Below are 114,022 nucleotides of genomic sequence, written 5' to 3'. Positions count from 1 at the left end.
CCGGGGACGCCGGTGGTGGCCTGGCTGATGATCTGGCGCTTGGTGGTGTCGAGGCCGTTCTTCGTGCCGTAGACGACCGCCACGTAACCGGCGCCGGACTTGCCGGAGACCTTGGCGACGGGTGCGGCGATCGCGAGGTCGCGGTAGCCGTCGCCGTTGAAGTCACCGGACAGGCCCGAGGGGGCGGCGGTCGCGGTGGCGGCGGGCAGGGCGGTGAGGAGGCCCGTGGTGAGGGCCGTGGCGAGCAGCAGGGTGGTGCGCTTGGACATGGATTTCCCCCGTGAGGTGGTGAGGTGACGCGGCGTCAGGGGCCGCGTCACCGTGGTGAGGGCGCGTCAGCCGGTGAGGCCGGTGCCGAACGCGCCGTACGTGCGGGAGAGCCCGAAGGTGCCCGGGCCGAAGGCCTTGGCACCCGTGGCGGTGATGCCGGAGGCGCTGCCGCGCAGGGCGGTGACCGCGCCGACCCCCTCGTCCTCGAAGGCGGCACCGACGGTCAGGTCCGCCTTGCCGTCCTTGGTGACGTCCGAGAGCACGAGGTCCGAGCCGAAGTAGTCCATGGACTCGTTGGTGCCGGGGACCCCGACGGTGTTCTGGGAGATCGTGCGGGCGCCGGTGCGGGAGACGCCGCCGGCCGAGCCGTTCATCAGGACGACGAGACCGGTGTCCTCGGCCGCGCCGATGTCCTTGAAGACGACGCCGATGGCCAGGTCGCCGTAGCCGTCGCCGTTGGTGTCCCCGATGGAGACGGCGCCGCCGAAGCCGTCGTCCGCCTTGTCGGTGCCGGGGACGCCGGTGGCGGACTGGGTGAGCTCGGCCATGGGGGCGTCGCCGTTGACCGGGCCGCCCCTGCTGCCGGTGATGACGACGACCTGGCCGCCGAGGGTGCCGGTGTGGTCGTCGTCCTTCGCGAAGACGTTGCCGATGGCGATCTCGTCGTAGCCGTCGCCGTTGATGTCGCCCAGGGCGAGGGAGGTGCCGCCGTTCAGCGGGCGCGGCTTGGTCGTGACCACGCCGGTGGACGCGCCGAGGTAGGCGGCGCCCTTGGACCAGCTGCCGGACGGGTCGGAGGTGAGCGCGGTGCGGTACGTGAGGACGAGGTCGGACTTCTTGTCGCCGTTGGTGTCGCCGGCGGCGAGCGCGTCGATGCCGAACTCCGCCTTGTCCGGGGTCGGGACCTTCTGCGTGCCGCCGGTGGTGCCGGACTTGGTGAAGCCGCCCTTGACGATGTAGGCGTAGGACGCGGCCGTGCCGGAGGCCAGGTCGGCCTTGCCGTCGCCGTTGAAGTCGCCGGCGGCCAGTACCGAGCCCCAGGCCTCGTGCTTGGCGGCCGAGGGGTCCTTGACCGTCGTGCCGTTCTTCAGGCCGCTCGCCGAGCCCCACAGGATCGTGACCGAACCGCCGTCGGTGTCCGAGCCGTTGTCCTCGCCGGGCGCGCCGACGGCGAGGTCGGTGTAGCCGTCCTTGTTGAAGTCGGCCGGGGCGAGCGCGCGGCCGAAGAAGTCCTCGGTCTCGGCGGTGCCGGGGACGCCCGCGGTGTTCTGGCTGACGATCGTGCGCTTGGCGGGGTTGAGTCCGGAGGCGCTGCCGTAGACCACGACGACGTACCCGGCCATGTTCTTGCCGCCGACCTTGGCGTAGGGGGCGGCGAAGGCGACGTCGCCGTAGCCGTCGTGGTTGAAGTCGGCCTTGTAGGCGTGGGCCGCGGCGGCGGATGCGACGGGGGCCGAGAGGGTCAGCAGGCCGCCGGTCAGCGCGGCGGCGGTGAGCGTCGCGAGGGCGAGGCGGCGGCGGTGGTGTCCGTTCACGGGGAGGGTGCTCCTGGGATCGGCGGCACGGGTGCCGGGGTACGCGGGTGTGCGAAGGCGGGGCAGCGGGCGGTGCTGCGTGCCGGAGCGGGCGCGCGGGACCGGGCAGGCCCGTGGTCGGACGACCGGTGGGCCTACCCTGCCCGTGCGCCGTCGGGAGCAGCCCTCCCGGCCCGCGGGTCAGTCGGCGAAGATGGCGCCGAGCTGCGGGGTACCGGTCGTCGACACGCCCAGCTTGCTCGCGGAGAGGGCCCGGGACCCGGTCGTGGTGATCTTCGAGCCGTTGGACGGCAGGTAGGTGACCGCGCCGTCGCCGCCGTTCTCGTACGAGCCGACGATCAGGTCGGCCTTGCCGTCGCCGGTGACGTCGTCGAGCTTGACGTCGGCGCCGAAGAGGTCGTTCTTCTCGTCGTCGCCGGGGACGCCGGCCGTGCTCTGCGCGAAGGACTGGGCGCCGGAGGCGAGGTTGATCCCGGTCTTCGCACCGTAGAGGACGGTGACCTGGCCGGTGTTGGTCTTGCTGCCGATGTCCTCGTTGGGCGTGGAGACGACCAGGTCGGCGTAGCCGTCGCCGTTGACGTCACCGAGGTCGAGGTCCCAGCCGAAGCCGTCGCCCTTCTCGGAGGCGCCGGGGACGCTGCCGCTGTTCTGGTTGAACATGGTGGCCTTGGCCGGGCCCGAGGCGCTGCCGTAGGTGATGGCCACCCGGCCCCCGTTGGCGGAGTCCGGGAAGACGGTCCCGCCGCTGCTGGCGTCCCAGGAGGCGCCGCTGACGATGTCGCCGAAGCCGTCGCCGTTGATGTCGCCGACGCCGGTGACGATGCCGCTCTTGAGGGCCTTGGCGCCGGTGGCGGTCAGGCCGCTCGCGGTGCCCGGCAGCCAGTAGTTGGTGTTCCAGTGGTCGCTGGTCTTCGTCTCGTACCCGTCGACGATCAGGTCGGTACGGCCGTCGCCGTTGACGTCACCGGCGGTGAGGTGCATCGGGCCGTACGGGTAGGAGTCGGTGCCCGGCTCGATCGGCGGCTTGACGGTGTACCGGCCGCCGGGGGTGCCGTTGCTCGCGATGCCGCCCTTGAACACCCACAGGGTGGCGGCGGAGCTGCCGATGGCCAGGTCGGCCTTGCCGTCGCCGTCGAAGTCACCGGCGGCAAGGGTCTGCCCCCAGTAGTCGTGACCGCTCGGCGAGGGGTCCTTGAGGTCGACGCCCTTGCCGGTGAGCCCGCTCTTGGAGCCCCACAGCAGGGTGACGGTGCCGCCGTTGGTGTCGGTGCCGACCTTCTCGGACGGAGAGGAGACGGCGAGGTCGTCGTAGCCGTCGGCGTTGAAGTCGGCGTACGCCAGGTCGTAGCCGAACTCGTCGCCCGCCTCGGCGGTGCCGGGGACACCGGGGCTGTTCTGGCTGAGGGTGGTCCGCTTGGCGGTGGTGACGCCGGAGGCGGAGCCGTAGAGGGCGACGACCTGGCCGGCGCCCTTGTGACCGCTGACGTAGGCGGTGGTGGCGGAGGTGGCGATGTCGCCGATGCCGTCGCCGTTGAAGTCGGCGCGGGCGACCTTGACGGAGTCCGCGGCCGACGCCGACGCTGCCGAAAAGGTGAGCAGACCGCCCGTCAGCGCGGCCGCGGTGGCCGTCGCGAGGGCGAGACGCGGGAACGTGTGCATGCGGGTCGTCTCCTGCGGCATGCGGGGGCCGCCCGCCTCCCGGCGGACGGCCGGAGTCAATGAAGTCCAGCGATCAGGAGACCCGCGTCAAGGGGTAAGGGTTGTACGTGAGTTCGGTGAATTCTTCGGGGCGGGTGTGACTGCGGGTGTGGCTACGGGTGTGACTGTTGCGCCGCTGTCGCTGCCGCTGCCGCTGTCGCCGCCGTCGTCGTGGTCGTGGTCGCGGTCGCGGTCGCGGTCGCGGTCGCGCCAACGGTGGGACGGGAGTTCGGCAGACCCCGGGGAGGATGTTGGAGCCCTGGATGGCGACCGCTCCTGGGTTGCCTACCGCATCATCGCGACGTCAGGCCGGTGATCCGCCACAGACCGTCGTCGCCGTTGCCGGCGGTGTAGGCGTCTCCGGATGCCGCCAGCGAGAAGCTGAAGGTGTTGATCCCGACGATGTCGGTGACGTGGGACTGGACCCTGGTGGCGGCGTTCACGCGTTTCACCTCGTCGCCGACCTGGAAGTAGACCAGGCCGTCGCCGCCGACCGAGATCGACGTGGGTTCGTAGGCCTCGTCGGCCAGCACGCGTGTCGTACCGGTGGCCACGTTCGTCTGCAGAATCCGGCCCATGCCCATGTCCGCGGTGTAGGCGAGCCCGGCCTTGTCGAACGCGAGGCCGTAGGAGAAGCCGAGTCCCGTGGCCACCGCGTGCGGTGTCCCGCCGTCCGGGACGGCGACGATCTCCCCGTTGGTGTCGGTGACATAGGTGGTGGTGCCGAAGCGGGCGACACCGAAGAGCGCGGGCAGGCCGGCGGCCAGGGTACGGCGACCGCCCGTGGCGAGGGTGACCTGCTGGAGCGTGCCGTCGAAGCCGGTGATGTAGGCGCTGCCGTCGGCGACGGCCACGCCGCGGAGGTTGCCCAGACCGGTGGCGACCGTGTCGAGCGCTCCGGTGGCGAGGTCGAGCCTGAGCAGATCGCCTCCCGAGTAGGCCAGATACACCGCGCCGGCGTTGTCGGGGGCGATGGCGACCGGGGAGCCGGCCGCGGGCGCGATGCGTACGCAGTCCGTGGACGGGCACTTGACGTCACCCGTCGCGGCAACCGCCGGAGCGGCGAGGGTCGTTGTCGCGCCCGACGCGAGTAACGCGCCTAGGGCCAGCGCCACGCCCAGTGCGCGCCCGCGACCGGTGAGCGAGCGGGTGGGACGGTCGAGCGGGGGTCGCGTCGCGGTACCAGATCTCGTCATTGAGTCCATCCGTTCCTGTCCGTCGACGATCGGTGGGCCCACGGGGTCGCCGCGGGCACTGCACAGGCCACGTAGGGGAGATGCGGAAGGGTTCACCACGCGCACCGGCCGCAGGGTGCGCCCGGACACAGGTACCGGTCGCTCACGCTCTCCTGATCACGCGCCGTTCCGTTCTTCGTGGCCGCCGCCTCCGCCTGAGTTTTTCGTGGCTTCCGCCGCCGCCTTGGGGCTGTTCGGCCGCCCGTGTCGGCAGGAAGCGGGGAGGGGGAGGGAGACGGAAGCACGAGCAACGGTTGCAACCGGCTCAACCGGCTCAACCGGCTCTGGACAGGTACCAGTCACTCACGTCCCCCTGATCACTCTTGCGTCAGGATGGGTCCATGAGCGTAGTGAAGATCAACGTACTGACCGTGCCGGACGAGCAGCGGGAGACGCTGGAGAAGCGGTTTGCTTCGCGGGCGCATGCCGTGGAGAACTCGGACGGGTTCGAGTGGTTCGAGCTGCTGCGGCCGGTCGAGGGGACCGAGCAGTACCTGGTGTACACGCGCTGGAAGGACGAGGAGTCCTTCCAGGCGTGGATGGAGGGGCCGATGAAGGCCGCTCACCAGGGGGGTGCGGAGGGCGAGCGGCCGAAGCCGGCGGCTTCCGGGTCGACGCTGTGGTCCTTCGAGGTGGTGCAGTCGGCGGGGCCGAAGGGCTGACGAGGTCGACGCAGGGGCAGAGGCCGGGACCGGTGCCCCGGGTGGGGCACCGGCCTGGTGGCGGGTCAGGACGGCGTCTGGATCTCGGTCTTGGTCTCGGTCTTGGTCTCGGTCTTGGTCGTGGTCGTGGCCGGTGTGTTCGGGCGGGACGGATCCGGTACGAGGCGGCGGCGCCGGGACGGGAGGCCGAGCGTCGGGTGGGCCACGGCCCAGGCCGCGCCCTTGCAGATCAGTTCCTTGTAGCGGGCGGCGGTCCGGCCCGTCAGGGCCGCCCGTACCGCGCGGTCGTCGGCCGTGACGTACTGGATCAGGCCCTGCCTGCGGCCCAGCGAGACGCACTGGTTGAAGTAGCGCAGCGGGGTGTCCGGGAGCTTTCCGCCGGTCAGGCGGGCCGCGATGGCGTCGGCGGCCTGCCAGGCCATCGGGAGGCCCGAGGCGCAGGACATGCGGAGCGGGTTGCCTGCCGGGCCCGTCGCCATCGCCGCGTCGCCGATCGCGTAGACGTCCGGGTGCGAGACCGAGCGCATGGTCCGGTCGACGACGATCCGGCCCGCGCCGGTGACCTCCAGGGTGGTGGCCCGGGAGAGGGGATGGACGGCGAAGCCGGTGGTCCAGAGGGTGACCGCGGCCGGGACTGACCCGCCCCCGGCCGTGGTCACGTGGCCGGGGGCCACGGCCGTGACGGCGGTGTGCTCGTGCACGGTGACGCCTAGGCCGTCGACGACCTTCCGCAGGTGCCGACGGCCCTTCGGCGAGAGCCAGTCGCCCAGGGCGCCGCGGGCGGCGAGGGCGACGTCCAGGTCCGGGCGGGCCTCGGCGATCTCGGTCACGGCCTCCAGACCGGTGAGTCCGCCGCCGACCACGAGCACCTGCTGTCCGGCTTCGAGGGCGGCGAGGCGCCGGCGCAGCCGGAGCGCTCCGGGGCGGCTCGCGATCTGGTCGGCGTGCTCGGCGGCGCCGGGGACGCCATGGTCGTTCCAGTCGCTGCCCAGGGCGTACACGAGGGTGTCGTACTCCAGTTCCATCGGTGCCGACGGTTCCTGCGGTGCCGGTACGCCGTGCTCGGTGGTGGGGACCGTCGTGACCGTCTTGCGGTCGACGTCCACCGCCGTGACCCTCGCGAGCCTCAGCCGTACGCCGGTCCCCGCGAACATCTCGGCGAAGGGCCGGGGCCGCAGCTCCTGCCCGGTCGCGAGCTGATGCATCCGGACGCGCTCGACGAAGTCGGGTTCGGCGTTGACGAGGGTGATGGCGACGTCTTCGGGGCGCAGCCGCCGGGCGAGGCGGCCGGCGGCCACGGCTCCGGCGTATCCGGCGCCGAGGACGACGATGCGGTGCTGCATGTCCGTGCTCCTGTCATCCAGCTCTTCAGCGGGTCGCCCCCTGAACCGGACGGCCCGCCGTTTCCTGACAGGAAGGCGGTGTGAAGCAGCTCACATGAGAGTGGGCGGGGGCGTCAGAAGAGGCGGAGCACGGGTTCGCCGTGGTCCGTCGCCGCCCACCGCCGGGTCGCGCGCTCCAGCTTGTCGGGGTTGAGCTGGTTGCGGAACGCGGCGATGCCGTCGGTGGTGATCTCCAGGCACATCACGCCGAAGACCCGGCCGCCGACGACCGCCACCAGGGCGGGGCCGCCGTTGGCGGTCGTGACGTGCAGTTCGACGCTGCCGCCGGCCAGGGCGCGCTGGGCCGGGCCCTGTTTGAACAGGCCCCGCATGAACTTCGCGACCGCGAGGGCGCCCTCGAACACCCTGGCCGCGGCCGGGACCTTCCCGCCGCCGTCCCCGACCGCGACGGCGTCCTCGGTGAGCAGCCGGACGAGCGGCTCGGTCCGGCCGGTGCCGGCGGCCGCCAGGAACTCCTCGATGATCCGCCGGGCGGCGGCCTCGTCGACCTCCGTGCGGACCCTGCCCTGCGCGACGCGCTTCCTGGCCCGGTGCAGGATCTGCTGGCTGGCTGCCTCGGTCAGGTCGAGGATCCGGGCGATCTCCCGGTGCGGGTAGTCGAAGGCCTCCCGCAGCACGTACACCGCGCGCTCGGCCGGGGCGAGACGCTCCAGCAGGACCAGGACCGCGTACGACACCGACTCCCGCCGTTCCGCGGTGTCGGCGGGGCCGAGCAGCGGGTCGCCGGCGAGCAGCGGCTCGGGGAGCCACTGGCCCACGTAGGTCTCGCGCCGGGCGCGGGCCGAGGTGAGCTGGTTGAGGCACAGGTTGGTGAGCACCTTCGTCAGCCAGGCCTCGGGGACCTCGATACGGCCGGTGTCGGCGGCCTGCCAGCGCAGGTACGTGTCCTGCACGGCGTCCTCGGCCTCGCCGGCGGAGCCGAGAAGGCGGTAGGCGATGGCCGCCAGGCGCGGCCGGGCCGCCTCGAACCGGTCCACGTCGGTCACGGTCAGAGCCATGCCCCGGATCCTAGCCCGCACGCCTCGCACCGGGCCGGGTCGGGCCAGCGGGGAGAGCCGGCCCGGTGGGGAGGGCCGCAGGCGCCGGCAGACTACGGCAGCGCACATCGGCGGCAGGCGCGCGGCGGCGACACCCGCCCGTCGAGCGACGCCCGCCCATCGCACGACACTCGCCCATCGAGCAGCACCCGCCCATCGCCCGGCACCCAGCCACCGAGCAGCAAGGTCACCCCGGTCGCTGTTGCCGCGGGAAAGCATGCGCATATTGTCGTGAATTGACGGCATACGGCGCCTCAGCGGGACCGGTAAGGGCTCCGTGCGGCGTCCGCTGCTCACCGCGCGCGACCGGAGGACGAACGTCATGCGGCTCGGTGCAGGGTCCAGGGGTGACCTCGCGGTCGACGATGCCCTGGGGCCGGCGCTGGCCGACATGGTGCGCCGGACGGGGGCGGCGATCGGCGGTGTGTACCTGATCGAGGAGCCGGCCGCGCTGCTGCGCCTGGTGGCGCTGTGCGGGCTGCCCGTGGACTTCACCGCGCCCTGGCAGCGGCTGCCGCTGACCGCCCCCGTTCCGGTGGCCGACGCGATCAAGGAGGACCACCTGGTCTGGGTGGGCTCCCAGGACGAGATGGCGCGCCGGTACCCGCGGACCGCGACCGTCCTGCCGTACCCCTTCGCGCTCGCCGCGGTCCCGCTGCGCGGGGTGCGCCGCTGCTGGGGCGGGGTCGTGCTGATGTGGCCCGCCGACCACCCGCCCCGGGCCACCACCCGCGAACGCCACCACATCGCCGCCAGCGCCCGCACGCTGGCCCGGCTGCTGGACGACTCGCCGGTGCCGCCCGTCCTCCCCGACCGTCCGCGTGTCGTGGCCGTGCACTCCCGGCACCACCCCGCCCAGACCGCGCCGGCCGCCGTCGACTACCTCGACCGGATCCCGGAGGGCGCCCTCGCCCTGGACCTGGAGGGCAGGGTCACCTTCATGTCCGCGCCGGCCGCGCGGCTGCTCGGCCGGGACGCCGACCGGATGCTCGGCACCCGGCCCTGGCAGTCCCTGCCGTGGCTGGACGACCTGAGGTACGAGGAGCAGTACCGGCTGGCCGTCGTCAGCCGGGCGCCGGTGTCCTTCTGCGCGCTCCGTCCGCCGGACCGGTGGCTGACCTTCCACCTCCACCCGGACGCCAGCGGCATCAGCGTGCGCATCACCGCCGGGGAGGAGACGGCGCCCGCACCGAGCGGGCGTGCGGAACCGGCCCCGACCACGCCCGGACGCCTCTACCAGCTGGTCCACCTCGCGGCCGGGCTCACGGAGACGGTGACCACCCGGGACGTGGTCGCGCTGATCGCGGACCAGATCCTGCCGGGGTTCGGCGCCCAGGGACTCCTGCTCCGCATCGCCGAGGCGGGCCGCCTGCGGATCGCCGGGCAGCACGGCTACTCCGCCGAGACCGTCGAACTCCTGGACGCCCTCCCCCTCGACACCGACGTCACCCCGGCCGGCCAGGTCCTGGCGAGCGGCGTCCCCGCCTTCTTCGGCAGCCCGGCCGAGCTGACCCGCAGCTACCCGCGGCTGCCGCAGATCAGCGGGAAACAGGCGTGGGCCTTCCTGCCCCTGGTCATCTCGGGACGCCCGGTCGGCTGCTGCACCCTCTCCTACGAACGCCCCCACGTCTTCACCGCCGACGAACGTGCCGTCCTCACCCCGCTGTCCGGTCTGCTCGCCCAGTCCCTGGACCGGGCCCGCCTCTACGACACCCAGCACCACCTCGTCCACCAGCTCCAGCAGGCGCTCCTGCCGCGCAGCCTCCCCACCGTGCCCGGCCTCACCGTCGCCGCCCGCTACCTGCCGGCCGGGCACGGGATCGACGTCGGCGGCGACTTCTACGACCTGCTGCGCCTGGACGACGCCTGCGCGGGCGCCGTCATCGGCGACGTGGAGGGCCACAGCATGGCCGCGGCCGCCCTGATGGGCCAGGTCCGCACCGCCCTCCACGCCCACGCCACCGCCGGAGCCGCCCCGGACCAGGTCATCGCCCGCACCAACCGGCTGCTCGCCGACCTGGCCCCCGACCTCCTGGTGACCTGCCTCTACGCCCACCTCGACCTGGCCCGGCACGAGCTGACCCTGGCCGGCGCCGGCCACGTACCGCCGCTGCTGCGCCCGGCGGCCGGCCGGGCCCACCCCGTCTACCTCGACCCCGGCCCGCCGCTGGGCGTCGACGCCTGCGCCCGCTACCCCCTCACCCGCGGCCCGCTCCCGGCGGGCGCCGTCCTCGCCCTCTACACCGACGGCCTCGTCGAACGCCCCGGCACCGACGTCGGCCACGCCACCGCCGGTCTCGCCGAGCACCTCGCCCGCGCCGACGTCGGCGACCTGGAGCACCTCATCGACGGCCTCGTCCACCAGGCCTGGCCGGCCGGCGGCCACACCGACGACCTCGCCGTGCTCCTGCTGCGCACCGGACGCCCGCACCCGGGCACCGGGACCCCCTGACGGCCCTCCGGGGCACGCGGGATACTCGCCGCATGCCGACGCTCTTTTCCCGGATCCTCGCCGGAGAACTGCCCGCCAGGTTCGTCTGGCAGGACCCCGAGGTCGCCGCGTTCCTCAGCATCGCGCCGCTGACCCCGGGGCACACCCTGGTGGTGCCCCGGCGCGAGGTGGACCAGTGGACCGACGCGGACGGCGAACTGCTGGCCCGCTGCGTCACGGTGGCCCAGGCGGTCGGCCGCGGGGTACGGCGTGCCTGGGACGCGCCCCGGGCCGGTCTGGTCATCGCGGGCTTCGAGGTGCCCCATCTGCACATCCATGTCGCGCCCGCCTGGGGCATGGCCGAACTCGACTTCTCCCGGGCCAGGTTGGAGACGGACGAGGCCGCCCTCGACGACGCCGCGGCGCGGCTGCGCACCGCACTGCGCGAGCTCGGGTTCGCCGGGCAGGTGGCGGCCGAGGGCTGACCGGAACCCGACCTGACCTGGCCGGGCCCGTCAGCGGGGGTGGGCCGCGAAGACGTCGTGCAGGACGTCCATGTAGGCGCCGTGGCCGCTGGGGCTCGCCCAGGCCGTGGCGGACTCGGCGGCCGTGCCCTCGCCCCACTCGTTGTAGGTGACGAGGAGCTGGAAGGGCGCGCCGGAGGTGGCGACGGTCGTGGCGTCGCGGCGGAACCGGTCGAGGTCACGGGGGACGACCGGTGCGTCGGCGTCGTACTTGTAGAAGCCCGGCGACAGGATCGCCGAGTAGCCCTGCTGGATGTCCAGGCTGGACGCGTACTGGTGCCAGCCCTGCGGCTGGTTCGCGCACGTGTGGTAGCCGCCGAACACCTTGAGGACGACGTAGTAGCCGGCGGTGCGGTTGGCCTCGGTCCACCGGTCGACCATGTCGCAGCCGTCGCCGCCCGCCGCGTACACGAAGATCACCGGCTTGCCGTCGATGTGCAGCCAGGTCTTCTGGTCGGAGTACTTGCGCAGGTACACGAGGTCGCTGTGGATCCGGGTCGCGGACGGGTTCCCGTACGCCTCGTTCTCGTAGTACGTCGTCCAGGAGAAGCCCAGCCTGGCGCCCTCGGACATCAGCAGCGGCATCCGCTTGTCCTCGCGTTTGCCGGCGCCCCACCAGGAGGCGATGCCGGCCTGGAGGCCGCCGTACTGCATGTCCTTGATCTGCCGGTCGACGGTGGCCGGGTCGTCCTGGTCGTAGTCGGCCGCCGAGGCGGTGTACTGGCTGCCGCCGTCGGTGTGCGGGTTCTTGTCGTACCAGGGGTAGTAGAAGGCGGCGCGGACCGGGAGCTTCGTGTCGACGGTCGCGGGGTTCGGGGCCGCCGCCGCGGTGGTCGCCGGCTTCTTGGTGGCGTGGGGGCCGGCGGTCTTCGACGGCGAGGCCGGCGTGGACGACGGCGAGGGGGAGGCGGACGCGGCCGGGGGCGCGGAGCGGGCGGTGGGCGACGCGGAGAGCGCGGCGGCCGTGGGGGACGCCGACCCGCTCGGGCCGGCGGCGAGGGCCACCGTGGCGATCGTGACACCGGCGACGCCGGCGGCGGCCAGCGAGAGGAGTGCGGCGAGCTTTCCGGCGGAGGCGGCCTTGACCGCGTTGAGCGCCTTGACCGCGTTGAGCGCCTTGGCCCCATTGGCCGTCTTGGTCGTCTCCGCCGTACGGGTGGCGTGGGTGGCGCGGTCCAACGGCGTGGTGTGCGCGGCGATTGTGGCGTGCGTGGCGGTGGTGGCGTTGCCGCCGCCCGCCCGCAGGGCCGCCGCCGTCAGCGCGACGAGCACCGGCGGGACCGGTACCAGGGCCAGGTCCGCGAGCAGCCGCTCGGCCGGGACCACGTCGGCTTCGGCGAACACCCCGTCGCAGAACGGGCATTCACGGGTGTGCCGGGCCACCCGCTTGCGCCACAGACCGCTCGGCCGGCCGTCCCAGCCGTACAGCATCCCGTCCAGGTCCTGGCAGCGCGGCACCGCTTCCAGGGCCCGCACCACGGCCCGCGCGACCTCCAGCCGGGCCTTCAGCCGCTGCACCCGGACACCCGCCTGCGCGGGCGGGGTCTCCAGGGCGGCGGCCAGTTCGGCACGGGTGAGCTGACCGGCCACCTCCATCCACCACACGGCGAGCAGTTCGCGGTCCTCCGCGTCCAGCCAGCGGGTCGCCTCGGCGGTCTCGCGCCGCTGTTCGGACAGGTGCAGCACGGTGATGGTGAGGTCGGCGAAGTCGGCCCCGGGGTCGGCGAGTTGCGCGGTCTCGTCCAGCCACTCGGCGTCGGCCTGGTGCGGTGCCGCCCGCCGCAGCCGCCAGTGCCGGCGCACCTGGCGCATCGCGATCGCCACCAGCCAGGAGCGGAACGCGGCGGGGTCCCGCACCTGCCCCACGTCGCGGACCATCTGGAGCATGACGTCCTGGACGACGTCGTCGGTGTCGGAGGGGGCGTTCAGGGCACGCCCGACGACGTTGTAGACGAGGGGCAGATGGTCCGCCACGAGCACGTCGAGCGCCCGCTGGTCGCCCGCCTGCGCGGCACTGACGACGGCGGTGTACGCGTCATGTCCACTGGGTGAGAAGTCGCTCATACAAGGGGAGGGTCGGTCGACGCCGTCGGCGTAACAGAAAACCGCGTGCCAGAACACGGTGTGGCAGGAAACGGTCTGGCAGGAAGCCGCGTTTCAGTACGCCATGTCGAGTACGTCGTGTTCGAGTACGCCGTGTCGAGTACGCCTGTTCCAGTAGGTCGCGGCCAGACTACCGGGCGGCCTCCCGCGGCCCGCTCGGGTGTGCGACCAGCCGCTCCACCCGCTCGTGCAGGTCCTCGACGTGGTCCTCCGACTCCGGCTTCATGAGGACGCTGCGCAGGATCCGGGCGCCGTCCGCGTCCGCCGTGATCTTGGGGTGCCGGGCGGCGAAGGCCGCGCGGTCGGCCTTGAGGGTGCTGAGGAAGACCGGTTCGGGGGCGGCCATGCCGTCGGCCAGGGCCCGGGCGGAGGCGGCGTCGATCGCGGTGAGGGCGGCCGGGTCGGTGGCCGGGAAGTAGGTGACGATGTCCAGCTGCGGGCGCTGGTAGAGCTCCAGGAGGTCCGACGTCTCGATCAGGTCCGCCCAGCGCAGGGCGGCCCGGCGCCCGGCCGCCAGCACCTTGCCGAGGCCGTCGGGCGTGGGCGGCAGCAGCCGGAAGGTGAGCCACAGGGCCGCCGCCGCGGCACCGGCGCGGGAGCACTCCAGGCTGATCTCGCCCAGGTGGAGTTCGCCGGAGGTGAAGTAGGTGTACGGCGAGTCGTGCAGGTAGAAGCGGCCGACCTCGGGGTCCCGGAAGAGGACGGCCCCGCAGCCGTAGGGCTGGAGTCCGTGCTTGTGCGGGTCGACGACGATCGAGTCGGCCCGTGCGAGCGCCCGCCACGGCTCGGGCGGCAGCCCCTCGGGACCGTCGGCGCCGGCGAGGAGCGTGAAGAAGCCGCCGTAGGCCGCGTCGACGTGGACGCGGACGCCGTGCCGCTCGGCGAGCGGCAGGATCTCGTGGACGGGGTCGACGGCGCCGAGCCCGGTGGTGCCGGCCGTGACGACGACGGTGCCGACGTCACCGGTCTCCAGTACGTCCGCCAGCGCGTCGAGGTCCATCCGGCCCTGGTCGTCGGTGCGGACGGGGTGGCTGGTCATGTCCAGGACGTGGCACATGCGGCCGTGGGTGTAGTGGGCGTCGGCGCTGTGCGCGATGCCCCGGCCGGGGTGGAGTTCGCGGGCGACGAAGAGGGCTTCGAGGTTGGCGATGGTGCCGCTGGTGGTGAGGTGGCCGAGGTGCGTGTCGTAGCCGAACATCGTCGCGAGCCGGGCGACCGCCTCGCGTTCCATCGCCGCGGTGGCGGGGCCGCCGTCCAGGGCGTGGTTGTTGGGGTTGATCAGCATCGCGGTGAGGTGGCCGACCACCGCGGCGGGGTGCGGGGGCTTGAGCATCTGGCCCGCGTAGTGCGGGTGGAAGAAGGGGTAGTTGTCCTTGAGCCGGTCCGTGAACTCCGCGAAGACCGGCGCGAAGCGGTCGTCGGCGACGTCGAGGGACGGGTGGGACCGGTAGGGGCCGAAGGTGTCGGCCCACTCCTGTATCGCTTCGGTGGCTCGGCCGAGCCAGTGCTGCAGATCCACGGATCTTCCTCTCGCTCCAGCTGTCGCTCGCGGTGCACCCACCGTACGATTTAATTGACTAGTCAGCAATCATCTAGTCAGTCATCATCCAGTCAGCAATCGAATGCTCAGTAATCAGATGATCAGTGTTCGAGGAAGCAGTAAGTGCGGTCACAGTAAGGTCGGTCGCGATGAACTCCACGCCCCAGCACGACGCCGAGGCCGCCGCCCGCGCCGCCAACAGCCCGCTCGTCCGGGACTTCGGACTGCTGATCACGTCCGCCACCCGCCTGGAACAGCGCATCGACACCGCGCTGCGCCGGGAGTGCGGGATCAGCCACACCATGCTGGAAGTGCTGATACTGCTCTGCCGTCGGTCCGGCGAGGAGGTCTCCCAGCGGCAGCTGGCCGACGGCCTCACGCTGACCAGCAGCGGCACCACCCGGCTGATCGACCGTATGGAGGAGGCCGGGCTGGTCCGGCGGGTGCCGTCCCCCGGCGACCGGCGGGTGGCCCTGGTGGAACCGACCGCCGAAGGGCTTACGACGTTCCTGGGCGCGGTCGCCGTGCACGCCCGGGTCGTCGAGGAGTTCTTCGTCGGGCCGCTGACGGCCGACGACTACAACCGGCTGACCGGCGCGCTGGCCGCGATCGACCGGGCCCTGCGCGAGGACACCGGCTGACGGCTCCGCACCGGCGTCACCGCACGCCGATCTCGCCGGGCCGCCGGTTGAAGGGGATTCCGGGCGGCGCGATCCTGGGAGGGGTACCCGGACAGCCGGAGGCACCATGGAGGGTCGCGTACCGGAGGACCTGGCGGTCGTCGTCGACGCCGACGGGGCCGTCCTGGTGTGGAGTGCGGGTGCCCGGCGGCTGCTCGGGTACGAGCCCGCCGACGTCGTCGGCCGTTCCGCGCGGATGCTGCTCGCCGCCGACCTGCCCGTGTCCGCGCGCCGCCACCTCGCCGACGGACAGCGCTGGTCCACCGAGGTCGCGCTGCTGCACCGCAACGGCGACCGGATCGTCGTCCGCCTCCAGGGCATCCCGCTCGCGGACACCGGCGACAGGCCGCTCTGGCTGGTGACCGGGGCCCCGCAGACGACCGTGGCCGGACGCGACCAGCCCGGGGCGGCGACCCTGTGGGACCTCACGCTCGCCCAGCTGCCCACACCGGTGGCGATCTACGACCGCGATGCCCGGTTCGTCGCCGCCAACGACGCGATGGCCCGGATCATGGGCCTGCCCGCGGCGGAGATGCGGGGCCTGACCCTGTCGGAGATCGAGCCCAGCTTCCCCTTCGACGAGTACGACCGCCTGCAGCGGCAGGTCCTGCGCACCGGGCGGACGGTCTTCCACGAACAGCACGCCCAGGCGCCCGGGGAGACCAGGGAGCACTCCTGGTCGATGTACTTCTCCCCGCTGAGGGACGAGACCGGCACGGTGCAGGGCCTGTCCGCGGTCGTCTTCGACACCACGGAGCAGTACTGGGCCCGCCGCCGCCTGGCCGTCCTCAACGACGCCACCATGCGCATCGGCACCACCCTGGACGTGACCCGCACCGCCGAAGAATTGGCCGAGGTGGCCGTGGCCGGGTTCGCGGACTTCGTCACCGTCGACCTGCTGGAGTCCGTCGCCCTCGGCGACGAGCCGGGGCTCCTGGCACCGGGCGAACCGGTCGCCGTGCGCCGGACGGCCCAGCGGTCGGTGCTGGCGGGCTGCCCGGAGGCGGTGGCCGACCCCGGCGACGCCTTCCGCTACCCGGTGAACACGCCCCCGATGTGGACGCTGCTCGCCGGCCACGGCACCCGCCACCAGCCCGGCGACCCGGGCATGCAGGAGTGGCTCAGGACCTCCCAGGCCCGCGCCGAGTCCGTCGCCCGGCACCGGATCCACTCGGTGCTGATGGTCCCGCTGCGGGCCCGCGGCGTCACCCTCGGCCTCGTCCACTTCCTGCGGCACCGCACGCCCGAGTCGTTCACCGAGGACGACCAGCGGCTCGCGGAGGAGATCGTCGCCAGGGCCGCGGTGAGCCTGGACAACGCCCGCCGCTACACCCGTGAGCGCCGCACCGCCCTCGCCCTGCAGCGCAGCCTGCTGCCCGGCCGGCCGCCGGACCTGGCGGCGACGGAGGTGGCCTACCGCTATCTGCCCACCGGGTCCGGCGCGGACGTCGGCGGCGACTGGTTCGACGTGATCCCGCTCTCCGGCGCCCGGGTCGCCCTGGTCGTCGGAGACGTCGTCGGCCACGGCATCCGCGCCTCGGCCACCATGGGCCGCCTGCGCACGGCGGTACGGACGCTGGCGGACGTTGACCTCGCCCCCGACGAACTCCTCACCCAGCTGGACGACCTGGTCATCCGGCTCGACCGCGAGGAGGGCCCGGAGGTGTCCGGCCGGGCGGAGACCGCGTCGTCCGGCGACGTCGGCGCGACCTGCCTGTACGCCGTGTACGACCCGGTGACCCGCCGGTGCACCATGGCCCGCGCCGGCCATCCGCAGCCGGCCCTGGTCACCCCCGGCGGCGACGTCCGCTTCCTCGACCTCCCGGCCGGCCCGCCGCTCGGCCTGGGCGGCCTGCCCTTCGAGTCCGCCGAAGTGGAACTCGCGGAGGGCAGCCTCCTCGCCCTCTACACCGACGGCCTGGTGGAGACCGCCGACCACGACATCGAGGTGGGCCTCGGCCTGCTCCGGCGGGCCCTCGCCGACCCCGCCGCCTCCCTGGAGGAGACCTGCGACCACGTCCTGCGCACGGTCCTGACCGACCGCCCGGCCGATGACATCGTCCTCCTGCTCGCCCGCACCTCCGCCCTGGACACCGCGAAGGTCCGCACCTGGCAGCTCCCCCAGCACCCGGCCGCCGTCGCCGGAGCCCGCAAGATGGCCTGCGAGCAACTGGAGGCCTGGGGCCTGGCGGACGCGGTCTTCGCCACCGAACTGATCGTCAGCGAGCTGGTGACGAACGCGGTCCGCTACGGCGACGGACCGATCGCCCTGCGCCTGATCCGCGACGCCTCCCTCATCTGCGAGGTCTCCGACGGCAGCAGCACCGCCCCGCACCTGCGCCGGGCCCGCGTCTACGACGAGGGCGGCCGGGGCCTGCTCCTGGTCGCCCAGGTCTCGGAACGCTGGGGCAGCCGCCAGACCCCCACCGGCAAGACGATCTGGGCGGAACAGCCACTCTCCGTGTGACCGGCGAGGCCCGCCTCACCTACCGGGTGAGCGGCCGGTCGCGCCGCAGCGGGTCGGTCGCGGCGGACACGACCGCCGAGGCGACGGCGGAGGCGACGAAAGTCCCCACCATGACCAGCGCCACCCCGACCACGAACAGCCCACTGGCGTCGTCCGACCAGTCGACGTAGGCGGCCAGGGTCAGCCCCACCGTCGTACCTCCCACGGCCGCGGCGCTGTGTCCCCGGGCCGCCGTGCAGCAGACCGCCGCGAGCAGGGTCACCGCCAGCCCGGCGACCTGCCACGGCTCGTACGGCCCGCTGACCGAACCGTCCGCCCGCACGTCCTGGTCCTGGTCCCACCCCAGCCAGGCGGCCCAGGCCGCCACCGACATCCCGGCCAGCACGAGTGCCGGCACCACCGCCCGGAGAACGGGCCTCTTGAGTCCCATGCCCCCAGCGTTCCGGCCGGGGGCCGGCGCCGAACAGAGTGCGGATACTCAGACCGACCCGAGTACCCGCGCCGGTACGGCGACCGCCCGGCGGCCTCCCCGAGCCTCCCCCGAGCCTTCATGGGTCTTCGCAGTCCTTCGCGGTCCTTCGCGGTCTGGTCCACCCCCAATCCCCAACTCGGGGAAGATGACTGGCTGTTCCTGCCCCTTTCCGGAAAGAGAGCGCCATGCCCGAGGACTTCCCGCCCGTCGAGCCCTACGCCCGTGGTCTCCTCGATGTTGGGGACGGGCAGCGGGTCTACTGGGAGACCAGCGGCAACCCCGCGGGCAAGGCCGCCCTGTGTGTGCACGGCGGCCCGGGCAGCGGCGGGCGGCGGCACAGCCGCAGGCTGTTCGATCCCGACGTGTTCCGGGTCGTCCTCTTCGACCAGCGCGGCTCCGGCGAGAGCCGGCCGCACGCCTCCGACCCGTCCGTCAGCCTCGCGCAGAACACCACCGACCACCTGATCGCCGACATGGAACGGCTGCGCGAGCACCTCGGCGTCGAACGCTGGCTCCTCTACGGCGGCTCCTGGGGCTCGACGCTGATCCTCGCCTATGCCGAACGGCACCCGGAGCGGGTCTCCGAGATCGTCATCGCCGGCGTCACCATGACCCGCCCCGAGGAGACCGACTGGCTCTACCGCGGCGTGGGCCGCCTGCTCCCCGGCCCCTGGGAGGCCTTCCGTGACCACCTGCCGCCGGCCGACCGCGACGGCAGTCTCGTCGCCGCCTACAACAGGCTGCTGAACGATCCGGACGCCGCGGTCCGGGCCGGCGCGGCCCGTGCCTGGGTGACCTGGGAGGACGCCGTCATCGCCCACGAGGCGCTGGGCAGTCCCGGCGCCTACAGCGACCGGCCCGACGACGCCCTGACGGCCTTCGTCCGCATCTGCGCGCACTACTTCGCCCACGACGCTTGGCTGGAGGACGGCCGCCTGCTGCGGGACGCCCACCGGCTGGCCGGCATTCCGGGAGTGCTGATCCACGGCCGGCTGGACATCGGCAGCCCGCTGAAGACCGCGTGGGAGCTGGCGAAGGTCTGGCCGGAGGCGGAGCTGAAGGTGATCGACGACGCGGGGCACACCGGCAGTCCCGCGATGCACGAGGCGGTCCTGGCGGCGATCGCCCGGTTCGGTGAGGACGGGTGAGGACGGGTGAGGACGGGTGAAGGCAGATGAGGGCGGGTGAGGGCGGGCGACCGGGGGCGGCGGGGCTGGGCGGCCTGCCCGGGAGCCCGTCAGCGGCGGCGCAGGGCCGGGTCGAGCAGGGCGGGCGGGGTGTCGTACTTCTCGTGTGCGGCGAGGTCGGTGCCGGGGGCGACGATCGCGTCGATCGCGTCCAGGACGTCCGCGGAGAGCACGGTGTCGGCGGCGGCGAGCTGGGAGCTGAGGTGGTCCTGGGTGCGGGGGCCTATGAGGGCGCTGGTGACGGCGGGGTGCGCGGTCACGAAGCCGAGGGCGAGCTGGATCAGGGTCAGCCCGGCCCCGTCGGCGACGGCGGCCAGTCGCTCCACGGCGTCGAGCCGGGCCTGGTTGGCGGGCAGGGTGAGGTCGAAGCGGTCGGGCAGCAGCGTGGCGCGGCTGGTGGTGATGGACCGGCCCCTGCGCACGGCGCCGGACAGCCAGCCGGAGGCCAGCGGGCTCCACACCAGCACGCCCATCCCGTACTCCTCGGTCACGGGCAGGACATGGGACTCGACGCCCCGCTGGAGGAGGGAGTAGCTGGGCTGTTCCGTGACGTACCGGCTCAGGCGGTGCTCACGGGCGGCCCACTGGCCCTGCACGATCCGGTACGCCGGGTAGGTCGAGGAGCCGAAGTGACGGATCTTCCCGGCGCGCTGCAGATCGGTCAGTGCCGACAAGGTCTCCTCGTCGCTCGTGGCCGGGTCCCAGCGGTGTATCTGGTAGAGGTCGACGTGGTCGACACCGAGCCGCCGCAGGCTGTTCTCCAGCTCGGTGACCAGCCATCGCCGTGAACCGCCCCGGTGGTTGCGCTCGTCCCCCATCGGCATGCCGGCCTTCGTGGCCAGCACGATGTCGTCCCGGCGGCCGGCGATGGCCTTGCCGACCATCTCCTCCGACTCGCCCTGCCCGTACATGTCCGCCGTGTCGATCAGATTGATCCCGGCGTCCAGGGCGGCGTCGACGATCGCGGTCGCCTCCTCCTGGGTGGTCCGGCCGATCGCCCCGAAGTTCATGGCGCCGAGCCCGAGCGCGCTGACCTGCACACCGGTACGGCCCAAGGTGCGGTACTGCATGGCTGATTCTCCTCACGGAACACAAGCGGGACGATGTCCCGTTTCATGTCTCCGACGATACGGAACACTGTCCCGTTTGACAACGCCCCGATAGAGTGACGCCGGAGAGAACACCAGCCGATGGACGACCGACACAGGGCGCCCGACGCAGGACGCCGGTACAGGACGCCCGTGCAGGACGCCCGATGCAGGACACCCGATGCAGGACACCCGTCGGTTGAAGGACACGCGATGAAGGACACGCGATGAAGGACACGCGATGAAGGACGAGGAGCAGGCGGTCCGGCCCCGGCGGGCGGACGCCCGGCGCAACGAGACGACGCTGCTGGAGGCGGCCGCGGCGGCGTTCGTCGCGTCCGGCGTGGAGGCGCCGGTGCGCGACATCGCGGCCCGCGCGGGCGTCGGCACGGCCACGATCTACCGGCACTTCCCGACCCGCGCCGACCTGATCATCGCGGTCTACCGGCACCAGGTGGACGCCTGCGCCGAGGCCGGCCCGGCACTGCTGGCCACCGCCCCGACCCCGTACGACGCGTTGCGCGAGTGGATCGACCTCTTCGTGGACTTCCTGGCCACCAAGCACGGCCTCGCCGCCGCCCTGCACTCCGACCAGGCGGGCTTCGACACCCTCCACGGCTACTTCCTGGACCGCCTCGTCCCCGCCTGCACCAGCCTCCTCGACGCGGCGACCGAGGCCGGCGAGATCCACGCCCACCTGACGGCGTACGAGCTGATGCGCGGCGTCGGCAACCTCTGCATCGGCGCGGAGAACGACTCCCGCTACGACGCCCGCCGCCTGGTCGGCCTGCTCGTCACGGGGCTGCGCCACACCGCCTGACGCGCCGGGCACGACGGGCACGACGGACGGGCGCGAGGTCTGCGGCAACTCCGTCGGAACCTCGCGCCCAAGGTCATTTCACGGCCATATCGCGGCCATACCAAGGCCCTTGCCGCCCCTTGCCGGGTCCCGTTCGAGTTCCTCGCCCGGCCTGCCGCCTCACATATTCAGGTGAGAACCCGGAATCGACGACCGGGATAGCCTCCGGTCGAATCTCCGGTCGTCCGGGGCCGATTGGCCCGGAACGACTCCTTGTGCGGCAAGAGAAAAGGGGCACGGCCAGATGACCAAGAGCGACGAATCGTTCATGACCGTCGAAGAGGCGCGCAGGATCTCCGCGCCGCTCTACGAGGCGCTGAACAGGCCCGGCGAGAAGAACGTGCCGGAGTTGTTGGCCCAGGCGTGCCACGACGACTATCACTCGTACCACACGAACCAGGAATTCCTGACGCGCGACCAGTTGGCCGACGTGTTCACGGCCATGGGAGAGACCGTGCCCGATCTGGCGTGGGAGGTCGTCGACATCCATGTGGTCGACGACACGATGATCGTGCGCGGAGAGGCGACGGGGACGCCGGTCAAGGAATTCTGGGGTGCGGCGCCGACCGGAAAGTCCTTCAGGACCATGGCGATCGACGTGTTCACCGTTCGCGACGGAAGGCTGGCGAAGGGATATCACATCGAGAACTGGGCGACGGCGCTCCAGCAGCTCAACGCCTGACACGAGGCGGTGATCGCCGCCGGGATCACCGCCCGGCCCGGAACGGCCCGGTGAGCGCGGCCTCGATCAGCGCTTCGAGCTGTCGCGCGACCCGGTCCAGCGGCGCCGTGTCCCGCTGCGCACGGCACATGGCGATCGCGCCCTCCACCGAGGCCACGACAAGGGTGGCCAGTTCGGCGGCCCGGCCGGGGTCGGCCCCGTGCTCCCGCAGGGCACCGGCGAGCAGCCCCTCCCAGCCGTCGAACGCCTCGGCCGCCGCGGCGAGCGCGGGCGGGATCTCGTCGCCCGGGGGCGGTTCCTCCACGGAGACAGCCAGGACGGGGCAGCCGGCCCGGAAACCGCTGGCCACCACGATCCCGCGCCACAGCCCGAGAAACGCGCGCAGTCCGGCGACCGGACCCGCGTCCAGCTCCTTGCGCAGCAGCCGCTCGACGGACGTACCGGCGTACCGCACCGCCTCCGTCGCGAGCTGCTGCTTGCCGTCGGGGAAGTAGTGGTACGTCGACCCGAGCGGCGCCTCGGCGTGTCTGGCCAGCTCGCGGATGCTCGTGGCGTTCAGGCCGCGCCGGCTGATCAGGTCGGCCGCCCCGGCCACGATGCGGTCCCGCGACGGCGCACTGGACTTGGCCAAGCTCCCGCTCCCTCCGGCTCCTCCGGCCCCTCTGGCTATAACGCTCGTCATAGTCTAGCGTGACCTCGCTCTATAACGATCGTCATAACCGCTGCTTCGTCATGGAGGAGACCCATGCCCCTGATCCGGCTCACCGTCCCGCCCGGCTCGCTGACCGACGCGGGCCGCAGGACCGTCCAGCAGGACCTGGCCGCCGTCCTGCTGCGCTGGGAGGGCGCGCCCGACACGCCCTTCTTCCGCGCCCAGGCGTGGAGTTACCTGGTCGAACTGCCCGACGGCGCCCAGACCACCGCCGCCGGGGACGACGCGCCCCGCTTCCTCGTGGACGTCACGGTTCCCGCGGGCACGCTGTCCGAGCGCCGCCGGGCCGGCCTGGTCGAGGACGCCACCCGGACCGTCCTGACGGCGGCCGGGCTCACCGCGGCCGACGCCCTGCGGGTCTGGGTCCTGGTCCACGAGCAGCCGGACGGTACCTGGGGCGCGGGCGGCTCGGTCGTCCGCCATGCCGACCTGGTGGCGCTGGCCAAGGACGCGCGGGCCGATGCGTGAACTGACCTACGTGGCCCGCAACACCGTCGAGTGGCGCGAGGCCCCGGACCCGAGGCTGCGCGGCGACGGGGAGGCGATCGTGGCGCCCGTGGCGGCGACCTCGTGTGATGTGGACACCGCGATCCTGGCGGGGTACGGCTTCATAGAGCCGCCGTTCGCGCTCGGGCACGAGTGCGTGGCGAGGGTGGTGGAGACCGGCGACGCGGTGACCGTCGTACGCCCCGGCGACCTGGTGGTCGTCCCCTGGTCCGTCAGCTGCGGCGACTGCGGCCACTGCCGGGCCGGCCGCACCGCACACTGCACGGCCGTCCCGCACATGGCGATGTACGGCGCCCCGATCGGCGGCGCCTGGGGCGGCCTCTTCTCCGACCTGGTCCGGGTGCCGTACGCGGACGCCATGCTCGTGCCGCTCCCGGCCGGCCTCGACCCGGTGGCCATGGCCTCGGCGAGCGACAACTGGTCGCTGTCCTGGCGCCTGGTGGCCCCGCACCTGAGGAGCAGGCCGGGCGCCCGGGTGCTGGTGGTGGCCCGCGGCAGCATCGGGCTGTACGTCGCCGACATCGCCCGCGCACTGGGCGCGTCCACCGTCCTCTACGTCGACCCGGACCCCGGGCACCGGGAGATCGCCCGGGGCTTCGGCGCCGCCACGGCCGAGAGCCTCGCCCCGCCCGTCCACCACGGCTTCGACATCGCGGTGGAGGCGACGGGCCGGGTCGACCAGCTGGCTCTCGCCGTCAAGTCCCTTGCCCCGGAGGGCATCTGCGAGTCCGCGGGCAACCACTTCCGTCCCGGTGAACTGCCCCTCCTCGACATGTACCTCACCGGCGTCACCCTCCGCATCGCCCGCGACAACGTCCGCGCCCACATCCCCGACGCCCTCGCCCTGGCCGGCTCCGGCAAGGTCGACCCGGCCCGGGTCGTCTCCCACGTCCTGGACTGGGAGCAACTGCCGGAGGCCCTCCCGGAGAAGCACCTCAAGCCGGTCTTCGTACGGGGCGGGGGAACGGGCGGAGGCACGGGGGAAGGCTCGGGCGAGGGCTGAGCTCGGGCGCGCCTGGGCGGTCAGGCGGTCGGACCGGCTCCTGCTCCCGCTCCGGCTCCCGCTCCGGCTACGGCTCCCGCTCCGGCTACGGCTCCGGTGAACATGGCGATCAGGCCGTGCGGGGAGTCGTCGCCGAACATGTGCTCGTGCAGGTCGGCGGCGTCGGCGGCCTCCGCGGCGCTGCGCGCGAACATGGCCTGCTCGTACGCGGTCAGCGCGGCCTCGGTGTCGTCGGGGTGGGCGGCGAGGGCCTTGCCGAGTGCCGCGCCGTCGTACATCGCCAGGTTGGCGCCCTCGCCGTTCGGGATCATGAGGTGGGCCGCGTCGCCGACCAGGGTCACCCCCGGCACCCGGTCCCACCGGTGCTCCGCGGGCAGGGTGTACAGCGGGCGCAGCACCGGGGCGGTGTCGGCGTCGGTGATCAGCGCGGTGAGCTCCGGGGCCCAGCCGTCGAACTCCGCCGCGACGCGGGCGGCGGCGGCCGCGGCCGGCCCGGTGAAGTCGGCTCCGGCGAACCACTCCAGCGACCTGCGCAGCGCGACGTAGGTGTGGAGGGTCCCGCCGGTCTCCCGGTGGGCCTGGATCCCCTTCCCCGGCGCGAGCGCGAACATCGCCCCGCCGCCGACCGCCTTCGCGGCGGCCGGGTGCCGGGTGTCGGCGTCGAAGAGGTAGGCCTCGACGAACGAGGTGCCGGTGTACTCGGGCACGGCGGCGGACAGCAGCGGCCGTACCCGTGACCACGCGCCGTCGGCGCCGACCAGCAGGTCCGTGGCGACGGTGGTGCCGTCGGCGAACGTGACCTCGTGGCGGCCCGCGCCCAGGGCGCGGACTGCGGCCGCCTTGTGGTCCCACCGGACGGTGCCGGCCGGAAGCGATTCGAGCAGGATCCGGCGCAGCTCGCCGCGCAGCACCTCGGGTCGGCCCCCCGTGCCGTCGTCGGCCTCCTCGAAGAGAACGGTGCCGTCGGCGGCGAGCGCCCGGGTCGCCTCCCGGCCGTCCAGGATCAGGGCGCGGAACTCCTCGTACAGGCCTGCCTCCCGGAGCGCCTGCTGGCCGTTGTTCTCGTGGATGTCGAGCATCCCGCCCTGTGCGCGGGCCGCCGGGGAGTCCTCCGCATCGTAGACGGTGGCCGGGATGCCGTGGACGTGCAGGACGCGGGCCAGGGTGAGGCCGCCGAGTCCGGCTCCGATGATCGTGACGGGCGTACGCATGGTGACTCCTCGGGGAGGGCGGGGCCGGCTTCTTGCGGACACGGACACGGACACGGACGCGGGCGCAGACGCGCACGGGACGCGGACATGGACACGACGACGACCCGATGGAATGGAACGAGGTTCCAGTCTGGAACGTCGTTCCATGTTGGAACGGCGCTCCAGCCATGTCAAGATGGCGCCATGGCAACGCGGACACGCCGGTCACAGCGGCGCACGGACGCGCTCTCCCGCGAGCGCATCGTCGAGGCCGCCGTCGAGCTGCTCGACACGGCCGGCGAGAGCGGGCTGACGTTCCGGGCACTGACCGAACGCCTCGCCACCGGGCCCGGGGCGATCTACTGGCACGTGGCGAACAAGGACGAACTGCTCGCCGCAGCCACGGACGCGGTCGTCACCGCCGCCGTGACCGTCGGGTCCGCCGCCGGGGCACCGCAGTCACCCTCGGACAGGTCGGACGGCCCGCACGAATCGGACGGGCCGGGCGAGTCCGGGACCCCGGCCTCGCCGCAGGACGGGATCCGGGTCGTCGCGCTCGGGTTGTTCGACGCGATCGTGCGGCATCCGTGGCTCGCGACACAGCTCGCCACGCAGCTCTCCCGCAGCCCCTGGGGGACCGTCACGCCGCGCATCTTCGAGAGCATCGGTCAGCGGGTCCGCGCCCTCGACGTGCCCGAGAGCAGCTGGTTCACGGTGACCTCGGCGCTGGTGCACTACGTCCTCGGCGCCGCCGGCCAGAACGCCGTGAACGGCGCGATCGGCCGCGCGCTCCCGCCCGGCGTGGACCGCGCCGGGTTCCTCGACAGCGTGTCGACGGCGTGGGAGGAACTCGACCCCGACGAGTTCCCGTTCACCCGGGCCGTCGCGGACCAGGTGCGCGGGCACGACGACCGCGAGCAGTTCCTCGACGGCATCGATCTCGTCCTCGCCGGCATCACCGCCACCCACAACCGGCAGGACGGCCCGGACAGCACCCCCCGCGCCCAGGAATAGCCCTCGCCCCGCCCCACGTTGCCGCGACCATGACGACGAACGCGCCCCAGCCCGAGATCCTGCGCTACACCGCCTTCGCCGGCTCCCCCGAGGGCGGCAACCCCGCCGGCGTCGTGCTGGACGCCACCGGTCTGGACGACGCCGGCATGCTCGCCATCGCCGCCGGACTCGGCTACTCGGAGTCCGCGTTCCTGACCGCACCTCCGGAGGGACTCGGCGGCCAGGCCGGACGGGCGTACACCATCCGCTACTTCAGTCCCAAGGCCGAGGTGCCGTTCTGCGGGCACGCCACCATCGCGACCGCCGTCGCGCTCGCCGAGCGGACCGGCCCCGGAGAGCTGCTGTTCGCCACCCGTGCGGGCACCGTGCCGGTGGCGGTGACCGAGGAGGGCGGGACGCTCCGGGCCACGCTCACCAGCGTCGAGCCGCACACCGAGGAGATCGCCGCCGCCGACCTCGCGGAGGCGCTGGCCGCGCTCGACTGGCCGGCCGCCGATCTCGACCCCGCCTTCCCGCCCCGGATCGCGTTCGCCGGCGCCCGCCATCTGGTGCTCGCGGCGGCGACCCGTGCCCGCCTCGCGGACCTCGCCTACGACTTCGCGCGCCTCGAAGCGCTGATGCACCGCCTGGACCTGACCACCGTGCAGCTGGTGTGGCGCGAGTCGGCCGGCGTGTTCCACGTCCGTGACCCGTTCCCCGTCGGCGGGGTCGTCGAGGACCCGGCGACCGGCGCCGCGGCCGCCGCGTTCGGCGCCTACGTCCGTGAGCTCGGCCTGGTTCCCGAGGACGCCGTCCTCACCCTCCACCAGGGCGAGGACCTGGGCCGCCCCGGCGAACTCACGGTCACCCTGCGCGCGGGCGACCCGCGCGTCCGGGTCGGCGGCACCGGAGCCCGCATCGTCTGAGCCCCCTCCCGGAGGGCGGCGGCGCCCCGGATATTCCGTGGCACCGCCGCCGGACCCGGGCGGAGACTCACCCCATGACGGACACGCCGGACGCGGCGCACGCAGCCGACACCTCCAACCCCGCAGACGCGGCACACCCGACCAACACCCCGCCACCTCTCACGCACGCGCCCCTCCCAGCCGACTCCCCGCCACCCCCCGCACCCGCGCCCCACCCAGCCAACACCCCGCCGCCCCTCACGCACGCGCCCCACACCCCGGGCATGGCCGTCTTCCGGGAAGCCGTCCGTGCCTGGGTCGGCGGTGGTCCCGAGGAGCCCGTGCGGGAACTCGCCGGGCGGCTGGCCGTGCGGGTCGCCGTGCTGCTCGAAGGTCCCAGTGACCTCGCGGCCGTCGACGCGCTGGCCGCCCGGCGCGGCCGGGACCTGGCGGCCGAAGGGGTCTGCGCGCTGCCGATGGGCGGGGCGATGAACGTCGGCCGCTACGCCCGCCTCCTCGGGCCGACCGGCCTCGGCCTGCGCCTGACCGGGCTCTGCGACGAACGCGAACTCCCGTACTACACCCGCGGTCTGGAGCGGGCCGGCGCCGCACCGGACGGCGTCTTCGTCTGCGCGGCGGACCTGGAGGACGAGCTGGTCCGCGCCCTCGGCCCGGCCCGGGTCGCCGAACTCGCCCACGCCGAGGGCGACCACCGCGCGCTGCGCACCTTCCTGAACCAGCCTGCCCAGCAAGGCCGCACCGCGCAGCAGCAGTTCCGCCGTTTCCTCGGTACGACGTCGGGCCGCAAGATCCGTTACGGCCGGGTCCTCGTCGAGGCGGTGGAACCCTGCCGGGTACCCGCACCGCTCGACGCCCTGCTCGCGGCTCTCTGAGCCCGGAGGCTCCGAACCCCCGGGCCCACTGGCCCGGCCCTCCGAACCCCCGGGCCCACTGGCCCGGCCCTCTGAGCCCCCGGGCCCACTGGCCCGGCCCTCTGAGCCCAGGGGCTCCGAACCCCCGGACCTACCGGCTGCCCCCCGGACCTACCGGCCGCCCCCCGGACCTACCGGCCGCCCCTCGCGCCTGCCGGCCGCCCCTCGCGCCTACTGGCCGCCCCCCCGGCCCCGACGCGCCTCCCAGCCCCAACGCCCCCGCCAGCGCCCGGTACCCCGGCAGCGGGTCGGTGCCGGCAGCGTGCAGCAGTTGCACCGCCACGTGGTCGGCGCCCGCGTCCAGATGGGCCCGGAGGCCCGCCGCCACCCGGCCCGCGTCGCCGTGCACGACGAGCGCGTCGAAGAGGCGGTCGCTGCCGCCGTCCGCGAAGTCGGTGTCGTCGAAGCCGAGGCGGCGCAGGTTGCCGACGTAGTTGGTCAGGTCCAGGTAGAAGCCGAGCGTGGCGTCGCCGATCTTGCGGGCCTCGGCGGGGTCGGTCTCCAGGACCACCTTCTGTTCCGGGGCGAGGAGCGGTCCGGTGCCGAGGAGGTCGCGGGCCCGGCGGGTGTGCTCGGGGGTGACGAGGTAGGGGTGCGCGGCGGCCGTACGGTCGCCGGCCAGGCGCAGGACGCGCGGGCCGAGGGCCGCCAGCGCCCGCCGGGCGGGCGGGACGCCGCCCGCGTCGAGGACGTCCAGGTAGTCGTTGAGGGCCTGGTACGGCCGGACGAACTCCTTCGTCGCCTCCGGGTGGCCGGCGCCGATGCCCAGCAGGAAGCGGTCCGGGTGGCGTTCGGCGATGCGCCGGTAGGCGCGGGCGACCCGGTCGGCCGGGTTGGACCAGATGTTGACGATGCCGGTGGCCACCACCAGGCGGTCGGTGGCGTCCAGCAGCCGTTCCGCCTCGGTGAGGTCGGGGTCGGTCACATTGCCGAGCCAGAGGGTGCCGTAGCCCAGGCCCTCCAGCGCGACGGCCAGTTCGGGTGGGGTCCTGTCGTGGCGCCACACACCGATGGCGCCGAGGTCGATCCTGCGTGAGATCTCGTCCATGACCCGGACAACGGAGGGGTCGAATCCCGTATTCCGATCACTGTCGAAATACCTTCCCATGGCGCCCCCTGGCCGAAAGACGTCCCCTTGGGACACACTCATGAACTGCCTTTACATACATGACTATTGACGCACCCACGCCACCCTCCTAACTTCGCAGAGAAAGCGCTTTCCGCAAGGTCCCGCACAGAGCTGTACGGAGACGAACGGAGACGAACGATGCACGTGAGACCAGTCATCGCGGCCGGCGGCCTGCTCGCCGGCACGCTCGTCGCACTGTCCGGCGGCCCCGCCCAGGCCGCGTCCACGGTGCTGTACGTGTCACCGGGCGGCACCGACAGCGCCGCCGGCACCCAGTCCGCGCCGACCACGCTCACCTCGGCGATCAGCCGCATCGCCGCCGGCGGCACGATCTACCTGCGCGGCGGGACGTACGCCTACTCCGCCACGGTGACCGTCCCGGCCGGCGCCAACGGCACTTCCGGCGCGCTCACCACCCTCTCCGCCTACCCGGGCGAGACCCCGGTCCTCGACTTCGCGGCACAGAGCGAGAGTTCGTCGAACCGGGGCATCCAGCTCTACGCCAACTACTGGCACCTGTACGGCCTCACGGTCGAGCACGCCGGCGACAACGGCATCTACGTCGGCGGCAGCAACAACGTCGTCGAGCGGACCGTGACCGCGTACAACCGGGACACGGGGCTCCAGCTCGGCCGGATCTCCTCCAGCACGCCCAGCAGCCAGTGGCCGGCGAACAACCTCGTCGTCAGCTCCGAGTCCCACGACAACGCGGACAGCGACGGCGAGGACGCGGACGGGTTCGCGGCCAAGCTGACCACCGGCACCGGGAACGTCTTCCGGTACGACGTCTCGCACCACAACATCGACGACGGCTGGGACCTCTACACGAAGACCGACACGGGAGCCATCGGGCCGGTCACCATCGAGTACTCGCTCTCCTACGGCAACGGCACGCTGAGCGACGGCAGTCAGAGCGGGGACGGCGACCGCAACGGCTACAAGCTCGGCGGCGACGACATCGCCGTGAACCACGTGGTGCGGCACGACATCGCCTACGGCAACGGCCACCACGGGTTCACCTACAACAGCAACCCCGGCACGATGACCGTCTCGAACAACGTCGGCATCGACAACGCCGAGCGCAACTTCTCCTTCGACAAGGGCACTTCGGTGTTCCGGACCGACACCTCGTGCCGGTTCGCCGTCAGCGGCTCCAACGACAAGACGGTCGGCGACACCGACAGCTCCGACCAGTTCTGGACGGGCACCAACGGCTCCCGGTGCGCCTCCTACTCGGGCTCCCTCGGCTGGTCCTTCGCCTCGTCCGGCAAGCTGAACGTCACCTTCGGGGGGACCGTCGTCAACCCCTAGCGCCTCCGCACACGGTTCGGCCCGGGCATCCACAGGGTGTGGACGCCCGGGCCGAACCGGCGGTGGGCGGGGCTCAGTTCCGTACCGTCAGGTACAGCCAGCCGCCCCAGGTGTCCGCGTTGCTCGTGTCCTTGGCGCTGTGGACGTACTCCGTCCGCACCCGGAACCGCTGGTTCACCGCGTGGGTGAGGGACAGGTGGGTCACGCCGGTGCTGCCCGGGGCCATCGAGAAGCAGGACGACGTGCCGATGGTGTGCCAGGCGCCGCTGTAGTACTCCTGGGCCTGGAACTTCATGCACTGCCCGGACTTGTCCGGCGTCACCGTGCCCACCACCTGCGGCTGCACGGTGTGGTGGTAGACGCGGTAGGTGACCCCGCCGTAGGTGGTGCTGGTGTAGTAGCTGCCCAGCTTCTCCGCGATCTTCACCTGGGTGGCTGCGGAGTGGGTGGCCGTGGCGGGGGCGTAGCGGTAGTCGCCCGCGAAGGATGCCGTGTAGACGGTGTTGCGGGTGGGCTTGTACGTCGTCTTCAGGTTGCCCTTGCTGTCCACCGTGCCGGTCTTCAGCAGCGTCTTCTTGCCGCCGGCGGGCGTGGCGTAGACCGAGACCGTACGGCCGTTGTACGTGGTGCCCAGGTGGGCGGTGACGGTGGCCGTCGCGTCGTAGGCGTACGTCGCCTTGTCCGTGGTGACCGTGACCGTCGACCTGGCGCGGGACACCTGGACGAGCGCCGAGGCGGTGGCCGCCCGGTGGGCCGCGTCGCCCGGGTAGCTCACGGTGTAGGTGTTCGCGCCGCCGACGGCCGGGGTGTCCTCGACCGTGACGGAGCCGTCGGCCGCGACGGGTGCGGTCCAGGTCGCCGGGGCCGTGGTGTGGGCCGCGTCGGTGCGGCTGACGGTGACCGTCTCGCCGGCGGGGTAGGGCCCGTCGCCGAGCTTGCCGGTGAAGGAGAGGGCCGCGGCGCGGGTGGCGGTGGCGGGGGCCTTCAGGGTGAGCGCCGGGGAGTAGGCGGAGACCGTCAGGCTCGCGTCGTCGGCGCTCGGCTCGTGGGTGACGTCACCCGCGTAGGAGAGGCGGTAGGTGAACCACCCGGCGGCCTCCGGCGCGTCGGTCACCGTGAACCCGTGGGTGACCGGGTCGACGGTCACCGAGGGGAGCTGGACGGTCTCCTGGGTGTCCTCGTCGATCCGGGACACGTCGATCGTGGTGCCCTGCGGGAAGCTGCCGAAGCCCAGTTCGGGGGTGAGCGTGCCCTTGATGACGACCGAGTGCGGGTTCGCCGAGTCGATCTCCGTGGCGGCGACGGTCGTGGACAGCCGTGCCACGTACACCTTCAGCTCCGCCGTCGCGGGACGGTGGGTGGCGTCTCCGGCGTACGACACCTGGTACGTGTACGTGCCCGCGTCCGCCCGGGTGTCGCTGACCGCGAACGTGCCGTCGGCGCCGACCGTGGTGTCGGGCAGGGGCTCGCCGTCGCGGGTCACCTGGAGGGCGGCGCCGGCCGGGAGGAAGCCCCTGGTGGCGAGGGCGCCGGTGAAGGTGAACCGCTGGGTGGGGACCGCGTACTGGGGCGGGTCCAGGGTGAGGGTGGTGTCGCTGAGCTTCGCGGCGCCGAGGACGTCGAGGGTGTAGGCGCCGGCGGAGTCCTCGGTGACGGCGTAGAGGGTGGTGCCGTCGCCGGCCCACGTCAGGCCGTCCGGGGCGACGGTGGTGCCGGAGGGGAGGGTGACGTGGTTCTCCGTCAGGGTGGAGCCCGCGTAGAGGTAGAGGCCCGCGGTGCTGGCCGAGGCGATCGTGCCGTCGGTGTCGATCGCGAGGGAGGCCGGGCCCACGGCGCCCGTGTAGTACGGGGCGGGGTTGGCACGCATCAGGTCGGAGGTGCGGTAGACCTCCAGCGCGGGCTGCTGGACGGCGGCGAGCAGGACCGTGGCGCCGTCGCCGGTGACCCGGAACCCGGTCGCGGTGCCGCCGAAGACGTCCGTGTCGGCCTTGGCGGTCGCGGTGCCGGTGGAGACGTCGAAGGTCGCCACATGGCTGAGGTTCTGCAGCGGCTCCTCGGCGGCGAGCACGCCGCCGCCGGCCGCCAGCAGCGGCGGGACCGACCAGTGGGACAGCGCGGGCGTGGACACCGTGCCGGACGCGTCGACGGAGCCGATCGCGCCCTTGCCGTCGGCCGTCTCGTAGCCGTACCAGACCTTGCCGCCCGCCACCGCGACGGAGACGGGCGCGCTGCCGGTGCCGGTCGCGTAGCGGGCGGACTCGGTGAGCGTCGCGGTGTCGACGGCGGCGACCGCGTCTCCGTCGGCGAGGGCCGCGTAGAGGGTCGAGCCGTCGGCGGAGAGCGCGAGGCCGGTGGCGCCCTGCTCGTCCGTGATGGTGGTGACCGGGGTGCCGGACAGGTCGGTCACCAGGATGCCGGTCGAGCCGGCGCCCTGGCTGAAGAAGAGGTGCTGGTGGGCGGGGTCGGCCACCATGTGCGCGTAGTGCGACAGCGGCAGCGGCGCCGTGCCGTCGGCCCAGGCGGCGGGGCCGGTGAGGCCGACGGTGGCGGTGGTCAGCCCGGCGACGACGGATATCGCCGCCGAGAGCGAGACCTGCTTGAGGCGCATGGAGCTCCGGGGAACGGGATGATCGGAATGTGGGGTGGCTGTCCGGACGATAACCGGCCCCGGTGGCCGGATCGTTGTCCGAGAACCTGATCTTCGCCATGTTCGGGCAAAGACTCCGGCCCGCGCCGGCCGACGGGTGCCCCGCGCCACCCGAAGGGGCGCGGGGGGCACCCCCGGCCGAAGGCCGGGGGAGGAACTGCGCGACCAGCCGCGACGGCGCCGCAGACGGCTGACGGCAGACGGCTGACGGCAGACGGCAGACGGCGGGTCGCGGCACTTCCGGCGGAGCGGTTACCGGCGCGGGCCGCCGAAGCGGGCGAAGGTGTGGCTGAAGTACCAGGGGTCCTGGGCTATGCCGGAGCAGGCGTTGGCGCCGCCGGTGCCGACGCAGTTGCCGTTGTCGCGCTGGAGGGCCCAGAAGGAGAGGGTGTCGATGCCCTGGGCGGCGGCCCAGCGCTCGACCGTCGCGGCGTTCTGGGTGGTGAAGGTCTCCGCCGGGCCGAAGTCGTCGATGCCGGGCATCTCGGTGACGCCGATCCTGCCCCACAGGTCCTTGCCGCTCTTGTGCGGGTAGAGGGCGTGGAGTTGGGCGTGCAGGCCGTCGGCGGCGGTCTTCGTGTCGGCGGCCATGTCGTGGGCGGCGCCGTCGTAGTAGTCGAAGGTCATGATGTTGACGACGTCCACGCGCGCGTGGTTGGCGACGGCGTTCTGCAGGACGGCCAGCCCGCTGTCCGCCAGGCCCTTGGTGGTCGTCGGCAGGGTGTAGGAGAACTGGAGCGGCCGGCCGGTGCGTTCGGCCCAGTGCTCGGCCTTGGCGATCGCCTTGTTGCGGCGGTCGATTCCGGCCGCGTTGGCGAGCGAGTCCGCCTCGATGTCGAGGTCGATGCGGCTGATGCCGTACGTCGTGACGAGCTTCTCGTAGACGCCGGCGATCGCGTCCACGTCGGTGCAGCTGTCGGCGAGTTCGGTGCCGGTGGTGTCGGCGGCGTAGCCACCGAAGGAGGGGATGGCGTTGCCGCCGCGGGCCTGCAGGGCGGCGATGTCGGTGCCGAAGGTCGCCGGGTCGACGGGCTGGGTGGCGTCGCCGTTCCAGTCGGCGGTGCAGGAACCCGCGGCGGGCGTCTGGAGGAAGGCGAAGGTGAGGTACTTGTTGCCGGACTCGGCGGCGAGCGCGGCGGGGCTCTCGCCGGTCCAGGCCTCGAAGTAGGGGGCCGCGACGTGGGCGGGCATGGGCTTCACGTGGTGCGCGGCGGCGTGCGGATCGGCGTGCGCGGCGCCTGCCCCGAGGGCAACGAGCGCGGCGGACAGGGCGGTTGCGGGCAGGGCGTGCAGGGCACGAGTGCGTCTCATGGACGCCCATATTTGGACTAGACCAATTGACTGTCAAGGTTCTTTACAACCAGCAGACCTTTCCGTTCGATGTGCCGTCAGGAGACGGTCACCTCCGGCCAGTTCCAGCCAAGAATTTTCATGCGAAGATTTGAACTGACCATAAGAGAGTCATTAGGGTCTGTTGCCCGAACCTCTGCTCGGAAGGAGCTCGCCTCCGTGGCGTCCCACCGTCGTGCCAAGCAGCCGGGCCGTGCCCGCGTCACCGTGCTCACCTCCGCCGCCGCTGCGGCCGTTGCCCTGAGCGCACAGGCGGCCAACGCCGCGCCCAGCGAGAAGCCGAGCAAGAGCGAGGTCAAGTCCCGGGTCGACAAGCTGTACGAGGAGGCCGAGCAGGCCACCGAGAAGTTCAACGGGGCCAAGGAGAAGCAGGACAAGCTCCAGAAGCAGATATCCGCGCTGCAGGAGTCGGTCGCGCGCGGCCAGGACGAGCTGAACGACCTCCGCGACGGCATCGGCTCCATGGCCACCGCCCAGTACCGCAGCGGCGGCCTCGACCCGTCCCTCCAGCTGTTCCTCTCCTCCGACCCGGACAGCTACCTGGACAAGGCGTCCACCCTCGACCAGCTGAGCAGTCAGCAGGTCGAGACGCTGAAGAAGATCCAGGCCAAGCAGCGCGAACTGGCCCAGGAGCGGGCCGAGGCCACCGGCAAGCTCAAGGACCTGGCCGCCACCCGCACCGAACTCGGCAAGAAGAAGAAGGAGGTCCAGGCCAAGCTCGCCGAGGCGCAGAAGCTGCTCAACAGCCTGACCGCCGCCGAGAAGGCCGCCCTCACCGCCGAGCAGGAGCGGGCCAGCCGCTCCTCCAGCGAGCGGGTGGACCTCGGCAACGACACCTCCGCGACCGGCAGGGCGGCCGCCGCCTTCGCCGCCGCCAAGACCAAGCTGGGCACCCCGTACGTCTACGGCGCCACCGGCCCGTCCTCCTTCGACTGCTCGGGCCTGACCTCCTGGGCCTACGCGCAGGCCGGCGTCTCCATCCCGCGTACCTCCGAGTCCCAGTCGACGATCGGCACCAGGATCTACTCGACGTCCGACCTCCAGGTCGGCGACCTGGTCTTCTTCTTCAACGACCTGCACCACGTGGGCCTGTACGCGGGCAACGGCCAGATCCTGCACGCCCCGCGCACCGGCACGGTCGTCCGCTACGAGTCGATGTCCACCATCGGCGGGCCGTTCATGTTCGGCGTCCGCGTCTGAGGTGCGTCAACGGGATCTGCCCCGGGCGTCCTCCAGGTAGTGCAGGACCGCCGCCACCCGGCGGTCCACCCGGTCGGCCGGGGACAGGTCGAGCTTGGCGAAGATGGACCGGATGTGCTTGTGGACGGCGCCGTCGGTGACGACGAGCCGTTCGGCGATCGCCGAGTTGCCGAGGCCCTCCGCCATCAGCGCCAGCACGTCGTGCTCGCGCGGGCTGAGCCGTTCCAGGCGGGTGTCCTGGCGGGACCGGGTGAAGAGCTGGGCGACGACCTCGGGGTCGATCGCGGTGCCGCCGCACGCCACCCGCCGCAGGGCGTCCAGGAACTCCTCGACGCGGCCCACCCGTTCCTTCAGCAGGTAGCCGAGCCCGCCCACCCCGCCGGTGAGCAGCCGGGTGGCGAAGCTCTGCTCGACGTACGCCGACAGGACGAGGACGGCGAGACCGGGGTGGCGGCGCCTGGCCTCCACGGCCGCGCGGATGCCTTCGTCGGTGTGCGTGGGCGGCATTCGGACGTCGAGGATGGCGACGTCCGGCGCGTGCGCCTCGACGGCGTCCAGCGCCTCCTGCGCGGTACCGGCGGTGGCGGCCACGTCCATCGATTCGGCCCGCAGCAGCAGGGCCAGTCCCTCGCGGAGCAGCGGGTCGTCCTCGGCGATCACGATCCGCAGGGACCGGCGTTCTCCGTCGGGTACTTCCGCGGCGCCGGGCGCCGGTGTCTCACGATCCACTGGGCAGGTCCACTTCCAGGGTTGTCGGGCCGCCGGGCGGGCTGGCCAGGCGGAGGGTGCCGTCGAGGGCCGCGACCCGGCGGCGGATGCCGGTGAGTCCGGAGCCGCCGGCCTCCTCGGCGCCGCCCCGGCCGTCGTCGGCGACGGCCAGGCGCAGCCGCCCGCCCCGGGCCCGGACGGTCACGGTGACCGACCGGGCGCCACTGTGCCTGGCGACGTTGGTCAGGGCCTCGGCCACGACGAAGTAGGCGGTCGCCTCGGTGGCGGCGGCACAGCGTTCGGGTGCGTCCACGTCGATCCGGCAGGGCACCGGGCAGTCGGCGGCGAGACCGGACAGCGCCCCCGCGAGCCCCCTGTCGTCCAGGACCGGCGGCAGGATGCTCCGCGAGACCGTCCGCAGTTCGGCCAGCGCCTGTTCGGCGGCGGACTGGGCGCGCTCCAGGATCTCGTCGGCACGCGACGGGTCCCGCGCCACCTGACGGCGGGCGGCGCCGAGCAGCACGGTGACCGAGACCAGCCGGTTCTGCGTGCCGTCGTGCAACGCCCGCTCGATGCGCCGCAGTTCGGTGGCGTGGGCGTCGAGGGCGGCGGCCCGGGTGGCGGTCAGCTCCGCGACCCGCAGGGAGAGGTCCTGGCCGGGTCCGGCGGCGAGCAGCCGCCGTCCTGGCTCCGCCTGGAGCCGTGCCATGCCGGGGCCCAGGCCCAGGATGACGGCGGCCGACCCGATCCCGAACGCGCAGACGGCGAAGGCGGCCGGCCAGGAGTGCGCGACGCCGTAGCCGAAGGAGGTGGCGGTCGTGTCCCCGGGCAGGAACCGCCAGTACAGCGGGAACGCCGTGTCCCGTACGGCGGACAGCGGCAGCAGGACCCCTGCCAGGCCCAGCAGCAGGCCGGCCGTGCCGTGCCGGGCCAGCCAGCGCAGTTCCCGCCGGGTGGCGGGGTCGGCGAGGGCGAGCCGCAGCCGGGCCGGCGGGGCCGGCTCCGGCGCGACGACCTCGGGGCCGCGCCGGCCGAGCCGTTCGCGTTCCCGGCCGGCCAGGGCGTGCAGCGCGCGCAGCAGCGGAGTCGCCAGGAGCAGTCCGGCGCCCAGGGGTGCGGTCACCGCGGCGGCCGCGAGCAGCAGGAGCAGGGCCAGTGCCAGGGCGGCCGTACCGAGGCCGCCGACAAGTTCCGCGAGCGCCCCGCCCGCGGCCCGCACCGTCCGCCCGGCGACGGCTGTCGGCCCCTCACGCCCGAACTCGCCCCCGCCCTCGCCGTCCGCGTCCGCGCGGTCCGGCCGGGTGCCGGTGACAGCCATCCGCGGCCCCTCCTCTCGACACCGACGACCCTAGGGCGTACGGCAGTTCGCCGAGCCCCGCAGCCACGGAAAGTACAGCCTGCTGTACCTGCGATCCGGCAGCACACGGGATCGGCCGACGGGGGCCGCGGTCCGTAGCGTCGGGGCCCGTACCCACCCAGGACGTCCGCCCCCAGCAGGAGGTTTCCCGTGGCCCACCCCGACCCGTACCGCCTCACCGGCACACCGCCCGCCGACCAGCGGGGCGGGCCGGCCGACGGCGTGGACCTCACCCGCGCCCTGCTCTGGTCCCTGCTCGTCCTGAGCGCGGCCGCCAACATGGCGACCTCGTACGGCGGTACCGACCCGTGGATCAACGTGGCCTGCGGCGTGGTGACCCTGCTCAGCGCGGGCACCCTGGTCGTGCGCCGGCTGCGCGGCCGCCGGTGAACGCGCCCGTGAACGCGCCCGTGGCGGACACCGCCCGCCGGGCTCCGGCCATCGCACTGGCGGGCGTCGGCAAGACGTACCCGGGCGAGGTACGGGCCCTGGACGACGTGTCGCTCACCGTGGAGCACGGCACCTTCCTCGCCGTGATGGGCCCCTCCGGCTCCGGCAAGAGCACGCTGATGCACTGCGCGGCGGGCCTGGACGCGCCGACGACGGGCAGCGTCCGCATCGACGGCCGGGAGATCGCCGGGCTGAACGAGACCAGGCGCACCGAACTGCGCCGGGAGCGCGTCGGTTTCGTCTTCCAGGCCTACAACCTGATCCCGTCCCTCTCCGTCGAGGACAACGTCACGCTGCCGTTGCGGCTGGCCGGCCGCCGCCCCGACCGGGACTGGATCCGCACCCTGGTCGAACGCGTGGGGCTGGCCGGCCGGCTCCACCACCGCCCCGCCGAGCTCTCCGGCGGCCAGCAGCAGCGTGCCGCGCTGGTAAGGGCGTTGGCCGCGCGCCCGGCGGTGGTGTTCGCCGACGAGCCGACCGGAGCGCTCGACCTGCGCAGTGCCCACCAGGTCCTCGACCTGCTCCGGGAGCTCGTCGACGACCTCGGCCAGACGGTCGTGATGGTCACCCACGACCCGGCCGCCGCGGCCCGTGCGCACACCGCACTGGTGATGGCCGACGGCCGGGTGGTCGAAGCCCTGCACCACCCGGAGGCGAGCCGACTGGCCGCCGGACTCGCCGCACTGGGAGACCGCTAGCCATGTTCCGCTTCGCCCTGTTCCGCTTCGCCCTGCGGATGGCCGCACACCGGATCGCCTCGCTGCTGGCCGTGGCCTGCGCGGTCCTGGGCGCCGCCGCACTGATCACCGCGACCGGGGTGCTGGCCGAGTCCGGGCTCCGCTCCCAGCTGCCCCCGGGCCGCCTCGGCGGCGCGGATGTCGTGGTGGCCGCGGACCAGGAGTACCGCGTCTCCGGCGACCTGCCGATCGCCCTCCCCGAACGGGCCACCGTCCCGGCCGGTCTCACCGCCCGCCTGGCGAGGCTGCCCGGTGTCACGCTCGCGGTCGGCGACCTCGGTTTCCCGGCCGCCGTGACGGACCCGCGGGGCCGTCTGCTCCCGCCGGCCGACGGCCAGGATCCGGCGGCGGCCGGGCACGGCTGGTCCTCGACGAAACTGCTCGCCGGCGCCCGCGTCGAGGGCCGGGCCCCGGCGGCCCCGGCGGAGGTCGCCGTGGCCGCGACGACCGGCCTGTCCGTCGGCGACCGGGTCCGCGTCACCGCGAACGGCCGCGCGGCCACCGCCTACCGCGTCTCGGCCCTGGTCCACGCCCCGGACGCGGGCGTCTACTTCACGGACCGCAGGGCGGCGGAACTGGCGGCCCGCGACAGCACGAAGACGGGCGCTGCGCGCACCCGCACCGTCGATCTCATAGGCCTCCGCACCCGGCCCGGCGCCACCGGCCAGGTCGCCTCGGCGGTGCGCGCGGCGGTCGCCGGGACCGGTCTGCAGGTCCTCACCGGCGCCGACCGGGGTACGGCGGTGGCTCCCGGCGCAGGCTCCGCCCGCTCCCTCCTCGTCCTCCTCTCCAGCTCCCTCGCCGGGATCGTCCTGCTGGTCACCGGGTTCGTGACGACCGGCGCGCTGGGCGTGGCGATCGCCGGGCAGCGCCGCGACCTGGCGTTGCTGCGGGCCGTCGGCGCGACCCCGCGGCAGATCCGGCGACTGGCGGCGGCCCAGTCGACGGCCGTGGCCGTCGTCGCCCTGGTACCGGGCGTCGCCCTCGGCTATCTGCTGGCCGACCGCTTCCGCACCCTGCTGGTCCACCGGGATGTCCTCCCCGACCAACTCCCCCTCACCCGCAGCCCGTTCCCGGCCCTGGTCACCGTCGTGCTCCTCCTCGCGGCGGTCCGCCTCTCGGCCCGCTGCGCGGCCTGGCGCACGTCGAGGATGCCGGCCACCGAGGCGGTCGCCGAGTCCCGCAGCGAGCCCCGCACCCCCTCCCGGCCCCGCACGGTCGCGGGCCTGCTCCTGATCGCCGCCTCCGGCGCCCTCTCCGTCACCCCGCTCCTGCAACGCACCGTGATCGGCGCTTCCGGCACCTCCGTCGCGGGCATGGTCGCGGCGATCGGCCTGGCCCTGGCCGGCCCCGCGCTGGTCCGGGCGGCGGGGGAGGCGGTCGTACGACGGCTGCGCCCCGGGGTGTCCGCGCCGACCTGGCTGGCCATGTCCAACGTCCGGGCGTACGCGCAACGCGTCACCGGAGTGGTCAGCCCGCTCGCCATGGCGGTGGTGTTCGTGCTGACGTACACGCTCACGCAGACCACCGTGCTGGCGGCGACCGCGGACGACACCCGCACCGGGACGCTGGGCCAGTACCGGCTGAGCGCGGCGGCCCTCGGCGGGCTGCCGGCCGACACGCTCGCCGAGGTCCGGCGGCAGCCGGGGGTACGGGCGGTGGCCCCCGTCGGCACCACCACCGTCGTCTGGCCGTACCGCATGTTCGGCGACACCGAGACCGAGTCCGCCGCCGCGCTGATCCTCACCCCCGCCGCGCGGGACGTCCTCGACCTCGGCGTGACCCGGGGCGGCCTCACCGGACTGACCGGTGCCACGGTCGCCGTCAGCAGTGAGGTCGCGGGGCCGCGCGACGCCGGACTCGGCGCCCGCGTCAAGCTGTTCCTCGGCGACGGCGCGCCCGTCGAGGCGACGGTGGTGGCCGTCTACGACCGCGGGCTCGGCTTCGGCCCGGTCGTGCTCTCCCACGACCTGGCCGCCGGACACACCACGTCCGGGCTCGACCAGAGCGTCCTCGTCCGCACCGACGGCACGGCCACCGCCGAACGCGGGCTCGCCGCACTGGCCGCCGCCCGCCCCGGCCTCGCGCTGTCGGACGCGTCCCCCCGGGCGGGCGCGGACACCCCGCCCGAGGTGTGGGTGAACCTCGCCGTCATCGTCGTCCTGCTCGGCTACCTGCTGCTCAGCATCGCCAACCGCCTGGTCGCGGCAACCGCCCAGCGCCGCACGGAGATCGCGGCGCTGCGGCTGGTCGGTACGACGCCGAAGCAGATCCTCGCGATGATGCGCCGGGAGGCCGGGGTGATCGCGGCTGCGGCACTCGTCTCGGGGGTTGCGCTGTCCGCGGTGCCGCTGGCGCTGCTGGGCGAGGGCTTCCTGTCCCGGCCCTGGCCGGCGGGGCCGGTGTGGCTGCTGCCGGCGGCGGCGGTGACGGTGGTGGTGACGGCGTACGTCACCATCGAGCTGCCGACGCGGAAGGCTCTGCGGGTGCCGCCGGCCGAGGCGGTCAGAGCCCCGTAAGGGGCGCGGGGAACTGCGCGATCAGCCACGACGATGTCGCAGACCGCCGACGGCATTTCGCGGCACTCTCGGCACGGGTGTCGGAGCGTCGTCCGCTGCGGGCCCGTCGTGGCCTGTCGCGCAGTTCCCCGCGCCCCTTATGGGGCGCGTTGTCGGCTGCCGGTTCGTCGTGGCTTGTCGCGCAGTTCCCCGCGCCCCTTACGGGGCGCTTGGTCAGCCCTCTGTTTCCAGGCGGGACTCTGTTGCCCAGTGGGTGTGGAAGGCGCCGGGGCGGTCTACGCGGGCGTAGGTGTGCGCGCCGAAGTAGTCGCGCTGGCCCTGGAGGAGGGCCGCGGGGAGCCGGGAGGCGCGGAGGGTGTCGTAGTGGGAGAGGGCCGCCGAGAAGGCGGGGACCGGGATGCCCCGGCGGGCCGCGGACGCGACCGTCTCCCGCCACGGGACCTGCGCGTCGGCGATCTCCTTCGCGAACTCCTCCTCGGCCAGCAGGCTGACGAGGTCCGGGTCGGCCCGGTAGGCCGCGCGGATCCGGTCCAGGAAGGACGCCCGGATGATGCAGCCACCGCGCCAGATGCGGGCCACCGCGCCGAGGTCGATCTTCCAGCCGTACTCGGCGGCCGCGTCCTGGATCATCGTCCAGCCCTGGTCGTAGGCGATGACCTTCGAGGCGTACAGGGCGTGTTCGACGCGGGAGGCGAAGCGGTCGGCCTCGGTGGCGCTGAGGGGTGGGGTCGTGCCGCCGGGCAGGCCGGCGTAGGCGGCGCGCAGCGCGCCGCGGCCGGAGGCGGCGCGGGCGAAGGTGGCCTGGGCGATCGCGGTGACCGGGGAGGCCAGGTCCAGCGCGGTCTGCACGGTCCAGCGCCCGGTGCCCTTCTGCCCGGCCGCGTCGGCGACGACGTCGACGAAGGGCGCGCCGGTGGCCGCGTCGACGTGGGCGAGGACGTCGGCGGTGATCTCGATGAGGTAGGAGCCGAGGCGGCCGCCGTTCCACTCCCGGAAGATGTCGGCGATCTCGGCCGGCGCGTACCCGCCGACCTGGCGCAGCAGGTCGTAGGCCTCGGCGATGAGCTGCATGTCGGCGTACTCGATGCCGTTGTGGACCATCTTCACGAAGTGCCCGGCGCCGTCCGCGCCGACGTGCGTGGCGCACGGCTCGCCGCCCACCTTGGCGCTGATGTCCTCGAACATCGGCCCGAGCACGGAGTACGACTCCGCGGACCCGCCCGGCATGATCGACGGCCCGTGCAGCGCGCCCTCCTCGCCGCCGGAGACGCCCACACCCACGAAGTGCAGGCCCTTCTCGCGCAGCGCGGCCTCGCGGCGGCGGGTGTCGGCGAAGTGGGCGTTGCCGCCGTCGATGACGATGTCACCGGGTTCGAGGAGGGGGACGAACTCGTCGATGACGGCGTCGGTGGCGGCGCCCGCCTGGACCATGATCATGAGGCGGCGGGGGCGTTCGAGCGCGGCGACGAACTCGGCCGCGGTCTCGGCACCGACGAAGTCGCCCTCGCTGCCGTACTCCTCGATCAGCGCGCGGGTGCGGGCCGGGGTGCGGTTGTGGACGGCGACCGGGTAGCCGTGCCGGGCGAAGTTCCGGGCCAGGTTGCGGCCCATCACGCCGAGGCCGGTCACGCCGATGGCTGCGGATGCGTTCACGGGGGGACTCCGTTCTGCGGACGCGTGCTGTGCCCGGAGGTACGGGTGGACGGCGGGCGGGCGTTCAGTTCCGGGACGATCACCTGGGAGATGTGGTGAAGACCAGGCGCCGGCCGGGCTCGGCGGGGGCGGTCCAGGCCTCCTCGACGTCGGCGAGCGGCACCTCCCGCGCGTCGGCCGTGAGGGTGCCCCGGGTCAGTTCCGTCATCAGGGACGGCAGTTCGGCGACGATGCCGCGGGCGGTGACCGAGCCCTGGCCGCTGCCCATGAGCCGCAGGTTCGCCGCGCGCAGCACGGCCGAGGGCAGGGTGATCTCCGGGCCGGCCGTGGCGCCGATCTGGATCCAGTCCAGCGGGGCGCTGCGGTCGGTACGGCGGGTGAGGACGGCCGGGAGGGCGCGCTCGGTGGGTGTACCCCAGGTGTAGTCGAGGACGACGTCGACGTCCGCGGCGGCCTCGCCGAGCCGGGCGTCGGCCCGGTCCGGGTCGCCGGCCAGCGGGACCACGTCGGTGGCGCCGAGTCCGCCGAGCAGTGCCAGGCGTTCGGGGTCGCGGCCGGCGGCCACGACCCGGTCGGCGCCGAGGTGCCGGGCGACCTGTACGGCCATCCGGCCGGCGTTGCCGGTGGCGCCGAGGATCAGGATGCCCTGGCCGGGCTGGAAGGTGATCCGGCGGCGCAGCGCCACCCAGGACGACATGGCGGGGTTCATGGCCGCGGCGACGGTCACCGGGTCGGCGCCGGCGGGCAGCGGGACCGCCCGGCGCGGGTCGAGGACCGTCCGCTCGGCCATGGTGCCCGGGTCCCCGTCGTCGGCGACGAAGTACACGACCTGCCCGTCGGGCAGCCGGCCCACGCCGTCGACGCCGGGGATCAGGGGGAGGCGGCCGTCGCTGGTGTAGTGGGTGCCCGCGGCCCCGGAGCGGACCCGGGGGTGCAGACCGGCGGCGATCATCTCCACCGGCAGCCTGCCCGCACCCGGCTCGGGGGCGGGGAACTCCTCGAAGTGCGGCGGGCGGTCGAACGAACGGACCACGGCAGCGTGCATGACTCCTCCTTGGTTTGTGGCACCAATTAAATTAGTTGGCACCACGTACCAAGTCAAGTAGTTGGGGGCGCGTACTAACGCCCGTAGGATGGGACCATGCAGAACAAGCCAACCGCCGGGCCGCCGGGCGCGGACAGCGAATACGTCGAATACGCCGAAGGCAACGAAGGCAACGAAGGCAACGAAGGCAACGAAGGCAACGAAGGCAACGAGAGCATCGAGGGCGTCGAGGACCTGGGGCTCGTGGACGGCCTCGCCCAGCTGTCGTTCCTGGTGCAGGGCGCGCTCGGGAAGGTCGCGGCGGAGCACGGGCTGTCGGTCGTCCAGCTGCGGCTGCTCGGCGTGCTGCGCGACCGCACGCCCGGCATGCAGGAACTCGCCCAGCACCTGGGCCTGGACAAGTCCAGCATGACCGGCCTCGTCGACCGCGCGGAGCGCCGGGACCTGGTCCGCCGCACCCCGGCACCGCACGACCGGCGCAGCTTCCTGGTGTCGATCACCCCGCAGGGGCGGGAACTGGCCCGGCAGTGCGAGGCCCTCGCCGACCGGCAGCTCCGGGGCCTCGCGGCCCACCTCACCGACGCCCAGCGCGCCCGGCTCTCGCTGCTCGCGAGCGCGGTCGTGAGCCACCACAGCCGGCTCTGAGCCGGGCCGATCATCCGAATCATCCGAACAGGCGAAAGTGGCGGCGCCGGGGCGCGTGGGGCCGCCTCCGGGCGGGCCGGTCGTCAGAGGATCCGAAGATGCGAACGGATGATCTACGGCTGCTCACCGCCGCGCTGGTGCTCCTCCTGACCGGCGCGTTCCTCACCACGCCCGCCAAGGCCGACCAGCGCCCGGCCCACTGCGCCTTCGGCCCGCGCAGCGCCCCGCCCGCCACCGCTCACAGGAACGGCACCGACCGCGCCGACGGTGGCCACCGCACCCGTCACGCCGATCACGCCGATCGCACCGCCCGCTGGACCGCGCCCACCGTCCGGTACCGGCTCTCCGCGCGCTACGCCGCCAAGGGCCGCCTGTGGAAACACCGGCACACCGGCCAGGACTTCGCCGTCGACGCCGGTACGCCCGTGTACGCCGTCGGCCCCGGTCGCGTCGTCTCCGCGACCTGCGGCGACGCCTTCGGCAACCAGGTCGTGATACGCCATCCCGACGGCTACTACACCCAGTACGCCCATCTGTCCGTCATCAACGTCCGCTGCGGCCAGCGCGTCTCGACGGGCCAGCGGATCGGCGCCGCCGGCTCCACCGGCAACGCGGACGGCCCCCACCTCCACTTCGAGGTCCGCACCACCCGGCACCTGGGCTCCGAGGTCCCGCCGCTGCCGTGGCTGCGGCACCACGGCGTGAGCGTGCCCGCAACGCCGTCCCCGAGCACCCCGGCCGCCCCGCCCGTCCCGGTCGATTCGGCCACTCCGGCGGCTCCGTCGACGAGTCCGGCGCCGTCGGCCTCCGTCAGGCCGTCCGCGCAGCCGAGGAACGCCCCGCCGGGGCAGCGCCGGCCGGGACACGGGCGGCCGGGACACGGGCGGCCGGGACACGGGCGGCCGGCGAAACCGCACAGGATCCCGAAGCCGTACGGAACCCCGGCCCCGCAGGCGGCACCGACGCGCCTGGGACCCCCGGTGCGGCAGTGGATCCCGACCGCGATGTGGGATCCGGCGGCACTGTGGAACCCGACGGCCCGACAGCACCCGCCCGCACTGCGGATCCCGGTGGTGGGGCCGTAGCACGCCGCGAGCGCGCAGGGTCACGGTATGACCACATGGCGTGGCCGCCGTGCGCGGAGCGGACAGACTGCCTCCCATGGCACGTCTGAGGTTCCTGTGGGTCGCCGTGCTGGCCGCCCTCCTGCTGCTGCCCGTGTCCCGGCCGGAGACCCCGCGGCCCGTCGCACCCGGGCCGTTCGGGGCGTACGTCGGGTACGGCGCGGACGGGGTACGGCGGGTGGCGGCGCTCGGGAGCTGGCTGCGGGACCGGCCCCGGGTCGGGCACACCTACCTGCCCGGTGACATGTGGCGGAACATCGAGGGCGCCCCGGACTTCGTCCGGCTGTGGGCCCGTTGGCGGCAGACCGAGCCGGACCGGCTCCTCGTCCTCAACGTGCCGATGCTGGAACACACCGAGGCGCACGTCCCGGACGCCGAGGTGCGCCGCCAACTGCGGCTCGGGGCGGGCGGCTCGTACGACGTCCATTTCCGCGCCCTGGCCCGCCGGCTGGTCTCGGCCGGCGCCCCGGACACCGTCGTCGTGCTCGGCTGGGAGATGAACGGGGACACGTACACCCATCGCTGCGGCCCCGACCCCGCCGCCTGGCGGGCGTACTGGCGGCGGATCGTGACGGCCATGCGGGCGGTGCCGGGCGCCCGGTTCCGGTTCGACTTCGCGCCCAACCGGGGCCGGGACGCCGTCCCCTGGACCACGTGCTATCCGGGGGACGGGTACGTGGACGTGCTGGGGATGGACGCGTACGACGCCCCGCGGGGGATGTCCTTCCAGGAGCAGGTCGCCGAGCCGTACGGGCTGCGGGCCCAGGTCGACTTCGCCCGGGCCCACGGCAAACCGGTCTCCTACCCCGAGTGGGGGCTGTACGAGAACGGCGACGATCCGGCGTACCTGCGCTCGATGCTCGACTGGTTCGCGAGCAGCCGCCCGCTGTACCAGACGATCACCGACTACTGCCCGCACGGCGTGTGGCGGTGCCGCGGCAATCCCCGGTCCACGGCCGTGTACCGGTCCCTGATGAGGAGCTGAGCGCGCCGCCGGAAGTGCCGCGACGTGCCGGCGCTGCCGGAGCCGGTCAGGAGTTCGCGCTCGACGGGCCGAAGAACTCGATCTCGGCGATGGCCACCTGGGTACGGGCCGACGCCCGGTACGACGAGTCGATCGTGAAGCGGACGGAGACGACGTCCGCCGCCCGCAGGTCGCGGGTCTGGCCGCCGGCCGCCTGGTCGAGGGTCAGTTCGCGGGTCACGGTCTTGCCGTCGGCGGTCTTGATGGTCGCCGTCAGGTGGTGCGGCAGGGCCGACTTGTTCAGCTGCTCGGTGTGGGTCGACTCGCCGGAGGTGATGACGACGTTCAGGAGCCGGACCGGCTCGTTGAAGTGCGCCTCGACCCACTCGCCCTCGCCCGCCCCGGCGATGCCCGGGCCCCACCACGTGTTGTTCAGCTTGTCGAAGAGCAGCTCCGGCTTGTGCCCGGCGTACGCGCGGGACGCGCGGTAGGTGTCCGGGTCGACGGGGGCGCGCTTGGCGAAGTGGTCGCGGGTGGCGCTGATCGCCCTGGGTGTGTTGATCGCCAGGACCGTGACGCCGGTGAGGACGGCGATGGCGACGATCCAGGTGAGGACCCGGTCGAAGGTGCGGCGGAGGCGGGGGCGGTCGCCCGCCCACGGGGTCTCCCTGTTGCGGAAGTCGAAGATGCGGCGCCACCAGGGGCGGCGGGCCGCGAGGCCGGTGTCGGGGTGGCCGGCCATGGGCATCGCGCAGCGGGTGCAGAAGTGGCGGTCGGGGCGGTTGGGGGTGGCGCACCAGGGGCAGGGGGTGCCGCCGTGGGCGCCGAGGTCCTCGCCGGGGGCGCGGACGGCGGCGGGGCGCTGGGGGGTGGGGCGGCCGGGGAGGACGGGGGCGACGGGTTGGGGGGCCGGAGCGGGGGTGGGCTCGCTCACCGGGACGAGGAGGCGGCGGGCCCGGTCGTGGTCTTCGTCCGCGGCTGGCTGGGGGGTGGGGACGGGGGTGGGGACGGGGGTGGTCTCCGCCGTGGGTGACGTCACGGTGGACGGGGGCTGGGCGCGCAGTTCCCCGCGCCCCTGAAGGGGCGCTGCCGTGGCCGTGCCTTGCAGGTCGCCGTGGGCCTGGCGGGGCGCTGTCGGGGCCGCTTCCTGCCGGATCCCGTCGGGGGCTGCCGTGGTCGTTGCCCGGGCTTCTCGCTGGGGGAGGCCGGTGCCGCCGTCTCTGCGGGTGAAGGCGTCCCAGCCGGGGGCGGGGGCGGAGTCGGGGGCCGGGGCCGGGGCGGGGGCGGCCGGCTGCGGTGCGGGGCTCTCGTCGGTGCCGGTCCAGCTCAGGACCGCGCCGCACGCGTCGCAGAAGGACTGGCCCGGTTCGGCGACCGTGCCGCACTCCGTGCAGTTCCGGTTGGTCGTCATCGCTGCGGGGTCCTTTCGGCGGACGCGGTCACCTGGACCGTGTAGGGCATGTGAGCGGGGCGGGCGGCGGCCACGAGGTGTTCCAGGCGGACCTCGTCGGCCGGGGTGGGGTCGGGGAGCACGAGGTGGACGTGCACGCCGGGGCGGGGTGCGCCGGGGAAGGGGCCGAGCGGGCGGGCGCTCCAGTCGGCGCCGCCGCTCTCGGTGATCTCCGGTGGCACGCCGAAGGCCAGCCGGACCGTCTCGGACAGGCCCCAGCGGGTGCCCCGGATGCGGTGCAGGTAGGCGGCCGCGGCCACGGCCGCGCGGAGCAGGGGCTCCGGTTCCGTGCCGTCGGTCTCGGCGCCGACCCAGGTGCCGAGCCACTCCGCGAAGTCCAGCGGGGCCAGCGCCGGGTCGAAGTAGCTGGGCAGGCAGTCGAGGACGTTCGGGATCGGGGCGATCACGTCGTCCAGGCCCGCGACGAAGCGCAGCGCGAGGTCGTCGTCGGCGAAGACCGCGGGGAGCATCGCGCCGATCGGGACGGAGGAGCCGAGGCCGTCGATGGACCCTCTCAACGGAGGCCTCCGGCCGGGTTGTTGCCGGTCATTCGCCGATCACCCTCACCCGGTGGTCGTAGGAGAAGACCAGGGACGGGGCGTCCAGGTCGATGCGGTCGGTCGGGTCGCCGCGCTTGCCGGTCAGCGGGTCGGCGGGGTGCAGAACGACCTCGTCGACGAGTTCGATGCCGGGGACGCGTTGCAGCACCGCGAAGATCTCGCCGGACTGCACCGGGCGCCCGAACGGCCAGCCCTTGCCGTCCGCGCCGCCGGTCAGCGGGTCCAGGTGGCGGTAGAGGGCGTCGTGGGCCTGGCGGCGGACCCGGTCGACGTCCACGCCGCGGAAGGCGTGCACGGTGGCGACGACCGTGACGCCCTGGTAGAAGGGCGGCCCGACCGCGAGCCGGGTGCCGATCAGCCGGCGTTCGTCCAGGTAGCGGGTGATGCGGTCCAGCAGGGCGTCGCCGGGCACGAGTTGCTCGAAGCGGAGCCGGCCGCCCGGGTCGGAGACCGCCTGGGGTACCACCAGGACCCGTACCGCGTACGACCCGTGCTCCCCCTCCTCGCCCTCCAGGCAGGTGATCCGGGCCGTCTCGGGCGCGGCGCGGCGGGCCAGCTCCTCGTAGTCGCGCAGGGTCACCGCCCGCTCCTGGGCGCGCAGCGTGATCGGCGCGCGGACCTTCGCCTCGGCGACCGTCTCGCCGTCGACCCCGCCGCGCGCGGCCTCCCGGTTGACGACGTCCGCGACGTAGGGGATGGAGGAGCGCAGGATCTGTACGGCCCCCCGGGCCACGTTGCCCTCCCGGCCGCCGCCGGTGCGGTAGCGGCGGGCCCGGACCACCGCGCCCTTCGGGGCCACCGCGCCGTACTGGCGCAGCGAGCCGTCCGGTTCGCGGACCGCGGGCCCGAAGGCGATCTCGCCGGTCGTCGCGTCGAGGGTGAGGTGCCGGTCCTCCGGTCCCGAGGCCGCGAAGTGCGGGACGACCTGCCAGTCCGCCCAGCCGCCCTCGCCGTCGTGCTCGGCGGTCTGGAGGAGGAGCGGCGGGGTGTCGCCGACGACGGGGGCGTGGGCGAGCCGCAGGCGCTGGCCGGGCAGGCCGGTGGACTCGCCGAGCGCCTCGTCCTCGACGGTCTCCGCGTGGACGGTGGCCGTGGTGCCGCCCACCGTGCAGGCCTCCACGAACCGGACCGTCGGGGAGGTGGTGTAGAAGGGCTGGTCGGCGTGGGGTTCGGTGACCCGGCAGCGCAGCCAGCTGGCTTCCAGGCCGCCGTTGCGGGACAGGACATGGCCGCCGGGGACGTGCAGCACGACCTCGCCGGGGCGGTTCAGGCCGCCGGTGCCGTCCCGGTCGACCTCGCACTCCTTCCAGCCGTCCTCCGTCCACGCCTCCCAGACCAGCGGGGGCTGCCGCGGGTCCACGCCGACGCCGTCGACCCGGCTGTCCAGGTCCAGGGCGACCGCGCAGTGCGGGACGGCGGCGGACAGGCCGAGCAGCATGCAGTCACCGGGGTTCGGGGACTCGGTGAAGCACAACAGGTCCTTGCCCTCGGCGAGTTCATGGGTGAGGTCGACGACGGCCGCGCCGTTCTGCTGCCGCAGCAGGTGCCGCAACTCGCTGGGCACGATGGTCAGTTCGCGCTCGGTCGCGAAGACGACCGCCTCCTGCGTCTCGGTGCGGCGGGTCGCCACCTCGGTGCCGACCGGCACCGGGACCGGCTCCTCCTGGGCCGCCGACAGCCAGAACGTCACGTCCGTACGGGCGGCGGACGGCGGGAAGAGCGTGATGCCGACCAGGTCCAGGAAGGCCAGGTGGTTCTTCTCCGGGACCCGGTTGAGCCGGTACACGATCTGGTCGGCCATGTGCGCGACCGTCTCCACCAGGGTGATGCCGGGGTCGGAGACGTTGTGGTCGGTCCACTCCGGGGCGCGCTGCTGGATGTAGCGCTTGGCGTCGTCGACGAACTGCTGGAAGCGGCGGTCGTCGAGGTTCGGGGAGGGCAGGGCCATCGGGATCAGCGGTCGCTTTCGGAGGAGTCCGGGGAGGCGGGGGGCAGGTCCGGCTCGTCGTGGGAGGGGATGACGTAGAAGGGGAAGACCAGGCTGCGCGGGTTGTTGGTGCCGCGGATCGAGTAGCGGACGTCGATCATCAGCACGCTCGGGTCGGCGCCGGTGGTGACCTCGACGTCCTCGACCTCGATCCGCGGCTCCCAGCGGTCGAGGCTGGCGTGCACCTCGTGCTGGATACGGCCCGCGGTCTGCTCGTTGACCGGCGCGAAGACCAGGTCGTGGATGGCGCAGCCGAACTCCGGCCGCATCGGGCGTTCGCCCGGGGCCGTGGAGAGGACGAGGCGGATGGCCTCCTCCACCTCCTTCTCGCCGCTGACCAGGGCGATGCCGCCGGTGGGCCCGATGCGCAACGGGAACGACCAGCCGGAGCCGACGAACTGCTCTGCCATCAGCCCCGCACCCGCCTCTCCGGAAAAATCTGCCGGCCGGTCACGGGACCACCATCACGTTCAGTCCGCCCATCGTCATCATGCCGAGGACCGGCACCTGGGGAGCCTGGATCCCCACCGTGACCATGGAGCTGATCGCGACGGCGGCGTTGCCGCGCAGCGACAGGGCTGCGCTCGCCATCACGTTCACCGCGGCGGCGTTCACGGAGACGGCGCCCGCGGGAGCCTTGATGTCGACGAGTTCCGCGCTCTGCAGGGAGAGCGGTCCCCCGCTCCTGATGCTGAGCGCGCCGCCCGCCTTCAGCGACAGGTTGGCGCCGGCCTCCACCGACACCGACCTGCTGCCCTTGATGGAGACGCTGCCCTTGCTGTCCACGGTGATCTCGGTCTGCTGCCGGTCCAGGAACACGGTCAGTTTGTCGTCGCCGCTGGCCAGCCGGACGCCCTGTTTGCGGCCCCGCTGGTCGAGCAGGTCCATGCGGTTGCCGACCCGGTCGGAGACGGTGTGCCGGGTGGCCCGGCCGCGCATGCCGTCGTGCAGCGGCACGTCCTTGACCCGGGTCGGCTTGTCCTTGCCGTTGTAGAGGCCGCCGATGACGTACGCGTGGTCGAGGGCGCCCCGGTCGAAGGCGACGAGCACCTCGTCGCCGACGTCCATCGGGAAGACCCCGCCGCCGCGCACCCCGCCCCACTGCATGGTCCGGGTCCAGTCGCTGACGTACGTGTCGTCCAGCCACGGGAACTTGAGCTTCACCCGGCCCTGCTGGAGCGGATCCTGCACGTCGGTGACGAGGGCCTGCGCCACGCTCGGCTGCCGGTCGCTGCCGGCGCCCCCGCCGCCACCGGAGGCGAGGCCGTAGAGCGAGCGCCACTGCCGGCCGCTGACGGTCACCCAGGTCTCGTAGTGCTTGGCGTCGCCGAAGACGTGCCGCACGGAGGTGACCGTGTACTTCCCCTCGAACGGGTCCCCGACGTCCGAGAGCGCCACCGGAACCCCCGGCCGCAGCTTGGGATTGCCCCGCACGACCACCTCCATCTCGGCGAACGTCGAGGTGACGTCGTCGGAGAGGGCGTCGGCCGCGTACTTCACCTCGGTCTGCTTGTCGTACGGCGTGCGCGTCTCGACCAGCTTGGACGTCTTGAACTCGCCGGCCGCCGCGGCCGGGGTGGTGCCGATGCTGTAGCCCGTGTTCGAGGCGGGGGTCGCCGTCGCCGTGAGCGTCTTCTTCGTCCGGACGTCCCAGCCCCGCGACTCGACCTTGTTCACCTGGTCGGAGGCGGTGACGGCGGTGCGCAGCCGCAGGATGTCGTGCCGGGCCTCCAGCACGAACGGGCTCTTGTCGCCGTCGGTCTGCGGGGAGGGCGCCCCGGACGCGCTCTTCTGCTTCACGAACTGGAACTTGCCGTCGGCGTCCACCGACATGACCATCTCGTTCTCGTCGGCGAGCCGGGCCAGGAAGTCCCAGTCGGTGACGTTCGACTGGCTGATGAACTCGTAGACGGTCCTGGTGGCCTGGATCCGCCCGACCGGCACCCCGTCCTGCGCGGCCAGCTTGCGGGCGATGTCGGAGGCGGTCTGGTTGCGGTAGGCGACCACACGGCGCTGCCGCATCAGCCGGAACCCGTAGTCGTAGCCCCGGACCACCGCGTAGCTGCCGGTGCCGTCGTACTCGGCCTCCAGGCCCGTGACCTCGCCGGTGAGCAGCGGGTCGCCGGTGCCCTGGCCGTCGGAGACCGGCGTGATCACCACCGGGGTGCCGAACTGCACGCCCAGCTTGCCCAGCAGCCGGCGGTCCGGATCCCGGAAGGTCAGCTGGAAGGCGGCGGGCACCCCGACGCCCTGGTCCACGTGGGCGTCGACGAGATAGCGGCCGTACTCCGAGGTCGCGGTCAGCTCCTTGCCGCCGATGACGACCTTGATGACGTTCGAGAAGGCATGCTTCACCATCAGGACCGCACCTCCTCGGCGGCCGGCAGCACCAGTTCCGTCCCCGTGGGCAGCCACCCCGGGTCGTCGATGTCGTTGGCGTCCGCGATCGCCCGCCAGGCGGCCGCGTTGCCGTACTCCCGCCAGGCCAGCGACTGCAGCGAGTCCCCGGCGACGACCCGGTGCACGCGCTGCGCGGTGAGCGCGCCGGACGTCGGGTTCTGTCCCGCGGTCTTGCTCGGGATCTCACGCAGCTGGAGCCGGCAGCTGGCCCGGATCGGCATCCCGCTGGTCCCGAAGAGGGAGTAGGAGACGTCCGCGGAGGCCACGTACGCCGTGAAGTTGGCCGTCGAGAACGAGCCCCACTGGAAGACCACCCAGGGCGGCGACGGCTGCTTGGCGGCGATGCTCTTGCTGGTGACCTCGCAGCAGGCCAGCAGCGACTCCACCTTCTTCATCACGTCGTTGCTGTCCGGGTCGTCGGACCGGTCCAGGAAGATCTCCACGCTCATCTCGCGCGGGTGGGTCCCGAGGAACTCCGGGAGCGCGCCGTCCCGTTCGATCGGCGCCGCCGACGACTTCCAGTCCGCCCGGCGGGCGATCGACAGCTGCGCCGGGTTGAACTCGAAGCCGAACGTCTTGATGATGCCGCCCGGGCTGGTGCTGGTGCCCACGGGCGGCTCGTGAATCGCGAGGGTGGCCCGCACGAGGCTCTTGCCGGCGCCCCGGCTGCTCTTGGCCATGATGCTGGTCCGCCTCTCAGTCCGTGAATCCGTGGTGGGCGATCTCCAGGACCTCCGTGGCCACGGACGGACTGCCCGCGTCCAGGGACGGCCCCTGCCAGCTCACCGGCAGCACGTCCAGCAGCCCCCACCGGGCCACCTCCGAGCCGTCCGCGCGCAGCGCCGTGATCTGCCCGGTGGGCCGCTCGATCCCGGTCTGCACGGACGAGATCCACTTCGCGACCTTCGTGGTGTCCGGGGTGAGCGGGCGGGTCAGCCGGATGTGGGAGAAGGTGACCCGGGTCGGCAGCTGCCACACGAACCCGTTGTTCCCGCCCTCCTGCCGCTGCTCGATCTCCACCTGCGACGACAGTCCCTCGCACCCGTTGAAGTAACCGAGGTCCTCGCCGTCGATGGAGAGGCTGAACCAGACTGTGGTTCCCGGGTCCTGGCGATCCATCGGGGGCCTTTCTGTGGAATGGGTGCGCGGTCGTCGTCTTGGTCGGTCGCCGTCAGGGGCGGAAGTCGCGGAGCTTGCCCACGCGTTCGCGGTCGCGGCGGAGTTCGGTGCGGACGTGCCGGGTGATCCGGTCGATGATCCGGTGGACGAGGGCGTCCACCTGGAACTCGGTGAGGGCACGCGGGTCGAATCCGCCGGCCTCGACCGCCGTGTAGCCGGGCGGCGGATCGTCGGCGCCCGAGGCGGTGCCGGAGTACCCGGGCGGCGGCGGGTCGTCGGGGGGCGGGGGCTGCCTGCCCGTCCCGGTCCGGGGGGCCACGGCGCGCGCGGTGTGGGCGACCGGCGCCTTTTTCAGCGGGGCCGTGGGGTGGTGGCCGCCGGCCGGCGCGGTGGTGAGCGCTTCACGCTGGACGGTGAGACGGCCGAGGGGCGCGACGGGGAGAGGGGTGGTGGCGGAGATCGGGGTGGTGGGGCGCAGCGGGACGGGTTGAGCGGGCGTGGCGACGGTGCTGGAGACGGTGGTGGCCGACCTGACCGGCAGGGCGGCGGTCAGGGGGAAGGACGACTGTGTCCGGCGCTGCACCACGGCTGCGTGGCGGTCTCCGGGGCCGGGAGCGGGGGGAGGGGTGGGGGTGGAGGTGGAGGTAAGGGCGGTGGGGGCTGAGGCGGGGGCCACGGTGCGCTGCACGAAGGGGGGAACGGGGGAAGAGAGGGAAGCGGGGGATGCGAAGGAAGAGGGGAATGCGGAGGAAGAGGAGGGGGAAGAGGGGGTCGGCGGTGAAGCCGTCGCCGAAGTATGTGCCGTGCCCGGGCCGGGAAGAACCGGTGGCGTCGTCGTCGGCAGGCCGGGTACCGAAGCTCGCTGCACCGGCCGGGGCGCCGCGGGGGCCGGACGGGGCGCCGCGGACGTCGGCTGGGTCACTACGGGCACAGGCTGGGAAAGGGCGGCCGACTGACCACCCGCAGAACCACCCGACGAACCACCCGCAGAACCGCTCGAAGACCCACCTGAAGACCCACTCGCCGGACCGCTCGCCGAGCCACTCGACGCCGGTTTCCGCTGCACGGACGGCACAGCCGTCCGGCGGCCGACGGGCCCGGTGGCAACCGCGCCGGCGGCCGGGCCCGTGATGGGGGCGCCGAGGCCGAGACGGGGTGCGCGGGGGGTGGCCGTACCGGTGCGCTGTACGGGGGCGGGAACGGAAGCCGGAGCGGGAGCCTGCGCCGGAGCGGGCCCGGCCGCCGAGGCCGGACCGGCGGACGCCGGGGCGGGTCCCCGCTCGCGCGGACCTGGCGGGGTCTGCGCATCCGGCACGGTGGCGGAAGAGGACTGCGGGCCCTCCGCCGTCCGCCGCTGCACGGGCACCTCACGCCGACCGCTCCCGGCCGCCGCGGGCGAAAGCGGAGCGCCGAGGCCGGGGCGAGGAGGGGCCGGGGTCGTCGCGGCACGCTGAACGGGAGCCGGCGCGGAAGCGGGCGGGGCCGCGGCCGTCGAGGTGGCCGGGCCGGGCTCACCCGACGGCATCGGCACGGCAGCCGGTACGGCGGCTCCGCTCCCCGCCGGACGGGGGGCTTCCCGTACGGCACCGGTTGCGCCGGTGCCCTCCCTCGCCGTTCGCTGCACAGACGCCTCGCGGCCACCGCTCGCGGACGGGGATGCCGAGGGCCGCGCGGTCGGCGGGACGGCCGAGGCGCGCGGGGCGGAGGGCGTCGCTCCCGCAGACGGCGAAGCAGCCCCAGCGGCTCCGGTGCCGTGGGCGGTGGCGGGCCTCGGTGCCGAACTCGCCTCCGTACGAACGTTTTCCGGCGACGGCGGGGTGTGCGGGGCGACCGGGCCCGTGCCGGTACTGCGCTGCACGGCGGGCGCCCCGGGGCTGCCGGGCCGCTGCTCCGGGGCCGCCGAAGGCTTGCCGGGCACGGCCGGGGAGACCTGGGAGACCGGCGAGACCGGGGTGCGGGTTCCGCTCACCGCCTGCCGCTGCACAGGGGTCGGCGCCCCTGCGCCGGGCATGCCGGAAGGCCCGCTGCCGCCCGGAGGCGTGGCGGACGGGGTGGGGGTTGCGGATACCGAGGGCGGTCCAGGGGTCGTAGAAGGGACAGAAGGCGGTGTCCGTACCGATGTGGGCGACGCGGATACCGAGGCCGTACCACCACCGCCACCACCACCGGAGCCGCCACCGGAGCCGCCGGAAGACGCCCTGGCCGGACCCGGAACTGCCGTGCTCGGGCGGGCTGTTGCCGGTCCGCCGCCGGTCGCCGACCGCTGTACGACGGCAGGTGCCGGCGCCCGTCCGGGGGCGGTGCCCCGAGGAGCGCGCGGGGCACTGCCCGAGGAGGTACGGCCGGCGGCGCTCGGGCGCGGCCAGCCCCCGCTCACCCGTACCGGCTCCCCGCCGCCGCTCTCGACCGCCCGCTGAACGACCCCGTCCGCCGCCGTCCCGGCGCCGGCTCGGTCACCCTCGGCGGCCGGCGTCGGCGCTGCCGCCCCGGCGGCCGTCACCCTCGGTGCCGACGGCAACGTACGCCGCTGCACCGCCGTCACCGACGTGCTCGCCGGCGCCGTCGTCAGCGCGCTGCGGCGCGGCGGGACGGGAGGTGCGGGCGCGACGCGCGGACCGGTGGCCGGAGCCGTGGCGACCGGAGCCGGCTGCGGTGCCCACGCCACCGGCACGGGCACCGGCACCGCCGCCGAGGCGCCGGCCGTCGGCGTGACCGACCGCTGCACGGCAGACACGGGTCCTGGTCCCGGTCCCTTGGCCTGGGCGGTCGGCGGGGCCGCCGGGCCCGGCGCGCTGTTCCCGTTCCGTACGGCTCCCGGCGTCGCCCCCGGCCGTTGCGCGGCCGCACCACCACCGTGCCGCCCCGCCAGCGGAACCCGCTGTACCGCCGGCGCCACCGGACCAGCCGCTCGGGCAGACCCGGCGGACCTCGACGAGTCGGCAGCCCCCGCGGGACCACCTCCGACCGCCCGCAACGGCACCACCGGCATCGCCGCCCGCCGGCCCGCCGTCGGTCCCGCCTGTCGCGCCGCTCCCGTCGGTCCCGCCAACGGCAGTGCCTGCGCCGGGCGTTCGAGGCCGGACACGGCCCCCGCACCCGTGGTTCCGGCACGGCCGCCACCGGCGAGACCCGCGCTCGACTCGCCGTCCAGGACGGCGTGCGAGCGCGTGCCCATGAACGACGGGTTCTGCCAGGTCGGCAACCGGCCGCCGAACCCGGCGTCCGCGACTGGCCCGCCCGCTCCCAGCGCACGCTGGATCGGCGGCAGCCCGGACCAGGCGGCCGCCACCACGGGACGGCGCGGTGTCTCCACGGGAACGTCAGGCATGTTCCCGGACTCGCCGGCCCCGGACTCTCCGGCCCCGGACCCGCGTCCGCGCCCCCGTACCCGATCCCACAGCCCCACCGGTCAGCCCTCCGCCCCTGCGGAGGCCGCCGCCCTGGTCACCAGGGACGCGATCTCCGCCGTGTAGCGGCGGCGGTCGGCGTGCTCCAGGTCCAGGATGTCCTCCAGGTTCCAGTGGAAGTGGTAGGCGACGTACGCGATCTCCTCGTGCAGCCGGTCGGTCGCGTACGTCACGATTCCCCCAGGCGGCTCCCGCCGAGTTCCACTTCGAAGGGCTCGGAGCAGTGCGGGCAGTTGACCGCGGCCCGGGTGTGTCCCTCGGCGTTGATCTGGCGGTAGAAGTCCTGCAGGAACGCCAGGTCGGAGGCGAACATGTTCTCCACGATCCCGTCGTGGACGAGCGCGAGCGTGCCGAGGCGGGTGATGACCCGGCCGAGGAGCACCACCGACAGGAACGCCGGGTTCTCCTGGACGCGGACGTCCCGCAGCGGGATCAGCTCGTCCCGCGCCGTGGACAGGCGCATCACGCCGTCGCGGTGGACGGTGCCCTGCTCGTCGACGTACCCGCGCGGGAGCTGGAACGGGAACTCCGTGCGCAGCACCTCGACGGGCGTCTCCGGTTGCTGGGGGGCCTGGGGCGCCGCCGCCTCCGGTGCGAGCGGCGCCCCCACGCCCTGGGCCCTGACGGCCGAACGCCTCATTACTCGATGACCAGTTCTTCGAACGTGATGGTCACCGACTCGGTCAGCGCGGACGCCTCGCCCGCCTTGACCGTGCTGGTGTCGATCTTGCTGCACCAGGCGTTGCGCAGGTTGTAGCGCTTCACCGGGTTGTTCTCGAAGTCCATCATGATGATGGAGGCGTTCTTGCGGGCCGTGGCCATCTGGCCGTTGATCGACTCGTTGATCCACTGGGTGAACGACGACGACTGGGTCATACCGCGGATGACCGTGCAGGTGCCGTTCTTCTTCACGCCCGGCAGGTTGCGGACGTGGTTCTTCCCGTCCGGCGTGTTCTGCTGGTAGGTGATGACGTCCTGTTCCATCGACAGGCCGCTGACCTCGGCGAGGTACTCCACCATCACGCCGTCGATCTGCAGGCCGAAATTGTGCGATGTGAGGGCGTCACCCGGCTGGAGACTCATGTGTTACTGCCCGTTCTTCTCAAGGTGCCGTGACATCAGGGGGGTTGGGGACCGAGGGCCCGGGGCCCGCTACTCCTGGAGTTCGCCGCTGCCGCTGCTGAACTGGGCCAGCCGGAAGATCACGAACTCGGCGGGCTTGACCGGGGCGATGCCGATCTCGCAGATCACGCGGCCGACGTCGACCGACTCCGGCGGGTTGGTCTCCTCGTCGCACTTGACGTAGTACGCCTCCTCGGGCCGCTGCCCGAACAGGGCGCCGCTGCGCCACTCGTTGACCAGGAACGCGGAGATGTTGCGCCGGATCCGGGCCCAGAGGTTGTGGTCGTTGGGCTCGAAGACCACCCACTGGGTGCCGATCAGGATCGACTCCTCCAGGTAGTTGAAGTACCGGCGGATGTTGAGGTAGCGCCACGCCGGGTCGGAGGAGAGGGTGCGGGCGCCCCAGATGCGGATGCCGCGGCCCGGGAAGGCGCGGATGCAGTTCACGCCGATCGGGTTGAGCAGGTCCTGCTCGCCGCGGGTGATCTGGAGCTCCAGGTCGACCGCGCCGCGGATCACCTCGTTCGCGGGGGCCTTGTGGACACCGCGCTCGGCGTCGTTGCGGGCCCAGACGCCGGACACGTGGCCGGACGGCGGGATCAGCCGGGACTGGCCGGAGGACGGGTCGAAGGTCTTGATCCAGGGGTAGTACAGGGCCGCGTACTTGGAGTCGTAGCCGGCCGTCTCCTGGCGCCAGACCCGGATCTGGCGGGCGTTGAGGCCCGGCGGCGGGTCGATGACCGCGACCCGGTCGCCCATCAGCTCGCAGTGCGCGATCAGGCCGAGCTGGACGGCCTTGACCTGCTCCAGGTCGATCGCGCCGCGCTGGTAGGCGGCCATCAGGTCGGGGACGGCCACCATGGACACCTCGTCGACGGCCTCCAGACCGCCGAAGCCGGTGCGGTCGGCCGAGTCGCCGAGGTACTCGGCGGGTCCGGGGTGCGAACCGGCGCCCGCGACGGGGGACGCGGACGCCGGCGTCTGGGTCGGGGCCGCGAGGGCCACCGTCTGGTTCTCCGGACGGGCCAGCTGCGCGGCGGGCGCGGCCTCGGTCACGGTGATGAGCCTGGAGCGCTCCTTGACCTGGGTGACCACGTAGTTGCGGCCGCCCTTCTTCGCGGTCACGTCGAAGGTCTCGGCGACCTTGCCGGCGTCCTTGACGACCAGCCTGAAGCGTTCGGCGGGGCCCTCGCCCTCCGGGTCGGCGACCTCGACGCTCAGGTCGCCGGAGGCGATGGCGCTGACCGTGAAGGTGCCGAGCTGCTTGGCCTCGCCGGGCGGCAGGGCGGCCTGGGCGGCCGGACCCCCGACGGCGGCGGGCGCGTTGAGGGTGCCCTCGGCCTCTTCCCGGGTGCCGCCGACGCGGACCACGTAGGCCGCCGTGCCGCCGTTGTTGAAGAAGCCGTAGACGGAGTGGGCGAGGTAGTACCCGTCGGTGAACTCTCCGAAGGACGCGACGTACTGCGTCCAGTTGGTCACCAGCGTCGGCTCGTTCAGCGGACCGGTCGGGGCCAGGCCCACGAAGGCCGCCACCGACGTGCCCACCCCCTCGATGGGGCGCGAGCCGCTGGCCACCTCCTCGACGTAGACGCCGGGCGACAGGTAGGACGGCATGCTCTGCTCTCCTCGGGGTACGAGACAGGAACGCTTCCCACCCTCACGCGCGAAGCGCGTCCGCGGAAACGTCCTACGGTGCCGTGCCGGGGGCAAGCCCGCTGCCCGGACGGGCAGTCCGGCCGGGCCATGGGCCGCGCGGTCCGCGCGGTCAGGTCCATAAGACCGCCCTAGCCGCCCTGTCCGCGAGCCGGGCCGCCGGCCAACGCCACCGCGGCGCCGCGGCGCGCGGCACAACCCTGCCCGTGGTCCTGCCCGTTCGGGCCTTCCGCCGGCCATCGGGGTCCGGTAGGGGTGGAGGGTCAGCTGTCCGAAGGCGAAGGGAAGGCCGTGCGCGCACACGCAACACGGGACGAGCGGGGCAGCGACGCGGAGCGGGCCCGTCCCGTGGTGGCGCCGATCACGCCCGCGCAACGCATGCCGGCCCTTCAGCGAGCGGCGGGCAATGCCGCGGTGGCCCGCGCCCTGAGCGAGGAACAGCATGGGCACGGCGCCGGTCGCGGAAACGGCCCGTCGGTGCAGCGGTCCGCCGTGCACGACGTACTGCGCTCGCCGGGGCAGCCGCTGGCCGGGCCGCTGAAGCACGAGATGGAGGGCAGGTTCGGCGGCGAGGACTTCAGCTCCGTACGCATGCACTCGGACCCGGCGGCGCTGTCCTCGGCGGCGGAGATCGGGGCGGATGCGTACGCCTCGGGCTCGCACATCGTCTGGGACGGCAAGGACAAGACCGTCCTCGCGGAGGAGCTGCACCACACCCGCCAGCAGGCGCGGGGCGAGGTACCCGGTACCGAGCAGGTACCGGGCCTCCGGATCTCCGATCCCGGCGACTGGGCCGAGACCGAGGCCCGCCAGGTCGCTCGGAGCGTGATGAGCGGACCGGCGCCGGCTGTGCAGCGGGCAGTGGCCCAGGAGACCGCCGACGGTACGGACCGTATCGGGGCGGTCGTCCAGCGGGCGCCCTCGACCAGCGACGGCCAGGTCTCCGAGGGTGAGACGGGCGACAGGACCAAGCCGACGGACGTGTCGCCGGGCGAGGCGCTCCGGGACGAGCTGGTCAACAAGCACGGCCGGGAGTTCCACAGGGCGAGCCAGAGCCTGACTCGGGCGCCCATGGGCGGACCCGCGGCTGTGCAACGGGCCGTGACCGCGGGGGGTCCGGCACAAGGGCCGCACGTCCTCACGACGGTGCAGCGGGCCTCTGGAGGAGAGACGGGGACAGAAGAGCGTCAGGAGACCGGCGAGTCGGCACGCGGCCAGAGTCTCCGAATGCGCGACCATGACAACAACGAACTCTTCTCCGGCGACGACGACCTGCTCGCCGACTACGTGCGCCACCTGGCCGAAGAGGACCGGGCGGACATCTACCGCCTGCTGCTCAACCGCCTGAGCCGCCAGGGCTTCGACGCCCAGGCCGTCAGCGTCCAGCAGGTCTGGGACGGGGCCGACAAGCCGCAGTCGGCGCGCCGCGTCCAGGTGCCGCGGGACCTGCACTTCATCTGGCTCGGCGGCAAACCCGGCGACTCCGTCATCGCCAACCTGAACGCGTGGAAGGAGAACGTCGAGGACAGCGACTGGACGATGACCCTGTGGACCGACGCGGGCAGTTCCACGCTCAAGGGCCTTGAGAAGACGTTCGGGAAGCATCTGAAGATCCGCGCCGACAGCGACAAGCTGGTCAAGGCGAAGGCGGGCACGGAGAACTACCGGCTCTACAAGGACGCCAAGAGCAAGAAGGCCCTCAACCTGGCCTCCGACATCCTGCGCTACACCGTGATGGCGGAGTTCGGCGGCGTGTACATGGACGTCGACGTCGCGCCGGGCTCCATACAGCTCAAGACCGCACCCGAGGTGCTGATGCGCAGTACGGACATTCCCCTGCTCGCCCCGCGGCTGCGCGACAAGAACAGCGTGAACTCGGCGCTGGGCCGGGAGGAAACGGATCAGGACCCGACCGCGGAGGACCTGAACGCGGCGGCCGACGCCCGCTACGACAAGGGGATTCTGGGCAACAACTTCATCCTCGCGCCCGGTTCGGAATTCATGGGCGAACTCCTCAGGAAGCTCCCGGCGCATTTCAACGATATGAAGGAGAAGTACGGCCCCGAGGTCATCGAAGGGGATCTCCCTGGCCTGGCCCCCGACATCTCGGGCCCCGCTTTCGTGGAAAAGGTGCTCAAGCAGTACACCGGCCGGCATCACCGGGTCATGGAACAGGACCACAGCACCGCCAAGGCTCCCGACATGGCCATCGAGAGGGACGAGTTCAAGCACTTGTTCCCCCCGGAGGCCCTGGAGTTCTGGAAGGCGCTGGGCTGGTGGACCCCCGAGAGCGAGAAGCAGCTCGACCGGACCCCCGGCCTGAGCAGGACGCAGTCGCTGCTGCGGGCCTTGCGAGTCAAGAAGTGAGACACCGCCGGCCCCCCACGGGAAAGCATGGGAGGCGGGTTCGGTTGCCGAGGCGTGTACTGCTACGCGACCGTGCACGAGGGACATGAGCACGACGCCCCTCCCGGCCCGGTGCACGGCCGCGGTGCCGTCGGGCGCGGACCTTTCTGCGCTCCCCGCCTCCACCGGCGACCACGAGGCGGAACCGATGGACACCACGGTCTGCCCCTCTCGGGCACCGAACTCTGCCCCTATGACCGGTGCCCGGGCGGTTCCCCCCGACTAGCGTCCTGACGTGAGCCTCTGGACCTCCCTCGAACCCGCCTCCGCGACCGTGGACCCGGGCGCCTCGACCCGTGTACGCCTGCGGCTTCGCAACACCGGTGACGTCGTCGACGAGTACCGCTTCGAACCGGTCGGCCCGGTCGCCCCCTGGACGACCGTCGAGCCCGCCACGCTCCGGCTCTACCCGGGCACCACCGGCACGGTGGAGCTGACCTTCGCCCCGCCCCGCACCCCCGACGCCACCGCGGGCCCGAACCCCTACGCGGTCCGGATCACGCCCACCGAGCACCCCGAGGCGGTCACCGTCCCCGAGGGCAACCTCACCATCACGCCCTTCACCGAGCTGCGCGCGGAGCTGGTCCCGCCCACGGTCAAGGGCCGGTTCCGGGGCCGCCCGAAGCTGGCCATCGACAACCTCGGCAACACGAAGCTCACCGCCTCCGTCAGCGGCAGCGACAACGGCGACCAGCTCGCCTACGACCTGCACCCCAGCAACGTCCAGATCGAGCCCGGCCGCGCCGCCTTCGTCGACGCCACGCTGAAGCCCAGGAAGATCATCTGGTTCGGGCCCAAGGAGCAGCGGCCCTACCGGCTCACCGTGCAGCGGTCGGGGGTGCAGCCGGAGCCCGTCGAAGGGACGTACATCCAGCGCGGCTTCCTGCCCCGCTGGCTCGCCACCCTCTTCGGCACCCTGCTGGCCCTCGCCGTCACCTTCGCCCTGATCTGGTTCAACTACAAACCGAAGGTCGGCACCCTCGCCCAGGAACAGCCCGTGGAAGCCGCGGTGAGCAGCATCGCCCCCAGCCCGACCGTCACCCCGACCCCGCCCCCGGCACCCACCGAGACCCCCTCGTCGGCGCCCCCGGCGGACACCGGGAACGGCAACGGCAACGGCGGTGGTGGCGGAGGCGGGGGCGGCGGGGGCGCGACGGCCACCGTGACCGCCAAGCCCAAGCAGGACACCGCGGCGACCGCCGTCAACCGCCTCGCCGCCGACGACCCGGCCGGACGGCACATCTGCTACCGCTCCTACGTCCAGGGCACCGGCTGGCAGAAGCCCGTCTGCGACGGCACGATGTCCGGCACCGTCGGCAAGAACCTGCCGATCAAGGCCGTCAACCTCGCGGTGTACGGCGTCCAGGGCTCCGCCGCCAACTGGTTCAAGTACGACCCCCAGTCCACCAACGGCCAGGGCACGTGGAACCCGGACTGGACGGCGATCATCGCCGACGGCAAGGACAACTACATCGGCAGCACCAAGGCGTCCGACCCCTACATCGAGGGCTTCGCCTTCAACGTCGGCAGCGGCCAGGGCTGCAACTACGCGAAGGTCCGCGACCACGACTGGGGCGACCAGTGGTGCAAGGGAGCCCGCACTCCCAACAACGACCTCGACTTCGTCGGCACCCTCGACAACACGCTCTGGCTCGAAGCCTTCAAGCTGACGGTGACGCCATGACGCTGTGGACCTCCCTCGAACCCGCCTCCGCGACCGTGGACCCGGGCGCCTCGACCCGTGTACGCCTGCGGCTTCGCAACACCGGTGACGTCGTCGACGAGTACCGCTTCGAACCGGTCGGCCCCGTCGCACCCTGGACGACCATCGAGCCCGCCACGCTCCGGCTCTACCCGGGCACCACCGGCACGGTGGAGCTGACCTTCGCCCCGCCCCGCACCCCCGACGCGACGGCCGGCCCCAACCCCTACGCCATCCGTGTCACACCCACCGAGCACCCCGAGGCGGTCACCGTCCCCGAGGGCAACCTCACCATCACCCCTTTCACCGAGATCCGGGCCGAACTCGTGCCGCCGACGGTCAAGGGCCGCTTCCGGGGCCGCCCCCAGCTGGCCATCGACAACCTCGGCAACACGAAGCTCACCGCCTCCGTCAGCGGCAGCGACAACGGCGACCAGCTCGCCTACGACCTGCACCCCAGCAACGTCCAGATCGAACCGGGCCGCGCCGCCTTCGTCAGGGCCACCCTCAAGCCCCGGAAGATCATCTGGTTCGGACCCAAGGAGCAGCGGCCGTACGCCCTCACCGTGCAGCGGTCGGGCGTCGGTCCACAGCCTGTGGACGGCACCTACATCCAGCGCGGCTTCCTGCCCCGCTGGCTCGCCACCCTCTTCGGCACCCTGCTGGCCCTCGCCGTCACCTTCGCCCTGATCTGGTTCAACTACAAACCGAAGGTCGGCACCCTCGCCCAGGAACAGCCCGTGGAAGCCGCGGTGAGCAGCATCGCCCCCAGCCCCACGGCCAGCGCACCCCTGGCGGCCGCCCCGGCGCCCTCGCCGACCCCGGTGGAGCAGCAGCCGGCGAACGACGGCAACGGCTCGTCCGACACCCAGGCGGGCGGCGGCGGCCAGTCCCAGCCGGCCCCGCAGGCGACGAAGAAGAAGGCCCCGAAGCCGGTCGTGCCGGTGGACAACATCCTGCTCCGCAACACGACCACCAAGAAGTGCGCGGACGTCCCCGGCTACGGCGACGGCACCAGCAACGGCCCGGTGCGCGAGTACACCTGCGACGGGACCACCAACGACAACCAGCTGTGGAACCTTGAGGTGCGGTACCCGAAGGGCGGCCCGGGCTCGGCCGCGCTCTTCCAGATCCGCAATGCCAAGGACCAGCTGTGCATGGACCTGCCCGACTACGGCTCGGCCCGGCTGTCGGCGCCGATCACCGAGTACAAGTGCGACGGCACCAAGGCCGACAACCAGCTGTGGTGGATCGACAAGCAGCCCAGCGGCGCCTACTGGATCCGCAACTTCGCCAGCAACAACCTCTGCCTGGACGTCGCGGGCTACAGCACCGGCACCAACGACACCAACCTCACCCTGTACTACTGCTCGAACGACGACGACCAGGAGTGGCAGATAGTCCACCCGTCGGGCGACTGAGCACCCCGAACTGAAGCGCCCCGAAAGGGGCGCGGCGAACTGCGCGACCAGCCACGACGGCGCCGCAGCCGACCGACGACGCACACCCCCCTCGCGCCGCTCACCCCCACGTACCCGGCACCAGCCGCCCCGCCTTGCGGTACTCCCGCCGCGCCCCTTCGAGCAGGTCCGCCGCGCCCACGGGTTCGCCCCGGCCCGCCGCGAGGTACGCCGCGGTCACCACCGCGCTCCGGACGGAACCACCGGCCAGCTCGAACTCGGCTGCCAGCGGACGCAGTTCGACGCCCTCCTCGCTCGGCACGTGCGCCAGCCCGAGCCGCCACAGCGCCAGGCGCTGCTCCTCGTCCGGGAACGGGAAGTCGATCACCAGGTCCAGGCGGCGGGTGAAGGCCTCGTCGATGTTGGCCCGCAGGTTGGTGGTGAGCAGCGCGATGCCGTCGAAGGCCTCCAGGCGCTGGAGGAGATAGGCCGACTCCAGGTTGGCGTACCGGTCGTGGGCGTCCTTGACCTCGGAGCGCTTGCCGAAGACGGCGTCGGCCTCGTCGAAGAGCAGCACGGCGTCGGTGCGGTCGGCCTCGGTGAAGATCCGTTCGAGGTTCTTCTCGGTCTCGCCGATGTACTTGTCCACGACGGAGGAGAGCTGGACGACGTAGAGGTCGAGGCCGAGTTCGGCGGCCACCACCTCCGCCGACAGGGTCTTGCCGGTGCCCGACTCGCCTGCGAAGAGACCGAGCACGCCCCGCCCCCGGCCGCCGCCCGCGCTCAGCCGCCAGTCGCCGAGCACCCGGTCGCGGTGGCGGGCGCGCAGGGCGAGTTCCCGCAGTTCGGTGAGCGGCCGGTCGGGCAGCACCAGGTCGTGCCAGTCGACGGCGGGCCGGATCCGGCGGGCGTGCTGTTCGAGGCCGGAGGCGGACTGCTGCCGGGCGGCCAGCCGCAGGTGGGCGGCGGCCAGCGGGGTGCCGTCGAAGGCGGCGAGGTCCTGCGCGGCGCGGGCCGCCCGGGTGAGGCGCTCACCGCCGAGGTGGTACGGGGCGACGGTGGCGGCGAGGTCGAAGCCGGGGTCGCCGGGCAGTACGGCAGCCCAGGCGTCCAGGGCGGCGGCGCGCCGGGAGGGTACGTCGAGGACGAGCGGGTCGCGGTGGTCGCACCACTGGGGGTCGTAGGGGCGGGCGGTCGTGACCAGCACGGTGACGTCCGCGGCGGCGTCGGCGCCCAACGCCCGCAGGAAAGGCCCCGGTTGGTCGCCGTCGACCAGGATCGCCCGCCCGCTCAGGCGGGCCTCCCGCAGCAGTTCCGGGATCCGCTCCTCGGGCCCGGTGTAGTGCAGCGCCGCCCGGCCGGCGAGCCGCAGCGCGGCCGTCGCACAGCCGAGGCCCTCGCCCTCGCGCCGCTCCCGCAGGAAGGCGAAGAGCGGCCCGGCGGCGAGCCGCGCGGCCAGCCGGCGGACGAACTCCGGGTCCGCGGGCGCACTGCCGTGCGACGGCTCCCGCAGGTGTCCGGTCAGCGCCGCGTCCGGGGTGTCGTCGCCGAGGAGGTGTGCCAGGACCCGGTCGGAGACGCGCAACGAGCGGCTGAGGAAGGGGCGTTCGGGCTCCTCGACGGTGAGCAGGCCGAGCGCGGGCAGCGGGGCGGTGGGGTGGAAGCGGGCGCGGGCCGCCGCGAGGTGGGCGGGGGCGCCGTACAGGTCGAGGGCGAGGCCGACGGTGGCGCGGCGGCGGCCGACGTCGTCGTTGAGGTAGCCGTACAGCTGCTCGAAGGTGCGGTCGAGGTCGGGGGCGAGGGCGATGAGGAGGAGGGTGGTGTCGAGGGGGGCGAGGCGCAGCCGGGCCGCGAGGGCGGCGAGCGGGTCGGTGAAACCGTCGGCCAGCGCGGGGAGTCCGGCCGGTTCCGGCTCGGGGCGCAGCAGGTGCCGTACCGCTTCCTCGGAGAGGTAGAGGCCGCGCAGCGGGTCGCCGGCCGTCGGGTCGTCGGCGGAGCGGTGGGCGACGAGGGCGGCGACCCGGTCGCGCAGCGCGGACAGCCGGGTCAGCAGCGCGGCGGCCGGCCCCAGGGAGACGTCCAGGGTCACGCCCGGCCCCTCCGGGCGGCCGCGGCCTCGGCGACCTGGCCGGGCCGGTGGGCCCGCTCCTCAAGGACCGGCGCGGTGTCCTCGACCCCGGCGCGGACCCGCACGGCGGCGCCCTCGGTGACCGGCGGACCGGCGTCGTACTCGGGGTAGGCCGGGAACGGGGCCGTGATCACGACGTCCAGGGACGGCTTGAGTTCGCCGCCGAGCGCCGACCAGATCTCGGCGAGGGAGCGCGCCTCGGACTGGATGCCGGCGCACGACAGCGGGATCGTCAGGCCCAGCGCGCCCAGCGAGCCGGGCAGTTCCGACGGGTGGATCAGCTCCCGCGGGATCAGCGTCGCGAGCACCGCGCTGATCAGCCGGTGCTCGTCCTCGGGCCGCTTGGTCCACGCCGTCACGAGGTACGACAGCCGGAACCACCGGGGCGGCTGGCGGCGCTTGACCACGACGTCCCGCTCGTCACGGATGTCGACGTGCCCGCGCTGGCGCCGGTTGACGTCCTCCCGGATGTCGTACAGGTAGCTGTTGATCACCGGGCCGTTACGGCGGGCCGACCAGTCGCGGGTCGGCGCGTCGAAGGAGACCTCGATGCCGGAACCCTCCAGCGCACCGCCGGTCAGCAGGTTCCGCAGCACCTGGTCCACCTCGTGGATCACGCCGTACTCACCACCCCACGGACCCGCACGGACCCCTCGGCATACACACCCATCCTGCCCCTCGCCCCGGCCGCCCCCGCAGGCACGGCCGGGCAGACCGGCCTGCCCCTGAGCCGGTGTCAGCTGCCCGATCGGTCAGATGTAGCCTTCCCGCAGAGCATGGGCGACGGCATGGGCCCGGTTGCGCAGATGCAGTCGGGTGGTCAGCCCGTGCATCACGTTCTTGACGGTGCGCTCGGAGTAGGACAGCTTGCTGGCGATCTCACCGGTGTCGAGGCCCTCGGCGACCAGCCGCAGGACGTCCACCTCGCGGGCGGACAGCCCGGCTGCCGGGGCACCCGGGCGGCCGGCGGCGCTGCGGTGCAGGGTGCCGACCTGGTTGATGAGCCGGCCGAGCAGGTCGGCGGGCAGGTCCCCGTCGCCGCGGGCGGCCGCGAGCACGGCCTGCACGAGGCGGAGTTCGGTGGCCTCGTGGCGCCATACGATGGCCCCGACCCCGCACTCGATCACATCGAGCAGCTCGGTCTCGCGCAGCGCCCCGACCACGAGTACGGCCCGCGCGCCCTCGCTGCGCACCACCCGGCGCAGCCGGGTCAGTTCGGGTTCGTCGAGGCTGTCGCTGATGAGCAGCGCCACCGTGCCGGGCCCGGTCTCGGACTCCTCGCGTATCTCGACCTCCGGATGGCGCCGCAGCTGGCTGAGCGCGCCCTCGCGGGAGATGGGGTCCGGCGCGAACACCGCGACGGGCGTGCGGCCGACCGACGCGAATGAGCTGTTGCTGACCAACCGCTTCCCCTATGTCCACGTGCCCGTCGCCTCTGCGGGAACCGTGACGGGCGGTAGTACCCAGCCTGCTGTGGCCAAAGGGGCAAGGACAATCGTGGAGGACCACGAGAAGGACCACGAGATGTTCAGGGGCCGGGTGGGGGTGCTTGGGGTTGTGGGTGCGCTGCGGGTGCGTTGTGGCTGGTCGCGCAGTTCCCCGCGCCCCCAGGAAGGTGGGTCCACCGGTCCCACCCGAAAAGGGCCGGTGGGAACTGCGCGACCAGCCCCCACCGGCCCGCAGCGCACCCACAACCCCAGGCGCCGCAAGCCACATCCACAGCCCCGTATCAAATGTGCAGCCCCTGCAACAAACCCGCCGTCCACCCCCGCCACCCCACAACCTCTCCCGCTCCCACCACCTCTAACCCCCCGAACCGGCCGAACCCGCCGGACCCACCAGCGCACCGCGAGGAGCCAGGCATGACCCAGCCGTCCCCTGAACTCGCCGCCGCCATGCACCTGATGGCCGAGGAAGCCGGGCGCACGCTCGCCGGCAGCGGCCGGCTCGTGCTGCTCCGGGGCGCCACCGGAACCGGACGCACCACCGTCCTGGAGGCCGCCGCCGAGCAGGCGGCCGCCCTCGGCCTGAAGGTCCTCCGGGCCCGCTGCTCACCCGGCGACACCGCCATCTCCTTCGCGACCGTCCTGCAACTCCTCGGCCCGGTACCGGAGTTCGCCGAACTCGCGGTGGACGGGGACGAGCGGTCCACCGCCGCCGGACTCTGGCGGGTGCTGCGCGCCTACGCCGACGCCGCACCGCTCCTCGTCGTCGTGGACGACGTCCACCTCGCCGACGCCCCCTCGCACCGCTGGCTCGTGGAGTCCGCCCGGCACATAGACCGCTTACCGATCCTCCTCGTCGTCAGCGAGCGCAGCCAGTACGACCTCGATCCGCCCACGCCCGGCTTCGCCCACACCCTGCCGCCGGCACTGGTCCGCACCCACACCCTCGCGCCCCTCGCCCCGGCGGCCGCCGCCGCCCGGGTGCGGGTCCGGTTCCCGGACGCGTCCCGGTTCTGGGTCGACGCCTGTGTACGGGCGGCGGCCGGCAGCCCGCTGCTGCTGGGCGCCCTCCTGGACGACCTCGGCGAGAGCCGGCACCCGGACGTGCCCGAGACGACGGCCGCCCTCTACCCGGGCGCCTACCCGGCCGCCGTCCAGTGGTGGCTGGACAGCGCCGGGCCGGCCACCACCGAGGTCGCCCGCGCCCTGGCCGTGCTGGACGAGGACCCCGGCACCTGCCTGCCGGAGAACGAGGTCACCCCGCTCCTCGCCGAACTCGCCGACGCCGACCCCGTCCGGGTGGCCGGCTGGCTCACCGCCATGACCAACCTCGGCCTGCTCACCCTGGGCGCCGACGGCCGCCCGCACTTCCCGCACCCCCTGCTGCGCGACGCGGTCCTCGCCGGGGTCCCCGCCGCCCGCCGCCGCACCGCCCACCGGGCGATCGCCGAGGCGATGCTGCGCCAGGACGCGCCCGCCGAGGCCGTGGCCCGCCAACTGCTCGCGACCGGACCGGTGCAGGACCCCTGGGCGGCCGCCCTGCTCCGGGACGCCGCCGCCGTCGCCCTCCACGAGGACCGCACCGCGGACGCCGTCGGCTATCTGCGCCGCGCCCTGGAGGAACCCCTCCCCGACGACCACCGGCAGCGGCTGCTGACCGAGCTGGGCTCACTGGAGTACGCGGCGCCCCGCTCCTCCGCCGCGATACCCCGCCTGGCCGAGGCGGTCCGGCTGCCCGCCGCCCCGCAGGACCGGGTGCGCGCGGCCGTCGCCCTCGGTACCGCGCTGACCGGCCGGGGCCGTACCCGCAAGGCCGTCGAACTGCTCCGTTCCGTCAACGGCGAGCTGGACGGGCACCCCGACCTGGTCCGCACCCTGCACACCGCCTCCGTACTCCTGTCCGACCAGGACCAGGAGGTACGGCAGGAGGTCTACCGGCGGCTGTCCGAGACCGCCGACCGCTCCCCGGAGCTGGTCGGCCCGGCCGGCCAGGCCCTGCTGGTGCGGCACGCGGCCTCCGCGGGCCTCACCTCGGCCCGGGACGCCATGCGGCAGCTGCGCACCCTGCTCGCCGAACCCGCCGACCCGCTCACCGAGCCCTTCCTGGTCGGCACCGCCGCCACGGTCGCCCAGTGGGCCGACGAACTCGACGAGGCCGACCGGCTGGTGGACCGCGGCCTCGCCGGGCAGCGCCCCGACCTGCTGCACCCCATGCACCAGGCGCTGCTCAACAGCCGTACGGACATCGCGGCGGCCCGCGCCGACCACACCCGCCCGGCCGCCGTCCCCGACGCGGTCACGCCGTCCAACGCCCACGCGCACGCGCTGATCGCGCTCGTGGAGACCGGCCGCGGCGACCGGGCGGCCGGCCTGGTCGCCGGGATCGACCTGCGGGAGGCACCCGACTCCTGGGAGCTGAACCGGTTCCTGTTCGCGCGGGGCGTGGTGCGGGCCGCCACCGGTGACCCGGCCGCCGCGCTGCACGACTTCCTGGAGTGCGGGCGCCGCCAGACGGCCCGTGACGTGATCAGCCCGGTGGTCACCCCCTGGCGGACCGCCGCCGCCGAGTGCCGGCTGGCCCTGGACCGCCCGCTGGAGGCCATCGCCCTGGCTGAGGAGGAGCTGCGGCTGGCCCGGGTCTGGGGCACCCCGCGCACCGTCGGCCGGGCGCTGCGCGTCCTCGGTACCGCGACCGGCGGCCGCCGTGGCCTGGAGCTCACCGAGGAGGCGGTACGGCTGCTGCGGGACGGCGGCCCGGCCGGTACCGAACCGGCGCTCGCCCTGATCGCGCTGGGCCGCCAGCTGACCGCCGCCGGTGAGGGGGCCCGCGCCCGCGACTGCCTGCGGGAGGCCGCCGAGCACGCCGAACGGCAGGGCGCGGTACGGCTGTCGGAGCTGACCGAGGAGATCCTGCGCAAGGGCGGCGCCCGCTCCCCCAGGCGCCGTACCGGCGCCGCCTCCCTCACCGGCAGCGAGCGGCGGATCGCCGAACTCGCCGCCGAGGGCCGCACGAACGTGGAGATCGCGGCCCTCCTCCACCTGGCCCGCCGCACCGTGGAGACCCATCTCACGCACACCTACCGCAAGCTGGGCATCCGCCGCCGCGCGGACCTGCGCCCGGCCCTGGACCAGGCGGCGCCCCGCCCGTGAAGGACCGGACGGGGTGTCAGGGGGCGATCCAGTGGGCCGCCGCCGCGAGGAGCGCCCGGACGCCCGTCCCGATCGTCGGGTCGGGGACGGGGGCGAAGTGCGGGGAGTGGTTGGAGGGGATCTGCGGCGGGATGCCGTCGCGGACCAGGGCCTCCAGGTCGACGCCCTCGTAGAGCTTGTGGTCGGCACCGCCGACGAACCAGAAGACCGAGGGCACCCCCAGGGCCGTACCGAAGGCCCCGAAGTCCTCGCTGTTGGGGACCGGTGAGGTCAGCTCGAAGGTGAGGCCCGGGAATTCACCGGCCAGCGCGGCCTGCACGGACGCGGTCGCGGCGGGGTCGTTGTGGGTGACCGGGAAGGAGTCGATGGGGACGATCTCCGGCTCCCTGGACACGTCGGAGGCGGCGGCCTCGGCCCGTATGATCCGCTCGACCGCGGCCAGCACCCGGTCCCGGACGGCCGCCGTGGCGGACCGTACGTTGATCTTCAGCTCGACGCTGTCCGGGATGATGTTCTCCTTGGTCCCGCCGTGGATCGAGCCGACCGTGACGACGGCCTGCTGGTTCGCTCCCACCTCCCGGGAGACGACGGTCTGAAGCCGCATCACCACCGCGGCGGCCAGCACCACCGGGTCGACGGTGGCCTCCGGCGTGGACCCGTGCCCGCCCCGCCCGAACAGCGTGACCCGCATGCTGTCCGCGCCCGCCATCAGCGCCCCCGCCCGGGTCCCGACCAGCCCCGCGGGCGCCGCCGCCACATGCTGGGCCAGGCACACGTCCGGGCGCGGGAACCGCTCGGCGAACCCGTCCGCGAGCATCTTCGGCGCCCCGCCGACCTCCTCGGCCGGCTGGAAGACGGCGACCACCGTCCCGCGCCAGCCGTCCCGCCCGGCGGCCAGCTGCCCGGTGGCCCCCAGCAGACAGGCGACGTGCAGGTCGTGCCCGCACGCGTGCATCACCCCGTCGGTCTTCGAGGCGTACGGCAGCCCGGTCTCCTCCTGCACCGGCAGCGCGTCCATGTCGGCCCGCAACAGCACGACCGGCCCCTCCCCGTTGGCCAGCACCCCGACCACCCCGGTGCCGCCGACCCCCTCGGTGACCTCCCAGCCCTGCTCCCGCAAGCGCCCCGCGACGACGGCCGCGGTCCGCTCCTCCGCGAAGGACAGCTCCGGATGCGCGTGCAGGTCCTCGTAGAGCGCCCGCAGCTCGGCGAGCCGGTCGCTGAGGCCGGTCAGGAGGGGGCTGGTGCTCATGTCGTCGTCTCCCGGGGTGTGTGCGTCGCGTGCCTGCCGAGTCAGGATCAGGATCAGCCTCGGGACCGGACTTCGCGCGGAAACGCAGGAAAACGACGTGAACGGCGTGGGTATGCCGGATTCCGGCGCCGGCTCCGCTGTCGCGCCGGCCGCCTTCTGATGCGCCGTGCGCCGTCGTCCGTCCGCGGCGCCGTCGTGGCTGGTCGCGCAGTTCCGCCCCCAGCCTTCGGCCGGGGGGACCCCCAGCGCCCCTTCGGGGGCGCTTCTTCGGGGCGCTCCGTCCGCGCCCCGCCGAATGCGCCGGGCGCCGGCTTGTCGCAGCTCGTCTTCGGCGGGGACGATTTCCGCATGTTTGATGGAATCGGTGGGATCGACGGGCTCAAGAACCTGGCGGACAAGGCGAAGGACGTCGCCGAGGAACACGGTGACGCGATCGGGACCGGTCTGGAGAAGGCGGGCGACCTGGTCGACGAGCGGACCGACGGCAAGTACACCGAGCAGATCGACACCGGGGTCTCCAAGGCGCAGGAGCTGGTGCAGCGCCTGGGTGAGCAGGGCTCCGGGAAGTAGCGCCTACTCGTCGGTGGTCGGGCGGGTCCGGCCCGGCTCGGGCAGCTCGCCCAGCTTCAGCCGGGCGTGCAGGACGTCGCCGATGAACAGGTCGTAGACCAGCACGCCGATCACACCGCCGACCAGCGGACCGACGATCGGGATCCACCAGTACCCGCTGAACGTCGCCCCGTTCCCCGGGAACGCGTAACTCTTCCACCCGGCCAGCCAGGTGAGCACCCGCGGACCGAAGTCACGGGCCGGGTTGATGGCGTAGCCGGCGTTCGCGCCGTAGGACATGCCGATGGCGGCGACGGCCAGGCCGATGACGAACGGGCCGAGGTTGGACCCGACGGCGGTGTTGCGCAGGTCGACGACCGCGACGACGAACATGACGAGGAAGGCCGTACCGACGATCTGGTCGATCAGCGGCCCCCAGATCCCGCCGTGGAAGTAGGGCGCCGGGAAGGTGGCGAAGATGGAGAAGGTGGCCTCGGTGTGCCCGCCCACCTTCGGCGGCTGCGACGCGGCGTCGAACGCGTTGATCGCGTCGTGGTACACGAGGAAGACCAGCGCGGCCCCGGCGAAGGCGCCCAGCACCTGCGACACCCAGTAGGGCACCACCTTCGCCCAGGGGAACCTGCGGCGCACGGCGAACGCGAGCGTCACCGCCGGGTTCAGATGGGCTCCGCTGACCCCGCCGGCCACGTAGATGGCGAAGGTGACGGCCAGGCCCCAGCCCCAGGCGATCAGGAGCCAGTCGCCGGCGGCCAGGAAGATCGTCGTGGGGGTCGCGGCACGACCCGACCCGGGCAGCGCAGCCACGGCCATCGCCACGACACCGGCTCCGAACGCGAGGATGACGAAGGTCCCTAGAAACTCTGCCAGGCACTCACCGAGCAGGCCTCCACGGCTTCTGAGCCGGGAGGGCTTGAGGAGAGGAGGAATTTCCACAGCCATCGCTGGCCCCCTTTAGCCATCGCTGACTCCCTGAGAGGAGCAATCGGGCCGAACACCATATTGACCCACAAATGATGTTCGCGCAGATCGACTCGTCCCGCCCGACGGGGCCTCGCCCTCCCCGCCGTCCCCTGCCTCCCCGGGGCTATCCGTCGAGGTCGTCGGCGTAGTGCCGGAACCCGTGCCGGTCACGGTGCATCCCCCACAGCGCGTCGGCGAGCACGGCGGGGTCCTTGCGCGCATGCCCGACGACGATGGCCCCCGGGATGACCAACTGCCCCACGTGGATCCCCTCCCCGGCGAGCCGGTCGTGCAGCAGATGCCCGTACGCGCTCTCGGCGGCGAAGGCGACGGAGGTCCCGGCCCGGTCGGGGTGCGGGATGACGGCCGTACCGCCGTTGACGAGCAGGATCGTCCCCCGCCCCAGCTCCCGCATCCCCGGCAGCACCTGCTGCACGGCGGCGACGGGCCCGTACACCGAGAACTCGACGGGTCCGACCAGGTCCGCGTGGGTGGTCTCCAGGACGGGCCGCATGAAGTCCCGCTGCGGTACCGGGCTGTACTGCAGGACCTCGACGGTCCCGAGCTCCTCGGCGGCCCGCGCCAGCGCCTCCGCGAGGGCGAGCGGATCCCTGACGTCGGCGGCGAACCCGCGGGCCCGGACGCCCTCCCGGGCCAGCTCCCCGGCCAGCGCCCCGAGCCGCTCGCCGTCCCGCGCCAGCAGGGCGATGCCGAACCCCTCCCGCCCGAACCGCCGGGCGACGGCGGCCCCCAGCCCGGGCCCGGCCCCCACGATGGCAACACTGCTCACGACGACTCCCGACGACCGACACGGCACGCTTGCACCTACGTCCGTACCGCGCGCCCCACGACTTCACACGTGCGAGCCGTCTCCCTCCTTGGCAGGATGGCGGCATGGAACGTGTGCTTGGAATCGGCGGCTACTTCCTGCGGTCCACCGACCCGGCGGCCCAGCAGGCGTGGTACCGCGACTGCCTGGGCCTGGACATCGACGACCACGGCCTGTGGCAGCAGGCGGCCGGGCCGACGGTGTTCGCGGCCTTCGAGTCCGGGACCGACTACTTCGGCTCCCCCGCCCAGCAGACCATGCTCAACTTCCGGGTCGGCGACCTGGACGCGATGCTCGCGCAGCTGCGTGCCAAGGGCGCGGCCGTCGACGCGGAGACCCAGGACATGGACGGCGTGGGCCGCTTCGGCTGGGTCACCGACCCGGAGGGCAACCGCATCGAACTGTGGCAGCCGGCCTGACGGCGGTTCCTCAGCGCACGGCGTACGCGTTGTACACCGTGGTCGTCGAGCTGTCGCCGTGGGTGTCGGTGACCGTCGAGCGCAGGCCGACCCGGCCGCCGTAGCCCGGGTTGTGGACGGCGACGGTCCACTTGCCGCCGGACAGCTTCGCGGTGGTCGCCTTCCAGTGGGCGCCGTTGTCGGTGGTGTACCAGGCCCGCACGGACTTCACGCCGTCCGACAGCTGACGGATCGTGCCGTCGCCCGTGCCGTTGCGCTGCATGCCCAGGTCGACGGTCGTGGTCGACCCGGCGGCCGCCTGGTTCCTGCTGTCCAGCGCCTCGGGCCAGAACCGGGTGATGTAGTTCCGGACCTGCTGGTTCTTGCCGGCGTCCGCGTAGAAGCGCAGGGTGAGGCCGGCGGAGGTCGACAGCGAGCCGGCCGGCAGGCCGCCGCGGTGTGCGGTCTCCGTGAGGGTGTACCAGCCCGACTCGGGGATCCGCGGATGCGGGTCGAGCTGCGTCGAGGGGCTGTACGTGTGCGAGTAGAGCGTCTTGCCCGCATGGGTCAGCTTCACGCTGCCGGAGGCGAGGATGCCGCCGCCCGTGAGCTTGGGGTCCATGAACAGGTTGTCGTCGCCGAAGTACAGCTGGTGGTACCAGGTGTACGGCAGCCGCCCGCCCGGGCCCCAGACCGCGTGGCCCAGGGACAGCGAGGTCGTCTTTCCGGCCGCGTACTTTCGGGACCCGCTGTAGATGTAGTCGTGGCTCTGCTGGCTCACGTACCACTGGCCGGCCGGGACGTGCACGCCGAAGGAGTCGGGCAGCTCACGCTGGAAGTCCAGGATGTTCGAGGACCACGAGCAGCTGCCGGCGCCCGTCGGCTCGCCGTGGAAGGAGAAGTCCGCGTCGCCGCTGTCGGGGCCGGCATGCGCGGACACCTTGAGGGTGGTCAGCCCGGACCTCGTGAGCTTCGCGGACACCCCGGACGGCACGCCGCGGCTGTGCGTGCCGGACGCCAGCCAGAAGTCGCCGCCGCTCGCCGACCGCGGCTCGTAGGTGGTGCCGTAGGCGAATTCGTAAGCCGTACTGGTGTTCGGGATGGCGTAGAGGTCGCCCGCCGCTGCCGAGATGCTCATCTCGGCAGGGCCGTTGTCGGTGGCGCAGACGGCCGCGCTGACCGAGTGGTCGTATCCGCCGCCCGGGCTGGGACTGAGCGAGACGTTGACCGCCCGCCCCTTGCGGCCGTCGAACGTGGTCGTCGTGGCCCCGGAGACCCGCACGCTGTGGCCGCCGACGACGGCGTCCTCGTTGTTGCCGCCGACGAAGGACGTGGCGAGTTCGTAACTGCCGTTGGGCAGCGACGTCTTCTTGTTGCCCTCGATGTAACGGAAGTCGTTCGTCTTCGTGTTGTAGACCGCCACCTGTGCGTAGACGGGCTTGCCGCTCCGGTCCAGCGTCTTGACGGTGAGCGACCCCTTGGTCGCGGCCGACGCGGTCGAAGCGCCTGCCAGAACGAGCGGCACGAGGACGGTGACGACACTCGCGGCCGTGGTGATTCGCCGCATCAGACCCCCCATAGGTACGCGACAAAAGCGAGTCACCTTAGCTCACCGGGAACGCCCGCCCCGGCTCCGCCCCTCACTGTCATGTTCACCACGTGACAGCGGGGCACGGCACACTGCACGCATGCGGATCGCGATGGCGTTGATGGTGCTGATGCTCGTACTCGGCTCGGTCTCCGCGGTCGGGCACGCCCGGAAGGGCCGCTGGGGGAAGGCCGCCGAGGTGTTCCTGCCCGTGCTCGGCGTGAGCCTGGTGCTGTTCGGCGGCGTCGAGCGGCACGTCCGGCCTCTCTTCTGGCTGGGCGCCCTGCTGGTCGTGACCGGCCTCGGCATCGAGGGCCTGTCGCTGTGGCGGACCCGGGCCGCGGAGCAGCGGCAGCAGGCGGACGGATGACCGTGCCGGGGGTCGGTCCTGCGGCGGTCGGTCCTCCGGCGGTCAGTCCTCCGGCGGGCGGCCCTCGATCAGTCGTTCCGCGATGTCGTCCGCCCAGGTCTGGGCCCAGTGGCGGAGTTCGGCGATCGCCTGGTCGTCGAGCCCGTACGCCTCGAACTCCGTGTCGTCGATCCAGTCGGCACCGGTCAACCGGGACTGCAGGTCGGTGAGGTCGAAGGTGTCCCGTGCATGACGGCGGCCCAGGTCTTCGAGATCGAGTCGGCTCCATCGGTCCGCGGTGGCATGGACGTCGATGAGATCACGGGCCAGGCCACGGTCGGCCAACGCCCGGACCGTGGTGCCGACCACGTCTTCGAGGGAGAGCGTCAGGCCGAGTTCCGTCTGCACGAGCGGGCGCCACAACGCCTCCTTGAGGACGTCGACCTCACATTCCTCCCCGGAGGCGGCATCCGCGACCATCAGCCGAGCGGAGAGCGGGTCCGTTTCCAGTGTCCTGACGTCCCAGCCCCGTTCGCGCAGACCGGCCGCGACGGTGTCGGCGATGTCTTCCATCGCCGACGGGTTCTCGGTGGCGAGTTCCAGGTCCTGGCTGAGGCGCTCGACGAGACCGTGGGCCTGAGCCGCGTAGCCGCCGGTCAGCGCCAATGGATAGGGCGTGCCGACGGACAGGACATCGGCGAGCAGACGCCGATGCAGATCGGTGGCCTTCACGCAGCGGCCCGTGTCCCGCGGGGAAGCTCGGGAAACGCCTCTTCCCAGACGTCGCGGAGATCCCTGCTGATCAGGGTGCGCAGAGTCGGCCACACGCTGATGAGCACCTGTGGGTTGAGGTAGTGGATCAGATCGTCGTGGAGTCCTTCGCCCAGAATGATGCGGTAGCAGCTCATGCGCAGGCGCGGTCGGTCGAGGTCGAACTCGGTCAGGCCGGACCAGGCCAGGTGGAGCGGCAACTGCACCCTGCCGTGCGAAGGGCCGCGGAGTCCGGAGAGCTCCCTCGGCAGTCGGCGGGCGAATTTCGCGCGGCGGACTTCGGAGACCGAGGACGGTGCCATGGCTCGATTATGGCCGGTCCTGCCTGACCGCGGAGACCATCCGGCGCACCGGGGCGAGCCGTGCCGGGGTTCCCGGCCGCCCGGCGTCGCCGCCGCGATCCGCGGACTCCCCGGCTGATCCGCGGCGCCCCGGGACCGACGCCCCCGCCGCCACCGTCACAGGTGCCTGCGGCACACTCCGGTCATGGAGCCCACCCAGCCGCCGCCGTCCGCCTGCTGCGCGCCCGCCGTGTCCGCGGGGCTGCCGGTACGGCCCCTCCCCACCCCGGGCGACGCCGCGGCCGCGCACACCGGCATGGTCGCGCTGCCCGGCGGTGAGTTCCTGATGGGCGCCGAGGACGCCGACGGCTTCCCGGCGGACGGGGAGGGGCCGGTGCGGGCCGTGCGGGTGGCGCCGTTCCTCGTGGACGCGTGTGCGGTGAGCAACGACGAGTACGCCGCGTTCGTCGCCGACACCGGCCATGTCACCGACGCCGAACGGCTGGGCTGGTCGTACGTCTTCGCCGGGTTCCTGCCCGCCGCGCTGCGCCGGGGGGCGCCCCGGCCGCCGGAGACGCCCTGGTGGTGTGCGGTCGCGGGGGCCGCCTGGCACGAGCCGGCCGGACCGGGCAGCGGTCTCGAGGGACTCGGCCGCCATCCCGTCGTGCACGTCTCCTGGTACGACGCCGCCGCCTACGCCTCCTGGGCCGGCAAGCGGCTGCCCACCGAGGCGGAGTGGGAGTACGCGGCCCGGGGCGGCCTGGAGCAGGCCCGTTATCCGTGGGGGGACGAGCTGGACCCGGACGGCGAGTACCGGTGCAACATCTGGCGCGGGACCTTCCCGACCCGGAACACGGCCGCCGACGGGTACCGCGGGACCGCGCCCGTCGACGCCTTCGCGCCCAACGGGTACGGCCTGTACAACACCTCGGGCAACGTGTGGGAGTGGTGCGCCGACTGGTGGACCACCGAGCACGGCCGCCCCGCGGAGACCGGCGGCGCCCGCGTCATCCGCGGCGGCTCCCACCTCTGCCACGCCTCCTACTGCAACCGCTACCGGGTCGCCGCCCGCACCGCCAACACCCCCGACAGCTCCACCGGCCACACCGGCTTCCGCTGCGTGCGCGACGCGGGGTGAGCCCGCGGGCCCGTGGTCACTGGCCGACGGGACCGATGAAGCTGCCCGGGTGGGTGGCGCCGTCCTGGAGCACCACGGCACCGCCGTGCCAGGGCAGGTCGTAGGAGGTGCGCTGGTTCGGCGCGGTGATGACGACGGTGGTCGGCGTGAAGTCGGTGGACTCGCCCTGCGCCGGCACCAGGAAGGTGATCGGGAAGCTGGTGGAGGCGCCGTTCGCCAGGGTGACCCGCTTCGGGGTGGCGTTCGTCCGCGGGAGCGACCACTTCTGACCGCTGTTGACCAGGTCGACGCCCGGGAAGCCGTACATCGTGCAGGAGTGGCCGCTCTTGTTGGTGAACGCCACGACCGCGTGCTTCTGCTGGCCGGTGCCGCTGCCCGGGTCGGCCCAGGAGTAGCCGAGCTGCGAGGCCTGGCAGGTAGGCACCGAGCCGGTGGCGGAGGAGCCCCCGGAGGAGGAACCGCCCGAGGAGGAGCTGGCCCCGGAGCTGCCCCCGGTTGCGGACGAACCGCCGGACGCCGACGAGCCCGAGGTGCTCCCGCTGCTGCCGGTGCCGGAACCGCTGCCGCTGCCGGAGCCACCGGTCGAACCGTTCGCCGACGTGGAGTCGCCCGCGGCCGGGGCCGCCGAACCGCCGTCGGCGCTGACGGAGCCGCTCGCGGTGCCGTTGCACGCGGTCAGCAGGGCCAGCAGCGCGGCGGCGCCGGTGACGGCGACGGCGGTCCTGCGGACGTTCGTGCGGCGGTTGCGAAGCTTCGACATGGGTTCTCCCCCAGCGGCGGTGTCCTCCCGGCTCTCTGCCGGACACCCCTTTCGATGCGGGCCCGGGAAGGGAAGTTCGGAGATCGCCGTCACGGGCCCGTCGTGGTCGTGTCACGCCCGCTGTTACAGAGGCGGTCACGGACGCGGACGCTCACGCCACCGTCCAGCGGCCGCTCACGCCATCCAGAAGAAGACCGCCGTCATCCGCTTCTCCTCCACCGTCTTCCCGGCGTAACCGGTCGCGCTGTGGACGAGGTTGGCGTTGTAGAGGAGCAGCCGGTTGTACTTGTGCGGGACGCGGACGTCCTCCTCGAAGTGGTCGCCCGGGACGAACCGGGTGCCGAGCGCCTCGACGAGGTTGTTGTGCGGGGCCTGCACGATGTTGCCGCCGAGCCGGCCGCCGGGCAGCGACTGGCGGTAGAACGCGGTGCCGCAGTCCTTGGCCACCCCGGGGTTGAGGTACAGCACCGCCGCGTACCGGCACAGCGACCGCGAGTCGGTGTGCGGGCGCGGCTCGCTCTCGCCCTCGCCGACCACCTGGACGCAGTTGTGGTTGAGGGTGCCGCCGCCGGGTGCCTGCTGCACCCACAGCTTCCCGGCGCCGGTCGCCTTCCTCACCAGCTCCTCCACGACGGCGAGTTCGGCGGGCTCCAGGCCGGGCATGGTGCGCAGTCCGGGCCAGGTCTCCGAGGTGTACGGGTATCCCTGGACCCAGTCGTCCTTGGCCAGGCACCGCTCCCGTACGGCGTCCACGTCCGGCAGGACGTCGTCGAAGACCCAGTAGTCGCGGCCCTTGGTGGGCTTGCGGTAGGGCAGGACGGGCAGGGCAGGACGCGCGGCGGGGCCCCGGCCGGCCGATCCGTTGGGCAGGCGGGGGATGCGGGGGGATGACTGTGGGGGCATGCGGCGAAGCCTGCCCCCGACTTTGTCATGACCACTCCGAGCAGGGGAAACCATCACCTTCTCCTGGCCAAGTCATGGGAAGTCGGCGCCCCGGGCAGGGTCGGCCCTCACAAGCTCTTTACCAAACCAAAAGGTTTCGGCAGGCCCCCCGGTCCGTACTCCTCTGCGAACCGACCCCGCCCCTGCGCGGGACCCCGACCGGCAGGAGGCACCAGTGCGCTTTTCACGGAACGCGACGGGAACGCTTTTCGTGGGCGGAGCCCTGAGCATGACCCTGGTGGCACTCGCCTACCCGAGCATGCTGGGTCTGAACACCGTGTCCAGCGACACCACCCGCATCATCGCCAACACCCAGTGGGGCCCGCTGACCGAGGGCGACCGGGACTTCGTGGTGAAGGTGCGGGCGGCCGGTCTGTGGGAGTACCCCGTGGGACAGCTCGGCCTGAAGAAGGGCCAGTCCCAGGCGGTCATCACCGCGAGCAAGCACCTGATCGACGGCCACGCGGCGCTGGACGCCAGCTGCCGCAAGATCGCGCCCATGCTCAACATCACCATCCCCGACCTGCCTTCCCCGCAGCAGCAGGGGTTCGTCAACACCCTGACCGCGGACACCGGCAAGAAGTTCGACACGGACTTCGCCAACATCCTGCGCGTGACGCACGGTTCGATCTTCAACACGATCGCGAAGATCCGCTCGACCACCCGGAACACCCTGGTGCGGATCCTGGCCGACCAGGCCAACGCCACGGTGCTCGACCACATCACGGTGATGGAGCAGACCGGCCTGGTCGACTTCCCGTCGGTCCTCTTCCAGGAGACCACCCCGCCGAAGCTGCCCGCGGTCGACCTGACCCCGCCCCCGCCCGCCGCGGGCCAGCCGCAGGTCGTCCTGACCCCGCCGGTCAACAGCACGACCAGCCCGCCGGCCCTCCCGGGCGAGAGCGGCTTCACCGGCAGCGGCGCCGGCGTCGGCACCGGGAACGCCGACGGCAACGCCGCCGGCAACACCCAGACCAACGCGGTGAACGTGACCCCGGGCGCCACCCCCACCGCCGGCTGAGTCCCCTCAAGCGCCCAGCCACACCGTGGTATCGGGCGGCAGCGTGCCGTCATGCGGCAACGGCACGCTCGCCAGCAGCACTTCGCCCGGCGGCAGCGGCACCGGTGCGTCCGACACGTTCGTGACGCACCGCCAGCCCTCCGTCCGGGCGAAGTGCAGCACGCCCGCGGGCGCCTCGCCCCAGGTCAGCGTCTCGCCGTCAAGCAGCTTGCGGCGCAGCCGCAGCGCGGTGCGGTAGAGCTCCAGGGTGGAGCCCGCGGCACCGGCCTGCGCGGCGACGGCGTACGACCCGAACCACTCCGGCTGCGGCAGCCAGGAACCGCCGGACCCGAAGCCGTACGACGGCCCGTCCGCCGTCCACGGCAGCGGCACCCGGCAGCCGTCGCGGCCCTTGCGGGTGTGGCCCGTCTGTTCCCAGATCGGGTCCTGGAGGACGGTGACCGGCAGGTCCGCGGCCTCGGGCAGACCCAGTTCCTCGCCCTGGTAGACGTACGACGAGCCGGGCAGCGCGAGCATGAGGAGGGTGGCGGCGCGGGCGCGCCTGAGGCCATGGGAGACATCGACGCCCGGCGCACGGCCGCCGGACAGCAGCCAGGCGTTCTCGTCCGTGCCCGGCGGCAGCGCCAGCCGGGAGGCGTGCCGTACGACGTCGTGGTTGGAGAGCACCCAGGTGGCGGAGGCGCCGGCCGCGCGGGCGGTGGCGAGCGAGCCGGTGATGACCTCGCGGAGCGCCTCGGCGTCCCAGGGGGTCTGCAAGTACTCGAAGTTGAAGGCCTGGCCGAGTTCGTCCGGGCGGGCGTACAGCGCCCGCCGCGCGTCCGGCACCCAGGCCTCGGCGACGGCGGTGCGGGGCGGGCTGTAGGTGTCGAAGATCTTGCGCCAGTCGCGGTAGATCTCGTGCACCTCGTCGCGGTCCCAGTAGGGGTGCGTGCCCGGCGCGACGCGCTCCAGCGCCTCCTCGCCGGTCGGGCCGAACTCCGCGACGTCCCGCAGCGGTTCGGCGAGGTCCTTCACCAGGGCGTGCGCCACGTCGACGCGGAAGCCGTCCACGCCCCGGTCGGACCAGAAGCGCAGGGTGGTGCGGAAGTCGGCGCGGACCTCCTCGTGCTCCCAGTTCAGGTCGGGCTGCTCGGGAGCGAAGAGGTGCAGGTACCACTCGCCGTCCGGGACCCGGCGCCAGGCGCTGCCGCCGAACACCGACTGCCAGTCGGAGGGCGGGAGTTCGCCGTGCGCGCCGCGGCCGGGCCGGAAGACGTAGCGCTCCCGGGCCGCGGAGCCGGGGCCGGACAGCAGCGCCTCCCGGAACCAGGGGTGCAGGTGCGAGGTGTGGTTCGGGACGATGTCCACGATCACCTTCAGGCCCAGCCGGTGCGCCTCGGCGGTCATCGCGTCGAAGTCGTCCAGGGTGCCGAGGCGCGGGTCGACGTCGCGGTAGTCGGCGACGTCGTAGCCGCCGTCGGCGAGTTCGGACGGGTAGAACGGGCTGAGCCACAGGGCGTCCACGCCGAGCGCGCCCAGATGGGACAGCCGCTCGGTGATGCCCTTGAGGTCACCGAGCCCGTCGCCGTCCGCGTCGGCGAAGCTGCGCGGATACACCTGGTAGATCACGGCCTGACGCCACCAGTCGGGGTTCCTGGAGGAGAGGTCGACCACGCGCGTTCCTTCCTTTCGGACGGGGAGGGACCAACCGGAAGCCTGTCCATAATGCCGAGAAAGGGAACCTTCACACCGCCCGGAGGGGATCATTCCTTGTGTGAGGGAGTTGTGCTGACCCCCCAACGGACCTTGAATCACGGCAGGTTGACAGGGTTCAGCACGCCGAACCACCATGGGCGCACGCTGTGGCGCATGTGACCAATGGGCCCAGTGTTTCTTCGCATTCCGCGAACATTCACGATGGGATATCCATGTCCATAGCCAGACATGTCACCGCGCGTCGCCTGCTGGGGACGGGCTTCGCGTCGTTCGCCCTGTGTGCCGCCTCCGTCGCCGGCGCGTCCGGCGCCTGGGCGAACGGCACGCCCGGCGGTGACGGCTGGAAGTCCGGTGGCCACTACAGCCCCGGCACCGGCGCCGGCACGGAGACCGGCACCGACAAGTGCCAGTTCTCGATCGACGGCTCGAACTTCTTCGACTCCGTGAAGGTCGACGACCAGAACCTGAAGGTCAGCGACGACGGCAAGGTCCACCTCAAGGTCCGCGCCGCCGCCGACGCCGCGTCCTGCACCGCCTCGCTCGCCTCCTACATCGCCCACGGCCCCTCCTTTGCCACCTCGGGCCAGCAGATCTTCGTCGACTTCGACTCGGTGACGGTCAAGCAGGGCCAGACCGACTCCCTCGACATCGCGGTCCCGGACGCCGGCTGCTTCGCGCAGATCGACCTCTACCGGGGCGCCACGAAGTTCGACGGGAAGACGGACGCGAACGACGGCTTCCAGCACGGCGACCTGCCGGCCGGCCCGGACCACGCGGTCATCAAGGACAAGCTGATCGCGTCCTGGAACGGCGGCACCAAGGACTGCTCGACGACGCAGTCGTCCTCGCCGTCCCCGACCGCCCCCGCGTCCTCGACGCCCACCGCCTCGGCCCCGGAGTCCACCCCGCCGGCCGCAGGGACCGCCAAGCCGACGCCCTCGGAGACCTCGGCGACCGGCACCGCCTCCGCGTCCCCCTCCCCGTCCGGTTCGACGACCTCCCCGGCGTCCGCCCCGAGCACGAACTCCGGCGGTGGCGGCGACCTCGCCCACACCGGCGCCAGCTCCAGCACCGGTTACATCGCCGGCGGCGCGGCCGTGCTGCTGGCCGGCGGCGGCGCGATCGTCGTCGCGACCCGGCGCCGCAAGGCGACCCGCGCCTGATCCCGCCGGGTACAGGTGTCCCCGCGCCCCTTAGGGGCGCGGGAAACTGCGCGACCAGCCACGACGGCGCTGCAGCCGGCAGACGGCCTGTATCGGCACTTCCAGCGGAGCGCCCCGCTCACTTGCCGAAGCAGGCGTCGTACACGGTGACCGCCGACGCGTTGCCCTTCCTGTCGGTGATCCGGTACCTGAAGGACACCGCCTTGTCCTTGGCGGGGTTCCTGTAGGTGACCTTGCCGTGGGCGACGGTGAGCCGCGTCCAGTGCCGGCCGCCGTCGTAGGAGGCCCACACGGTGAGGGACCTGAGGTTCTTGCCGGCCGCCGAGCCCTGGACGGTCACCGGGACGGTGACCCTGCGGCCGGCCGGGGCGTGGCCGGTGAGGTCGGTCCGCGCGGCGATCCGCAGGACGGAGGCCGGCAGGGCGGTCGGCCCGGACGTCTTCTTCGAGGTGAAGGTCCAGGTGGCGTCGATGCGCGAGGAGGTCCGCGCGACGGCCGCCGGGCGCTTCACGGAGGTGGAGAGCCGGTACGACGCCTTCGCGGACGGCACCTTGAACACCTCCAGGCCGAACAGCGGGTCGCTGTTGCTGCCGACCTTCGCGCCGTCCCGGAAGAGGGTGGTCCGCACCGACGAGAAGTCGGAGGAACCGGCGTGCCCGGCGCCGTCGGAGAACAACGGGATCTCGCCGGAGATCTCGTTGCCGTCGCGGTCCAGGCCGTAGTCGGCGGTGAGCAGCGGGGCGATCACGGCGGCGCCGAACGTGCTGGTGTAGGTCCGGCCGCCCTGGTAGGTCCGGCCGCCGGCGGTGACGTAGTGGGCCGCGCTGACCGGGTCGCCGTACTCGTCGGGCTCGGCCGCGTACTGGTCGAAGTTCGCCGTCCAGAAGACGCCGCTCCCCGCGGACAGGTGCAGGGTGCGGGTGCCCGGCAGCCGTTGCGCGACCGGCCGGGTGACGGTCGTACCGCCCGCGGTCTCCGCGAACAGGGTGACCGCGCCGGTGCGGCCCTGGACGGAGCTGCCGAGGCGGGCCCTGACCGTGGCCAGTCCGCTCGCCGCGTAGTGCTTGGTGAGCGCCTTGAACGCGGTCGGTTCGGCGGTGGTGAAGATGTCGTACTCGCTGCTCGCGCCCCGCGTCCACTGCCCGGTCCAGCGCTCGGTGAGGTTGCGGACGGCCGGGCCGAGGTGCGCGACGCGCAGGCCGGCGAAGGAGGTGGTGTGCACGGCGAAGTCGGCGACCGCGTCAGCGTACTGGTAGCCGATGCCCGCGTCCGACGGTTTGGCGGCACCGTCCGGGACGGTGATGTCCGAGGCCCTGGTCCGGTTCAGGTCCACGGTCACGCCGACGTCCTTGGTGACGTTCAGCACGGGCTGCGCCAGCCAGTCGATCCCGCCCGCGTCCGAGGTGAGGCTCTTCATGCTGACGGAGTCGAGGACGTACTTGCCCTTGGGCACCCGCAGGGTCACGGTTTCCTCCGTGCTCTGGGAGCTGTAGTCGAGCCCCTCACCGACGCCGGAGTAGCCGGTCAGGGTGGTGAGGTGGACCGGGGACTGCCCGGGCCGGTTCACGAACTTCAGCGTCACGTCGTACGACTGCACCTCGCGCTGCACGCCCACGGTGGTCCGCACGGTCCGGCCGCCGCCGGTCGCGGCCACGTACCCGGAGCAGGCGCCGTCGACCGTGCCCACCCTGGTGTCCACGGTGACGCCGACGGAGGCGGTGCCGCCCGCCGGGACGGTCACCGAGGTGGCGCCGAGGGTCAGGAAGCCGGCCGGAGCCTTGCCGCCGTCGGGGTCCAGGGCCGTCGAGGTCAGCTTCAGGGTGACCGCGGCGGTACCGGTGTTGCGGTAGGTCAGCCGCTTGGTGACCGGGGTGTCGTCGGTGTGCGGCCACCGCTGGATGCCGTAGGACAGCGACGGCTGCTCGGCGAACACGGTCTGCGTGATGGCCCTGTCGACCTGGATCCGCCCGGTGCCCTGCTGGTACGGCGTGTAGGCGCCCGCCTTCGCCGAGCCCATCAGCACCGCCTTGAGCTCGGCGTACCCCCAGTCCGGGTGCTCCTGCTTCAGGATGGCGGCGGCGCCCGCGACGTGCGGGGTCGCCATCGACGTTCCGGAGATGGTCAGGTAGCCGGGCGGGTTCTCCCCTTCCTCCTTGTCGATGACGCTGCCCGGGGCCGCGGCCGCGGTGATGTCCACGCCGGGCGCGGTGACGTCCGGCTTCACGGAGCCGTCGGAGACCGGGCCGGTGGAGGAGAAGTCGGCGAGCCTGTCCTTGCCGTCGACGGCTCCCACGGAGAGCGCGTCGGCCGCGCTGGACGGCGAGTCGACGGTGCCCGCACCGAACTCCCCCTCATTGCCGGCGGCGACGGCGAACAGGATGCCCTTCTCCTCGGAGAGCTTGTCCACCTCGGCCTCCAGCGGGTCGGTGCCGGGGGTGTCGGTGCCGCCGAGGCTCATGTTGACGATGTCGGCGCCCTGGTCGGCGGCCCACTCCATGCCGGCGATGATGGCGGAGTCGTCGCCGCTGCCGTCGTCGTTCATCACCTTGCCGTTGAGCAGCTTCGCCCCCGGTGCGACCCCGGTGTACCTGCCCGCCGACCCGGCGCCGGTGCCGGCCGCGATGGACGCGACGTGGGTGCCGTGGCCCTGGTGGTCGTCGGCGTCGGGGGAGAGGGAGAAGTTCTTCGCCGCGACCACCTGGCCCTCGAGATCCGGGTGATCGGCGTCGATCCCGGTGTCCAGCACCGCGATCTTCACGCCCTTGCCGGTGTAGCCGGCCTTCCAGGCCGTGGGCGCACCGATCTGCGGCCCCGACTTGTCGTCGCTGACCCTGCGGACCGCGTCCAGCCAGACGTGGGCCACGCCCGGCGCGGCCTCGTCGCCGTTGGTCACCGCGTCCCAGAGCCTGCCCGGGTCCTGCTCCGGGGCCCGGACCGCCTGCGCGTCCAGGGACTTCAGGGTGCGGCGCACGGTGGCCGCGGCCCCGACCTCGGCGCGGGCGGCCGCGGCCGTGCCCCGGTAGCCGACGATGACCTTGAGGCCGTCGCGCTGGTCCGCCCGCTCCGTGCCCTTGTTCAACTCGGTTATGTCGAAAAGCCGTTGGTCCAGCTTCCCGGCGGCGATCAGGGCGGCCGCGTCGGTGGGCACGACCAGCGTGTGGCCGCCGACGGTACGGGTCTGCACGGGCACGTGCTCCCGCCCCCTGGCGTGCTGCACGCCCAGGACCCGGCCCCCGGCGCCGACGGTGACCCGGTCGCCGGTGATGAGGGTCAGGGTGTGGGCCCCGGCCGCGAAGGACGCGGGGCGGCTTGCGGTGTTCGCGGTGGCGATGGCGGTAGTGGCTGCGGCGGTGGCGGTGGTGGCGATCTGGGTGAGGGCCAGGCTCGCCATGGCGGTCGTGGTCGTCAGCGCCAGGCAGGCGCGTATCGGGTTCCGCTGTCTCGGCATGGTTCCCCCCGGGGCGTCGTGCCGGTCCGTCTCTCGCCCACGATGAGGTCCACCACAGCGCCCGGGTTCCCCAACTCCTCCTCGGTTACGAACAGTTGACGTTCGGGATCGGCCCGGGACAAAGGCGGTGCACAGGCGCCGACGGCTCCCGCCCCCTCCCACAGCAGCGGAGAAGGGTGCCCTCAGCCGGCCGGGGTCCCGCCGCCGACGGTCTCCAGGTACAGCTTCACGTACCGCTCCACGTCGACGTCCAACGCCACGTCCACCAGGGCCTGTTCGCGGGCGCCGCCGTGGATCTCGGCCTCGCCGGGGCGGGGGCGGCGGTCGACGACGGTCTGGCCCCGGGTGGGGCCCGGGGCGAGGGAGACCTCGACCGGGAGCAGCCGGGTGGTCAGGCCGGCCGGATCGGCGACGGCACAGACGGCGCCCGCGTCACCGAGGCCGCCGTCCGGGTCGTCGCCGTCGGGGGCGTCGCCGTCCGGGTCCGGGGCGGACGGCCGGTGCGCAAGCAGTTCCCCGGCGAGCCGGGCCCCCGGTTCCACGCTCGCGCGCAGCCGCCGCACCTCGGCACCCGGCACCACGACCCGCTGGAAGACGTCCAGCCCGTACATGGTGATCGGCACTCCGGCGGTGAGCAGGACGGCGGCGGCCTCGGGGTCGTGCCAGACGTTGAACTCGGCGACCGGGGTGGCGTTCCCGGTGGCGACCGCGCCGCCCATGAACACGATCCGCTCGATGTTCCGGGTCACCTCCGGGTGGGTGCGCAGCAGCAGGGCGATGTTGGTGAGCGGTGCGGTGGGGACGAGGGTGACCGGGCGGGGCGAGCCGAGGATCTCGCGGCGCAGCAGGGTGACGGCGTCGACGTCGGCGGGGCGGCGGGTCGGCGCGGGCAGCCCGAGGTCCCCCATCCCGTCCGACCCGTGCACATGCCGTGCCGACCGCGCCGCCTCGATCAGCGGCCGCTCGGCACCCCGGGCGACGGGAACGTCCCCGGCCCCGGCCCGCTCCAGCACGGTCAGGGTGTTCCGGACCACCCCGTCCACGTCCGTGTTCCCGGCGACACAGCTCACCGCCCGCAGCTCCAGACCCGGGTGGCGCACGGCGAACAGCAGGGCGAGGGCGTCGTCGACACCGGTGTCGCAGTCGATGATCACGGGGATGGGCTGACCGGTCACGGTGGATCTCCTTCCGTCAGCCCCGACTCTAGGCGCCCCGCCTCACTCGCTCCTGAAGTAGTGCCCCTCCTCCAGGTCGGCGACGAGCCCCGGCTCCACCGGCTCCCAGCCCAGCAACTCCCGCGTCCGCCCGCTCTTCACCGGCACATCCAGCGAGATCAGCCCGGCGAAGAACCCGAAGTGCCCGGCGAGCCGCTCCGCGGGGACGCTCTCCACCGGCACCCCCAGCCGGCGCCCGACGACGCCGGCGATCTCGCGCACCGTGACGCCCTCCTCGGCCGCCGCATGCAGCTCCGCGCCCGCCGGCGCCTTCTCCAACGCCAGCCGGTACAACCGCCCGAGGTCCAGCGTGTGCACGGCGGACCACTGGTTCGACCCGTCCCCGGCATAGCCGGAGACCCCCGTCGCCCGCGCGATCCGGATCAGCATCGGCAGGAACCCGCCCCGGTCCCGCGCACTGTGCACGACCGGCGGGATACCGACGAGCACGGCACGCACCCCCTGCTCGGCGAAATCGCCGAACAGCCGCCCCGTCGCGATCCGGGGGTTGGCGCTGTACGCCGCGCCGAGATGCTCGTTGCCGTCGCCGTGCCCCATGCCGATGCCCAGGAGGGCCTTGCCGGTCCCGGCGAGCGCCTCGCCGAACGCCTGCACCACGGTCCGGTCGGCCGCCGCCGCCCCGGCCATGTCCCCGGCGGCCATCGCCGCGTGGTCGAAGGCGAGATGGACGACGGCGTCGGCGTCGACCGCGGCCGCCCGCAGGCCGTCCAGATCCGCCAGGTCGCCGTGGCGCACCTCGGCGCCCAGGGCCTTCACGGCCGCGGCGGAGCTCTCGGACCGGGCGAGGCCGACGACCTCGTGCCCGGCCCGCAGCAGTTCGGGAATGACGGCGGAGCCGATGTGACCGCTCGCACCGGTGACGAAAACACGCATGACAGCACTCTCCCCAGGACGGAAGGAATGGTGATGTGACTTGGTACCGTCACCATACCCCCGTGACGGTACCGAGTCACATCACCTAGGCTGTCCCCATGGCCCGATGGGAACCCAACGCACGACTGCGCCTCGTGCAAGCCGCGATCGACCTGTTCGGCGAGCAGGGGTACGACAGCACCACCGTCGCCCAGATCGCCGAGCGGGCCGGACTGACCAAGACGACGTTCTTCCGGCACTTCCCGGACAAGCGCGAGGTGCTGTTCGCCGGCCAAGAGGAGCACGGCCGCCTGCTGGCCGAGGGGGCCGCGGCGGCGCCCGCCACCGCGACCCCGCTGGAGACGGTCGCCGCCGCCCTGGACGCCCTCGCCGCCTCCTTCACCCCGGAGCAGCGCGTGTTCGGCCCGCGGCTGATGGAGGTCGTCGGCAGCCACAGCGAGCTGCGGGAGCGCGCCGCGTTCAAGAGCCTCAACCTCACCACCACCCTCGCCACGGCCCTCCACGAGCGCGGCGTACCCGACCCCACCGCGTCCCTCGCCGCCCACCTGGGCGCCCAGGCCTTCTCGGCCGCCTTCACCCGCTGGATCACCCCGGCGAACGACCGCACCTTCCCCGACCTGGCCCGCACCTCCCTGACGGAACTCCGCGAGGCGAACGCGGCCCTCACATAGCGGCCCCGGTCACATCGGCTTCCGCTGCGTGTGGTGCACCGGCGGGCGATCTCCTCCGGCGCACCGAGTACACGCCCGACCCGGCCTCCGCCGCCGGGGACTCACCCGGACGGACCGGAGCGGTGGTGGGCGGGGGCGGGAGGTGGTCACGTGGGAGCACGCGTTGCGCGCTCGTGCGTTGCGCTGCCCACGAGTCCAGGTCCTGGAGAGGCCCCCGAATGAAAGCCATCGCCTCCGGTCTCGCCGTAGTCGGCCTCCTCGCCGCCTCCGCCGTCTCCGCCTGCACCGCCGCCGTGCCGCCGGAGGCGTCCGCCCCGGTCTCCGCCCCGTCCGCCGGCGCGACCGCGGCCGAGCGGGCCGCCCCGACCAGTCCGGCCTCCTCGTCCGGCACCCCGCCGCTCACCATCGAGCAGGCGCAGGCCGCGCTGATCGACGAGAGCGACCTGGGCGTGCCGTGGACGGCGACCGACGGCACCGCCACCTGGCACGACGGCCTGCTCAAGGCGGCCACCGGCCAGGCCGACTGCCAGCGCCTCCTGGAGGCCCTGTACACCGACGAACTGCTCGGCACCCCGGCCGGCCCGCAGGCCGCCACCGCCCTCGACGACGGCGACGACGCGGCCCAGCTCCGCTACCAGGTCGACGCGAGCCGCTCCGCAGACGTCGAGCGGACCCTGGCCTGGCTGCGGACCCTGCCCCGCACCTGCGGGCAGTTCACCGCGGAGACGACCGCGGCCGGTACCGAGGCGGTCCGGATCACCGACACCGGGCTGCCGAACGACCTCGGCGACGCGCGCCAGGGACTCCGGATGACCCTCACCGCGCAGCCCTCCGCCACCGACGAGCCCACCACCCTCACCCTCGACATCGCCGTCGTCCGCGTCGGCGACGACGCGATCGTCCTCACCGCCGGCGCCCTCGGCACTCTCCCCGACGACACCACCGGGCAGGCCCTCGACATCGGCGTCCAGCGCCTCGCGCAGGTACGGGAGAAGGGGCGGGCACAGGCCTAGCAGCTAGCTCCGGGTCTCGTACGGGTCCGCCGGCTGCCGCACCGTCTTCACCGACATCGCGTCCAGCGCGGGCGGCCACGCCGCGGCCGAGCCGAGCTTTCCCCTGGGGTGCCACACGCCGGTGACGGTGACCCAGGTGCCGGTGGGCGGCGCGTCCTCGCCCCGGATCCCGACCTTGCTGATGGTCGCGTCGGCGGCGCAGCACGTGACCATCAGCCGGGTCAGGTACCAGGTGCCGCCGGAGCCGTGCGTCACGAAGCCCGTCATCCGGACGGTACGGCCGGTCAGCGAGCGCCCGCTGTCGTAGATCGCCCGCGAGCTGAACCCGGCGAGGCTCAGCTCCACCGGGTTCCCGGCCGGCAGCGCCGGGAAGCTCCCGACCCCCTGCGCCGCCCGTTGCGCCGCCTCCCGCCCCGCGCTGTACGCGCCGAGGGCCGGGGGAGGGAACAGGAGCAGGGCGAGGGCGGGGAGGGTGAGCAGCCAGGCGATGCGCGGGCCGGCGGCGCCGTGATGGCCGTGGCCGTGGCCGTCGTCGGCGACGTCGGGCTCGCTCTCGTGCCCGCTCTCATGCCCGCTCTCGTGCCCGCTCTCGGGCTCGCTCTCATGCCCGCTCTCATGCCCGCTCTCGGGCTCGCCGGCCGGCGTACGGCCCCGCTGTGCTCGCAGTACCGCCGTCGTCACGCCCAGCAGGATCAGGGCGATGCCGGAGGCGATCAGGTACGGGCGCAGAGCCGCCTGCACGTACCTGAGGTACAGGTCGCCGAAGAGCGTGATCCGCAGGGCCGCCGCGCCGACCAGGCAGAGCAGGACGGGTCCGCCGTAGCGCCTCACAGCAGCCACCACCCCACCAGGGCGCTGGCCGACAGCGCCACCAGCCAGGTCGCCGAGGAGAAGCGGAGCGCGAAGCCCCGGCCGAAGGTGCCCGCCTGGAGGGCGATCAGCTTCAGGTCGACCATCGGGCCCACCACCATGAACGCCAGCCGGGCCGTCGCCGGGAACGCGCCGAGCGAGGCGGCGACGAAGGCGTCGGCCTCGCTGCACACGCACAGCACGACGGCGAGCACCGCGAGGAGGGGTACGGCCGTCCACGCGGAACCGGTGAAGACGTCGAGGACCGACCGGGGCACGGCGATGTTGAAGGTCGCCGCGGCCGCCGCGCCCAGCACCAGGAAGCCGCCCGCGTGCAGGAAGTCGTGCTGGAGGCCGGTGACGAAGGCGCGGGGGCCGGTGGCGTGCGGGCCGTGGGCGGCGGGGCGCGGGCGCAGCCGGTCGTCGCGGCCGAACCGCGCCCACAGCCAGCCCATCACCACCGCCGTGCCGAGGGAGGCGAGCAGCCGGGCCAGCACCATCTTCGGCTGGCCGGGGAACGCGATCGAGGTCGCCACCAGCACGACCGGGTTGATCGCGGGCGCGGAGAGGAGGAAGGCGAGGGCCGCGGCCGGGGCCACCCCGCGGCGCATCAGGCTGCCGGCCACGGGGACGGAGGCGCACTCGCAGCCGGGGAGGACGACGCCGGCGGCCCCCGCCACGGGAACGGCGAGGGCCTGGTTGCGGGGGAGGAGGCGGGTGAAGACCCGTTCCGGGACGAAGGCGCCGATCGCCGCGGAGACGACGGTGCCGAGGAGGAGGAACGGGACGCCCTGGACGGCGATCGCCGTGAACACGGTCCACCAGGCGGCGACGGGCGGGGTGTAGAGGTCGAGGGCGAGGGTCGGGCCGAGGACCGAGGCGACGGTGGCGATGGCGAGGAGGGCGGAGCCGCCGAGGACGACGTGGACGACGGCCCTTGTCAGGAGACGCAGGCCGTCGGTTGCCGTCCGTGGGGGGTGCACTCGGGCGACGCTAGTCAGAAGAACTGTCGGACAGCACAGAGAAAGCTGTGTTTCGGGTGCGGGCCGGTGGGGGCTGGTCGCGCAGTTCCTCCCCCAGCCTTCGGCCGGGGGTACCCCCAGCGCCCCTATCGGGGCGCCATGGTCCCGCCCACGAAGGTGTGAACGGGCTTCAGGTCCCGCAGTTCCTCGCCGGAGGCGGTCACCGGGTCCCGGTCCCACACCGTGAAGTCCGCCCAGCGGCCCGGGGTCAGGGTGCCGCGGACGCGGTCCTCGCCCGTGAGGTGGGCCGCCTGGGTGGTGTGCAGGGTCAGCGCCTCCTCGTACGAGATCGCGTGCTCGGGGCCCTTCACGCCGATGACCGTCTGCCGCGTCGTCAGGCCCCACACCGAGCGCATCGCGCCGAACTGGCCGACCGGGAAGTCGGAGCCCGCGCTGACCTGGGCGCCCAGGTCGATCCAGGCGCGGGCCGGGAAGAGGCGGGCGACCCGTTCCGGGCCCCAGAAGCCCTCCTCGACCTCGGCGGTGTCGTGCAGCAGCGGCTGCTGGACGGTGACGGGGATGCCCAGCGCGACGGCACGGGCGCGCTGTCCGGCGCCGGCCAGGCCGCCGTGCTCCATCACCAGCGTGCCGGCAGGCAGACCGGGATTGCGGTCGAGGACGCGCTCGTAGACATCCAGCAGGACACGGACCGCCCGGTCGCCGTAGGCGTGGGTGCCGACCCGCCAGCCGCGCCTGACCACCGCCTCGACCGCCTCGACGAGCGCGTCCGGCTCCCAGATCAGCATCCCGGAGAAGGAGTGGTCGCAGGCGTACGGCTCCTCGGTGGCGCCGGCCTCCAGGCCGCCGTCGAGGCCGAACTTCACGCCCCACACGGACAGCCGCGGGTCGGAGGTGTCCCGCCACTCCTCCATCACGTCGAGCAGGTCCGCCACCTGGGCCGCGCTCGTCATGCCGAGCGCGGAGATCAGCGCGCGCACCCTGGTGTGCAGGGCGCCCGCCGCGCGGGCGGCCCGCAGCACCCGGTAGTCCTCGGGGGTGACCGCGCAGTCCCGCACGGTGCCGATGCCGGTGGCGGCGTAGTCGCGGGAGGCGATACGGAGACCCTCGATGCGCTCGGCCCGGTCGGGGGCCGGGACCAGGCGCTCCACCAGGTGCAGGGCGTTGTCGATCAGGCGGCCGTCCAGCCTGCCCTCGGCGTCGCGGCCGATGGTGCCGCCGGGCGGTACGGGGGTGTGCTCGGTGATGCCCGCGAGGCGCAGCGCGTAGCTGTTGACGACGTCGTTGTGACCGCCGCGCTTGACCAGGACCGGGTGCCGGTCGGTGGCCGTGTCGAGTTCGGCCGCGGTGGGCATGCGGCGCTCGGCCAGGTTCAGTTCCTGCCAGTTGGTGGTGGTGCGGATCCACTCGCCCTCGGGGGTGACCGCGGCCCGCTGCCGGATCAGGTCGAGGAACTCGGGGATGGTGCGGGCCAGGTGGACCGGGACGTCCTGGGCGCCGAGCGCGGCGAAGACCAGGTGGGTGTGGGTGTCGTCGAAGGCCGGCAGCACGGTGGCGTCCGGCAGGTCGCGGACCTCGGTCTCCGCGGTCACCAGGTGGTCGAGGCCGTGCGGGTCGGCGGACACGGCGGCGATCCGGTCGCCGCGCACCGCCAGGGCCCGCTGCGGGGCCTGGCCGGGCACCAGGGTGTGCACCGCGCCGGCGCGGATCAGCAGGTCGGCTCCGTGGTCGGTCATCGTCTTCTCCCTCAGCTCGTGGCGTCGCGAAGGCTTCGCTGACGAGACTGTTGTAGAAGCCGATCGGCGGTTCGCCGCCATATCGAGCGCCCGGATGCAGGAAGCACGCCATTTCCGCCGCCTGTCGCGCGGATCATGCGACAGACGGCGGAACGGAAAGGCGGTCCTACAGCGGCGGCTGGGCCGGTGCCGGTCCCAGGGTCGTGGTGCCCGGGGCCGTGCGGTGGCCGAGGCCGGTGCGGTACGCGTCCAGGGCCGCCTCCACCCGGCCGGTGCGGCGCAGCAGGTCACCGAGCAGCCGGCACAGGTCCGCCAGGTCGCCCGCCGCGCCCGCCCGCTCCAGCAGGCTCAGCGCCCGTACGTAGTGCTCCTCCGCCGCCTCCGTGTCCCGGGCGTCCTCGGCGATGATGCCGAGCAGCCGGTGCGCGGCGGCGGAGTGGACCGCGCCGCGCTCGGAGGAGAAGTCGCCGAGCACGTCGTGCAGGAGTTCGGCGGCCTCCTCGGACTTGTCCCGGCGGTGCAGGACGTCGGCCAGTTCGACCGCCGCCTGGCTGCGGTACAGGGCGGCCCGGGTCTCCGACAGCATCGCCAGAGCCTCCCGCAACTCCTTCTCCGCACGCTCCAGTTCGCCGTTCTGGGCGTAGACGTAGCCGCGCATCCAGTGGCAGTTGGCGAGTTCGGTACGGAGCTGGAGCTGGCGGTACAGCTCGGCGGCCTTGGCCAGGGAGGCGTCGGCCTCGGCGACCCGGCCCTCCGCGAGGAGGGTGCGGGCGACGGAGCGGTGCATCCGGGCGATCAGCGCGGGGTCGCCGGCCTGCGGGGCGAGGGCGAGGGCGAGTTCGGCGGCCTGGGCGGCGCGGGCGTGCGCGCCCATGTCCATGTACGGGCCGATGGCGGAGGCGTACAGGAGCAGGAGCGCGTCCGGGTCGTGCAGGCCGCTGCGGTTGAGCTCGTCGAGCGTGGTCTCCAGGAGGTAGACGGCGTACCGGAGTTCACCGGCGAGGTAGTGGCTGACCGCCCGGCCGCGGATCGCCGGGACGCGCACCGGCAGCGGTTCGTCGGCCGTCCACAGCTCGGCCCGCTCGAAGAACTCCCTGGCCTGCCCCAGGTCACCGGTGTCCAGGGCGCATTCGCCCATCCCGAGCAGCGCGGTGGCCTGCTCGACCGCGAGCCCGTGCGCCTCGGCCTCCGCGAAGAGGTCCGCGTACTGGGCGGCGGCCGCCTCGGCCTCGCCGTTGGCCAGGGTGCGCTGCGCCTCGGTGAGCCGCAGCCTCAGATCGGTGGCGAGGTGGGCGGGGCGCCCGCTGGCCAGCTCCTCGAAGCCGACGCCGAGCCGGCCCGCGATGTGCCGCAGCGCCTCGTCGGAGGCCCGTACCCGCCCGGCCTCCAGCGTGGAGATGTACGCGGGCGTGTAGGCCGGTTCGGCCAACTGCCGCTGGGTCAGGCCCCGCTCGGTGCGCAGTTGCTGCACCCGCCGCCCGATGGTCTCCGGATCGTCCCGTTCCTGCATCCTGTCATTACCCCCAACTCCCCCTGGACCCCTTGCCGTTGCGCTCTGCCAACCCCTAGGTTAAACCGCGAATTAAACGTGCTTAACCCGCCCCTGTTGTTGCGAGGTCGCCGTGCTCGGACGCACATCCGCACGCATCACCGCACGCCCCCGGTCCCGAGTGCGCTCGATCGGGGGGACCCCCACCGCGCGGAGTGTCGCGGCGGCCGTGATCGCCGTGGCCGCACTCATCACCGCCGCGAACGCCGGCCCGGCCCGGGCGACGGACGACTCCCCCGCTTCCCCCAGCACGGCGACCGCCCCGCACGCCGCCGGCCGCTAGGGGCCCGCCCCCACCCCACGAACGCCCCCGGCGAGATCCTCCCCCGGTCTCGCCGGGGGCTTTCCTGTGCGGGCGCACGTTGATCAGTTCCGCGAATTGCCGCCCCCCGTTTGGCAGAAAGCCCTTCCATCGCACGCTCGGCTTGCCACTCTTGGTCCGCACCCGGATGTCATGTCCGGGACGAAAAGGACCGTACCAACGGACCACCCCGACGCACACCCGAACAGCGAACACCGAACACCGAACGCCGAACACCGAACGCCGAACACCGAACACCGGATCGTCGACTGGAGCCCCCCGATGTCCCGTACCAGGACCCGCCGCCTCGGCCGAGCCGCCGCCGTCGCGGGCAGCGCCGCCGCGCTCACCCTCGCCCTCCCCTTCAGCGCCTCGGCGGGCGTGCTCCAGAACCTCCCCGAGAACGCGACCACGTTCCAGAAGTTCTTCGAGCCGCTGTACGACTACGACACGGACAGCTGCTACCCGGCCGCCGCCATCGACCCCGACGGCAACCTCAACGGCGGCCTGAAGCCGACCGGTTCCGTCACCGGCAGCTGCCGCACCGGCCACCTCGACCACGCCAACACCTACTCGCGGGCCAAGTGCAACAACGGCTGGTGCGGGATCATCTACGCCAGCTACTTCGAGAAGGACGAGGCCTCCCCGGGCATCGGGCACCGCCACGACTGGGAGTGCATCGTCGTCTGGGTGAAGCAGGGCGCCGACTACCCGTCGTACCTCTCCGCCTCCCAGCACGGCGACTTCGAGACCGAGGCGGTCGCCGACGTGCCGATGAGCAGCCAGCGCGTCCAGGTCGTCTACCACAAGGACGGTCTGAGCACCCACGACTTCCGGTTCGCCAAGTGGGGCGAGACCCCGGAGAACGACGACGCCGCCTGGCACCAGGAGAACCTGCTCACCTGGGACAACATGGCGTCCAACCTCCGCGACATCCTGAACGCCTCCGACTGGGGCGACGCGAACTTCCCGCTCCAGGACGCCAAGTTCGACGACCACCTCAACAAGGCCAAGCCGAGCGCGATCACGTTCGACGCGTACGCCTGAGCCGACCGCCGGTCCGGCGGCGAGGCGTTCCCGCGGACGCCTCGCCGTGGCCGGACACCTCGCCGTGGCCGGACACCTCGCCGTGGCCGGACGCGTCCCCGGGCCGGCGACCCCCGCCTTTCATCACCCGTCAACCCCTGCTTCATCACGACCCCCAGTGATGTGTTCACGCCACATTCGGGGTCGCAGGCCCGCCCGGACTCCGGCCGACCTCCCACTTCACGACCGGAAGCGGCAGTCCGCTTGCTCGTTTCGGCCATCTGCGCAAGCCGCACGTTAGGCCACGTGTGCAACTGATCAAGGATCATCCCCGGCGCTCTGTTCACCGCCTCCACACAAGGGATGCACAGTGCACACACGAGCACGAAGATCGCTCATAACGGCCCTGGCGCTGGCCTTGACAGCCATCGCGGGCGTCGTACCGGCCTGGGCCCTCCCCGACCGCCCCGCCGCCTCCCCAGCCGCAGCCACCTCCGCCGCAGCCACCCGGACGGCCGCGGACCTGCCCAAGCCGCCCAAGGCCATGACGCTCTCCGAGCGGCGCGAGCAGGTGAAGCAGTCCAGGGACGGCCTGTCGCCGATGGGAAAGTTCCGGAATTCTCACGGCAAGGGTCCGGGTAAGCCGACCCGGAAGCCGCACAGCAGGCCGCAGAAGCTCCCGAAGCAGGGGCCCGCCGCCAAGCCCTCGGCCATGAGCGGAGCGACGACCCTGGCCGCCGCGACCACCGCCGACCCGGCCTGGGTGTCCTCCACCGCCGTCGCCTATCCGGATTCCCTGACGATCGGCGGATATCTGCAGTTCGCCGCCGGCACCACCGCCTCCTCGTACTCCGGGCTGTGGATGTACCTCCTGGACGAGAACGGCAACTACGTCTACCAGCACGAGGTCAAGAAGGCCACCGACAATCCGGTGGGCAACACCCCGGACAACGGCGCCTGGTGCTACGGCTGGTGGCCGGCCGACTCCCACCCGGCCGACCAGTGCTTCTGGTGGATGTCCAACAAACTCGGCGGTCTTCTCCAGGACGGCAAGAAGTACTACGCCTATTTCTTCATGACAGGCGCGGACGGTACCTACAGTCCGAGGGGGACCACCTCCCCGCTGGTGACGGCCTTCTACACGCCGGGCATCCCCGGCGCGCAGGCGGGCATCTGCTCCTGCTACGGGCAGGCGCACCGGGCCGACCCGGTCGACACGGCCACCGGCATGTTCTACGAGCGGCTCACCGACGCGAAGATGACCGGCGTCGGCACCCAGGTGTCCCTGGACCGCACCTACCGCTCCGACTCCGCCACGAGCGGACTGCTCGGCCCCGGCTGGGCGACACCGTTCGACTCGAAGCTGACGGTCTCCTCCGGCTCGGTGACCTACCAGGCCGACGACGGGGCGAGCTTCGTCTTCACACAGGCCAGTGACGGCACGTACACCACACCGGCCGCGTCGACGGCGAAGCTCGCCAAGAGCGGCAGCACCTACACACTCACCACCCCGGACCAGACCAGACGCACGTTCAGCGGTTCCGGTCAGCTGACATCCGTGGTCGACAAGGCGGGCCAGGGCCTGACCCTGACCTACACCTCCGGCAAGCTGTCCTCGGTCAAGGACGCGGCGGGCCGCACCACCGGCTTCACGTTCAACGCCGACGGCCTGCTCAGCAAGGTGGACCTCCCCGACACGACATCGGTCTCCTACGGCTACGACGGCGGCCTGCTGACCTCGGTCACGGATCCGGCGGGCCGGACCTCCCACTACGCCTACAACGCGGACAAGCGGCTGTCCTCGTACACCGACCCGGCCGGCGGCACGGTCTCCAACACGTACTACCCGGACGGGCGGATCAAGACCCAGACCGACCAGAACGACAAGACCACCGACTTCACCTGGGACGACACGGACGACAGCAGCCACGAGTCGTACACCACCGCACCCGACGGGGGCGTGTGGACCGACTTGTACTCCGGCAACGTGCTGATGGAGAGCATCGACCCCTACGGCAAGACCGTCTCGTACGACTACGACCAGAAGCTGCGCCCGGTCGACATCACCGACCAGCGCGGCAACACCACGTCGATGACGTACGACAGCGCCGGGCACATGCTCTCCCGAAGTGCACCCAGCTCACTCGGCTACTCCGAGAGCTGGACCTACGACAGCGCGGGCAACGTCAAGAGCCACACCGACGGCCGCACCTACACGACGTCGTACGGCTACAACGCGTCCAACCAGCTGACCACCAGCACCGACCCGATGGGCGGGAAGACGTCGTACACGTACACCGCGCTGGGCGCCCTGCATACCGTCACCACCCCGCGCGGGAACCAGACGACGTACGACTACGACAGCGCCGGCAACCGGACGTCGGTGACGACTCCGCTGGGTGAGAAGACCACCTTCACCTACGACGCCGCGGGCCGCATCCTGACCAGGACCAGCCCGCGCGGCAATGTGTCCGGTGCCGACCCGGCCGCGTACACCACCAACTACGCCTACGACGGGCGCGGTCTGCTGAAGTCTGTCACCGACCCGCTGAACCGAACTACCACATACGAATACAACGGCGCCGAGCAACTGAAGTCCGTCGAGGACCCGTCGGGCAATTTCACGCGCTACGAGTACGACGACGCCGGCAACCTCACCAAGACCACGGACGCACTCAACAAATCGATCATCCGGACCTTCGACACGTACGGCAATGTCACCTCGGAGACCGACCCGCTCCAGAACAAAACGGTCTGGAACTACGACAAGCTGGGCCGGCTGAGCAGCACTGTGTCCGCTCGCGGCAATCTTCCCGGCGCCAACCCGGTCACCTACACGACGAGTTACGAGTACGACGACGCCGGCAACCGCACCAAGGTCACGGACCCGACCGGCGCGTACGTGACCACCGATTACGACGCCGTGAACCGGCCCGTCAAGGTCACCGACGCGCTGAAGAAGCCGACCCTCTACGAGTACGACGCCAACGACAACGTCACGAAGGTCACCGACCCGTACACCAAGAGCGTCAGCTCGACCTACGACAAGAACAACCGGCTCCACACCACCACCGACCAGCTGACCAAGACGACCACCTACGACTACGACGCCGACGGCAACATGCTCAGCACCACCTCACCGCTGGGCTACGAGGAGAGCTGGACCTACGACGCCGACGGCCGGCTTTCTTCGGCCACCGACCCCCGGGGCAATGTCGCCGGAGCCACGCCGGACGACTACACCACCTGGTACGAGTACAACCCGGACGGCTATCAGAAGACCGTCACCGACTCGTACGGCGCGACCACCAACGCCTACTACGACGCGAACGGGAACGTCACCAGGGTCAACGATGCCGACGACCGGGTCACCACCTACGGCTACGACCTCCTCGACCGGCTGACCAAGGTGAGCGCCTTCGACGGCGGCAGCACGGTGTACGGGTACGACGAGGTCGGCGACCTGAAGACGCGCACCGACGCGAACAACCACGTCACCACCTACGACTACGACGACGACCACCGTCTGCACTCGGTCACCGATCCGCTGAACCGGGCAACCACCTACTCCTACGACGCCGACGGCAACCAGAACGGCACAACCACGCCACGCGGCACCACCACCCTCACGTACGACGCCCGGAACCTGCTCGCCAAGACCGACTACTCCGACTCCACCCCGGACGTCAGCTACGGCTACGACGCCGCCGGGCACATGCTCAGCCGCACCCTCGGCGACGGCAACGCCATCGGCTACACCTACGACGACGACGGCCGCGCCAAGACCATGACGGCCGACTCCAAGACCACCAGCTACGCCTACGACGCCGCAGGCAACCTGACCACCACCACCCTGCCCGACACCGAGACCGAGACCCGGCAGTACGACCACGACGGACGCCTGACCGCGGTCACTTCCGCCAAGTCCGGCACCACCGTCACCAGCACCTCCCTCGCGCTGTCCCCCGGCGGCCTACCGGTCCGCGAATACGTCAGCCGCGCGGGTATCGGCAGCGGCGGCTGGGACCTGACCTACGACGACGTCGGCCGCCTGGCGTCCGGCTGCGCCCCCCAGCCCACCGACGTGGGCTGCCCCGCCGCCCGGGCCACCACCTACACCTACGACAAGGTCGGCAACCGCCTCACCTCGACGCTCGGCACGACCAGTACCAGCTACGGCTACGACGACGCCGATGAGCTGAAGTCCACCACCACCGGCTCCACCACCACCGCCTTCTCCTATGACGGCGAGGGCAATCAGACCAAGGCCGGCGCCGACACCTACACCTACGACCTCGCCGGACAGGTCTCCGCCGCCACCATCGCCGGCAACAACTACACCTACACCCACGACGGTGCTGGCAACCAGCTGACCACCAGCAAGGCAGGCACCGTCCAGGGCCGCCTCGACTGGGACCTCAGCGCATCGGTCCCGCAACTGGCCACCGAGTACGACAGCGCCGGAGCGATCAAGCAGTCCTACCGCTACGACCCGCTCGGCCAGCCCGCCGCCACCGAGACCGCCTCGGGCGCCCTCTTCTACTACCACCACGACACCCAGGGCTCCCCGGTCGACGTCACCGGCAGCACCGGCACCCTCTACCAGCGCTGGACGTACGACCCCTACGGCACCCGCACCCTCAACACCGTCACCGCCGGCGCCCCCGCGAGCACGCCCGGCTACACCGGCGCCCGCTACGAACCCACCACCGGCAACCTCGACCTCCACGCCCGCCAGTACACCCCCACCACCGGCCGCTTCACCAGCACCGACCCCGCAACCCCCGACCGCAACAGCGCCTACACCTCGGCCTACGCCTACGCCAACGACGCACCCACCCTCTACACCGACCCCAGCGGCATGACTCCGCAGGGCTCCGGCGACGGGCACGTCCACAGCGTTGGTGAGGGCCTCAAAGTCTTCGGTGACGGCTTCCTGGAAGGCCTCAAGTCGCCTTTCGACTTCCTCGGCGACGCCTACGACGCCGTCACCGGAGCCAACGGCGGCGCCGGCGCCTTCCTCGACAAGTACCTCCCCGTCCGCCCCGCCTACCGCCTCTACCGCGCCGAGTACATGCTCCGCCAGCAGGGCTGCGACGAACTCGCCGACCTGTACGGCGCTGCAGCCGACGAACTCGCCCAGCAGCTGGGCGTGACTGTCATCGGCGGCCTGAGCGGATGGCGGCGGGGGGCGTACGAATCCGAGACGTCGATCCTTGAGTCGGGTGGCATAGCTCCCAGGAACGCCAAGGGAAAGTACGCCCGACGTAACGGTGAAGAAGGACGCGACGGCTCGAACGACGAACTGACGACGTGGGAGAACCTGGAGTTGGACGGTGCGACAGTCATCCGTAAGGAGGTCGCGGTAAAAGTCCCTGGTTTCAAAGTTCGCAAGTTCGACGGACTGGTCAAAATAAACGGTCAATGGTACGGAATCGAGACCAAGGGCGCAACCGCCAAGCGCAACCCGGACCAGAAGAAATTCGACGATTGGTTGAACACTCCCGGAAATACCGTCACCACCAAGGACGGTATAAAGCTCGTAGGGGTGTTCGACTCCTGGATCCCGCCCGGTAGTATGAAGTCGCGCGAGCATCTGGACAATTAGTCAACCGACTTGAAACAGTGTGGGTGCCGAGCACGTGCGGCACCCACACTGTGCCATACGAGGGGAAAGCATGAGCTACGACTTGGCGTTCTGGTACGAGGAAGAAGAAATCGACGCGGAAGTGGCGTACCAGAAATACGACGCCATGACGGACGGGGAGTCAGGAGTCGTGGCGGAGAACCCGAGGGTATCGGATTTCCGTCGCGACGTTCTGCGGGCTTACCCCGACCTATCGGAACAGAACGCGGAACACTCCCCCTGGTCCTCACCCGTCTACTCCAACGGGGAATGTGTTCTCGTTGCCATCGCCTGGTCTCGGAAAGACGAGATCGCAGCCCCGCTCGTCTCCTTGGCGCAGGATCATGGCCTTGTGACCTACGACCCGCAAAAACAGAAGGTGTACCGATAACCAGTGCGAGTGCCATACGGCCCTGACGACATCACCTCGATCGACGTGACGGATTACCTGCGCACGAATGAGAGCATGTTCTTTCGCTCGGGTACCTACGACCCTGTCGAGCTTGCCGGCATGATCGCCACCGAGGCTCTGATCCTGGGTGCGGAGAACATCCAGATCCGGTCCGACGGGGACTGGCTGACTGTGGCCGCGGATCGGGACTGGCTGGAGCCCTACGAGCACGACGCGTTTCAGGCGATCATGCCGTTCCCGGAAGCCGGCACCAACAGCATGCTGGCCGAGATTCTCGCGGTCGCCTTTTCGTCGGGCGTGACCACGGCCACCCACGGCGCACCCGAGGTGATCAAGGGAGAATTCACCTTCCCCGCCCGCCCGTTCGACCAGAACACGGCGAGGACGGTTTCCTTCATGCGTCGGCGAAGCGACTGACCCACGCTTGAGTGCCGCGCGGCCGCACGAACCACATCGGTTCGCGCGGCCGCCCGCCGTGAACGTCTAATGCGTCTGGAGCTGCCGCAGCTGCTGCTGGACGTTCTCCAGCGCACCCTCCCGGCGGCCCGGCACCCTCAGTCGCAACTCCGCGAGCGCGGGCCCGAGTTCACGGGCCCGCGCCGTGTCCTTGATGGCGCCCCACTGGTGGTGGGCCCGGTCCGCGGCCGACTCCACGGCCGGCGCGTCGGCCGGCTGTCCCGCGGCCAGCCGGGCGTGCGCCACGGTCAGCCAGGTACGGCAGCTGCGCGCCGCGTCCCCCGCGAACATCGCGAGGTCGGCCCGTACCTCGGACCAGTGCAGGGCGTCCTCGGAGGCCGGTCCGTGCGCCCGCGCGGCCGCCTGCTCCCAGCGGGCGGCGAGTTCGTCCGCCTCGGTGTGCCGCCCCTCCCGCACGGCCGTGCTGATGGCGTCGTGCGGATCCCCGCTGTCCGGGGTGTGCGTGCTGAGCAGGAAGCCGGAAGCGGCCTCCGCCCCGAGCCGCGCGAGCACCTGCCGGTGCAGCTCCGCCATCGCCGGCCGGTGCCCGCTCCGCAGCACGGTCGCCACGGCCTTCATGTACGACGGTGCGGCGACCTCCCGCCGGGCGGGCGGCGGCGCGATCCGCCCGTGCACGGCGTTGTTCCGCCCGCAGTCGAGCGGAACCGTGTGCAACTGCTCCCAGGTCTCCGGGTCCGCGTGCAGATCCAGCACCAGCGTCGTCGCGCCGGCCGGCCGCAGCCGCAGCTCCTCCCGGACCCAGTGCCAGGGCAGGCCGGTGTAACGGACGGTGGCCGGCGTGGTCCGGGCCAGCGCGAGATGCGGCAGCCGCTGCTTGCGGTCCAGGTGGAGCTGGCCCGTGACGAACACGGTGAGCGGGCCGGGGGCGGCCGCGGCGGCCCGCAGCCGGGTCAGGACGGCCTGCGGCTCCAGGGGGTCGGCGAGTTCGACGACGTTCGCGGTCTCGGTGCCGGAGAGTATCGCCGGGGGCACGGCCGCGAGCACGGACAGCACGGAGGCCGCGTCCACCATGCGCGCTTTGCCTGTCGGCGAGGCCGCGATCAGCAGCACGGTTCCGGGCATCGGGCCCTCCCCCTTTGTTCCCCGGTTTCACTTACGCCAGCACGGTAACGGCTGCGCTTGCAAAGCGGGGGGTACGGGGGATGTTTGAGCCGGGTAACAACCGGTACGCCCCCGGAGGGGTACACCGTCACCACCTTCCCTGCCCCGCTCCCTGAGCCTTCGAGCCTTCGCCGCACTTCTCCACTGCCCCCACGGATCGCCGCCGCAACGGCGATCGGTACCGCGCCGTCGTGGCCGGTCGCGCGGTTCCTCCCCCGGCCTTCGGCCGGGGGTACCCCCAGCGCCCCTGACGGGGCGTCGTGGTCCCGTGGCTCTAGGGGGTCCGGCGGATCGCGAAGATCGTGGTGTCGTCGGAGAGGCGGCCGCGGGTGTGGCGGAGCACGCCGTCGCGGATGTGGGCGACGAGGGGGGTCGGGGCGGGGGCCGGGGCCAGGGCTGCGGTCCGGGGGAGGTCGAAGAACGCGCCGTCCGTGTTCCTCGCCTCCGTCACGCCGTCCGTGGTGATGAGGAGGGTCTCGTCGGGGGCGAGGGAGACGGTGAGGGTGGGCGGCGGGCCGGTCGCGGTGGTGAGGTCGGCCATGCCGAGGGGGAGTCCGCCGCCCGGGGGCAGGGGGCGGACCCCCGTCGGCCCCACCGCCAGCGGCGGCTCGTGACCGAAGTTGATCAGTTCCACGACGTCCGGGGCGTCCGGCGGAAAGCCCAGCAGGACCGCCGTGGCGAAGCGGTCGCCGTCGTCGCGGCCCAGCGCCACCGTGTGACGCCGGTGCCGGATCATCCGGGTCTCCAGCCGGTCGGCCACCGTCGCCAGGTCCCGTTCGTGGTAGCCCGCCTCGCGGAACGTCCCCAGCAGCGCCGCCGCCGTCTCCACCGCCCCCAGCCCCTTGCCCTGGACGTCCCCGACCAGCACCCGCGTGCCGTACATCCCCGGCTGGATGTCGTAGAAGTCGCCGCCCACCCGGGCCTGGGTGTCGGCGGCCAGGTACACCGCCGCGTGGTCCAGCCCGGCCCACCCCGGCGGCAGCGGCCGCAGCACGGTGCGCCGGGTCGTCTCGGCGATGTCCCGCATGTGCAGCATCCGCCGCTCGCTGTTCCTGCGGACCGCGCAGGCGAGGATGGCCAGCAGCCCCGCGAAGGCGACCAGTATGAAGTCGGGCAGCCCGGCCTGGTACTGGTGGGGCCAGGCGCTGTCCACGGCGACGTAGTCGAGGACCGACAGCACCGCGAAGACCGCCGTCGTCCACACCCCGCAGATCGCCGCCGCGATACCGGGCACCAGAACGATCCAGGAGACGATCCGGAACCGCTCCGTGGTGTTGAGGTCGACCGCCGTGATCCCGGCGAGCAGCAGGAGCGGCGCCACCCAGGAGATGCTCCGGCCCCTGGCCCACCACAGCTCCGTGCGCCGCCGCAGGGCCTGGTGGTCGGTCACGAGAGTCAGGGAAACACGGGCGCGGACGCATCGCACGTCGTACAGAGCGTCGTACGGAATGTGCCGACCGACTTGCCAGGGGGTACCCGCAGGTGTGCTCTGGAAGGTGGGGGCGAGGTGAGAGGAGCACGCTCATGGCTCAAGCGGCACCCACGTCCGGCGGTATGCCCCGGAGCGGCCGGACGCCCGACGTGTTCAGTACGCGGATGCACGCCAGGGCCCGGGTGGCCATACCGGTCGTGACCGGGCTGATCTACGGCTACTGGGCCGCGGCCAACCGGCGCATGGGCGGGCCCATCACCGGCTGGAACCTGCTGTTCGGGTTCCTGACCGCGCTCGTCTTCGCGGTGGTGCTGTTCGCCGTGCTGACCATCGCCCCACGGCTGCGGCGGGAACTGCACGCCGTGGTGTGGACCGCGTTCATCGGCATCGCCTTCGGCTTCCTGTACAGCCAGAGCGGCGACTCGATCCTCCGGTCCGTCGCCATGGCGCTCGCGGTCGCGGCGGTGACGTTCATCGTGATGTTCTACCGGTTCTACACGCACGAGGACGCGGCCGGACACCGCATCCGGTAGCCGCGCGGCGCTGTGCGTGGACCCCGGCCCCCACGGCCGGGGTCCACGTGTTCCCCTGTTTCCCCTCACCAGTCGCCGAGGCGCCGTGGGCGCCCGACGACGCTCCCAAACCAGGAAACACCCGTTCGGGTCAACCCTCCACCGGAGCGCGGCGCCCCAAGGGTTTCCGGGGTGTCCCGGGTTTCCCGGGGGCCCGCACCGGCGTACCGCCCGTTCGGCCCGTCCCGCGCCCCGCGGCACCCCCGAATGCAGTCGCCCCGCTCGCCTGACCGGCCCTCAGGGGCTTGCCTGGAAGCGTGCCCTCAGTGCCCCCGGGGTCCTCCTGGCCCGCGCCGCCCTCAGGTCTCCGGCGCGCCCTGTCGGCCCTGCTGATCGCGCTGGGCTGCCTGCTGCTGCCGTTCGGCGCGCTCGCGGCCTGGGCGGCGTACGGGCTGGCGGACACCGGACAGTACGTCAGCACGATGGCGCCGCTGGCCGACGACCCGGACGTCCGGGACGCCGTGGCGGACACCGTCGGCGACGGCATCATGCGCGAGGTGGACGTCGGCCGGCCGATGCGCGGCACGGTCGCGCCGTTCGTGCGCGACGCGGTCCGGTCGTTCACCCAGACCCGGGCGTTCCGGCTGGCCTGGGACGCCGGCAACCGGGCCACCCACGACGCCGTGCTGCGCGCGCTCCAGGGCGAGCGCGAGGAGCCCGTGACCGTCGACCTCGCGCCGGTCACCGCCCAGGTCAAGGACCAGCTCACCCAGGACCATGTGCCGCTCGCGGCCCGCATCCCGGTCCAGCACACGGCCGTCGCGGTACTGCCGGCGGCCGAACTGGACCGGCTCCGGAAGGGGTTCCACGTGCTTGAGGTCGCCGGCTTCTGGCTGCCCGTCGCCGCCGTCGTCTTCGCGGTCGGCGGCATCGCCCTCGCCGTCCGCCGCCGCCGTGCCGTCACGGCGACCGCGCTGGGCACGGCCCTGGGCGGCGCCCTGCTCGGCCTCGCTCTCGTGGTCGGCCGCCGGCTCACCCTGGCCGACCTGCCGCCGGACGTCTCGCACCCGGCCGCGGCCGCCGTCTACGACGCCCTGACGTCCACCCTGCGCACGGTCGCCTGGCTGCTCGTGGCCCTCGGCCTGACGGTGGCCGCGGCGGCCTGGGCCGGCGGACGGCTGCGCCGGTCCGGGCCGGAGGAGACGCGGCGAGCGGCCGCCGGTACGGCCGATGCCGACGCCGATTCCGCGTCCCTCAGGGCCGATTCACAGACTCCTGACCAGAACATGCCAGTCATGTAACCGGCTGCTTCTCCGGGTGTCACCCGGCGGGCGCACCGGCCGACCACCGTGGCTGGGCGACGGCCACCGGTACGGAACACCGGCGGCCGACGCCGACGCGACCCGAGGAGCCCCCACCCGATGAACCGTCCCACCGCGCGCCGAGCCGCCGTCGTCCTCACGGCCGGCCTCGCCCTGTCGTTCGCCGCCGCACTGCCCGCGCAGGCCGCCGACTCGACCGTCACCGAGGCCCAGTGGCTGTCCGACGTCGCCGCCGTCACCGGCCCCGCGCAGACCTACATCGACGACCGCGCCGCCGCCAACACCTCCGGCGCCAAGCAGGCGATCGTCCTCGACATCGACAACACCTCGCTGGAGACCTACTTCGAGGGCGGCCTCACCATCCCCGCCACCCCGCCGGTGCTCGCCCTCGCCCAGGACGCGCACGCCAAGGGCGTCAGCGTGTTCTTCGTCAGCGCCCGCAGCGACCTGTACAACGTGGTGACCAAGGCCAACCTCAAGTCGGTCGGCTACACGGTCGACGGCCTCTACGCGCGCACGGTCGCCCAGCTGCTCACCGAGTCCGTCGCGGACTTCAAGACCTCGCAGCGCAAGGCGATCGAGGCGAACGGCTACGACATCATCGCCAACATCGGCAACAACACGACGGACCTGACCGGCGGGTACGCCGACACCACCTACAAGCTGCCGGACTACGACGGCCTGCTGGACTGACCCTCCGCCGAGGGCTGCCGCGCAGCCGGAACCACCGGGGGCTGCCGCGCAGCCGGAACCACCGGGGGCTGCCGCGCAGCCGGAACCACCGGGGGCTGCCGCGCAGCCGGAACCGCAGCCGGCGGGAGCTACCGCGGGCCGTGCGCCGCGAGGGCGGCCAGGGTCCGCAGCGCCCCCGCCAGCTCCGGTTCCGCGGCCGACGCGAGCCCGAGCCGTACCGCGTCCGGCGTCCGCTTCGGGTCCACGCGGAAGGCGGTACCGGGCGTGACGGCGATCCCGCGGGCGGCCGCGGCCGCCGTGAAACCGTCCGCCCGCCACGGCTCGGGCAGCTCCCACCAGGCGAAGTAGCCGTGGGGATCGGCCCGTACGGCGAACCCGGCCAGCGCCTCGCGGACGAGCCGCTGCCGCCGTGCGGCCTGCTCCCGCTTGGCCGCCACGAGCCGCGCCACGGTCCCGTCCCCGATCCACCGCACCGCGGCCTCCAGCGCGAACGTCCCCGCGCTCCACCCCCCGGACCGCACCGCCGCCGCCACCGCGTCCACCCGGTCCTCCGGTACGACGGCGAACCCGGCGGTGAGACCGGGCGCGACCCGCTTGGAGAGTCCGTCGACGAGATGGACGAGCCGCGGCGCGAGGGCGGCGAGCGGCGGCTCGGGACCGTCGTGCAGAAACGACCAGATCCGATCCTCGACGACGGGAAGCCCCAAGTCGGTCACAGCCCGTGCCAGTTGGAGCCGACGCTCGGCCGGGACGGTCACCGACGTCGGATTGTGCAGGGTCGGCTGGAGGTAGAGCGCGGAGAGCGGCGCGGACCGGTGCACGGCGCGAACGGACTCGACGACGGGCCCCTCCTCGTCCGCCCGCACCGGGACGAGCGTGACACCGAGCCGCCCGGCGATCTCCTTGACCAGCGGATACGTCAACGGCTCCACCCCGACCCGGCCGCCCGGCCGCACCAGGGACCCCAGGGTGGCGGCGATCGCCTGCCGGGCGTTGCCGGTGAAGAGGACGCGGCCGGGGCCGGGCCGCCAGTCGCCGGTGGCGAGCAGCTCGGCGGCGGCCTCCCGGGCGTGCGGGGTGCCGTCGGCGGCGGCCGGCCGCAGGGCGTCGGTGAGCGCGTCGGGCCGCAGCAGCGGCGCGAGGGCCGGGGCAAGCAGCTCCGACTGCCCCGGTACGGACGGGTAGTTGAGCTCCAGATTGACGCGGGCGGCACCGCCCTCGACCAGCGCCCGCCCCTGCGGCACGGGCTGCGCGGCCCGCACGAACGTCCCCCGCCCCACCTCGCCCACCACCAGCCCGCGCCGCACGAGTTCGGCGTACACCCGCCCGGCGGTCGAGGCGGCGATCCCGTGCCGCCGCGCGAACGCCCGCTGCGGAGGCAGCCGTTGCCCGGCCCGCAGCCGCCCCCTCGCGATGTCCAGCGCGATCCGGTCGGCGATCCCCCGGAAGTCGTCCACCGTCCCCCCTCTCCCATTGCGCATTGCACATTGCACCGAGGGCAAAGATTTTATTGCACCGAGGAGTTGCGGCTCCCTAGGGTCGTCCACATGCCCCCCTTCCTCGCATACGACGACAATGACCAGCAAGAACCACACAACCCGCACACCCCGCGCACCCCTCTCCTCCTCGTCCACGGCCACCCCTTCGACCGCACGATGTGGCAGCCCCAGGTGTCCGCCTTCGCGCCGGCCCGCCGGGTCGTCGTCCCCGACCTGCGCGGCTACGGCGCCTCCCCGGTCACCCCCGGCAGCACCCCGCTCGCCCGCTTCGCGGCGGACCTGGAGGAACTCCTCGACGCACTGGACATAAGGACCTGCGTGATCGCCGGCCTCTCCATGGGCGGCCAGATCGCGATGGAGTGCTACGACCGCCTCGGCCCCGGACGCGTCCGGGGCCTGGTCCTGGCCGACACCTTCCCCGACCCGGAGACCCCGGAGGGCAGACGGGCCCGCAACGCCATGGCCGACCGGCTCCTGAGCGAGGGCATGCGCGGCTACGCCGACGAGGTCCTGGAGAAGATGGTCGCCCCGGACGCCCGCCCCGACGTGAAGGCCCACGTCCACCGCATGATGACGGCCACGCCCCCCGAGGGCGCCGCGGCCGCCCTGCGCGGCCGCGCCGAACGCCCCGACTACCGCCCCCTGCTGGCAGCGGCGACGGTCCCCG

The 114,022-nt window shown here is 72.9% G+C and carries 94 protein-coding genes (2 of these 94 running past the window's edge); 41 read left to right on the top strand and 53 right to left on the bottom strand.

Going from position 1 to position 114,022, the window contains the following annotated elements; all coding sequences use genetic code 11:
- From ACFZB3_RS31825 to ACFZB3_RS31810, 4 genes are all read right to left on the bottom strand, one after another.
- On the bottom strand, positions 1–269 hold the beginning of the coding sequence (locus ACFZB3_RS31825; RefSeq protein ID WP_391381386.1) for an FG-GAP-like repeat-containing protein. The gene continues 1,180 nt to the left of window position 1, outside the view; only the first 269 of its 1,449 coding nucleotides appear in the window; it begins with the start codon at positions 267–269; its stop codon lies off the left edge, out of view.
- 66 nt (positions 270–335) lie between these two features.
- A complete protein-coding gene (locus ACFZB3_RS31820) occupies positions 336–1,805 on the bottom strand; it encodes an FG-GAP-like repeat-containing protein (RefSeq protein ID WP_391381384.1) in 1,470 nt (489 codons plus the stop codon).
- A gap of 180 nt (positions 1,806–1,985) precedes the next feature.
- Complete coding sequence (locus ACFZB3_RS31815; protein WP_391381378.1) at positions 1,986–3,464, bottom strand: FG-GAP-like repeat-containing protein; 1,479 nt, start codon at positions 3,462–3,464, stop codon at positions 1,986–1,988.
- 332 nt (positions 3,465–3,796) lie between these two features.
- Entirely contained in the window at positions 3,797–4,699 is a 903-nt protein-coding gene (locus tag ACFZB3_RS31810; protein ID WP_391381376.1) for a hypothetical protein, read from the bottom strand.
- A gap of 380 nt (positions 4,700–5,079) precedes the next feature.
- Here ACFZB3_RS31810 and ACFZB3_RS31805 point away from each other — a divergent pair, with 380 nt between their 5' ends.
- Positions 5,080–5,400 carry an antibiotic biosynthesis monooxygenase family protein gene (locus ACFZB3_RS31805; protein ID WP_384046985.1) on the top strand — a complete coding sequence of 107 codons (321 nt, stop codon included), beginning with the start codon at positions 5,080–5,082 and terminating at the stop codon, positions 5,398–5,400.
- Between the two features lie 65 nt (positions 5,401–5,465).
- Here ACFZB3_RS31805 and ACFZB3_RS31800 read toward each other — a convergent pair whose 3' ends face one another.
- Together ACFZB3_RS31800 and sigJ are read right to left on the bottom strand one after the other, a co-directional pair.
- Positions 5,466–6,743 (bottom strand): FAD-dependent oxidoreductase, encoded by a 1,278-nt coding sequence (locus tag ACFZB3_RS31800; protein WP_391381373.1) that lies wholly within the window; start codon positions 6,741–6,743, stop codon positions 5,466–5,468.
- Between the two features lie 113 nt (positions 6,744–6,856).
- A complete protein-coding gene (sigJ, locus tag ACFZB3_RS31795) occupies positions 6,857–7,801 on the bottom strand; it encodes an RNA polymerase sigma factor SigJ (protein ID WP_391381371.1) in 945 nt (314 codons plus the stop codon).
- A gap of 361 nt (positions 7,802–8,162) precedes the next feature.
- On the opposite strand from sigJ, the gene ACFZB3_RS31790 reads away from it, so the two are divergent.
- Positions 8,163–10,292, top strand: coding sequence for a SpoIIE family protein phosphatase (locus tag ACFZB3_RS31790; RefSeq protein WP_391381369.1), 2,130 nt, complete (start codon positions 8,163–8,165; stop codon positions 10,290–10,292).
- 32 nt (positions 10,293–10,324) lie between these two features.
- A complete protein-coding gene (locus ACFZB3_RS31785) occupies positions 10,325–10,756 on the top strand; it encodes an HIT domain-containing protein (RefSeq protein WP_391381367.1) in 432 nt (143 codons plus the stop codon).
- A gap of 30 nt (positions 10,757–10,786) precedes the next feature.
- Here ACFZB3_RS31785 and ACFZB3_RS31780 read toward each other — a convergent pair whose 3' ends face one another.
- Both ACFZB3_RS31780 and ACFZB3_RS31775 read right to left on the bottom strand, forming a co-directional pair.
- The gene (locus tag ACFZB3_RS31780; protein WP_391381365.1) at positions 10,787–12,859 is read right to left on the bottom strand and encodes a sigma-70 family RNA polymerase sigma factor; all 2,073 of its coding nucleotides are present in this window, start codon (positions 12,857–12,859) and stop codon (positions 10,787–10,789) included.
- Positions 12,860–13,028: 169 nt separating this feature from the next.
- Positions 13,029–14,417 carry an aminotransferase class I/II-fold pyridoxal phosphate-dependent enzyme gene (locus tag ACFZB3_RS31775; RefSeq protein WP_391381363.1) on the bottom strand — a complete coding sequence of 463 codons (1,389 nt, stop codon included), beginning with the start codon at positions 14,415–14,417 and terminating at the stop codon, positions 13,029–13,031.
- 170 nt (positions 14,418–14,587) lie between these two features.
- Between ACFZB3_RS31775 and ACFZB3_RS31770 the strand changes: the two genes are divergently transcribed.
- Both ACFZB3_RS31770 and ACFZB3_RS31765 read left to right on the top strand, forming a co-directional pair.
- A complete protein-coding gene (locus ACFZB3_RS31770; protein WP_391381361.1) occupies positions 14,588–15,079 on the top strand; it encodes a MarR family transcriptional regulator in 492 nt (163 codons plus the stop codon).
- A gap of 106 nt (positions 15,080–15,185) precedes the next feature.
- Positions 15,186–17,585 (top strand): SpoIIE family protein phosphatase, encoded by a 2,400-nt coding sequence (locus tag ACFZB3_RS31765; RefSeq protein WP_391381358.1) that lies wholly within the window; start codon positions 15,186–15,188, stop codon positions 17,583–17,585.
- A 19-nt stretch (positions 17,586–17,604) separates the two neighbouring features.
- Here ACFZB3_RS31765 and ACFZB3_RS31760 read toward each other — a convergent pair whose 3' ends face one another.
- Entirely contained in the window at positions 17,605–18,015 is a 411-nt protein-coding gene (locus ACFZB3_RS31760) for a hypothetical protein (RefSeq protein ID WP_391381356.1), read from the bottom strand.
- A gap of 227 nt (positions 18,016–18,242) precedes the next feature.
- Here ACFZB3_RS31760 and pip point away from each other — a divergent pair, with 227 nt between their 5' ends.
- A complete protein-coding gene (gene pip / locus ACFZB3_RS31755; protein WP_391381353.1) occupies positions 18,243–19,205 on the top strand; it encodes a prolyl aminopeptidase in 963 nt (320 codons plus the stop codon).
- 89 nt (positions 19,206–19,294) lie between these two features.
- On the opposite strand, the gene ACFZB3_RS31750 is transcribed toward pip, so the two are convergent.
- Positions 19,295–20,314, bottom strand: a complete 1,020-nt coding sequence (locus ACFZB3_RS31750) for an aldo/keto reductase (RefSeq protein WP_391381351.1) — start codon at positions 20,312–20,314, stop codon at positions 19,295–19,297.
- 259 nt (positions 20,315–20,573) lie between these two features.
- On the opposite strand from ACFZB3_RS31750, the gene ACFZB3_RS31745 reads away from it, so the two are divergent.
- Both ACFZB3_RS31745 and ACFZB3_RS31740 read left to right on the top strand, forming a co-directional pair.
- Positions 20,574–21,152 carry a TetR family transcriptional regulator gene (locus ACFZB3_RS31745; protein WP_391381349.1) on the top strand — a complete coding sequence of 193 codons (579 nt, stop codon included), beginning with the start codon at positions 20,574–20,576 and terminating at the stop codon, positions 21,150–21,152.
- Between the two features lie 283 nt (positions 21,153–21,435).
- A complete protein-coding gene (locus tag ACFZB3_RS31740) occupies positions 21,436–21,873 on the top strand; it encodes an ester cyclase (protein ID WP_391381347.1) in 438 nt (145 codons plus the stop codon).
- A gap of 25 nt (positions 21,874–21,898) precedes the next feature.
- On the opposite strand, the gene ACFZB3_RS31735 is transcribed toward ACFZB3_RS31740, so the two are convergent.
- On the bottom strand, positions 21,899–22,504 hold the full coding sequence (locus tag ACFZB3_RS31735) for a TetR family transcriptional regulator C-terminal domain-containing protein (protein ID WP_391381344.1): 606 nt from the start codon (positions 22,502–22,504) through the stop codon (positions 21,899–21,901).
- Positions 22,505–22,618: 114 nt separating this feature from the next.
- Here ACFZB3_RS31735 and ACFZB3_RS31730 point away from each other — a divergent pair, with 114 nt between their 5' ends.
- Together ACFZB3_RS31730 and ACFZB3_RS31725 are read left to right on the top strand one after the other, a co-directional pair.
- On the top strand, positions 22,619–23,053 hold the full coding sequence (locus tag ACFZB3_RS31730; protein ID WP_391381342.1) for a tautomerase family protein: 435 nt from the start codon (positions 22,619–22,621) through the stop codon (positions 23,051–23,053).
- A complete protein-coding gene (locus ACFZB3_RS31725; protein ID WP_391381339.1) occupies positions 23,046–24,095 on the top strand; it encodes an alcohol dehydrogenase catalytic domain-containing protein in 1,050 nt (349 codons plus the stop codon). Before ACFZB3_RS31730 ends, ACFZB3_RS31725 begins: the two co-directional genes overlap by 8 nt.
- Positions 24,096–24,115: 20 nt before the next feature.
- Here ACFZB3_RS31725 and ACFZB3_RS31720 read toward each other — a convergent pair whose 3' ends face one another.
- On the bottom strand, positions 24,116–25,306 hold the full coding sequence (locus tag ACFZB3_RS31720; RefSeq protein WP_391381337.1) for an FAD-dependent monooxygenase: 1,191 nt from the start codon (positions 25,304–25,306) through the stop codon (positions 24,116–24,118).
- A 183-nt stretch (positions 25,307–25,489) separates the two neighbouring features.
- Between ACFZB3_RS31720 and ACFZB3_RS31715 the strand changes: the two genes are divergently transcribed.
- From ACFZB3_RS31715 to ACFZB3_RS31705, 3 genes are all read left to right on the top strand, one after another.
- Positions 25,490–26,299 carry a TetR family transcriptional regulator gene (locus ACFZB3_RS31715; protein WP_391381335.1) on the top strand — a complete coding sequence of 270 codons (810 nt, stop codon included), beginning with the start codon at positions 25,490–25,492 and terminating at the stop codon, positions 26,297–26,299.
- 29 nt (positions 26,300–26,328) lie between these two features.
- Positions 26,329–27,204, top strand: coding sequence for a PhzF family phenazine biosynthesis isomerase (locus tag ACFZB3_RS31710; protein ID WP_391381332.1), 876 nt, complete (start codon positions 26,329–26,331; stop codon positions 27,202–27,204).
- A gap of 263 nt (positions 27,205–27,467) precedes the next feature.
- On the top strand, positions 27,468–28,076 hold the full coding sequence (locus ACFZB3_RS31705) for a TOPRIM nucleotidyl transferase/hydrolase domain-containing protein (RefSeq protein WP_391381464.1): 609 nt from the start codon (positions 27,468–27,470) through the stop codon (positions 28,074–28,076).
- Positions 28,077–28,206: 130 nt separating this feature from the next.
- Here ACFZB3_RS31705 and ACFZB3_RS31700 read toward each other — a convergent pair whose 3' ends face one another.
- The gene (locus ACFZB3_RS31700) at positions 28,207–29,163 is read right to left on the bottom strand and encodes a TIGR03620 family F420-dependent LLM class oxidoreductase (protein WP_391381330.1); all 957 of its coding nucleotides are present in this window, start codon (positions 29,161–29,163) and stop codon (positions 28,207–28,209) included.
- A 126-nt stretch (positions 29,164–29,289) separates the two neighbouring features.
- Here ACFZB3_RS31700 and ACFZB3_RS31695 point away from each other — a divergent pair, with 126 nt between their 5' ends.
- Positions 29,290–30,555 carry a right-handed parallel beta-helix repeat-containing protein gene (locus tag ACFZB3_RS31695; RefSeq protein WP_391381328.1) on the top strand — a complete coding sequence of 422 codons (1,266 nt, stop codon included), beginning with the start codon at positions 29,290–29,292 and terminating at the stop codon, positions 30,553–30,555.
- Between the two features lie 73 nt (positions 30,556–30,628).
- Here ACFZB3_RS31695 and ACFZB3_RS31690 read toward each other — a convergent pair whose 3' ends face one another.
- Together ACFZB3_RS31690 and ACFZB3_RS31685 are read right to left on the bottom strand one after the other, a co-directional pair.
- A complete protein-coding gene (locus ACFZB3_RS31690) occupies positions 30,629–33,163 on the bottom strand; it encodes a hypothetical protein (RefSeq protein WP_391381326.1) in 2,535 nt (844 codons plus the stop codon).
- Positions 33,164–33,454: 291 nt separating this feature from the next.
- Complete coding sequence (locus tag ACFZB3_RS31685) at positions 33,455–34,513, bottom strand: glycosyl hydrolase family 18 protein (protein WP_391381324.1); 1,059 nt, start codon at positions 34,511–34,513, stop codon at positions 33,455–33,457.
- A 198-nt stretch (positions 34,514–34,711) separates the two neighbouring features.
- Between ACFZB3_RS31685 and ACFZB3_RS31680 the strand changes: the two genes are divergently transcribed.
- Positions 34,712–35,752, top strand: coding sequence for an NlpC/P60 family protein (locus tag ACFZB3_RS31680; protein WP_391381322.1), 1,041 nt, complete (start codon positions 34,712–34,714; stop codon positions 35,750–35,752).
- A 6-nt stretch (positions 35,753–35,758) separates the two neighbouring features.
- Here the strand turns inward: ACFZB3_RS31680 and ACFZB3_RS31675 are convergent, their stop codons facing one another.
- Both ACFZB3_RS31675 and ACFZB3_RS31670 read right to left on the bottom strand, forming a co-directional pair.
- Positions 35,759–36,421: a response regulator gene (locus ACFZB3_RS31675; RefSeq protein ID WP_391381461.1), complete on the bottom strand. Its 663-nt coding sequence runs from the start codon at positions 36,419–36,421 to the stop codon at positions 35,759–35,761.
- A 49-nt stretch (positions 36,422–36,470) separates the two neighbouring features.
- Entirely contained in the window at positions 36,471–37,778 is a 1,308-nt protein-coding gene (locus tag ACFZB3_RS31670; protein WP_391381320.1) for a sensor domain-containing protein, read from the bottom strand.
- A 189-nt stretch (positions 37,779–37,967) separates the two neighbouring features.
- On the opposite strand from ACFZB3_RS31670, the gene ACFZB3_RS31665 reads away from it, so the two are divergent.
- From ACFZB3_RS31665 to ACFZB3_RS31655, 3 genes are read left to right on the top strand one after another with little or no spacing between them, the layout of a single operon-like run.
- Positions 37,968–38,207 carry a hypothetical protein gene (locus ACFZB3_RS31665; RefSeq protein WP_391381318.1) on the top strand — a complete coding sequence of 80 codons (240 nt, stop codon included), beginning with the start codon at positions 37,968–37,970 and terminating at the stop codon, positions 38,205–38,207.
- Positions 38,208–38,215: 8 nt separating this feature from the next.
- Complete coding sequence (locus ACFZB3_RS31660; RefSeq protein WP_391381317.1) at positions 38,216–38,965, top strand: ATP-binding cassette domain-containing protein; 750 nt, start codon at positions 38,216–38,218, stop codon at positions 38,963–38,965.
- Between the two features lie 2 nt (positions 38,966–38,967).
- Positions 38,968–41,523 (top strand): FtsX-like permease family protein, encoded by a 2,556-nt coding sequence (locus ACFZB3_RS31655; protein ID WP_391381313.1) that lies wholly within the window; start codon positions 38,968–38,970, stop codon positions 41,521–41,523.
- A 213-nt stretch (positions 41,524–41,736) separates the two neighbouring features.
- Here the strand turns inward: ACFZB3_RS31655 and gndA are convergent, their stop codons facing one another.
- On the bottom strand, positions 41,737–43,176 hold the full coding sequence (gndA, locus tag ACFZB3_RS31650) for an NADP-dependent phosphogluconate dehydrogenase (protein ID WP_391381309.1): 1,440 nt from the start codon (positions 43,174–43,176) through the stop codon (positions 41,737–41,739).
- Between the two features lie 79 nt (positions 43,177–43,255).
- Entirely contained in the window at positions 43,256–44,221 is a 966-nt protein-coding gene (locus ACFZB3_RS31645; RefSeq protein ID WP_391381307.1) for a zinc-binding dehydrogenase, read from the bottom strand.
- A 96-nt stretch (positions 44,222–44,317) separates the two neighbouring features.
- Here ACFZB3_RS31645 and ACFZB3_RS31640 point away from each other — a divergent pair, with 96 nt between their 5' ends.
- From ACFZB3_RS31640 to ACFZB3_RS31630, 3 genes are all read left to right on the top strand, one after another.
- Positions 44,318–44,866: a MarR family transcriptional regulator gene (locus ACFZB3_RS31640; protein ID WP_391381304.1), complete on the top strand. Its 549-nt coding sequence runs from the start codon at positions 44,318–44,320 to the stop codon at positions 44,864–44,866.
- Between the two features lie 98 nt (positions 44,867–44,964).
- Positions 44,965–45,951 carry a peptidoglycan DD-metalloendopeptidase family protein gene (locus ACFZB3_RS31635; RefSeq protein WP_391381302.1) on the top strand — a complete coding sequence of 329 codons (987 nt, stop codon included), beginning with the start codon at positions 44,965–44,967 and terminating at the stop codon, positions 45,949–45,951.
- 76 nt (positions 45,952–46,027) lie between these two features.
- Entirely contained in the window at positions 46,028–46,975 is a 948-nt protein-coding gene (locus tag ACFZB3_RS31630; RefSeq protein ID WP_391381300.1) for a glycosyl hydrolase, read from the top strand.
- Positions 46,976–47,021: 46 nt separating this feature from the next.
- On the opposite strand, the gene ACFZB3_RS31625 is transcribed toward ACFZB3_RS31630, so the two are convergent.
- The 12 genes from ACFZB3_RS31625 to ACFZB3_RS31570 all read right to left on the bottom strand — a co-directional run bounded on the left by ACFZB3_RS31625 (position 47,022) and on the right by ACFZB3_RS31570 (position 60,613).
- On the bottom strand, positions 47,022–48,365 hold the full coding sequence (locus ACFZB3_RS31625; protein ID WP_391381298.1) for an NADase-type glycan-binding domain-containing protein: 1,344 nt from the start codon (positions 48,363–48,365) through the stop codon (positions 47,022–47,024).
- Positions 48,362–48,922: a phage tail protein gene (locus ACFZB3_RS31620; protein ID WP_391381296.1), complete on the bottom strand. Its 561-nt coding sequence runs from the start codon at positions 48,920–48,922 to the stop codon at positions 48,362–48,364. Before ACFZB3_RS31620 ends, ACFZB3_RS31625 begins: the two co-directional genes overlap by 4 nt.
- Before the next feature lie 28 nt (positions 48,923–48,950).
- Positions 48,951–50,912: a putative baseplate assembly protein gene (locus ACFZB3_RS31615; RefSeq protein WP_391381294.1), complete on the bottom strand. Its 1,962-nt coding sequence runs from the start codon at positions 50,910–50,912 to the stop codon at positions 48,951–48,953.
- 5 nt (positions 50,913–50,917) lie between these two features.
- On the bottom strand, positions 50,918–51,361 hold the full coding sequence (locus ACFZB3_RS31610; RefSeq protein WP_391381292.1) for a GPW/gp25 family protein: 444 nt from the start codon (positions 51,359–51,361) through the stop codon (positions 50,918–50,920).
- 40 nt (positions 51,362–51,401) lie between these two features.
- Positions 51,402–53,309, bottom strand: coding sequence for a VgrG-related protein (locus tag ACFZB3_RS31605; protein ID WP_391381289.1), 1,908 nt, complete (start codon positions 53,307–53,309; stop codon positions 51,402–51,404).
- On the bottom strand, positions 53,309–54,031 hold the full coding sequence (locus ACFZB3_RS31600) for a LysM peptidoglycan-binding domain-containing protein (protein ID WP_391381286.1): 723 nt from the start codon (positions 54,029–54,031) through the stop codon (positions 53,309–53,311). The genes ACFZB3_RS31605 and ACFZB3_RS31600 overlap by 1 nt, the downstream gene beginning before the upstream one ends.
- A 16-nt stretch (positions 54,032–54,047) precedes the next feature.
- Complete coding sequence (locus ACFZB3_RS31595) at positions 54,048–54,470, bottom strand: phage tail protein (protein ID WP_181806069.1); 423 nt, start codon at positions 54,468–54,470, stop codon at positions 54,048–54,050.
- A 52-nt stretch (positions 54,471–54,522) separates the two neighbouring features.
- Positions 54,523–55,053: an extensin gene (locus ACFZB3_RS31590; protein ID WP_391381283.1), complete on the bottom strand. Its 531-nt coding sequence runs from the start codon at positions 55,051–55,053 to the stop codon at positions 54,523–54,525.
- Positions 55,054–57,879: 2,826 nt separating this feature from the next.
- Complete coding sequence (locus ACFZB3_RS31585; RefSeq protein WP_089100305.1) at positions 57,880–58,050, bottom strand: DUF6760 family protein; 171 nt, start codon at positions 58,048–58,050, stop codon at positions 57,880–57,882.
- Positions 58,047–58,517: a hypothetical protein gene (locus tag ACFZB3_RS31580; protein ID WP_391381281.1), complete on the bottom strand. Its 471-nt coding sequence runs from the start codon at positions 58,515–58,517 to the stop codon at positions 58,047–58,049. Before ACFZB3_RS31580 ends, ACFZB3_RS31585 begins: the two co-directional genes overlap by 4 nt.
- The gene (locus ACFZB3_RS31575; protein ID WP_391381279.1) at positions 58,517–58,960 is read right to left on the bottom strand and encodes a phage tail protein; all 444 of its coding nucleotides are present in this window, start codon (positions 58,958–58,960) and stop codon (positions 58,517–58,519) included. Before ACFZB3_RS31575 ends, ACFZB3_RS31580 begins: the two co-directional genes overlap by 1 nt.
- 69 nt (positions 58,961–59,029) lie before the next feature.
- Complete coding sequence (locus ACFZB3_RS31570) at positions 59,030–60,613, bottom strand: phage tail sheath subtilisin-like domain-containing protein (protein WP_391381277.1); 1,584 nt, start codon at positions 60,611–60,613, stop codon at positions 59,030–59,032.
- Positions 60,614–60,943: 330 nt separating this feature from the next.
- On the opposite strand from ACFZB3_RS31570, the gene ACFZB3_RS31565 reads away from it, so the two are divergent.
- From ACFZB3_RS31565 to ACFZB3_RS31555, 3 genes are all read left to right on the top strand, one after another.
- Positions 60,944–63,019 (top strand): DUF4157 domain-containing protein, encoded by a 2,076-nt coding sequence (locus ACFZB3_RS31565; protein ID WP_391381275.1) that lies wholly within the window; start codon positions 60,944–60,946, stop codon positions 63,017–63,019.
- Between the two features lie 274 nt (positions 63,020–63,293).
- On the top strand, positions 63,294–64,742 hold the full coding sequence (locus tag ACFZB3_RS31560) for a hydrolase (protein WP_391381273.1): 1,449 nt from the start codon (positions 63,294–63,296) through the stop codon (positions 64,740–64,742).
- Positions 64,739–66,181, top strand: coding sequence for an RICIN domain-containing protein (locus ACFZB3_RS31555; RefSeq protein WP_391381271.1), 1,443 nt, complete (start codon positions 64,739–64,741; stop codon positions 66,179–66,181). The genes ACFZB3_RS31560 and ACFZB3_RS31555 overlap by 4 nt, the downstream gene beginning before the upstream one ends.
- A 100-nt stretch (positions 66,182–66,281) precedes the next feature.
- On the opposite strand, the gene ACFZB3_RS31550 is transcribed toward ACFZB3_RS31555, so the two are convergent.
- The 3 genes from ACFZB3_RS31550 to ACFZB3_RS31540 all read right to left on the bottom strand — a co-directional run bounded on the left by ACFZB3_RS31550 (position 66,282) and on the right by ACFZB3_RS31540 (position 69,691).
- Positions 66,282–68,249 carry an AAA family ATPase gene (locus tag ACFZB3_RS31550; protein ID WP_391381269.1) on the bottom strand — a complete coding sequence of 656 codons (1,968 nt, stop codon included), beginning with the start codon at positions 68,247–68,249 and terminating at the stop codon, positions 66,282–66,284.
- Complete coding sequence (locus ACFZB3_RS31545) at positions 68,246–68,905, bottom strand: Pvc16 family protein (protein WP_391381267.1); 660 nt, start codon at positions 68,903–68,905, stop codon at positions 68,246–68,248. The genes ACFZB3_RS31550 and ACFZB3_RS31545 overlap by 4 nt, the downstream gene beginning before the upstream one ends.
- Positions 68,906–69,040: 135 nt before the next feature.
- Positions 69,041–69,691: a LuxR C-terminal-related transcriptional regulator gene (locus ACFZB3_RS31540; protein WP_391381266.1), complete on the bottom strand. Its 651-nt coding sequence runs from the start codon at positions 69,689–69,691 to the stop codon at positions 69,041–69,043.
- Positions 69,692–70,150: 459 nt separating this feature from the next.
- Between ACFZB3_RS31540 and ACFZB3_RS31535 the strand changes: the two genes are divergently transcribed.
- Positions 70,151–72,883: a LuxR C-terminal-related transcriptional regulator gene (locus tag ACFZB3_RS31535; RefSeq protein WP_391381264.1), complete on the top strand. Its 2,733-nt coding sequence runs from the start codon at positions 70,151–70,153 to the stop codon at positions 72,881–72,883.
- A 16-nt stretch (positions 72,884–72,899) separates the two neighbouring features.
- On the opposite strand, the gene ACFZB3_RS31530 is transcribed toward ACFZB3_RS31535, so the two are convergent.
- Positions 72,900–74,135 carry an amidohydrolase gene (locus tag ACFZB3_RS31530; protein ID WP_391381262.1) on the bottom strand — a complete coding sequence of 412 codons (1,236 nt, stop codon included), beginning with the start codon at positions 74,133–74,135 and terminating at the stop codon, positions 72,900–72,902.
- Between the two features lie 348 nt (positions 74,136–74,483).
- Here ACFZB3_RS31530 and ACFZB3_RS31525 point away from each other — a divergent pair, with 348 nt between their 5' ends.
- The gene (locus ACFZB3_RS31525) at positions 74,484–74,705 is read left to right on the top strand and encodes an Rv0909 family putative TA system antitoxin (RefSeq protein ID WP_391381260.1); all 222 of its coding nucleotides are present in this window, start codon (positions 74,484–74,486) and stop codon (positions 74,703–74,705) included.
- A gap of 3 nt (positions 74,706–74,708) precedes the next feature.
- Here the strand turns inward: ACFZB3_RS31525 and ACFZB3_RS31520 are convergent, their stop codons facing one another.
- Both ACFZB3_RS31520 and ACFZB3_RS31515 read right to left on the bottom strand, forming a co-directional pair.
- Positions 74,709–75,644, bottom strand: coding sequence for an MIP family channel protein (locus ACFZB3_RS31520; protein ID WP_391381258.1), 936 nt, complete (start codon positions 75,642–75,644; stop codon positions 74,709–74,711).
- A gap of 145 nt (positions 75,645–75,789) precedes the next feature.
- Complete coding sequence (locus tag ACFZB3_RS31515) at positions 75,790–76,455, bottom strand: SDR family NAD(P)-dependent oxidoreductase (RefSeq protein WP_391381255.1); 666 nt, start codon at positions 76,453–76,455, stop codon at positions 75,790–75,792.
- A 104-nt stretch (positions 76,456–76,559) separates the two neighbouring features.
- Here ACFZB3_RS31515 and ACFZB3_RS31510 point away from each other — a divergent pair, with 104 nt between their 5' ends.
- Positions 76,560–76,913, top strand: coding sequence for a VOC family protein (locus tag ACFZB3_RS31510; protein ID WP_391381251.1), 354 nt, complete (start codon positions 76,560–76,562; stop codon positions 76,911–76,913).
- Positions 76,914–76,923: 10 nt separating this feature from the next.
- Here the strand turns inward: ACFZB3_RS31510 and ACFZB3_RS31505 are convergent, their stop codons facing one another.
- The gene (locus ACFZB3_RS31505) at positions 76,924–78,459 is read right to left on the bottom strand and encodes a hypothetical protein (protein ID WP_391381249.1); all 1,536 of its coding nucleotides are present in this window, start codon (positions 78,457–78,459) and stop codon (positions 76,924–76,926) included.
- Positions 78,460–78,580: 121 nt separating this feature from the next.
- Between ACFZB3_RS31505 and ACFZB3_RS31500 the strand changes: the two genes are divergently transcribed.
- The gene (locus tag ACFZB3_RS31500) at positions 78,581–78,850 is read left to right on the top strand and encodes a hypothetical protein (RefSeq protein WP_391381247.1); all 270 of its coding nucleotides are present in this window, start codon (positions 78,581–78,583) and stop codon (positions 78,848–78,850) included.
- A gap of 42 nt (positions 78,851–78,892) precedes the next feature.
- Here the strand turns inward: ACFZB3_RS31500 and ACFZB3_RS31495 are convergent, their stop codons facing one another.
- Both ACFZB3_RS31495 and ACFZB3_RS31490 read right to left on the bottom strand, forming a co-directional pair.
- Positions 78,893–79,561, bottom strand: a complete 669-nt coding sequence (locus ACFZB3_RS31495) for a hypothetical protein (protein ID WP_391381245.1) — start codon at positions 79,559–79,561, stop codon at positions 78,893–78,895.
- Entirely contained in the window at positions 79,558–79,902 is a 345-nt protein-coding gene (locus ACFZB3_RS31490) for a transcriptional regulator (RefSeq protein WP_391381243.1), read from the bottom strand. Before ACFZB3_RS31490 ends, ACFZB3_RS31495 begins: the two co-directional genes overlap by 4 nt.
- 184 nt (positions 79,903–80,086) lie before the next feature.
- On the opposite strand from ACFZB3_RS31490, the gene ACFZB3_RS31485 reads away from it, so the two are divergent.
- Entirely contained in the window at positions 80,087–81,019 is a 933-nt protein-coding gene (locus tag ACFZB3_RS31485) for an SUMF1/EgtB/PvdO family nonheme iron enzyme (RefSeq protein ID WP_391381241.1), read from the top strand.
- Positions 81,020–81,035: 16 nt separating this feature from the next.
- On the opposite strand, the gene ACFZB3_RS31480 is transcribed toward ACFZB3_RS31485, so the two are convergent.
- Both ACFZB3_RS31480 and ACFZB3_RS31475 read right to left on the bottom strand, forming a co-directional pair.
- Positions 81,036–81,779, bottom strand: coding sequence for a DUF4232 domain-containing protein (locus tag ACFZB3_RS31480; RefSeq protein WP_391381239.1), 744 nt, complete (start codon positions 81,777–81,779; stop codon positions 81,036–81,038).
- A 174-nt stretch (positions 81,780–81,953) separates the two neighbouring features.
- Positions 81,954–82,682 (bottom strand): DUF6445 family protein, encoded by a 729-nt coding sequence (locus tag ACFZB3_RS31475; protein ID WP_391381237.1) that lies wholly within the window; start codon positions 82,680–82,682, stop codon positions 81,954–81,956.
- A gap of 268 nt (positions 82,683–82,950) precedes the next feature.
- Here ACFZB3_RS31475 and ACFZB3_RS31470 point away from each other — a divergent pair, with 268 nt between their 5' ends.
- Positions 82,951–83,742 carry a DUF4142 domain-containing protein gene (locus ACFZB3_RS31470; protein ID WP_391381235.1) on the top strand — a complete coding sequence of 264 codons (792 nt, stop codon included), beginning with the start codon at positions 82,951–82,953 and terminating at the stop codon, positions 83,740–83,742.
- 6 nt (positions 83,743–83,748) lie between these two features.
- Here ACFZB3_RS31470 and ACFZB3_RS31465 read toward each other — a convergent pair whose 3' ends face one another.
- Positions 83,749–85,488, bottom strand: a complete 1,740-nt coding sequence (locus ACFZB3_RS31465) for an alpha-amylase family glycosyl hydrolase (protein ID WP_391381233.1) — start codon at positions 85,486–85,488, stop codon at positions 83,749–83,751.
- A gap of 161 nt (positions 85,489–85,649) precedes the next feature.
- On the opposite strand from ACFZB3_RS31465, the gene ACFZB3_RS31460 reads away from it, so the two are divergent.
- Positions 85,650–86,600, top strand: a complete 951-nt coding sequence (locus ACFZB3_RS31460) for an LAETG motif-containing sortase-dependent surface protein (RefSeq protein WP_391381229.1) — start codon at positions 85,650–85,652, stop codon at positions 86,598–86,600.
- 118 nt (positions 86,601–86,718) lie between these two features.
- On the opposite strand, the gene ACFZB3_RS31455 is transcribed toward ACFZB3_RS31460, so the two are convergent.
- From ACFZB3_RS31455 to ACFZB3_RS31445, 3 genes are all read right to left on the bottom strand, one after another.
- Positions 86,719–90,048, bottom strand: a complete 3,330-nt coding sequence (locus ACFZB3_RS31455; protein WP_391381226.1) for a S8 family serine peptidase — start codon at positions 90,046–90,048, stop codon at positions 86,719–86,721.
- Between the two features lie 182 nt (positions 90,049–90,230).
- Positions 90,231–91,223, bottom strand: a complete 993-nt coding sequence (locus ACFZB3_RS31450; protein ID WP_391381224.1) for a nucleoside hydrolase — start codon at positions 91,221–91,223, stop codon at positions 90,231–90,233.
- 42 nt (positions 91,224–91,265) lie between these two features.
- Positions 91,266–92,156, bottom strand: a complete 891-nt coding sequence (locus ACFZB3_RS31445) for an NAD-dependent epimerase/dehydratase family protein (protein WP_391381222.1) — start codon at positions 92,154–92,156, stop codon at positions 91,266–91,268.
- Positions 92,157–92,254: 98 nt separating this feature from the next.
- Between ACFZB3_RS31445 and ACFZB3_RS31440 the strand changes: the two genes are divergently transcribed.
- Together ACFZB3_RS31440 and ACFZB3_RS31435 are read left to right on the top strand one after the other, a co-directional pair.
- Positions 92,255–92,827 carry a TetR family transcriptional regulator gene (locus tag ACFZB3_RS31440; RefSeq protein WP_391381220.1) on the top strand — a complete coding sequence of 191 codons (573 nt, stop codon included), beginning with the start codon at positions 92,255–92,257 and terminating at the stop codon, positions 92,825–92,827.
- Between the two features lie 218 nt (positions 92,828–93,045).
- Positions 93,046–93,840, top strand: a complete 795-nt coding sequence (locus ACFZB3_RS31435) for a hypothetical protein (RefSeq protein WP_391381218.1) — start codon at positions 93,046–93,048, stop codon at positions 93,838–93,840.
- Between the two features lie 3 nt (positions 93,841–93,843).
- Here ACFZB3_RS31435 and ACFZB3_RS31430 read toward each other — a convergent pair whose 3' ends face one another.
- From ACFZB3_RS31430 to ACFZB3_RS31415, 4 genes are all read right to left on the bottom strand, one after another.
- Positions 93,844–94,671 (bottom strand): TIGR03943 family putative permease subunit, encoded by an 828-nt coding sequence (locus ACFZB3_RS31430; RefSeq protein ID WP_391381459.1) that lies wholly within the window; start codon positions 94,669–94,671, stop codon positions 93,844–93,846.
- The gene (locus ACFZB3_RS31425; RefSeq protein WP_391381216.1) at positions 94,668–95,672 is read right to left on the bottom strand and encodes a permease; all 1,005 of its coding nucleotides are present in this window, start codon (positions 95,670–95,672) and stop codon (positions 94,668–94,670) included. Before ACFZB3_RS31425 ends, ACFZB3_RS31430 begins: the two co-directional genes overlap by 4 nt.
- Positions 95,673–95,797: 125 nt before the next feature.
- On the bottom strand, positions 95,798–97,405 hold the full coding sequence (locus ACFZB3_RS31420; RefSeq protein WP_391381213.1) for an amidohydrolase family protein: 1,608 nt from the start codon (positions 97,403–97,405) through the stop codon (positions 95,798–95,800).
- Positions 97,406–97,571: 166 nt separating this feature from the next.
- A complete protein-coding gene (locus tag ACFZB3_RS31415) occupies positions 97,572–98,915 on the bottom strand; it encodes a helix-turn-helix domain-containing protein (protein ID WP_391381211.1) in 1,344 nt (447 codons plus the stop codon).
- Positions 98,916–99,537: 622 nt separating this feature from the next.
- Here ACFZB3_RS31415 and ACFZB3_RS31410 point away from each other — a divergent pair.
- From ACFZB3_RS31410 to ACFZB3_RS31395, 4 genes are all read left to right on the top strand, one after another.
- Positions 99,538–100,302 (top strand): NPP1 family protein, encoded by a 765-nt coding sequence (locus ACFZB3_RS31410; RefSeq protein WP_217545846.1) that lies wholly within the window; start codon positions 99,538–99,540, stop codon positions 100,300–100,302.
- 523 nt (positions 100,303–100,825) lie between these two features.
- Positions 100,826–105,889: a DUF6531 domain-containing protein gene (locus tag ACFZB3_RS31405; protein ID WP_391381457.1), complete on the top strand. Its 5,064-nt coding sequence runs from the start codon at positions 100,826–100,828 to the stop codon at positions 105,887–105,889.
- A gap of 70 nt (positions 105,890–105,959) precedes the next feature.
- Positions 105,960–106,298, top strand: coding sequence for a hypothetical protein (locus tag ACFZB3_RS31400; RefSeq protein WP_391381208.1), 339 nt, complete (start codon positions 105,960–105,962; stop codon positions 106,296–106,298).
- A gap of 9 nt (positions 106,299–106,307) precedes the next feature.
- Positions 106,308–106,736 carry a hypothetical protein gene (locus ACFZB3_RS31395; RefSeq protein ID WP_391381206.1) on the top strand — a complete coding sequence of 143 codons (429 nt, stop codon included), beginning with the start codon at positions 106,308–106,310 and terminating at the stop codon, positions 106,734–106,736.
- Between the two features lie 66 nt (positions 106,737–106,802).
- Here the strand turns inward: ACFZB3_RS31395 and ACFZB3_RS31390 are convergent, their stop codons facing one another.
- Together ACFZB3_RS31390 and ACFZB3_RS31385 are read right to left on the bottom strand one after the other, a co-directional pair.
- On the bottom strand, positions 106,803–107,858 hold the full coding sequence (locus tag ACFZB3_RS31390) for a hypothetical protein (protein WP_391381204.1): 1,056 nt from the start codon (positions 107,856–107,858) through the stop codon (positions 106,803–106,805).
- Positions 107,859–108,171: 313 nt separating this feature from the next.
- Positions 108,172–109,287 (bottom strand): SpoIIE family protein phosphatase, encoded by a 1,116-nt coding sequence (locus ACFZB3_RS31385; RefSeq protein WP_391381202.1) that lies wholly within the window; start codon positions 109,285–109,287, stop codon positions 108,172–108,174.
- 134 nt (positions 109,288–109,421) lie between these two features.
- On the opposite strand from ACFZB3_RS31385, the gene ACFZB3_RS31380 reads away from it, so the two are divergent.
- From ACFZB3_RS31380 to ACFZB3_RS31370, 3 genes are all read left to right on the top strand, one after another.
- Positions 109,422–109,862, top strand: a complete 441-nt coding sequence (locus ACFZB3_RS31380) for a hypothetical protein (protein ID WP_391381200.1) — start codon at positions 109,422–109,424, stop codon at positions 109,860–109,862.
- 296 nt (positions 109,863–110,158) lie between these two features.
- The gene (locus ACFZB3_RS31375) at positions 110,159–111,142 is read left to right on the top strand and encodes a hypothetical protein (protein WP_391381197.1); all 984 of its coding nucleotides are present in this window, start codon (positions 110,159–110,161) and stop codon (positions 111,140–111,142) included.
- A 120-nt stretch (positions 111,143–111,262) separates the two neighbouring features.
- Positions 111,263–111,856 (top strand): HAD family acid phosphatase, encoded by a 594-nt coding sequence (locus ACFZB3_RS31370; protein WP_391381195.1) that lies wholly within the window; start codon positions 111,263–111,265, stop codon positions 111,854–111,856.
- A 128-nt stretch (positions 111,857–111,984) separates the two neighbouring features.
- Here ACFZB3_RS31370 and ACFZB3_RS31365 read toward each other — a convergent pair whose 3' ends face one another.
- Positions 111,985–113,313: an aminotransferase class I/II-fold pyridoxal phosphate-dependent enzyme gene (locus ACFZB3_RS31365; protein ID WP_391381193.1), complete on the bottom strand. Its 1,329-nt coding sequence runs from the start codon at positions 113,311–113,313 to the stop codon at positions 111,985–111,987.
- A 90-nt stretch (positions 113,314–113,403) separates the two neighbouring features.
- Here ACFZB3_RS31365 and ACFZB3_RS31360 point away from each other — a divergent pair, with 90 nt between their 5' ends.
- On the top strand, positions 113,404–114,022 hold the 5' portion of the coding sequence (locus ACFZB3_RS31360) for an alpha/beta fold hydrolase (RefSeq protein WP_391381190.1). It continues 188 nt past the right edge of the window; 619 of the gene's 807 nt are visible here — the first part of the coding sequence; the start codon lies at positions 113,404–113,406; the stop codon falls past the right edge of the window.

Origin of the sequence: Streptomyces sp. NPDC008092, from assembly GCF_042957285.1 — a bacterium.
Taxonomy (GTDB): domain Bacteria; phylum Actinomycetota; class Actinomycetes; order Streptomycetales; family Streptomycetaceae; genus Streptomyces.
Note: the sequence above shows the minus strand (reverse complement) of the source record. Positions and strands in the feature narration are given on the sequence as shown.

What these genes read in the sequence shown, in the direction of transcription:
- ACFZB3_RS31815 (WP_391381378.1), bottom strand. Translation starts at nt 3,464, where the DNA reads ATGCACACGTTCCCGCGTCTCGCCCTCGCGACGGCCACCGCGGCCGCG.
- ACFZB3_RS31810 (WP_391381376.1), bottom strand. Translation starts at nt 4,699, where the DNA reads ATGACGAGATCTGGTACCGCGACGCGACCCCCGCTCGACCGTCCCACC.
- ACFZB3_RS31805 (WP_384046985.1), top strand. Translation starts at nt 5,080, where the DNA reads ATGAGCGTAGTGAAGATCAACGTACTGACCGTGCCGGACGAGCAGCGG.
- ACFZB3_RS31800 (WP_391381373.1), bottom strand. Translation starts at nt 6,743, where the DNA reads ATGCAGCACCGCATCGTCGTCCTCGGCGCCGGATACGCCGGAGCCGTG.
- sigJ (WP_391381371.1), bottom strand. Translation starts at nt 7,801, where the DNA reads ATGGCTCTGACCGTGACCGACGTGGACCGGTTCGAGGCGGCCCGGCCG.
- ACFZB3_RS31790 (WP_391381369.1), top strand. Translation starts at nt 8,163, where the DNA reads ATGCGGCTCGGTGCAGGGTCCAGGGGTGACCTCGCGGTCGACGATGCC.
- ACFZB3_RS31785 (WP_391381367.1), top strand. Translation starts at nt 10,325, where the DNA reads ATGCCGACGCTCTTTTCCCGGATCCTCGCCGGAGAACTGCCCGCCAGG.
- ACFZB3_RS31780 (WP_391381365.1), bottom strand. Translation starts at nt 12,859, where the DNA reads ATGAGCGACTTCTCACCCAGTGGACATGACGCGTACACCGCCGTCGTC.
- ACFZB3_RS31770 (WP_391381361.1), top strand. Translation starts at nt 14,588, where the DNA reads ATGAACTCCACGCCCCAGCACGACGCCGAGGCCGCCGCCCGCGCCGCC.
- ACFZB3_RS31765 (WP_391381358.1), top strand. Translation starts at nt 15,186, where the DNA reads ATGGAGGGTCGCGTACCGGAGGACCTGGCGGTCGTCGTCGACGCCGAC.
- ACFZB3_RS31760 (WP_391381356.1), bottom strand. Translation starts at nt 18,015, where the DNA reads ATGGGACTCAAGAGGCCCGTTCTCCGGGCGGTGGTGCCGGCACTCGTG.
- pip (WP_391381353.1), top strand. Translation starts at nt 18,243, where the DNA reads ATGCCCGAGGACTTCCCGCCCGTCGAGCCCTACGCCCGTGGTCTCCTC.
- ACFZB3_RS31750 (WP_391381351.1), bottom strand. Translation starts at nt 20,314, where the DNA reads ATGCAGTACCGCACCTTGGGCCGTACCGGTGTGCAGGTCAGCGCGCTC.
- ACFZB3_RS31745 (WP_391381349.1), top strand. Translation starts at nt 20,574, where the DNA reads ATGAAGGACGAGGAGCAGGCGGTCCGGCCCCGGCGGGCGGACGCCCGG.
- ACFZB3_RS31740 (WP_391381347.1), top strand. Translation starts at nt 21,436, where the DNA reads ATGACCAAGAGCGACGAATCGTTCATGACCGTCGAAGAGGCGCGCAGG.
- ACFZB3_RS31730 (WP_391381342.1), top strand. Translation starts at nt 22,619, where the DNA reads ATGCCCCTGATCCGGCTCACCGTCCCGCCCGGCTCGCTGACCGACGCG.
- ACFZB3_RS31725 (WP_391381339.1), top strand. Translation starts at nt 23,046, where the DNA reads ATGCGTGAACTGACCTACGTGGCCCGCAACACCGTCGAGTGGCGCGAG.
- ACFZB3_RS31720 (WP_391381337.1), bottom strand. Translation starts at nt 25,306, where the DNA reads ATGCGTACGCCCGTCACGATCATCGGAGCCGGACTCGGCGGCCTCACC.
- ACFZB3_RS31715 (WP_391381335.1), top strand. Translation starts at nt 25,490, where the DNA reads ATGGCAACGCGGACACGCCGGTCACAGCGGCGCACGGACGCGCTCTCC.
- ACFZB3_RS31710 (WP_391381332.1), top strand. Translation starts at nt 26,329, where the DNA reads ATGACGACGAACGCGCCCCAGCCCGAGATCCTGCGCTACACCGCCTTC.
- ACFZB3_RS31705 (WP_391381464.1), top strand. Translation starts at nt 27,468, where the DNA reads ATGGCCGTCTTCCGGGAAGCCGTCCGTGCCTGGGTCGGCGGTGGTCCC.
- ACFZB3_RS31700 (WP_391381330.1), bottom strand. Translation starts at nt 29,163, where the DNA reads ATGGACGAGATCTCACGCAGGATCGACCTCGGCGCCATCGGTGTGTGG.
- ACFZB3_RS31690 (WP_391381326.1), bottom strand. Translation starts at nt 33,163, where the DNA reads ATGCGCCTCAAGCAGGTCTCGCTCTCGGCGGCGATATCCGTCGTCGCC.
- ACFZB3_RS31685 (WP_391381324.1), bottom strand. Translation starts at nt 34,513, where the DNA reads ATGAGACGCACTCGTGCCCTGCACGCCCTGCCCGCAACCGCCCTGTCC.
- ACFZB3_RS31670 (WP_391381320.1), bottom strand. Translation starts at nt 37,778, where the DNA reads ATGGCTGTCACCGGCACCCGGCCGGACCGCGCGGACGCGGACGGCGAG.
- ACFZB3_RS31655 (WP_391381313.1), top strand. Translation starts at nt 38,968, where the DNA reads ATGTTCCGCTTCGCCCTGTTCCGCTTCGCCCTGCGGATGGCCGCACAC.
- ACFZB3_RS31645 (WP_391381307.1), bottom strand. Translation starts at nt 44,221, where the DNA reads ATGCACGCTGCCGTGGTCCGTTCGTTCGACCGCCCGCCGCACTTCGAG.
- ACFZB3_RS31640 (WP_391381304.1), top strand. Translation starts at nt 44,318, where the DNA reads ATGCAGAACAAGCCAACCGCCGGGCCGCCGGGCGCGGACAGCGAATAC.
- ACFZB3_RS31635 (WP_391381302.1), top strand. Translation starts at nt 44,965, where the DNA reads ATGCGAACGGATGATCTACGGCTGCTCACCGCCGCGCTGGTGCTCCTC.
- ACFZB3_RS31630 (WP_391381300.1), top strand. Translation starts at nt 46,028, where the DNA reads ATGGCACGTCTGAGGTTCCTGTGGGTCGCCGTGCTGGCCGCCCTCCTG.
- ACFZB3_RS31625 (WP_391381298.1), bottom strand. Translation starts at nt 48,365, where the DNA reads ATGACGACCAACCGGAACTGCACGGAGTGCGGCACGGTCGCCGAACCG.
- ACFZB3_RS31615 (WP_391381294.1), bottom strand. Translation starts at nt 50,912, where the DNA reads ATGGCCCTGCCCTCCCCGAACCTCGACGACCGCCGCTTCCAGCAGTTC.
- ACFZB3_RS31610 (WP_391381292.1), bottom strand. Translation starts at nt 51,361, where the DNA reads ATGGCAGAGCAGTTCGTCGGCTCCGGCTGGTCGTTCCCGTTGCGCATC.
- ACFZB3_RS31605 (WP_391381289.1), bottom strand. Translation starts at nt 53,309, where the DNA reads ATGGTGAAGCATGCCTTCTCGAACGTCATCAAGGTCGTCATCGGCGGC.
- ACFZB3_RS31600 (WP_391381286.1), bottom strand. Translation starts at nt 54,031, where the DNA reads ATGGCCAAGAGCAGCCGGGGCGCCGGCAAGAGCCTCGTGCGGGCCACC.
- ACFZB3_RS31595 (WP_181806069.1), bottom strand. Translation starts at nt 54,470, where the DNA reads ATGGATCGCCAGGACCCGGGAACCACAGTCTGGTTCAGCCTCTCCATC.
- ACFZB3_RS31580 (WP_391381281.1), bottom strand. Translation starts at nt 58,517, where the DNA reads ATGAGGCGTTCGGCCGTCAGGGCCCAGGGCGTGGGGGCGCCGCTCGCA.
- ACFZB3_RS31575 (WP_391381279.1), bottom strand. Translation starts at nt 58,960, where the DNA reads ATGAGTCTCCAGCCGGGTGACGCCCTCACATCGCACAATTTCGGCCTG.
- ACFZB3_RS31570 (WP_391381277.1), bottom strand. Translation starts at nt 60,613, where the DNA reads ATGCCGTCCTACCTGTCGCCCGGCGTCTACGTCGAGGAGGTGGCCAGC.
- ACFZB3_RS31555 (WP_391381271.1), top strand. Translation starts at nt 64,739, where the DNA reads ATGACGCTGTGGACCTCCCTCGAACCCGCCTCCGCGACCGTGGACCCG.
- ACFZB3_RS31535 (WP_391381264.1), top strand. Translation starts at nt 70,151, where the DNA reads ATGACCCAGCCGTCCCCTGAACTCGCCGCCGCCATGCACCTGATGGCC.
- ACFZB3_RS31530 (WP_391381262.1), bottom strand. Translation starts at nt 74,135, where the DNA reads ATGAGCACCAGCCCCCTCCTGACCGGCCTCAGCGACCGGCTCGCCGAG.
- ACFZB3_RS31525 (WP_391381260.1), top strand. Translation starts at nt 74,484, where the DNA reads ATGTTTGATGGAATCGGTGGGATCGACGGGCTCAAGAACCTGGCGGAC.
- ACFZB3_RS31520 (WP_391381258.1), bottom strand. Translation starts at nt 75,644, where the DNA reads ATGGCTGTGGAAATTCCTCCTCTCCTCAAGCCCTCCCGGCTCAGAAGC.
- ACFZB3_RS31510 (WP_391381251.1), top strand. Translation starts at nt 76,560, where the DNA reads ATGGAACGTGTGCTTGGAATCGGCGGCTACTTCCTGCGGTCCACCGAC.
- ACFZB3_RS31505 (WP_391381249.1), bottom strand. Translation starts at nt 78,459, where the DNA reads ATGCGGCGAATCACCACGGCCGCGAGTGTCGTCACCGTCCTCGTGCCG.
- ACFZB3_RS31500 (WP_391381247.1), top strand. Translation starts at nt 78,581, where the DNA reads ATGCGGATCGCGATGGCGTTGATGGTGCTGATGCTCGTACTCGGCTCG.
- ACFZB3_RS31490 (WP_391381243.1), bottom strand. Translation starts at nt 79,902, where the DNA reads ATGGCACCGTCCTCGGTCTCCGAAGTCCGCCGCGCGAAATTCGCCCGC.
- ACFZB3_RS31485 (WP_391381241.1), top strand. Translation starts at nt 80,087, where the DNA reads ATGGAGCCCACCCAGCCGCCGCCGTCCGCCTGCTGCGCGCCCGCCGTG.
- ACFZB3_RS31480 (WP_391381239.1), bottom strand. Translation starts at nt 81,779, where the DNA reads ATGTCGAAGCTTCGCAACCGCCGCACGAACGTCCGCAGGACCGCCGTC.
- ACFZB3_RS31475 (WP_391381237.1), bottom strand. Translation starts at nt 82,682, where the DNA reads ATGCCCCCACAGTCATCCCCCCGCATCCCCCGCCTGCCCAACGGATCG.
- ACFZB3_RS31470 (WP_391381235.1), top strand. Translation starts at nt 82,951, where the DNA reads ATGACCCTGGTGGCACTCGCCTACCCGAGCATGCTGGGTCTGAACACC.
- ACFZB3_RS31465 (WP_391381233.1), bottom strand. Translation starts at nt 85,488, where the DNA reads ATGATCCCCTCCGGGCGGTGTGAAGGTTCCCTTTCTCGGCATTATGGA.
- ACFZB3_RS31460 (WP_391381229.1), top strand. Translation starts at nt 85,650, where the DNA reads ATGTCCATAGCCAGACATGTCACCGCGCGTCGCCTGCTGGGGACGGGC.
- ACFZB3_RS31455 (WP_391381226.1), bottom strand. Translation starts at nt 90,048, where the DNA reads ATGCCGAGACAGCGGAACCCGATACGCGCCTGCCTGGCGCTGACGACC.
- ACFZB3_RS31445 (WP_391381222.1), bottom strand. Translation starts at nt 92,156, where the DNA reads ATGCGTGTTTTCGTCACCGGTGCGAGCGGTCACATCGGCTCCGCCGTC.
- ACFZB3_RS31440 (WP_391381220.1), top strand. Translation starts at nt 92,255, where the DNA reads ATGGCCCGATGGGAACCCAACGCACGACTGCGCCTCGTGCAAGCCGCG.
- ACFZB3_RS31435 (WP_391381218.1), top strand. Translation starts at nt 93,046, where the DNA reads ATGAAAGCCATCGCCTCCGGTCTCGCCGTAGTCGGCCTCCTCGCCGCC.
- ACFZB3_RS31420 (WP_391381213.1), bottom strand. Translation starts at nt 97,405, where the DNA reads ATGACCGACCACGGAGCCGACCTGCTGATCCGCGCCGGCGCGGTGCAC.
- ACFZB3_RS31415 (WP_391381211.1), bottom strand. Translation starts at nt 98,915, where the DNA reads ATGCAGGAACGGGACGATCCGGAGACCATCGGGCGGCGGGTGCAGCAA.
- ACFZB3_RS31410 (WP_217545846.1), top strand. Translation starts at nt 99,538, where the DNA reads ATGTCCCGTACCAGGACCCGCCGCCTCGGCCGAGCCGCCGCCGTCGCG.
- ACFZB3_RS31405 (WP_391381457.1), top strand. Translation starts at nt 100,826, where the DNA reads ATGACGCTCTCCGAGCGGCGCGAGCAGGTGAAGCAGTCCAGGGACGGC.
- ACFZB3_RS31400 (WP_391381208.1), top strand. Translation starts at nt 105,960, where the DNA reads ATGAGCTACGACTTGGCGTTCTGGTACGAGGAAGAAGAAATCGACGCG.
- ACFZB3_RS31390 (WP_391381204.1), bottom strand. Translation starts at nt 107,858, where the DNA reads ATGCCCGGAACCGTGCTGCTGATCGCGGCCTCGCCGACAGGCAAAGCG.
- ACFZB3_RS31380 (WP_391381200.1), top strand. Translation starts at nt 109,422, where the DNA reads ATGGCTCAAGCGGCACCCACGTCCGGCGGTATGCCCCGGAGCGGCCGG.
- ACFZB3_RS31370 (WP_391381195.1), top strand. Translation starts at nt 111,263, where the DNA reads ATGAACCGTCCCACCGCGCGCCGAGCCGCCGTCGTCCTCACGGCCGGC.